Below are 115,343 nucleotides of genomic sequence, written 5' to 3'. Positions count from 1 at the left end.
TTCACGTTTCACCACATTTGCCGGCAACATTTTCTCTTCTTTTTTAGCGACCAACAAAATGTGTTTACCCACTGAAAAATACAATAATTCACTGCCTTTCAAGGGACTCGCCCAACCGAATTTACTTTGATCTTGTGAGCCACAAGGATGAAATTCACAATCTGACAACTGGCGTTGTAATTCATTAAGAGCCCAATCTAAGGGCTTAGTCAGCCTATATGACATTAAATTTTTAAACCAAAAATTAACTTTATAACTCATAACATTTCACCATGTACAATTTTATCATTAAATCAATAATTTACTTATTTCAAAACACCATTTATAATTCATAGTATATCATCATATTTCAATTTTTTAGTAACCATAATGGTAACTTATCACAATTAAGCTAGATTTCTTGGTTACTAAAAAATATATTAATACCTATTTTTATATACATAAACAGATGTCTTATGGCTAAAAAAGTAAAACCACTTGTTGACACTGAAATCAAGAAAGCAAAAGCATCAAACAAACCATATACATTGACTGATGGTTATGGACTATTTCTAATCATTTCACCAACAGGTTCAAAATCTTGGCGGTTTAATTACTATCGACCTATAACAAAGAAACGAGCAAAAATTTCTTTAGGCCTATATCCAGCAATTACACTATCAAAAGCAAGGGAGTTGAGAGAACAATATCGTCAATTACTAGCTAATAAGATTGATCCGCAAGAATACATAAAACAGCATGAATTACTGCAATTACAACGACAAAACAATACATTTTTTGCCATATCAACTCAATGGAAACAAAAAAAAGTTTCTGAAATCAAGTCTGTAACACTTAAAAGCCGATGGAGAACGCTAGAAAAATATGCATTTCCATATTTAGGCGATAACCCTATTGCTGAAATTACACCACAACAGTTACATGATACAGTTATACCATTATTTGAACGAGGAGTTTCTCACACTGGGAAGCTTGTTATTGCATTAGTTAATGAAATCATGAATTTTGCTGTTAACAAAGGTATTATTGAGTTTAATAAATGCATCAATGTATCAAAGACTTTTAATGTAAACAGAACAACACATCATCCAACTATTAGACCTGAAAAACTACCTGAATTCATGTCTGCGTTACGTCATTCACATATTGACCTTATGGTGAAATATCTTATTGAATTCTCCCTTTTGACTATCACCCGTCCAAGTGAAGCTGCAAATGCACAATGGAATGAAATTGATTTTGAGAAATCGCTATGGAATATCCCTGCTGAACGCATGAAAATGAAAAAAGCTTTCACCATTCCATTATCACTACAAGTGCTTAAAATACTTAATAAGCTAAAAAACATTTCAGGACGTAGTCGTTTTATTTTTCAAAGCCAACGTTATCCTGAAAGACCATTACATTCAAGCTCTGCCAATGCAGCAATTAAACGCGTTGGTTATAAAGATCAATTAACATCACATGGGCTACGTTCTATCGCAAGCACCTATCTTAGCGAGACATTTACCGAAATGAATCTGGAAATTCTTGAAGCTTGCCTTTCTCATCAAAGCAAAAATCAAGTTCGTAACGCCTACAATCGCTCAACCTATCTTGAACAACGAAAACCATTAATGAATGCTTGGGGAGATTTTGTTGAAGAATGTATGAAAAAAAGTATCTAAAAATAAAGGGAATCAATACTGATTCCCTTTATTTACCTAACCTTTCTTCAGTAACTCTACCATTTCTCTCAGTAGCTTTATTTCATTATCTTTTTGCTCTACTAGCTTGTTCAAAAAACCTTCTTTTTCTTCCAATAATTGCTGATAATGTGATAACGATAATTTTAGTTTTTCAATCTCAATCAATAGAGATTTCTCATTGTCTCCCTGAAATGACGAACCAAAATGAGAATTCTCATTGAATTGAACGAAGACATTTCGTTCACCAGAATTAATCAATTCAACAATATCTATATCTAAAATCTGTGCAATTTGCTCTAGCTTATCCAGATGTAATTTCGTTTCACCACGTTCAATTTTTGCATAGCCATTCAATGACATACTCATTCTTTCAGCCATCTCTTCTTGTGACCAATGCTTTGTTTCACGTAGTTTTCTGATCTTTTCATGTACGTTCATTCTTATACCCATAAATAGGTTAATTTTTTACAACAAACTGTGTGCTAACTATACATCGATTGTTGGTAGAACGCAAAATCTCTCTTAGATAAAATTTACAAATACAACTATACTGGGGATATTTATGCTTAAATCTATACTTAAACCAATAGGACATATACTAAAACTTCTAATAAAAACTGCTTTATTCTTACTTTCATTATTATTCATACTAATGCTAATTATCGGATTCGTTGATAACAAAAAAATTCCAACCGAATTTATTGTTTTTGGGATTCTAGGTATTTGTTACATTTGCTACACATTTAATTCTTGGGCAAATAAGCCTGAAGTCTGTCCAGTCTGTAAATCAGGCAAAATTGAATTGGATTCAATTAAAGAAATTGACCGCTGGCTGGGAAAAACTAAAGTGCGTGAAAGAATGGCATCTGGAAAAACACGAGAACGATATATTCAATGCACGAAAGTAAAAAAACGATATACATATTGTTGCCAAAATCCTAATTGCAAGCATACGTATACTAAAATACGGGAAGAAGAATTATAGGTGTAACTATGTTTTCAACCGCTATAATTGAAAAAATTAATTATTACATCTATTGTCTTGTTGACCCTAGAAATCAAAATATCTTCTATATTGGTAAAGGTATTGGCAATAGAGTTTTTCAACATGCACAAGGTGCATTAACTTGCAAAACTAATGAAAATGATAAAATATCACTAATCAATGATATACATAAAGATGGACTTGAACCCTTATACTATATTTTAAGACATAATATCAAGGAGGAAAAACAAGCACTTGAATATGAGGCTTTAGCGATCGATTTATTATCAATTGTTAAACCTAATCAACAACCATTAACCAATATTCAAGGTGGCACACATTCTTCTGAAAAAGGTTTAATGTCATTATCAGAACTAAAACGTATATATGACCCACAAGAATTAAAAACAGATTTACCTGTTGTTTTAATCACAATTAATAAAAACTATAAAAAATTAAAACAACAAATAAAATCAGGCGAAATTGATAAATCGCAAATTGAAAAAGAAATTTACGAACGCACTCGCGGCTATTGGAAAACGGGTTCACGCCGTGAAAAAGCCAAATATGCTATTGCAGTTTATCGTGGCTGGACATTAGCAGCCTACGAAATTTCATACTGGATTGAAGCACCTATTGAGCGTCAAGGTCGTTGGGGTTTTATCGGTAAACTTGTGCCGAAAGATTCTCCAATTTATCAAGAACTTGTTAATAAATTAACCTATTCATCAAATAATGATTACAAGGCGCCACAAAATCCAATAACTTATCGTAATTGTTAATATTTACTTTAATGGAATCTTAAAATGAATAAATTTTTAATTACATCTATATTTCTAATAACAAATATTACATATGCAGGAATCCGTACTATTGAACTTCCGCCAGAACAATCCGGTTCAATAGCTATGAAATGTGGAGACTATATTTATTTTGGTGAAAAACGTTCATCTTACGATGTCTGCATGATAACAGGCTTGTTAAAAACATATGAAAAAGGTCAATGTATTACTCATGATGAATACAAACTTTTAAACAAAGCATGTAGCACTAAACCCGACAATGTTCCACAAGCCTACAAAATGAGAGATTCATCTTACTATGTTGAATACTCACCAGAAACTGATGGTTTTGTACCAATGAGTAGTGAAAACTAAAATCATCATAAAGAGCTCAAAAATGAGCTCTTTTTTCATTTTATGTATTACATATAGGTTTTATCATTCTAATCAACTAAATGCATCTAGACATCATTTAGAATTATTATGGCTTACATTAAATACCTATATACATTTATCAAGTACAGTGAACTTAAAATGATGAAAAAATTTCCAAATTTTAAACCGCATTCTGACACGGAAACTGAAGAATTAATTAGCTTACTATTTAGAAAACTCGATATTGATGAACTAATCTTTCTGCTACGTGTTTTACAACGTGATATCCGTGCAAAATATACACTCACAAAAATAATTAAAAAAAATATCAATTTAAAGTTAGATTCATAAATTCCTGTGTTAAGCTCCTAAAAAGTATGTACGAAATAGGAGATAATTATGAAAATACAAGATAACGTCGGCTATTACTTCACAATTCAAGATCTTCAAGATCGTTTACGTGTAAGTCGTTCAACTATTCTGCGATTAATTGAATCGAAAAAATTAACATCTATCAAATTTGGACGACAAGTTCGTATTCCTGAATCTTAGATTCTAAGTTACCTTGAAACTTGTAAAGTATAAAAAAATAAGCCACCAAAAACATGGTGGCTTTTATTTACTATCTTTTATATCGTTTAAAACACATCTTAGCACTGCCTTCTGATATTGATAAACAGGTTGCTATTTCTCGCCATTTTAGACCTTGTGTTCTTAACTATACTATTTTCTCATATTTACTTTTTAAGTCATTTTGTGATTTCACCCATCCGAATTCTTCTGACCAACGATTCAATGAGCTTACACTAATACTAAATTGTTCTGCTATTTGCTTTAACGACATATTAGGTTTATTAGCTCCAAATTGATTAAACAACTCTTTCTTGATAATTTGTTGCTTTTCCCATCGTTTTCGAGAACGATTTGACTGAATTTGTTGAAACGATGATTCAGAAAATCTTTCCCAAATCCAACGAGATGAACTTCTAGCAATTCCTTTTAACTCCCTGTATGGTAATGGTGGATTATGATTCTGATTTAATAACTCTAATGAAGATAATAAATACTGATTAAATTGTTCTAATTGTTTACCTGAACATTTAAACTTCAGAACCTCACGATAACCAATTTTTTTGATCTGATTAAATAAAGAACAATTCCGACCTTCAATATCTTCATTATCATTTAGATAAAATACAGGTTTATTTGATAAATCAACAAAATCAGCTAAATAATCCAGAGTATATTTAGGTACATTAAATACAAATGTTCTCCAAAAATTTGAGTTTGGATTTTTAGTGAATACACCAACATAGTGTTGATCTGCTCCTAACTTATCAATATAAGCTCGTTGTATCTTTTTAAAATAACTTATTGGCTTAAATCGAGCATTCTTTGTGTTACAAATAGGTACCTCCAACGCATAGATATAATGACATCGACCGTTTAATCTATTTTGTACCACTATATTGGGACTTGGAAGTCCTAACAATTCCCAATCCATTGCAGAATTTTCCCGATCTAGATCTAACACCATAAATTTAATAAACAGATCATTAAACTGAATATACTTATGAGTTAATGCAACATCTTTAGGGTATAACTGCACCCCATTATCAAAATTATCTGTCTACTTTATCCGTTCTGCTAAGCTTTGATTAAAATCATCTAATGTATATGCTGATTCCATATTTACCTCTTTATATATGATTGAATTTATGTGGTAGACATATCTATCTAATATGTCTTAACTGAGATTAATACAAAAAAAGTATTTTTTAACTTAATATGATTATTTTTTAGACACTTAAAACATGAAAAAGAATCGAATGCCTAAATCTTAAGCAAAAAATATAGATTTGTAACAAAATATCATCCCATATCAGATATTAATAATTTAGAAGTAATATAAAATGAAATGATATCTAATTAAATCAGATCGCAACAACTTGATGGTAAAAACATTGTTTAAGACATATTACAAATTGAATAGATAAAAATTAGAGATTTTTTGGATACATCGGATACTTTTTGATGTATTGTATATACTAGAGGTAATATTACATATAATTAGTGAACAAGTAATAAACAGCTACAGTGTACACGCCTAAAAATAGTAACCAATTTGGTAACCAATTATCAAAACATGAAAGAAGATTGATTATATTTGCAATGGTTCAAGACAATCTATTTAATTTTTAAACCACATCGTAACACTTCCTTCATAATAGGGTAAAATACGCGACATTGTAGCCCATAAACTCACGGGAAAAAATGATGCAACAGAAATTAATTGCCTTCATCGGCGGTGGCAATATGGCACAAGCCATTGTGTTAGGCCTATTAAAACAAGGTTATCCAGCTGATAAAATTATCGTTAATGATCCTAATGAAGAGAAACGTGCTTTTTTTGCTCAATATGGCGTCGCGGTTTCTACGGATAACGATCAATCCATCACACAATCTCAAGTAGTCTTATTTGCGGTTAAACCGCAAGTCTTCGCTGATGTCTGCAAGCCATTAAGTGCGGTTGATTTTTCTGATAAATTAATCATTTCTATTGCTGCAGGTATTTCGACTGCCCGATTGGCCGAACTCCTTCCAACAGCAAAATCCATTGTTCGCGTGATGCCAAACACACCTGCATTAGTGGGTGAAGGTATGGCTGGCTTATTTGCTGATAAAAACACACCTGAAATTGACCGCACTTTTGCGGAAGATTTACTTTCAGCTGTAGGGAAAACCACTTGGGCGACGAATGAAAATCACATGCATACAGTCACTGCTGCGTCTGGCAGTAGCCCAGCTTACTTCTTCCAATTTTTAGAAGCCATGCAACAAGGCTTAATGGAAATGGGATTAGATGAAAACCAATCTCGTGAGTTGGTACAACAAGCCATGTTAGGCTCGGCGAAGCTGGTGATTGAAAATCCACAGACAGCGCTTTCCACTTTACGAGAAAATGTTACCTCAAAAGGCGGTACCACCGCAGCTGCATTAAATGTATTCAATCAACACCAATTTAACGACATCATTAAACAAGCGATGCAGGCCTGTGTGGCACGCTCACAAGAAATGGAAAAATTATTCTAATGCAAGTTCGTCCTTTTACCTGGCTCACCCTGAGCTTTTTTGGTTACTATTGTGCCTACGGTGTATTTCTTCCCCTTTTCCCTGCGTGGTTGAAAACGCAATCTTATAGTGAAGAAAGCATCGGTTTATTGCTAGCCTGTGGTTATATTTTCCGTTTCAGTGGCAGTATTTTATTTTCAGGCTTAATAAAACGCGTTTCCCTTCTAGTGAATGGCTTACGCTACTTAGCTGTTGCCAGTGCTGTCACCATGGCGTTAATCGGGCTCATGTCTCATAACTTCTGGTTATTATTTATTGGACTTGCCTTATATTCCATGGTGAATGCGGCTGGCATGCCGATTGGTGATAGCCTAGCGAGTACATGGCAACAACAAATTCATTTAGATTACGGCAAAGTACGCTTGATTGGCTCCTTTGCATTTGTTGTCGGCGTAATGGTGTTTGGGTATTTAGCGGGGATGGTTGGTGAACAATACATTACATGGATGATTACAGGAATCCTTATTTTCTATAGCATTGTGCAATTACTTCATCCCAATCCAATGCCACAAGATGAGCCACAAAGTGCGGTCGAAAATTCTGTTGGATTTTTAGGCTTACTCAAAAATAAAACCACCCTTCGTTTATTTATTGCTATTGCACTGATTCAAGGATCGCATGCTGCTTATTACTCATATAGCACTATCTTCTGGACAAGTCATGGTCACTCTGTTTCCGATGCGGGCTTATTTTGGGGAATCAGTGTATTAGTAGAAATAGTCGTCTTTTTCTTCTCCACTCGATTATTCAAAAATTGGAGCATTACTGCCCTTTTCTATCTCACCGGTATTGCGGCTATCGTGCGTTGGCTCGCGTTCGGTTATGCCGATACCTTTGTTGAAATCGTCCTATTGCAATGTTTTCACAGTCTTACTTATGTCGTCGGCCATTACGCGACCGTGCGTTATATCACCACTCAACCACAAACCCATATTGCGAAATTACAAGGCTTATACAATGCCTTGGCGGGATGTGCAGCCATTGCGATTTTCACTGCGCTTTCTGGTGTACTTTATCCGATTTCGCCAGTTTATGCCTTTAGCTTAATGGCCGCCTTTGCCTTCGTTGGCTTATTTATCACCCCACGTGGCGTGAAAGCCTTTTTGGTACATAGAGTATAAACATGAATAACCTTACACTAGTCGATTTATTCTTGAATGAATATTGGATCGAAAAAGGATTGTCTGAAAACACCGTGCAGTCTTATCGTCTCGATTTGACCGCACTTTGTGATTGGCTAGATAAACAAAATTTATCCCTCGAAACTCTCGAACCCTTAGATCTGCAACAATTTTTAGGCAGCCGTTTAGAGCAAGGTTACAAAGCTACTAGTACTGCACGAATGCTAAGTGCGATGCGGAAATTATTCCAATATTTATATCGTGAAAAGTATCGTACGGATGACCCGAGTGCTGTACTGAGCTCACCTAAATTACCAAGCCGTTTACCCAAGTATTTAACCGAGCAACAAGTCACGGATTTATTAAATACGCCTGATGTCGAAATTCCGCTCGAGTTACGCGACAAGGCTATGTTGGAGTTGCTATACGCAACTGGATTACGTGTCACGGAATTGGTCACGCTCACTATTGAAAATATGAATCTGCAACAAGGCGTGGTACGTGTAATTGGTAAAGGCAACAAGGAACGTATTGTACCAATGGGGGAAGAAGCAGCGTTTTGGGTGCGACAATTTGTGCTTTACGGTCGCCCTATTTTGCTCAATGGACAAAGTTCTGATGTGGTCTTTCCCAGTCAACGGGCTCAGCAAATGACTCGCCAAACCTTTTGGCATCGTATAAAGCATTATGCCGTGTTAGCAGGAATCGATACGGATGCGCTATCTCCACACGTTCTCCGTCATGCCTTTGCAACACATTTGGTGAATCATGGTGCGGATCTTCGTGTTGTGCAAATGCTCCTCGGACACAGCGATCTCTCCACCACGCAAATTTATACTCACGTGGCTAAAGAACGCTTGAAACACCTTCATGAAAGATTTCATCCAAGGGGATAAAATAAAAAAGTGCGGTCAAATTTATCGTTATTTTTGATCGCACTTTAGTATGAAAAGCTTATTTCAATGACAACAATCTCGCCACATTTTGAGCTGTTGAGATTAAATTCTGCTCGCCCTGTTTGAGAATTGTCGGTAAATCACCCAGATTACGAATAATTGGAAATACTGCGTCAATGCCATGTTCATACACCACTTCATAATCCTCACGCAAACAACCCACAATCGCAATGACTGGCTTATTAAATTGTTTCGCCGTGCGCGCCACACCGATTGGAGTCTTACCTAAGATACTTTGCGCATCCATACGGCCTTCACCAGTAATCACTAAATCAGCCTCTTTAACTTGCTCAGCGAGTTTCAAATTATCTAACACGATCTGCACACCAGCTTTCAGTTGCACATTAGGTAAAAGCAATAAACCACCACCCATACCACCGGCCGCCCCCGCCCCTGGTTGATCTTGAATTTTTTTACCACAATCCCGCTCGGCAATTTCGGCGAAATGGGCTAATGCCGCATCGAGTTCCTTCACCATCTCAGGCGTGGCACCTTTTTGAGGGCCAAAAATTGCAGAGGCACCTCGTTCACCACAAAGTGGATTATTCACATCACAAGCCACTTCGATTTGTACGTGTTGCAATCGAGGATCTAAATCAGCCAGTTGAATTTCAGCAAGATTAGATAATGCTGTACCACCAAAGCCAATGGATTGCCCATTTTTATCCAATAAACGTAAGCCTAATGCTTGCAGCATACCAGCACCACCGTCATTTGTAGCACTCCCACCAATCCCTAAAATGATATGTTGTACGCCAAGATCTAGGGCTTGCTTAATCAGCTCACCCGTGCCAAAACTGGTGGTTTGACAAGGATTGCGTTTATCCATCGGGACAAGATGTAATCCAGACGCGGCCGCCATTTCGATTATTGCCGTTTTACCATCACCCGATAAACCGAAAAAGCTTTTTACTTGGTTGCCTAACGGTGCAGTGACTTCTGTCTCAATTAAGCGACCTTGAGTGGCATCTACCAAGGATTGCACGGTACCTTCACCACCATCTGCCATTGGTAATTTCACATATTCGGCATTCGGGAAAATACGTTTAAAACCTGTTTCAATCGCATTAGCCACTTCAAGTGCGGTTAAACTTTCTTTAAATGAATCAGGCGCAATGACAATTTTCATATTCTCTCCTTAAACTAACTAAATACACCAAAAATTAAGGTGGATACAATGGTCATAATTAACCCCACTGCACTTTCATAAGGAATCAATTTTAAGCGTTCTTTCATGTCCATATTTACGCTACCGCCAGTTGCATGGAAAAAAGAACCATGTGGCATATGATCAAAAACTGTCGCCCCCGCATGAATCATCGCGGCACCAGCCAGACTACTCACCCCCAACTCTAATAGCGTTGAACTAAACACATTCGAAGCAACCGCTGTCCCTGCAGTTGTTGATGCTGTGGCAAGCGACATGAGTGCACCTGAAATTGGCGCAAGGATATAAGAAGGTAAGCCAGAATGTTTTAAGCCTTCAATAAGCACATCTTTCATACCGGAATTAGCAATAATACCGGCTAAAGCCCCCGTACCAAGTAGCATAATCGCCACCGGAGCCATTTTCCCTAAACCGCTAATCGCATAGTTATTGGCTTGGCGAAGCTTGCCCATACATAATGCGCCAATCAGACCACCAAGTGGTAAAGCGATTAAAGGATCGACTTTAATATCGGCTAACGGACGAAGTGCCAGTAAGAAGATGGCAACCAAAGGCGCCACAAGTGCGGTCAAAAATGAGGGTAGATTCTGTGTTTCTACTGCGACAACCTCTTGGGATGAAACGCGTGAACCTTTGTTTCTTAAACGTTTTGCTAAGAAATAGGTCAATATTAAGCCAAAAATAGCGGGGATAATCCCTGCCATCATCACTGACGTTAAAGGAAGATGGAATGTATCTGCTGCAGCAATCGCATTAGGATTAGGTGACATTAAGTTTCCTGCTTTTCCCCCACCAATCATCGCTAAGAGAATGGCTGGTTTTGATAAGTCAGTACGACGAGCAAGTGCTAAGGCGATTGGAGAGACCGTAATCACGGCAACATCAATAAATACACCAACGGCGGTTAAAATTAATGTAGCCAACGCTAACGCTAATAATGCTCTTGTTTCACCTAACTTGTTTGTAATGGTTTCAGCAATGGTATTCGCCGCACCGGATTCAATAAGTACGCCAGCCAATACCCCTGCTGCGAGAATTCGCATGACTGCGGTAGTGATACCTTGAGCACCTCCGATCATGAGACTCACGGTTTGAGATAAATCAGCGCCGCCAACTAATCCCCCTACTAAAGCCCCGACTAACATACCATAGGCTGGTGAGACTTTTTTCAAAATAAGGAAAATAGCGACGATGAGTGCAATGAGCGCACCTAAGGCTGAGACTGTTGGCATAGCGTCCTCCTGTTGATATGAATATGCAAAAATCTTTCTTATTTATATCAGCAAAAGCAGAGGAATAAAATCTTGTCCGACTTCCACCTACAAAAACGGCTTATGTAAAACACATAAGCCGAAATTGTTACTGAAAATTGACCGCACTTTAGAAAAATAAAATACTTCCCCAAACCACGACAACAATGCAAAGGGCAATGAATACTGCTGCCGAACCTTGGTCTTTGGCTCTCCCAGAAAGCTCATGGCGTTCTGTGCCAATACGATCCACCACCGCTTCAACTGCACTATTTAACAGTTCCACTGCCATCACAAGTAAAACCGATGAAATCATCAAAGCAATTTCAATTTTAGTATCACCCAGCCAAAAGGCGAGCGGAATCATAATGCACGCAAGAAAACATTCGTGGCGGAATGCGGTTTCATTTTTGAATGCACTTTTTAAGCCTTGTAAAGAATATTTCGTCGAGTTAATTAAATGGGTTAATCCCGTGGTTTTATACATAAAAGTTCCTATGTTTTAATCTATAAACGTTTTGCTTCGATAACGTCGTCTAACTTCGCTAATCTAGCCAGTATTTTACTTAAACTTTCGACATTTTTCAGTTCAATTTCCATATCCATCGTTGCCACTTGTTTTTTGGTGTCTGCACGGCTTGAAACCCCTAACACACTGACTTTTTCATTTGCAAGCACGGTTGTAATATCGCGTAATAAACCGTTGCGATCACTGGCCACAATGCGAATATTAATATGGAACCCCGCCGCATAATTATCTCCCCAAAGGGCTTCTACCACGCGTTCAGGATGGGCAACTTGTAATTCAATGAACTGTTCACAATCGCAACGATGAATTGAGATACCTCGTCCCATCGTAATGTAGCCTGCAATCGCATCACCTGGAATAGGCTGACAACAACGCGCCATGTGGTGCATTAAATTACCGACTCCTTCAACAATGACATAGCCTTTATTCTGTTGTTGATCTGCTTTCTGCTGCGCCTTTTGCTGTGCAGTATTCGCGCTTTTACTCGCCACATGGCGGAGAATTTCTTGATCTGCTTCTTCAGCCGTCACTTTTATCAATCGGCTTTGCAAGAAATTCATCAACTGATTTAAACGAATATCTCCGCTACCAATACCGGCGTATAAATCTTCGAGGTTTCTTAAGTTATAACGTGGCAAGGCAAGCTGCTCAACCTGTTTCAAACTGATATTCAAACGCGCAAGTTCATTATCTAACTGCTCTTTACCCGCTGGAACGTTTTTATCACGATCTTGTTTCTTAAACCACGCTTGGATTTTGGCTCGCGCTTTTGAGGTATGAGTAAACCCTAGGTTTGGATTGACCCAATCTCGGCTTGGATTTGGATTTTTCTGCGTGATAATATCCACTTGCTCACCCATTTGCAGGTGATAAGTGAATGGCACAATACGTCCCCCAACTTTCGCTCCGATACAACGGTGGCCAATTTCACTGTGGATCGCATAAGCAAAATCGAGAGGAGTTGATCCCGCGGGTAAATCAACCACTTCACCTTTCGGCGTAAACACATATACGCGGTCATCAAAGACTTGGCTACGTAATTCTGCCATCACTTCGCCAGAATCTGTAATATCATCTTGCCATGCAAGTAATTTACGTAACCAAGTGATTTTTTCTTCGTAAGCGGAAAGGCTACCTGTCGTGCCCTCTTTGTATTTCCAGTGGGCGGCTACACCAAGCTCCGCATCATCATGCATTTGCTGGGTACGAATTTGCACTTCAATTGGCTTACCACCTTTGCCTAACACCACAGTATGAATGGATTGATAGCCATTTGGTTTCGGGTTGGCGACATAATCATCAAATTCTTTTGGCAAGTGTTTGAAATGTGTGTGGACGATACCGAGCGCCGTATAACAATCTTGCAATTTCTGTACGATCACTCTAACCGCTCTGACATCATATAAGCCACTGAATTCCAAATGTTTCTTTTGCATTTTTCGCCAAATGCTATAAATATGTTTAGGACGGCCGTAAACCTCAACCTGGTCGATATTTTCTTTTAAATAACCGGTTAACTCTGTGACAAAATCTGCAATATACTGCTCACGATCTAAGCGGCGCTCATGTAATAATTTGGCAATATTTCGATATTGTTCTGGATGCAAATAACGGAAGCAGTAATCTTCAAGCTCCCATTTCAATTGACCGATCCCTAAACGGTTCGCCAATGGGGCATAAATATTGGAACATTCTTTGGCTGCCAATACTTTTTCTTCTTCGCAAAAGTGATTTTCCGCATTACGAAGAAACGTAATACGTTCAGCAAGTTTGATGATCACGCAACGGAAATCATCCACCATTGCAAGAAGCATACGGCGCACGTTATCTACTTGAGAAGCATTAGCAGAATGGCTGGCGTTGAGCTGACGGATATTATCCATCTCCTCCACACCTTTAAGCAGTTTGGTGATTTTAGGACCAAAATGTTCCTGAATCTGATCCCAATCGACAATTTGGTTCGCCACTAATGGGAATAACATGGCAGTGAGTAAGCTTTCGCTGTCCATATTCATTTCATGCAGAATTTCCACCATTTCCACACCGGATTGCAATGTGAGGATTGCATTCTCCATTTGATCGGCATGTTCAGCTATTTGGGCTTGAGCATAATACCATGCATCAATCAAAGACTTTTCTACAGGGGCAGCAAGTTTAAGGCTCGAACACCACTGTTCGATCACAAAATCATGTGGATTTGATAAGTGAGAACCACGAACTGCAACCATAATACCCCCCTTGTTGATGAATATGGCTCGGCAACATCCTGTCAACCGAGTTGTCTTTTTAAGACAACAAAAAAGTCCGATTATTCTATCAGAATTTACACCTTATTTGATAAATAATGTCACCGACTCCAAATGACTGGTATTTGGGAACATGTCGATCATCGCGGTTTTGATAATGCGATAGCCGAAAAAGCGAAGAATCTCAGCATCTCGTACTAAAGTTGCGGGATTGCAAGATACATAAAGAATGCTTTCTGCATCCAACTCACATAACGCATTCAGTGCAAAAGCCGCACCGCTGCGAGGCGGATCAAGAAGAATTTTATTGAAATGTTGTTTTGCCCAAGTCTGTTCTGAAAAAGCTTGGTCTAAATCGGCTTGATAAAATTCAACATTATCGATGTGATTAAACTGAGCATTGACTTGGGCTTTTTGTACCATGTCAAAAACCCCTTCAATTCCAACCGCACTTTTCACGCGTTTAGCTAAAGGCAACGTGAAATTGCCCATGCCGCAAAATAAATCTAAAACATGATCGTCCGGATTCAAATCAAGCCAATCTAAAGCAGTATCAACCATTTGCTGATTTAAGTGGGTGTTCACTTGAATAAAATCGCGGATATCAAAAGATAAACGAATATCGTCTAATGCATAATAAGGCATTTCACTATGTACAAGCTGGATGTTTTGATCATCTTGCAGGAACAAATTCACCGCATTGGTGAGTGCAAACTGGAGCAACAAAGTGCGGTCAGTTTCGACTAAATTTCCTTTGTAACGTAACAACATGGCTACGCCATTATCCGCTGAAACTAATTCAATATGCCCTAATTGTTTCGGGACCGAATATTGCGCCCAAAGTGCGGTCAATTTTGGAATAAGATCATTAATCGCAGGCTCAGCGACTAAGCATTGCTGAATACTCACTAACTGATTGGAGTTTTTCTGACGAAATCCCATTTCAATGATTTTGTTTTTAGCATTCCACAGTAAACTTAATCGTACGCGACGACGATAAGCCCATTGTTCGCCACAAATCATGGGCATTAATTGAATAGGCTCTGCTTGCAGTTTACTTAATCGAGAAAAAAGGGCTTTTTCTTTCGCTTTACGCTGCATTTCTACAGGGATATGCTGTCCTTGGCATCCACCACAACGTTCATAATAACTGCATTGCGGTTCAACACGCTGACTACTCTTTTGTAGCCACTTTTGTGCAATGGCTAACCCATATTGACGTTTTTCATCGGTGACTACCGCTTCCACTTTTTCCGTTGGCAAGGCATTTTCAATGAACCAGGTTTTACCTTGAATTTTAGAGACACCTAGCCCTTGATAATCTAAATCCTGAATTTCAGCGACAACTTTTTGTTTGGTTTTCTGTTTTTTTTGTGGAGCGTAAAGTAAAGCCATGATGGTGTTTTAATTTATTTGTATCAAAGAAAGGAATTATTTTAAATAAAGTACGTTTTGCGTAAATAATTCTCGACTTTTCAGCGGCTTATCGCCTAAATAAGGTTTAAGTGCGATGCGAGTAAAACGTTTTGCCGTTTGTAATACCGATTCATCGGTGAATTCCAAACGGTCAAAAGCAAGTAAATCTCGTCCATAAAAGGTTAAGTTATCTTTCACTAACGAGGCGATAAAACCCTTTTCCGCACGGTATTGGTAAGTCATCGATTCATCCACTGGTAAACCTGAGCCTGCACAATGCAGAAAATCGATGCCATAACCTAAGATTTTAAGTAAATGAAATTCAAATAAGCGTAATGTAGGTTCAACCTGTGGCTGAGTCGCTAAGCCTGTTAAGCATTGAAGATAATGCTGAAAAAGTTGTGGATTGGCTGTTTCTGGCTCGATCACTCGAGTAATCAGCTCATTTACATAAAACCCGCTATATAAAGCCGTTTGCTGCAAAGGCAACGTAATTGCTGCGGGCTCTGCTTTGGTGAGCGTTTTTAATGCACCTTTTCCTGACCAACGAAGAAGTAATGGCGTAAAAGGCTGTAAGACAGATTTCCATGCAGAACGTTTCGCACGTGCACCTTTTGCAATAACCGTCAAACGCCCTGTTTCTTCTGTGAACAAATCCACCAAAAGGCTGGTTTCACTATAAGGACGACGATGTAACACAAAGCCGCGTTGGAGATCCATAAAAGAATTATTTGCCTGATTTTAATTCACTTGGTTGTTTCACACAGTGTTCTGCGAGCACTTCACCTACGCTAGTTTGTAATCGACTGAAGTCATCGCGCTCCTGCCAATACCAACGAATATTCGCATAATTTCTACCACGTTCAGAAATCACACGAGTTAATTTTTCGGTTACATCATTAAAAGTAACGGTCACCTGACTGAGTGTTTTTTTACTTTTCTGTTTTTGCTTCGTATGAACCACACTCACTTCTTTATTGCCTTTACACAAATAAACCGTCGCCGAACCCTTTTGAGATTTTTTATCCACGGTTTGCACTTTCATTTTCTGTGGTGCGAGTTTGCTTAATTCAACATTTTGTGAACAAGCGGAAAGGCAAAGTGCGGTCAAAATTACGCTTAATTTTTTTAACATGAATTCTATTTCCATCAAAGTTTGTTTATGATTGCTCACTTTTCAAAATGAGCAAGGATAAACAATCTCATCTAGAAAAATGGGCGATTACTCGCCCACTAAAAATTATTTTTTATATTGATATGAACCATCGGCTTGACGAATGAACTTGCCGCCATTTGATAAACGAAGCTCACTCACTCGACCTTGACTATTCACTGAAACCTGTACTTTGTCACCAGGCTTGAAGCTGCTTAATGCATTACCTGCACCATTTGCTTTTGTCATTGCATTCACATCTGAAATATTCAATTTATTATCACGGAATACTTGCATCAGTGAAACACCTTGAGGCACAGTTAATGTTTTTGTTGCACTTGTTGAAGCGGTTTGTACTGTTGGTTCTGTTGCTTTAACCGCATTGTTACTTGCTGATTTCGCATCCACAATTTGAACCTTACTATCTTTGGTTGCAACCGGTTTTGCTTCTTGAATTTTGCTTGACTCTTTTTTCACTGTTTGAGTCGGCTGAACTGTTGCTTTTTCAGCTACAGGTTTAGGTTGTTTTTTCTCTTGAACCACCGATGTTTGTTCACGACGAGGTTCTGCTTTATGCTCAACTGTTACGGTATGTTTTTCCACAGTTGGTTGCACTGTTTTCACGGGTTCTTTAACTGGTGCAGGAGCAACAGCTGGTTGAACCGGTGCTGGTTGAGTTGCTGGTTGTTGAGCAACAGTTTGTTGTGCAGGCTCTGCAGGTTGTGATTTCGCAGCATCTGCTTTATCACCTACGTACTCCATGGCTGGAGGTGCATCTGATTTAGCTTCATTTGCGGCTTGTTCCGTTGTTGCCGGCGCTGCATTATTATTATCTAATACTGTGGTTTCAACCGGTTGAGACTGATCCAATGATTGGAATTGAACCGGAATTTCATTGCTGTTTTGTTGTTCAAAAGACTCTACCGTATCTGAATTTGGTTTTAAGGTGAAGAAAATGATTAGTAATACCACTAAACCCAAAATCGCAATAAATAAACGACGATGTTTTTCTGGTAACATTTGTAAAACCTTCCATTTTTCAGGTGATTTCAAGCTTGCTGAAGCGGCTGGTGCAACGGTTTCTGCTTGAGTTGTCACTTCTTCCACAACCTCTTCTGCTGGAGAATTTTCAAAAATCACTTTTTCTTCCACTACGCTTTCTACTTGAACATTTTCAACAGGCTCTTGAGATCCGAAAGCACTTGATGATGCTGACTGTTCAGTATTTTCACTTTGGAATGCTTGAGATGGTGAAAAAGGTTGGCTTGCTGCCGCACCAAAAGTTGGTTCGCGACGAACATGGAATTGCGTATCTGGCTGTTCTTTTTTACCAAATAAACCTTTGGCTTTATCAAAAATTGAGCCACTTTGTTGAACCGGTTTTCTTGGGGTCACAGAGTCTGAATGATTAAATCCTAAATCTAATTCATTTTGAGATGAATTGTCGTTAGGTTGATTTTTATTATCCACGGGATTACCTCGATTTGCTAAACTAAAGATCGCACAAAAAGTGCGGTGAAAAATTGGATCGTATTTTATCGGATCTTACGCTGTGTATAAAGTCTTATTTGGCTCTCCACCGATTTCTCGAGCTAATTTGGGTACTAAATAGCCAGAAGTGAGCGCCTGTAATTCTTTATAAATTTGTAACGCTTTCTCATCTGAAATATAGAAATGGCTCGCACCTTGCACTTTATCCAACAAATGCAAGTAATAAGGCAGAATACCTGCTTGAAACAGCTTATCGCTCAATGCTTTTAATGTATGTGGGTTATCATTCACATCCTTTAAAAGGACTGATTGATTGAGTAACGTGACTTTAGCGCCTGCCAGTTTTTGCATAGCCAAAGCGAGTTCTTCATCAATTTCATTTGGATGATTGATATGTGTCACAAACACTGTTTGTAATGGGCTTTTTAGCAATAAATCACAAAATTCATCCGTAATTCGCTCCGGAATCACGACAGGCAAACGAGAGTGAATACGTAAACGCTGTAAGTGCGGTATTTTTTCAAGGCGTTCTAATAGCCATGCCCATTCACTATCCTTTGCCATCATCGGATCGCCACCCGAAAAAATCACTTCTTCAATTTCTGGATGGGCTGCAATATAGTCTATAGCTTGTTGCCAGCTCGCTTTATTGCCTGGGTTTTGATCATAAGGAAAATGACGACGGAAACAATAACGACAGTTAACGGCACAGCCTCCTTTTGCCATGAACAGCAAGCGATTTTGGTATTTATGCAGAATATTAGGTACGGCATTTTTTTGCTGCTCATCTAAAGGATCTTGGCTAAACCCTTCGGTCTCAATAAATTCTTGTTGAGCTGTCATCACTTGTAAAAAAAGTGGATCTTTAGGATTTCCTTTTTCCATTTTTTCGACAAAAGGTAAAGGCACTCGCATAGCAAAAAGTTTACGAGCAGCGATATCCTCGGCAAAATCGTCAACAGGTAAATTTAAGGTTTTTAATAAGATTTTCGGATCAGAAATCGCATTTTTTAGGGTTTCTAACCAATTTTGTTCTTCTCTAATCGCAATATTTCGGGTTAAAATACGCACTTTCAAACAATCTCTATTTTTTAGGATATTTTTAATATGGCTACATATACTACCAGTGATTTCAAACCAGGTCTAAAATTTATGCAAGACGGTGAGCCTTGTGTGATCGTTGAAAACGAATTCGTTAAACCAGGTAAAGGCCAAGCTTTTACTCGTACTCGTATTCGTAAATTAATTTCAGGCAAAGTATTAGACGTAAACTTCAAATCTGGTACTTCGGTTGAAGCTGCTGATGTTATGGATCTTAACCTCACTTATTCATACAAAGATGATGCATTCTGGTACTTCATGCACCCAGAAACATTTGAACAATACTCTGCTGATGCAAAAGCAGTGGGTGATGCTGAAAAATGGTTATTAGACCAAGCAGATTGTATCGTGACTTTATGGAACGGTGCGCCAATTACTGTTACCCCACCAAACTTCGTAGAATTAGAAATCATCGATACTGACCCAGGTCTTAAAGGTGATACTGCAGGTACTGGCGGTAAACCAGCAACATTAAGTACTGGTGCAGTGGTGAAAGTACCTCTTTTCGTTCAAATCGGTGAAGTGATTAAAGTGGATACTCGTTCAGGCGAATACGTCTCTCGTGTGAAATAATCTTTCATTGAGAGATAAAAAGAGCGGTCAATATTTAATGAATATTGACCGTTTTTTATTGCCTGTTCATTAATATCTGAGAGATAAAAAATGCGGTTATTTCTAACCGCACTTTAATTGATTATTTTGCTTTTGAGCCTTCTAACTCTAAAGAAGGTTTTCTATCTGAGTTCACACAAATAACTTGCGCAGCCGCATAGAGCGTTGTGTTAGGTTTTAAGCTAATGGTGTATTTCTCTTGTTTTTTCGGTGCGGCGCGTAAACCTTCACCCCAGAAATCATCATAAAAATCAGTACGAACTTGAGTTAAATGGTAGTTCTTACAGTTTAAAATTTTATATTGGCGAACAGAACGCGCATAGCGTCTTTTCTCATTTGGATACACATATAAACCTTTATCCAAATTCACCACGGCATCAAAGTGCACCTGATTTAAATCTTGGTTATCTACCCAAATAGAATCAGTATCAATGTAGTAATTTTTATCTTTTACTAATCGCACATACCCTACTCTATCTTTTGAAGGGGCGGTTAATGTCACCTCTTCTTGTGTAACTGGCGATTGAACAGCTAAACAACCTGCTAAAAGGGCTACACCTAAAAACGTTAATGCTAATTTTTTCATTTTTCCTCCTTAAAGCTTTCTAAAGCCTGCTGTTAATCTTTTTATACCTTAGCTTAATATTTTACCGTATGTCCATATCCTTCAAGAATCGTTTTGATATGTTCAAGCGATTCTTTCGTCGGTGGCAAAACATCTGCGAGCTCATACTCAAAGCCAAGGGTTTTCCATTTATGAGCCCCTAATCGATGATAAGGGAGAAGTTCGACTTTTTCAATATTGGTCATACCTTCAATAAACTGTCCGAGCAGATGAACATCATGATCGTTATCGGTATAACCTGGAACTACTACATAACGAATCCAGGTACGCTGATTACGTTTTTGCAAATATTTCGCAAATTCCAGCGTCCGTTTATTCGGTACGCCGATCAAATTCTGGTGTACTTTGTCGTTCAGTTCTTTTAAATCAAGCAAAACGAGATCGGTTACATCGAGTAGTTCATCAATAATATGGTCATAATGACGTACAAACCCATTAGTATCTAAACAAGTATTAATCCCTTCTGCTTTACAAGCTCGGAACCAGTCACGCACAAACTCTGCTTGAAGAATTGCCTCACCACCTGATGCTGTCACACCACCACCAGTTGCATTCATAAAATGGCGATAGCTCACGACTTCTTTCATGAGTTCTTCCACACTGATTTCGCGCCCACCATCAAGATCCCAAGTATCACGGTTATGGCAATATTTGCAACGCATTAAACAGCCTTGCATAAATAAAATAAAACGAATACCGGGACCATCCACGGTTCCACAGGATTCAAAGGAGTGAATTCTTCCTAGCACAGGCATACATAAATTTCCAAAAAATTAATCTAGCTAAATTTTACCAAAAATATCATCTATAAAAAATGAGCCTGACTTAAAATCAGGCTCATAATTAAAATATATTTATTAAAGTGCGGTCATTATTCACTAACTTTTTGAAAGGTTTGCACCACTGGTGCTTGCTCACAATACTCAACCAATACAGGTACAATTGAGGTAAAGTGTGGTGTTGCAAAATGTTGTTCTAAATCGGCTTTGCTTTTCCATTGCTCAATAAAAACATAATGATTAGCTTGTTCGCTATTTTGTTGTAGTTCGTAAGATACGCATCCTGTTTCTTGGCGAGTATGCTTAATCAACTCTTGGCATTGAGCTAAAAAATCATTGATTTTATCTGCTTTTACTGAAAATTGGGCAATAACTGTTATCATAATTTGCTCTCCTATATATAAAAATAAACCACTTATAAAACTAGTCTATAAGTGGTTTGTATTATAGCATAATTTTATTTAGAACGATTCTGTGAATGTACGAGTTACGACGTCTTGTTGTTGCTCTTTAGTTAAAGAGTTGAAACGTACTGCGTAACCAGATACACGAATGGTTAATTGCGGATATTTGTCCGGGTTTTCCATCGCATCTAATAACATTTCACGGTTTAATACGTTAACATTTAAGTGTTGACCACCTTCTACTTCAGCTTCATGGTGGAAGTAACCATCCATTAAGCCAGCAAGGTTACGACGTTGTGCTTCTGCATCTTTACCTAACGCATTTGGTACGATTGAGAAGGTATAAGAAATACCATCTTTCGCGTAAGCAAATGGAAGTTTAGCCACAGAAGTTAATGACGCTACCGCACCTTTTTGGTCACGACCGTGCATTGGGTTTGCACCTGGTCCGAATGGTGCACCAGCACGACGACCATCTGGGGTGTTACCTGTTTTCTTACCATAAACTACGTTAGAAGTAATAGTTAATACAGATTGTGTAGGCACTGCGTTGCGGTAAGTTTTAAGTTTTTGAATTTTCTTCATGAAACGTTCAACTAAGTCACAAGCGATGTCATCAACACGGTTATCGTTGTTACCATATTGTGGATATTCACCTTCGATTTCAAAGTCGATTGCTACGTTAGTTGCAACAACATTGCCATCTTTATCTTTGATGTCACCACGGACTGGTTTAACTTTCGCATATTTAATTGCTGAAAGTGAGTCTGCTGCAACAGAAAGACCCGCGATACCACAAGCCATGGTACGGAATACATCACGGTCATGTAACGCCATTAATGCTGCTTCATATGAATATTTATCGTGCATGTAGTGGATGATGTTTAAGGCTGTCACATATTGTTTTGCCAACCAATCCATAAAGCTGTCCATACGAGTCATGACGGTGTCGAAATCTAACACTTCATCAGTGATTGGTGCAGTTTTCGGACCTACTTGCATACCTAACTTTTCATCGATACCACCGTTGATTGCGTATAACAATGTTTTCGCTAAGTTTGCACGCGCACCGAAGAATTGCATTTGTTTACCAACAACCATTGGTGATACACAACATGCGATTGCATAGTCATCATTGTTGAAGTCTGGACGCATTAAATCATCGTTTTCGTATTGAACAGATGAGGTATCAATCGATACTTTCGCACAGAAACGTTTGAAGTTTTCAGGTAATTGTTCAGACCAAAGAATGGTTAAGTTTGGTTCTGGAGAAGTACCCATGTTGTAAAGGGTGTGTAAAATACGGAATGTATTTTTGGTTACTAATGTACGGCCATCTAAACCCATACCTGCGATGGTTTCAGTTGCCCACATTGGGTCACCAGAGAATAATTGATCGTATTCAGGTGTACGTAAGAAACGAACCATACGAAGCTTCATGACTAAGTGATCAACTAATTCTTGCGCTTCAGTTTCAGTAAGTTTACCTGCTTTTAAATCACGCTCGATATAGATATCGATGAAGGTTGCAGTACGACCGAATGACATCGCTGCACCATTTTGTGATTTGATTGCAGCAAGATAAGCAAAGTACATCCATTGAATTGCTTCTTGAGCATTAGTTGCTGGGTTAGAAATATCATAACCATAGCTTGCAGCCATTTGTTTTAATTGGCCTAATGCACGGTGTTGTTCTGCGATTTCTTCACGTAAACGAATTGTTGCTTCAAGATTTACGCCATCTTCTAAATCTTTTTGTAAAGAAGAGAATTGTTCGTATTTATCTTTCATTAAGAAGTCAACGCCGTAAAGCGCGACACGACGGTAGTCACCGATGATACGGCCACGACCATAAGCATCTGGAAGACCAGTTAATACACCAGATTTACGACAACGTAAAATATCTGGCGTATAAACATCAAATACACCTTGGTTATGTGTTTTACGGTATTCAGTGAAGATTTTTTTCACTTTTGGATCAAGTTCACGACCATAAACTTTACAAGAACCTTCCACCATTTTAATACCACCAAATGGCATAATAGCACGTTTTAATGGAGCATCAGTTTGAAGACCTACGATTTTCTCTAAGTCTTTATTGATATAACCTGGTGCGTGAGAAGTAATCGTTGAAGGCGTATGTTCGTCAAAGTCTAATGGCGCATGTGTGCGGTTTTCAACTTTAATTCCTTCCATTACGGTTTCCCAAAGTTTTGTTGTCGCTTCGGTTGGCCCAGCTAAGAAAGAATCATCACCTTCATACGGGGTGTAGTTCTTTTGAATAAAATCACGCACGTTGACGTTTTCTTGCCAATCACCGGCAACGAATCCTGCCCACGCAACTTTTTGTGCTTCATTAAGTTCTGACATAGTCATTTCCTTTTTTAATTGATAAAAAATAAGTCTTGCTTCGTTCGTTAGTACATTAGTGAGCTTTGGTTAAATAACGTTGGAATAAGCCGATACAAACCGCACCACCCACAATGTTTCCTAACGTTACTGGAATCAAATTCTTCACAATGAAATGATAGAGATCTAAATCTGCATATTTCATTGGATCCACCCCAATTTGTTGCCAAAATTCTGGCGTACTAGAATGAGCGGTGATAATGCCTAGTGGAATCATAAACATATTTGCCACACAGTGTTCAAAACCAGATGCGACAAATAAACCAATCGGCATAATCATAATAAATGCTTTGTCTGTAACAGTTTTACCGGAATAAGACATCCATACTGCTACACACACCATAATGTTACATAAAATACCAAGGTTAAATGCTTCAAACCAAGTATGGTGAATCTTATGCTGAGCGGTAGCCAAAATGGTTAAACCCCATTGACCATTTGCTGCCATGGTTTGTCCCCCAAACCAAATCACTGCAGCAATAAATAAACCGCCCACAAAGTTGCCCAAATATACCACAATCCAATTTCGGATCATTTGCGTTGTGGTTATCTTACCGCCTACGCGAGCAACTAAGGTTAAAGTAGAAGAGGTGAATAATTCAGATCCTAAAATTACTACCATAATTACGCCTAAAGAGAAAACTAACCCACCGACTAACTTGGTTAATCCCCAAGGCGCTCCTGCGCTTGCTGTTTGTGTCGTCGTATAGAATACAAAGGCTAAAGCAATACAAGCCCCAGCACTAATACCAGACAGAAATGATAAAAATGGGCGTTTTTGCGCTTTATACGCAGCGACGCTTTCAGCATAATCCGTTGCTTCAACTGGTGTGAGAGCAACAGAAAATTGATTTAAATTTTCTGATGCCATATCTAACTCCAAATAGTTGGTTTATTATTTCTTATACTACAACATAGGTATTCCTATACCCATTTGGTATTCTACTCTCTTATAAAACCATTGCAAGAAATCCCCAACTTATTCTAAAAAAATTTGATATTTTGCAAGTTTTGGTAAATTTTCTGTTCAAAAATAAAAAAGCGGAATATCACTATTCCGCTTTTCATATAAAAATAACAACATTAAAACACAATACGATCTCGGTTTTTCTCTAGCGTGGCTTTGCCAATGCCTTGTACTTCAAGTAGTTGTTCTGCCACGGTGAAATTACCATGTTTTTCACGATATTGCACAATGGCTTCTGCTTTTTTCGCCCCAATACCAATCAATGCTTTTTGAATTTCTGATGCACTAGCGGTATTGATATTTAATTTATCACTCACTGTTTGTTGTACAGTTTGTGATGGTGCTTGCACAGCTGTTTGTTGCTGCACTTGCGTTTGCGGTTGAGCCTGCTCTGCTGTCTTTTCTTCTGCAATTGCTTGTGTACTCAACATCACGCCCGCAATAAATAATGAACTAAATAAATGTTTCATCAATTTCATAAAAATGCCCTTTATTAACAAATAAGTACCGTTGATTCATATCAACAGTGACATTTTTAAGAAACATAGAAAACACGCAAGAAATCGACCGCACTTTTGCGATCTTGATCGCAAAAATTACATTTAAGCAAATAAAAAAACGACCTTAGCGCACCACTACAGCTGTGCCACTTGCAATCACCATAAACATACTTTTATTGCTTACTGTTGTGTAATTAATCTCTACGCCAACCACGGCATTTGCGCCTAAAGCAATCGCTTTTTCTTCCAATTCTTTCAAAGCATCTTCGCGAGCTCGACCAATACGACGTTCATAAACACTAGAACGCCCACCAATCATATCGGTAATGGCCGCAAAAAAATCACGTATAAAGTTTGCCCCTGCAATCACTTCTCCAAAGACGACTTGTTTATATTCTACGATTTGCTTCCCTTCAACATTAGGAGTTGTTGTCACAATCATTTTGTATCCTTAAATTCTCGTTAAAAATTAACCGCACTTTAGACGCTTAATTTTGATTTTAAAACGGCTAATGCCTTCGCACGATGAGAGATTTTCTTTTTCTCTACGGTTTCTAATTCTGCAAAAGTACAGCCTTTTTCTGGGCTAAAAAAGAGCGAGTCATAGCCGAAGCCATTTTCGCCTCGTTCTTCATAAATAATTTGCCCGTCACATTCACCTTGAGCAATGATCGGAGAAGGATCACTTGGGTGTTGTAATAACACAATCGTACTCACAAATTTTGCTTGGCGACGTTCAGTCGGTACATCAACTAATTCTGCCAGTAATTTTTCTCGGTTTTTCGCATCGGCTTCCTCACCATCTACTCCGGCATAACGAGCAGAATACAATCCTGGTGCACCATTTAACGCATCCACCACAAGGCCAGAATCATCTGCAATGGCCGGCAAACCCGATTTTTCAGATGCATAACGCGCTTTCAAAATTGCATTTTCGACAAACGTTAAGCCAGTTTCCTCTGGACTTTCAATGCCTAAATCTGTCTGAGCAATGACTTCAAAACCGAAATCTGCTAATACGTCTGCCATTTCTTTTACTTTGCCTTTATTACCCGTGGCAAGCACAATTTTTTGTTTCATGATTCTGTCCCTCATATCAAACATTGTCTTATTTTAGCATCTCACCAAAAATTTTCGGAATAAATATTGACCTTAACCTTAGGTCAAAGTTTATGATTGGTGCTCATTCAGTTATCACATAGGAGAAAAACATGAAAAAACTTATGACTTTTATCACACTTAGCGCTGCTGCAGTTTCAATTTATGCCCAAGCGAATGAACAACCGCATCAAGCACACATGAATATGCCAATGTCGACAGATTCTGCAATGCAACAAGAATTAATGCAAGGTATGAATCAAATGCATCAAGACATGATGGCAGCTGCGCAATATAAAGATCCTGATGTTGCTTTTGCAGCAGGTATGTTGCCACATCATATTGGCGCAGTAAAGATGGCGGAAGTCGAATTAAAATACGGAAAAGATCCTGAGATGCGTAAGCTTGCTGAGAATATTATTAACGCTCAAAAAGCAGAAATTGAACAAATGCAAAAATGGCTTAAAGTGCACAATAAAAAATAAAATAACACAAAAAAAGTGCGGTAAATTAACCGCACTTTTTTAATAGAATTAGTTTACTTCTTTTATTCTTAACTCTTTTGGCACTTCAAAGAACATATTCTCTTCTAAGCCTTGAAGCTCTTCAATAGTATCTGCACCAAATTCTTTTAATCGAGCAATCACGGATTGCACCAACTCTTCCGGTGCTGAAGCACCTGCTGTTACGCCAATTGTTTCAACGCCTTCAAACCAATCTGCTGCCACATCATTTGGATCATCAATCAATTTTGATTTCACGCCCATACGCGATGCCAACTCAGCTAAACGATTAGAATTCGATGAGTTTTTAGAGCCTACAACCACCACTAAATCACATTGTTTCGCTAATTCACGCACTGCTTCTTGGCGATTCGTTGTGGCATAGCAAATATCGTTTTTATGTGGGCCTTGAATCGCAGGATATTTATCTTTTAATGCGCTGATGGTTTCCGCCGTATCATCAAGAGAAAGTGTGGTTTGTGTTATAAAGGTTAAATCATCATTTTCTTGAACCGGCAAGCGAGCAATATCTTCCACGCTTTCAATTAAGAAAATGCCACCTTCGGCATTATTATACTGCCCCATTGTGCCTTCCACTTCTGGATGTCCTTTGTGCCCGATCAAAATCGCTTTTGTCCCTTTACGGCTCGCACGTGCCACTTGCATATGCACTTTGGTTACCAACGGACAAGTTGCATCAAACACTTTTAACTGACGATCTTTCGCTTCTTGACGAACGGCTTGTGACACACCATGAGCGGAGAAAATCACAATGGCGCCATCTGGCACTTCGCTCAGTTCTTCCACAAAAATTGCTCCACGCTCACGCAAACCATTTACCACAAAACGATTATGCACCACTTCATGACGTACATAAATCGGTGCACCATGAATTTCAAGCGCTAATTCAACAATGCTAATGGCTCGATCGACACCCGCGCAAAATCCGCGAGGATTGGCTAAAATTATCTTCATTTTTGACCGCTCTTTTTATCACCTTTAAAGGCATCTAATGCTAATAAACCCGCACCAATACAAATCGCAATATCTGCCACATTGAATACCGGATAATGATAAATATCCCAATAAAAATCTAAGAAATCCACCACAAAACCGTTATACGCTCGGTCCACCATATTGGCTAACGCACCACCAATAATCAGTGCATACGCTGAGTTTTGTAATTTTTGTTCTGCCGAATTCTTTTTCATAAAGTAAGCCAGCATTAAAGAAATCCCAATCGCAAGCACGATAAAGAAATATTTCTGCCAGCCATCATGCTCAGCGAGGAAGCTAAACGCTGCGCCATAGTTACGCACATAGGTTAAATTAAAAACGGGCAATATGTTTACACTTTCATAGAGATCAAAGCGTTGTACTACGATATATTTAGTCAGTAAATCAAGGATAAACGCAACCGCACTTAACCAAAGGAATGAAAGTCCTGTTTTATTTTTTGTCATAGGAAATTATCTGTCTTTATAAATGGACGATGATTTTAACAACTCGAATAGCCTTTATAAAGTAAAAGGCATCAAATCATAAAAGGCGAACACATTGGTTCGCCTTTCAATGTTAATTATTTTTTCTTCACTGGTCTTTGCCAACCTTGAATATGACGTTGCGGCACGCGAGTAATCACAAGCTCATCTTTCTCAATATTTTGAGTAATCGTTGAGCCCGCACCGATCGTTGCGCCATCGGCTACAGTAACTGGTGCAACTAACTGCGTATCTGAGCCCACGAATACATTGTTACCAATGATTGTTTTAAATTTATTCGCACCATCATAGTTACAAGTAATGACACCCGCACCGATGTTACAGTTTTCACCGATTTCAGTATCACCCACATAAGTGAGGTGGTTTACCTTAGAGCCTTTACCCACTGTGGATTTTTTAATTTCCACGAAGTTACCCACATGGGTTTCAGCCGCTAATTCAGCACCTGGACGTAAACGAGAGAATGGACCAATCGCCGCCTTCTCACCAATTGTCGCATCTTCTAAAACAGAATAAGGCTTGATTTCAACATCATCACCAATGGTCACGTTTTTCAATACGCAACCTGCACCGATTTTTACACGGTCACCCAAGCGCACATTGCCTTCCACAATTACATTCACATCAATTTCAACATCTTTACCGTGCTCTAATGTGCCGCGTAAATCAAAACGCTCAGGGTCAATCAACATCATGCCTGCAAGTAAAAGTTTTTCTGCTTGTTTACGTTGATAATAGCGTTCCATTTTGGCTAATTGTAGGCGATTATTTACCCCTTCAACTTCCATAAAATCAGTTGCTTGAACAGCTACAATCGGACAACCATCTTGATGAGCTAAGCCAATTACATCAGTAATATAAAACTCGCCTTGTGCATTATTATTATCTAAACGCGCTAACCATTTTTTGAAACTTGCACCATCTGAAACTAACACACCTGTATTAATCTCTTGAATTTTAAGCTGCTCAGGCGTTGCATCTTTTTGTTCAACAATCCCTACAACTTTGCCATTTTCACGTACGATTCGACCATAACCCGTTGGGTTATCTAATACGACCGTTAACACTGCAATACCATTTTCAGGTTTCGCATCGATTAATTTTTGCAATGTTTCTGGTGTAATCATTGGACCATCGCCATACACCATTAAAACATTTTCATCATCACGGAAAAAAGGCATTGCTTGTTGCATAGCATGTCCTGTACCCAACTGTTCCACTTGGAACACCCAGTTCACACTTTCATTTGCCAAACGCTCACGCATTAATTCGCCACCGTGACCATAAATCAAATGCACGTTTTCCGCACCTAATTGATTTGCCGTATCGATCACATGTTTTACCATCGGTTTTCCTGCCACTTTGTGCAAGACTTTTGGTAAATCAGAATACATTCGAGTGCCTTTACCGGCGGCTAAAATCACCACGCTTAATGCTTTATTTGTCATAAATTCTTCTCTTCTTTATAAAAAATTTGGGCGTATTCTATCGTAGAATGGAGAATATGATAAGCCATTTAATTTTCATACATTCCTGACAAGACAAGATTGTATAAAAATCTCAAATCCTGTAAACTATCCTCCCGTCTTGATAGCTAATCATCTTTTTCTTTTATTTTTGACCGCACTTTTCAGTATTCTGCACAAATTTGCATAAAAGATGATTGGCTATAATCATTTTTATCCCAATATTTTAGGTCTCTCACTATGGCTACAAATTATATTTTCGTCACAGGCGGTGTGGTTTCATCGTTAGGTAAAGGCATTGCTGCAGCATCATTGGCAGCAATTTTAGAAGCACGTGGCTTAAACGTGACTATTATGAAATTAGACCCTTACATCAACGTGGATCCGGGTACAATGAGCCCAACCCAACACGGCGAAGTATTCGTGACACAAGACGGGGCGGAAACCGATTTAGACTTAGGCCACTACGAGCGTTTTATTCGTACCAAAATGACAAAACGCAACAACTTCACCACAGGTAAAATTTATTCTGAAGTATTACGCAAAGAGCGTCGTGGTGATTATTTAGGTGCAACAATTCAAGTTATCCCACACATCACCAATGAAATTAAAGATCGCGTGATTGCCGGTGCGCAAGGCCATGATGTGGTTATCGTGGAAGTAGGCGGAACTGTGGGTGATATTGAATCACTTCCATTCTTAGAAGCACTGCGTCAACTTGCCGTACAAGTGGGCCGTGAGCATACTATTTTTATGCACTTAACGTTAGTGCCATACATCCCAACGGCGGGCGAGGTGAAAACCAAGCCAACGCAACATTCTGTAAAAGAATTACTTTCGATTGGTATTCAACCGGATGTGCTTATCTGCCGTTCAGATCGCATGATTCCACCAAACGAGCGTGCAAAAATTGCTTTATTCTGTAACGTGCCAGAACGTGCGGTGATCTCATTAAAAGATGTGAATTCAATCTACCAAATTCCGGCATTATTGAAATCACAAGGTTTAGATGAATTTATCTGCCAACGTTTCCACTTAGACTGTCCAGAAGCGGACCTTTCTGAATGGGAACAAGTGCTTTATCAAGAAGCAAACCCTGTGGGCGATGTCACCATCGGTATGGTAGGTAAATATACTGAATTACCAGACGCGTATAAATCAGTGAATGAAGCCTTAAAACATGCAGGTTTGAAAAACCGTTTAAGCGTGCATATCAAATACATTGATTCTCAAGATGTTGAAACCAAAGGCACTGACGTATTAAAAGGTGTCGATGGTATTTTAGTACCAGGCGGCTTTGGCTATCGCGGTGTAGAAGGCAAAATTTTGACAGCAAAATATGCACGTGAAAACAATGTGCCTTACCTCGGTATTTGTTTAGGGATGCAAATTGCATTAATCGAATATGCACGTAACGTTGCCGGTCTTGAAAAAGCGAACTCATCTGAATTTGATCGTAACTGTGAGCAACCAGTTGTTGGTTTGATTACAGAATGGCAAGATGCGGAAGGCCACATTGAAACCCGTGACGACAATTCAGATCTCGGTGGTACGATGCGTTTAGGGGCACAACAATGTCATTTAATTGAAGGCTCAAAAGCGCGTGCATTATATGGCAAAGAAACCATTGAAGAACGTCACCGCCACCGTTATGAAGTGAATAATAATCTGCTTCCACAAATTGAAAAAGCAGGTCTTAAAGTAACTGGCTTATCTGCGGATCGTAAATTAGTGGAAATCATTGAAGTACCAAACCACCCTTGGTTTGTGGCATGTCAATTCCACCCAGAATTTACGTCAACGCCTCGTGATGGCCACCCATTATTCGAAGGCTTTGTCAAAGCAGCAAGAGAAAATCAGTTAAAAACTGAAAAGTAATTTGTTGATAATTCAATAAATAAGTGCGGTCAAAAACACAAGAATTTTTGACCGCACTTTGCATTTTTAAGCATTTTAATTTGATTGATTCTATTACTGTTTCACTAAACGATAAGGCAAGATCTGCATTTTACATTTATCAGAAATATCACCTGAATCGAAATCATCAATAAAATGCCAATGTGCGGTATCTTTTGTTAAATCAGTGAGATAAATTCGAGTGTTACCTACTTTATAACGACACTCACCAATAACAAAATTCCTTTCACTACTGGCTTCATCCATGTAATCACCGTGAACAACTTGGATAAGCTTCGCATGATTGGTTAAATCAGTGTAATACCACCAAATATCAAATTTATCTTTATCATTGGCTAGCTGAACTTGCAAACTCGGCTCTATAAAGTTCGCATTATAACTATGAGCTTGCATTATTTGTGAACTTATTAACTCATTATGTTTCCAAAGGTAATCATAATTAAGCTGGCGATTTTCATAAAATGCAACTTTACTCTTTAAACGAATCGTCGGTAGAATAACCTCGCCTTCAGGTATTTCACAACTAGCTAAGGTAAAATCAGAATAAGACATCGAAGGCCCCTTACCTTTTATTCGTACAAAAACAAAACTTCCTCTACTCAAACAAGACTGTCCATTAATAGAAATCGTTTCTGGCATGCCTAAGTCAGTATCATGTTGTTCACCCAATCTAACCAAATTATTGATTCTAACAACATGACTATTTAATGAAAGTTTATTTAAACGAAAATCGCCCCACTTAAAATATGTATTATCGAGCGTAATAACATAATCTGGCGCATCTTCTCCGGTTGTTGCAAAAACAAATGCATTCGGAGATAAATCATCAATACCTGCTAAATACGGTTTATCTTGTAACTGAACACCTCTAAGCGCCCAATCTTGTGGAGCTGAAGAAAACAAAAAATAAAATACAAAATAACTCAAAATAAATAATAATGTGGCAATTCCAAGCAATATACCAATTGTCCACAAACATATTTCTAATGGTGTCTTTAAAAGCTTCATATTTCCTAATATCTCTCTTAATCAATATATTTGTGTATTATGCTTTTCTTATCAAGACAGAAAAATTACCACTTCCCGGAATACTTTCATCATTTTCTTACCCCATAAAAAAGCAAATTTATTTAATTACACTTCAAAAAACATTTGAATTAGTATAACATTTTAGTCAACTATTTATCTAACTTAAATAAGTGGTTACTTTTAAATATATTTATAAAACATTCTTCAATTCAACTGCTTGTTATAAAAGGAATAACCATGCATAAATTTTTACTGACAACCCTTCTCGCTAGCCTTTCTACCTGTGCTTTCGCACTTTTCCCTATTCAAACTGATTGGCAAGCTAATCACTTACAAGGCAAAGTGAAGTCCGTTATTTCACAGTCGGAAGATAATCCAGAAACGGTAGAAGGAGAAGTGGTCACGAACGATGTTCGTCAATTTTATAACGAGCAAGGCTTTTTAATTAAAACTGAAGAGATTACCCAAGAATCTGAATATTCCTATAAAACGACGGCGAATTATCGATATGATCAAAACAATCAATTAGAAGAAATTCGTTACACTATCGATAAAGAGGCTCATGGAAAACTCTACCATTATCAAGAAAACAGCGATGGTTCAGGTATCATTTTAGAAATCACCTATGTAGGCAAAAAGCCGAAAAAACCGAATTTTCAAGAAGATTACATCAAAAGAGTTTACGACAAAGATGGTAAACTCATCTCTGAAGCCGTTTATTATGCAAAGATGATTGACGGCCATGCGAAAAAATTCCATTACAAGGACGATAAACTCATCAAGGTTTGTGATTTTGATGACAGTGGAAAAGAAAGCAATTGCGAAACTTATCGTTATCTCGAAAATGGCGACTTTGTACATAACACGTCTTTTAATGAGGGACGAGCAGATTTTACTTATGACAAAAACCACAACGAATTAAAACGCCAAATTTTTGATCAACATGGGAAATTAGAAGAGACGTTCACAACACGTCATAAATTTGATCAACACGGTAATGTGATTGAAAGCATTATGTATGATGAAAAAGGCAGATGGTTAGATAAAACCACAAAGAAATATGAATATTATCAATAAACCACTTTTAAACGACGTATTCTAACTAGACTGCTTATGATATTTTTTAGATCTAAACCACGCGCTGAAAAATTAGATAAAAAATTAACCACCAAACTGGACAAAATCTTTCAATATTTTAAGGCGAAAGAAGAACCATCTGAGTGGTTGTTTGCCAGAAATCACAAGGTTGCGCCAATGGCAATCGCAACCTATTGGCATTATGGTAAAGCCAATTTAGATGAATCTGAATTGCTAGAAAATACGGGTTTATCTGATTTATACCAACCTCTCAAATTGCTCCTAACAAAAACAATGAAACTGCCTTGCATTACTCGCAGAGAATTTGAAGAGGAAAATTGGGTTCAATTATTTCTTTCTATTGATTTCAAATTAGCCCCAACAGAGAGCAAGCTTTTTAGAGTTTTTGTTTTCCCTGATCAGGATAGCTTTGTTTTCGCCGAAACGGATCAAACGAATAACCTTTTTCAGAGCATGATGCAGGCAAAACCATTTAATCAACATAGTCCACATTATGAGCAATTTTTATCTTCAGTTGATGCGGTATTAAACGCTATTGAAAAGCCTGAAGATTTTGCATTATTAGACCAAAAACTCGCCAAAATTGAGCATTATCTTAAAAATCAACCTAATGGCGATTTACTTGTCAAAAACAATGTTTTTGAAACAGATATTTACGCCTATCAATTTTATTATTCTGATAATTGGGACGATTACTCAAAAGAAAAATTTAATGAACTAGATTTTGGCGGCGATATGTATGATTTACAAAGTCAATTCTGTAACCCAATGGGATTCGTACCTGCTTCTCGAGAAGAATTTTTTAATGGTTCTGGCTATTCTTTTTTAAATATTGGGTTCGGCATAAAACCGCATAAGGAATATGAACATATTATTAAAGACACTAAATTTGCACTTCCGCAAAGAATTGAGCTATTTGCTGGACAACCTATTAGCGATGCCTCATATTCGTTACAACATGCTGAGCAGCTTTTTATTTCTAATTTAATGGCAGCAATTTATTATGCCAAACCGCTTGATGAACAACATTACAAGTTTGCTTTGTTAAAACAAGCCGCTGATTTGATTTGCGATAGCATTGACAGACGTGAAACTGAAATCAATCAAGATACCTTATTTGATGAATTAATTACTTTGCTTGAAACAAAAAAACACATCAAACCAAAGTATATTAAGCAAGTTAAAAACCTCTATAAATGGTTAAATAAAGACCTAGAGAAATGTCGAGAAAAAATGATCGCATTTGGCGATATCTACGAGGACGAGGATTTCGATGAGGAATACGCTAAATTAGAGCTTATCAGAAGTTATCTTCATTGCTATAAAGATGATTGGAAAATTGATTATGACTCACTCAATCATTTTCTTTCAGAAACTCTTGAAAAAACTTTTGAAATCACTTTCAAAGAAGCACAGCATGAGTTTTCACGCATTAAGAATAAAGTAGAAACAGAAAGTGATTATACTTTACTTTATGTTGACACGGGTTCCGACAATTTCTATTGCTTAGTTTGCCCAAAATCAGCAGAAACCCGCATAATAGAAATTGCAGACATATTAAATTTACCTGTCAACCATTAAATTTTATGGACAGAAAACAACATGGCAGAAATAAAAAACGATCATTTTTAGCTAATTGTTGCAAAAATGCTGTAAAAAATCACAGTGTTTTAAATTTACAGTTACTTATCAAAAATAGCTTTCGTATATATTCGATTATAGTAATAACCGCTTTCTGGTCTAAATTTCACTTCAAGTTCGCTCAAATAAATCGCAAAGCTTGGTCTATCAATTTTTAATAAATCTTGGCTAAGCAATTTAATCTCAGCTTTAGACATTTTTTTCATCGGGTCTAGTTGATGATCTTTAAATACTTTATGAATATGTTCATCCATATTAGTGCAATATCTGTCGTGATCTTCAACAAAGCAAACCTCTGGCTTCTCTTCGTGCTTATCCGCTTTTTCATCAGATTTCATATAAGTCTGAACCTCTGTACGATAAAATCCAGGTCTTGGTACACGAATCCATTTTTTATACGGCGTGACATCAATTGACTCCCATAGAAATTCTATTGTTGTTTTTCGGTCGCTAATTACTTGGCTATTGATGCTGATATGATCACCATAAATATTTAATGTAACAAGTTCTTCAGATTTTTCACCATATCTCTGCTTAAATATCTCGTGTCTTTCTTTATAAGGATCTTCTACATAAGAGTCTAGCGCTATATGACGAACCATATAAAATGTTACATTATCTAATTCTTCCCAATCTTTAAGCTCGCTCTTCGGCATATTCTCTAAACGTTCGACAAAATCTATATCATCACGAATTTTGCCTAAGCCATCTGATAAATTAAGTTTTTTCAATAACTGTTCAAAACGTGCAGTTTGGCTTTGGTAAGCAATTTCTTGTGGTTTAACAATCCAAGTCATAGCGAAAATTGCCACCATGACAACCCCAGAAATCAGGCGGTATTGACGTGCTTTTGGCACAATCAGAATCGCATAAGCAATCGTAATCGCCGTAGCCAAAGCCACTAAATAAATACGTTGTTCCGTCCAAGCATAGGTACTAATACGGCGATCAATCGCCAACCATAACAACACGATTGGCACAATAGATAGATACGGATAGAACTTAAAGAAAGTTTCCCAGCGGGCTTTAGCACAAATAGAACGTAATGCATATACGCCTAAACCACCAAGCAGGTAAGGCAAGGTAATATTCGCCAGCATGCCTTTTGGTAATACGCCTTCAAAAATAATTTGCACAACATAAGCATAAAGCAACACAGTGAAAATCATCAATGCTGGTGCTAATACAAAATTAACTAAGATCTCAAAAATGCGATTTAACGTCATTTCTGATTTAGCTTGGCGTTGTTGGAATACTAAGAAAAAGAGTGGCAAAGTAAAAATGCCTAAAGATGTATAAAAATGCTCATAGAAACTATCAGAAAACTCGACACTAAAGAGTGTAGTAATTGTAAATAGAATCGCTGCTACTAATCCAAACACCAACAACCATACCATTGTCGCTAAGCCAAGATGGAATAGATTGGTAAAATTACGGTAGGTAAACCCTTGATTATTTTTTTCAAATGGAAACCCTAATAACACCAGTAACGCAATAAAATTTGCGCCCCAAAATTTTGGACTCGATAGATAAAACTCTGCACTATCATTGGTCATGCCAATGATAGCTAGCGCCACCAATGGCACAATCCATGAAAAACGATACCAAGAATATGGGCGAGAGAGATAAACAAAGATAAATAAGATTGGCGCAAATATCCAATAAGCTAAATGATCATTCCCTTGATGAGATCCTAATTCCACAAACCAAATCCCAATCGCAAACGCAGTAATCATAAAAATTTCAATCGGATGCGTAGATACCGCGTTTTTTATTTGGGTTTTAGTCTTTTCGAAAAATGTTGAAACAGACATAATCATTCCTTTTTTATTCTATAAAGCCTTATTTAACACTTAATAATTCATACTAAAATAGTATGGAAATTCTCTGGCACTTTAACTAACTTTTATAGACAAATCCACTAAAATTAAATAGATATTAGATAAAAACTCACCGCACTTGATTGAAAAATAAGATACAGATCAAAGTGCGGTCATTTTTCCAAGACAAATTTCTAAATTTGCTTTATTATATTCCCGTTTTAGGTTCGCCTAACTAATTTTAATTAACTTTAAACAGAGGAAAACAAAATGGCAAAAATCGTTAAAGTCATTGGTCGTGAAATCATCGACTCTCGTGGTAACCCAACTGTAGAAGCTGAAGTTCATCTTGAAGGTGGTTTCGTTGGTTTAGCAGCTGCGCCATCAGGTGCATCTACTGGTTCTCGTGAAGCATTAGAATTACGTGACGGCGACAAATCTCGTTTCTTAGGCAAAGGTGTATTAAAAGCAGTTGCAGCAGTAAACGGTCCTATCGCAGATGTATTAGTGGGTAAAGAAGCGTCTAACCAAGCTGAAATCGACCAAATCATGATCGATTTAGACGGTACTGAAAACAAATCTAACTTCGGTGCAAACGCAATCTTAGCGGTATCTTTAGCAAACGCAAAAGCAGCAGCTGCATCTAAAGGTTTACCTCTTTACGCTTACATCGCAGAACTTAACGGCACGCCAGGCGTTTACTCTATGCCATTACCAATGATGAACATCATCAACGGTGGTGAGCACGCAGATAACAACGTTGATATCCAAGAATTCATGATTCAACCAGTTGGTGCGAAAACATTACGTGAAGCACTTCGTATCGGTGCTGAAGTATTCCACAACCTTGCGAAAGTATTAAAATCTAAAGGCATGAGCACTGCTGTAGGTGATGAAGGTGGTTTCGCACCTAACTTAGCCTCTAACGCAGACGCTTTAGCATGTATCAAAGAAGCTGTAGAAAAAGCAGGCTATGTATTAGGTAAAGACGTCACTTTAGCAATGGACTGTGCATCTTCTGAGTTCTATAACAAAGAAACTGGCAAATACGAAATGAAAGGCGAAGGCCGTTCATTCACTTCTCAAGAGTTCACGCACTATCTTGAAGAGTTAACTAAACAATACCCAATCGTGTCTATCGAAGATGGTCAAGATGAATCTGACTGGGATGGTTTTGCATACCAAACTAAAGTGTTAGGTGACCGCGTTCAATTAGTGGGCGACGACTTATTCGTAACTAACACCAAAATCTTAAAAGAAGGTATCGAAAAAGGTATTGCAAACTCTATCTTAATCAAATTCAACCAAATCGGTTCTTTAACTGAAACTTTAGCAGCAATTAAAATGGCTAAAGATGCAGGTTACACAGCTGTAATCTCTCACCGTTCAGGTGAAACCGAAGATGCGACTATCGCTGATTTAGCGGTTGGTACAGCAGCAGGTCAAATCAAAACTGGTTCTATGAGCCGTTCTGACCGTATTGCGAAATACAACCAATTAATCCGTATCGAAGAAGCATTAGAACGCGCTGGTACACCAGCTCCGTTCTTAGGTTTAAAAGCGGTTAAAGGTCAAGCATAATTTTTGCTTAATTTAATGTAAAATAGCACCGCACTTTGCAAAAAGTGCGGTGTTTTTTTAAGGTGCTTTTATGAAGACACAATCTGATTCACTGCTTACTGAACCTTGGTTATCTTGGGCTATCGAAATCCAAAGCATTGCACAAAACGGGCTAACTTATTGCAAAAATATCTATGATATTGAACGCTATGAACGCCTGCGGGATTTGTCTGCTGAAATGCTCGCTTATAAAACAGCAATCCCCAAAGAAACTGTCAAATCGTTTTTTTGCAATGGGGCTGGTTATCAAACCCCTAAAATCGATTCACGCGCAGCTATTTTCAAAGATGATAAAATTTTATTAGTACAAGAAAATGATGGACTTTGGTCACTGCCTGGCGGCTGGATAGATGTGCTAGAAACCATTCATAGTAATACGATTAAAGAAGTACGCGAAGAAGCGGGGCTTAATGTTAAACCGACTTTTATTATTGCTATTCACGAACAACATAAACGCAATTTTCCGCCTTTTGCACATCCTGTACTCAAAACCTTCGTCATGTGCGAACCATTAAGTGGTGAATTTCAACCAAATAGTGAAACCGTTCAATCTGCCTATTTTGCGTTGAATGAACTACCACCAATGAATGAAGAAAAAAATACGCCCGCACAGGTTGAACTTTGCTTTCAAGCACACCATAGTAGTCACTGGACTACACAATTTGATTAGGAAATACCATGTTACATTTAACCCTCGAAGACCAACTTTTTCTCGGTCAAGCAAAGCAAGTCGGTACACACTCAACTGTACATGACCATTTGGCGGTGATGTTTGAAGATGACGGTGAAACCGGCTATTTTTATGCGTTAGATATGCGTCAAAATGCGCAGCCTGTTGTCGATTGCTTACATGTTTATAACGTCGATAACACTCGCAATCATCATGAAGCCCGTAAATTAGAAATCTGCTGGGATGAAAGCGGCTATTTAGCCTTATTGCTTATTAACGGCTATCCCCATGCCGTATTTGATTTTGCTCATTTGATCGGCTATAACACCAACAAACATCCTCAACCTGACTTAATGAGCATGTGGACACACGAAGAAATCACCAATGAACGTGCGACCGCATGGCTTGGTGTGAATACGATTAAATAGGATTAACTATGCGATTTTACCGTGGTCTTCAGCCTTTCAAGGTCATGAGTTTTGATCTTGATGACACCCTTTACGATAACAGTGATGTCATTCGTTTGGCCGAAGAACGCTTTCTTCAATGTGTGCAAGAACACGCACAACTGAGCGATCTTACCTCAGAATATTGGCGAGAATGGAAATGGCAACTGGTGGAGAAAGATCCCTTGATTGCTGAAGACGTAATTGCCTGGCGTGTCGAAACATTACGTAACTTACTGATACATCATGGTAAAAGTGCGGTTGAAATTGACCGCACTTTAGCGCTTGCCATGGAAGAATTTATTGAATGGCGACATAAAATTAATGTCCCCACTGAAAGCATCGAAGTGCTGAATCAACTTAAAGATCGCTACCTGTTGAGCGTGATTACCAATGGTAATGTGATTGCAACACGTATTGGGTTTGAACACTTTCAGCTGAGTTTACGTGGAGGAGAGCAAGGCAGAGCGAAACCTCATCAAGATTTGTTCCACCAAACCGCCCATTATTTTGGCGTAAAACCGAATGAAATTTTACACATTGGTGACAACTTAACTACGGACGTTCAAGGCGCCATTCAAGCCGGCTGCCAAGCTGCATGGATCAATTTATCGGGCAAAGATCTCAATTCATTTACTGAAGCAAGTGTTTTGCCTACATTAGAAATCAATCATTTAACTGAATTATTAACACTTTAAACCTATGATGAAAAAGAAAAATCAAGTTCTCGTCAGCCTTTCCATTGTGGCTTTATTGGGTGGCTGCTCAGAAGAGCAAGTTCAACGTGATGTTTATAACAGCCTTGAGGATTGTTTAGCCGATTGGCAAAAAATCGAATTGTGCGAAGCTGACCAATCTACTGACAATAACAGCAGCACAACTGCGCATGCTGGCTCTGGTTCCTCTCTCTCGGGCAATTTAAATACACGTCCAAGCAATAATAGCGAATGGTCAGAGGACAATCAGACCGTTAAACAAACCTTAAATCCTGATGGTGTAACTCACTCTGGTAATTCAAGCAGCGCGGAGGGAACAAGCCACACGAGCTCTGCAACAGGAGAAGGACATGGCAGTATGGGCAGTGCGATTGCAGGCGCCGCAATGGGTTATATGATCGCGCGTACGGTGGGGGCATTTTTAGGGCCTAGCTACAATCCAAGCAACCGTGCTGTTTCTACGCCAACGGGTCAAGTTATCCAACCGCAAACTAATCGTTCTGTCGGTAAGCCTGTATTAGTTAAAGGCAATGCCGGTAGCACTTACAGCAAACCGGTTTCACGCGGTGGCTTTAAAAGCGCTAGCTCAAGCAGCAGCTCAGGCGGTTAAATATGAAGCGAATCACAGGCTTTCCTACTCGTCCCAATATGGTGCAACAATTATTAGATGTGGGCTTTGACTACTATAATCTGCCTTCCTCTGATGGCTCGCATTATTGGTCAGATAATGTAGCGTATGAATTTACCTTAGCTGAAATCGATCGTATTGAAGATGCCACCAACGAATTGCATGCAATGTGTATGGATTTTGTTGCCGATGAAGTGAAACAAGGTGATTATGCCTATTATTGCTTCACCGATTTACAGAAAAATCTGATTGAACAAACATGGGCTAAAAACGTACCGCACTTATATGGCCGTTTTGATTTTGGTTATGACGGTGAAAACCTCAAAATGTTTGAATACAATGCCGACACGCCCACCTCCTTGCTTGAAGCTGCCGTGGTGCAATGGCAATGGTTAGAGCAAATTGAAGGCTTAGCACATCGTGACCAATTCAATTGGATTCACGAAGAATTGCTTAATCGCTTTCAGTTTATTCAACAACAAACTGGGCTAAACGATTTCCATTTTAGTGCCATGCAAGAAGCGGGGCGTGAAGATTGGGGCAATATCGATTACCTAGCAGATGTGGCTTACAACGCAGGTTGGCATATTCATCAGCTTGCCATTGAAGACGTGGGTTACGATAAAGATAGTCAGCAATTCCTCGATCTGAATAATCAACCTATTGATTGTTTATTTAAGCTCTATCCGCTTGAATGGATGACCACCACAGAATATGCACCACACATGCTTAATTCCTCCACCACTTTTATTGAACCGGCGTGGAAATTACTATTAAGCAATAAAGTGCTATTAGCGAAATTATGGCAAAAACATCCAAATCATCCATTATTACTCCCTGCTTACTTTAGTAAGCATGATATTACCGATCGTCAATCAATATGGGTGAAAAAACCGACCTTAGGCCGTGAGGGCGCCAATGTTTCTTACTATGAAAAACGTAATGGTCTAGAATTTGCTGCCAAAGGCAGTGAGTATTCTGCCTTTTATGATCAAGCAGGCTATATCTATCAACAAAAATTTGAACTGCCAAATTTTGATGGTATGTATCCTATGATTGGTTCTTGGGTTGTCGGTGATGTGGCTTGTGGCATCGGATTGAGAGAAGATTTTACCCCAGTTACTGGCAATGATAGCCACTTCATTCCGCATTACTTTGTGGAATAAAAACAACGCAAAAACTGACCGCACTTAATAGATAATAAGGAGATAAATATGTATCCATTTAGTTTTCAAAACCCTACTCGCATTGAATTTGGCCTCGATAAAGAAAAAGAGATGGGTAAATATATGCACGAATACGGTGCAAAAAAGGCCTTAATTATCTATGGCAGTGAGCGAGTCAAACAATCCGGTTTATTTGAAGATGTGGCTAAAAGCTTACGTGAGCAGGGAATTGAATACATTGAATGTGGTGGGGTAAAAAGTAACCCGACAATCAGCAAAGTTCGTGAAGCCGTTGCAATGGCAAAAGCCTTTGGTGCAGATAGTGTGTTGAGTATCGGTGGCGGCTCTTGCCTTGATAGTGCGAAAGCGATCGCAGCTGGTGCGTGTTATGACGGTGATACTTGGGACTTCTTTAAAGGCACACCGGTGCAAAAAGCATTAATGATTTTTGATGTGATCACCCTCGCGGCAACAGGCAGTGAAATGAACTGGGGCTCAGTCATTACTAATGAAGAAACGCAGCAAAAATATTCGATTCACAGCAATCATTTATTCCCAAAAGTATCAGTCATTAATCCGAAATTGCAAGCGACCGTCAGCCGTGATTATTTAGTGTATTCCGCTGCAGATATCATTGCTCATTCTATTGAAGCCTACTTCACGGCGGAATATCGCCCTGAAATTATTGATTTCTTAGTAGAAAGCAATATTAAAACCGTTATTCGCACCACCGAAATCTTGCTTAATAACCCACAAGATCTCAATGCACGTGGCGAATTTGCCTGGGCGGCTACACTTGCTTTAAATGGTTTAACCCATTTAGGTATCTCACCTTACGGTTTCCCAAATCATATGATTGAGCATTCCATGAGTGCGATTTCAGATGTGCCACATGGTGCTGGCCTTTCCGTGATTATGCCTGCGTGGATGCAATGGTATCAATCTCAAAGACCTGCTCAATTCAAACGCTTTGCTAAAGAAATATTTGGCTTAGACAAGGCTGAAGACGGCATCTTCGCCTTAAAAGCCTGGTTTGATAAAATCGATACGCCAACCCGCCTTGAACAACTTGGCATTGATAATAAAACCTTAGCTGAAATTGTTGAAAATGCAGCTCAAACTGCAATCAGAGCGAAAGTGGAAAAAACGTATACTAAAGAAGCTATTGAAGCCATTTTCGCTTTAGCGAAATAATCTCCCATAAAAAAGAGCGGTCAAATTCAAAACACAATGAAATTTGACCGCTCTTTTTATATTCTCAACATTTAACTCGTTGAAAAAAATAACCGCGCTTTAGTTATCCAAAGTGCGGTTAATTTGAATTAAGTTTTAACGCTTAATTATAGTGAAGCTTGATCAACAGCCACACCAGCACCCATAGTTGTAGAGATGCTTACTTTCTTGATAAAGATACCCTTTGCAGTAGTTGGTTTTGCTTTGTTTAAAGCAGCCAATAATGCTTGAAGGTTTTCTTTTAATTGAACTTCAGAGAAGTTTGCTTTACCAATTGTTGTGTGGATGATACCGTTTTTATCGTTACGATAACGGATCTGACCAGATTTAGCATTTTTAACTGCTTCAGCAACGTTTGGTGTTACGGTACCAACTTTAGGGTTTGGCATTAAACCACGTGGGCCTAATACTTGACCTAATTGACCAACAACACGCATTGCATCAGGAGAAGCGATAACAACGTCAAAGTTCATTTCGCCTTTTTTGATTTGCTCTGCTAAATCTTCCATACCGACTAAATCAGCGCCAGCTTCTTTAGCTGCATCTGCGTTAGCACCTTGGGTGAACACAGCTACGCGTACTTCACGACCTGTACCGTGTGGTAATACAGTTGCACCACGAACGTTTTGGTCTGATTTACGAGGATCGATACCTAAGTTTACTGCAACGTCAACACTTTCAACGAATTTAGCTGTTGCGAATTGTTTTAATAACGCGATTGCTTCGTTGATTTCATATGCTTTAGTAGAATCTACGCCAGCTTTGATTGCTTTCATTTTTTTAGTCAATTTAGCCATCGTATTATTCCTCCACCACTAAGCCCATTGAGCGAGCAGTACCAGCAATTGATTTCATTTTAGTTTCGATAGTCGCGCCAGTCATATCTGCTGCTTTAGTTTCAGCGATTTGACGAACTTGATCTAAAGTTACTTTACCCACTTTATCTTTGTTCGGTTTACCTGAACCAGATTTGATACCTGCAGCTTTTTTCAATAATACTGCTGCTGGTGGAGTTTTAGTAATGAAAGTGAATGAACGGTCTGCATATACAGTGATAACAACTGGAATTGGTAAACCTTTTTCTAAGCTCTCAGTACGAGCGTTGAATGCTTTACAGAATTCCATGATGTTCACACCTTGTTGACCTAATGCAGGACCAACTGGTGGTGATGGGTTTGCCATACCAGCTGCAACTTGCAACTTAACGTATGCTTGGACTTTTTTTGCCATTTTTTAGTTTCCTCTAAATGGGTGATAACGCCGAAATCGGCTCCCCTGTTAATGAAAGGCTGTATTTTAATTAATCAGCCTCGAAATTTCAAGCAGAAAAACTACTCGAAAAACAACCGCACTTTATTTTTTAAGTGCGGCCATTAAATTTCTTATTTTGGAAAAGGGAAATTAACGTGTTTTTTCCACTTGACCAAATTCAAGCTCAACTGGTGTTGCACGACCGAAGATAGATACAGACACTTTTAAGCGACCTTTTTCGTAATCCACTTCTTCAACCGTACCATTAAAGTCAGCAAATGGACCTTCTGTCACACGTACTTCTTCACCTGGTTGATATTCTTTACGATGACGTGGTTTTTCAGCACTTTGCTCTAAACGATTTAAAATTAAATCTGCTTCACGTTTAGAAATTGGCGCTGGCTTATCTGGTGTACCACCGATAAAGCCCATTACACGTGGTACGCTTTTCACTAAGTGCCATGTGTCATCATTCATTGCCATTTCAACTAATACATAGCCAGGGAAGAATTTACGTTCGCTTTTACGACGTTTACCTGCTACGTTTTCAACGACTTCTTCAGTCGGCACTAATACTTCACCAAACTGATCTTCCATTTGTTGTTGTTTGATATATTCACGCAATGTGATTGCAACACGACTCTCAAAGCCTGAGAATGCTTGCAATACATACCAACGTTTTTTGGATACGTTTTCAGTTTCGCTCATTTTAGAATCTCAAATCAGTTAAGAAGTTAATCAATGCAATGATAATTGAATCAATTGCCCAGAAGAATAAAGAGGTAAGCACGGTTACCCCAATTACGATTAAAGTTGTTTGACGTGTTTCTGCACGAGTTGGCCATACCACTTTACGACCTTCAACTTTTGCTTCGCTAAAGAATGTACGAGCTTTTGTACCTTGATTAGTAATTGCAGCTAAACCAAAGGCAATTAATAAAGCGACAACTACGCCAACTACACGTACAGGTAAAGAGAAGGCGTCTTTAAAATAAACGTTACCAATCGCTGCAGCAGTAAAAAATGCCACAGAAATAATCCAAAGAAGAGTGTTTAAGCCTTTTGATTTTCCTTCTACGACTTGTTCTTGGTCGTGTTTCTTTTTTTCAACAATTTCAGTTGCCATAAGTGAATCCGTATAAAATAAGGGATAAATAATTTTTAGATTAATTTCAGAACGTGCGATTGTAGCATTTTCTTTCGGGATTGCCTATGAAAAATGTTAGAAAAAACAACCGCACTTTCTATTAGTTTTTATATTCGAGCTTTGGTGGTTTGTTATCAACGATGGTTTCTTCATCCACAATCACTTTTTGCAAGTTTTCGATTGAAGGTAAATCATACATCGTATCTAACAATACAGCCTCAACGATTGAGCGTAAACCACGTGCACCGGTTTTACGTTCAAGGGCTTTTTTCGCCATCGCTTTTAATGCTTCCGGCGTGAATTCAAGTTCCACATCCTCTAAGCCAAATAATGCTTGATATTGTTTGGTCAGTGCATTTTTCGGTTGAGTAAGGATCTGAATCAACGCTTCCTCATCTAATTCGCTTAATGGTGCAATCATCGGAAGACGACCAATAAATTCTGGAATTAAACCGAATTTCATTAAATCATCCGGCTCAACTTGACGGAATAATTCAGAAAGATTTTCTTTGTCTTCTTCTTTCTCTACTTTTGCATCAAAACCAATTCCGGTATCAGTTTGTGTACGCTTACCGATAATTTTATCTAAGCCAGCAAATGCCCCACCACAAATAAAGAGGATTTTTGAGGTATCCACTTTCAACATTTCTTGTTGAGGATGTTTACGTCCACCTTGTGGCGGTACAGATGCGATAGTGCCTTCAATTAATTTTAATAAGGCTTGTTGCACACCTTCACCAGACACATCGCGAGTAATAGACGCGCCTTCTGATTTACGGCTGATTTTATCAATTTCATCAATATAGATAATGCCCTGCTCTGCTTTTTCCGTATCGTAATCGCAGTTTTGCAATAATTTTTGCAGAACATTTTCCACGTCTTCGCCCACATAACCAGCTTCGGTTAACGTCGTCGCATCGGCCATAGCAAAAGGTACATTTAAACGACGTGCCAAGGTTTGTGCTAATAAGGTTTTACCGCTACCTGTTGGACCAATTAACAAGATATTACTTTTACCTAATTCCACATCATTGCTTTGGTGGTTCGTACGTAAGCGTTTATAGTGATTGTAAACCGCCACTGACAAGACTTTTTTCGCATAATCTTGCCCAATCACATAATCATCTAAGTGCGCACGAATTTCGTGTGGTGTCGGTAATTTTTCTTCAACTGCCAGTTCGCTAGGTGTTTCGATTTCTCCACTGTCTTCCAACATACTGTGGCAAAGCTCGATACACTCGTTACAAATATAACCATCTGTACCCGCAATTAATTTACCTACTTCACTTTTTTCTCTTCCGCAGAAAGAACAGTGAAGATCGTTATCATTTGTTGTCATGTTAAATCCTTAACGTTTAATCAACACATCGTCCACTAAGCCGTAAGCTTTTGCTTCTTCCGCCGACATAAAGTTGTCACGATCGGTGTCTTTTTCGATACGCTCGATGCTTTGACCTGTATGGAAAGCAAGACGCTCGTTTAAGGTTTGTTTAATTTTTAAAATTTCTTGTGCGTGGATCTGAATATCAGATGCTTGTCCACGGAAACCACCTAACGGTTGATGAATCATCACTCGTGCATTCGGTAATGCAGCACGTTTTCCTGCTGCCCCCCCTGCAAGTAAAAATGCGCCCATTGAGCAAGCTTGACCAATGCAAAGAGTACGCACATCCGGTTTAATAAATTGCATGGTATCGTAAATTGCCATACCCGCAGTCACTGAACCGCCCGGTGAGTTAATATAAATATTGATGTCTTTTTTCGGATCTTCTGATTCTAAGAAAAGTAGCTGTGCCACGATCAAATTTGCCATATGATCTTCTACTTCACCATTCAAGAAGATCACGCGCTCTTTTAATAGGCGGGAATAAATGTCGTACGAACGTTCACCACGAGAGGTTTGTTCGACAACCATAGGAATTACACTCATTTTTGCCCCTAAATATGTGCTAAAAAATCGGGCAATATTCTACCCGAAAATCAGTAAAAACAAAATGCGGTCGCTTTTCATTGAAAAAAACAACCGCACTTTTCGATGATATATCTGTGAATTTAATTCACGTTCTATCAATTATTATGCTTGTGGATTCATGATCTCATCAAATGAAGACGCTTTTTCAGTCACTTGAGCTTTAGCAAGAACGGCATCAACTGCTTGTTCTTCTAATACTACATTGCGAATGTTGTTCATTAACTCTTCATTTTTGCTGTAATATTCAACTACTTCAGCTGGTTGTTCGTAAGCAGAAGCGATATCCGCGATCATTGCTTTCGCACGTTCTTCATCCGCTTTCAATTCGTTTGATTTGATCACTTCAGAGAATAATAAACCGACTTGAACACGACGTTTTGCATCAGCTTCAAATAATTCACGTGGTAATTGTGCAGCTTGTTGTGCATTGCCACCGAAGCGTTGTGCTGCTTGGTTACGTAACACATTGATTTCTTCTTCTACTGCAGAAGCTGGAACATCAATTGGGTTTTGTTCGATTAAACCGTTTATGACTTGTTGTTTAACGCGAGAAACTAATGCGTTTTTCAATTCACGTTCCATATTTTTACGGATTTCTGCACGTAAATCTGCCACAGTTTTAGTGTTTGGACCAAATTTAGCAACGAACTCATCGGTTAATTCTGGTAATTCCATTTCTTCTACTTTTTTCAAGGTGATCGCAAATTTTGCATCTTTACCTTTTAAGTTTTCAGAATGGTATTCAGCTGGGAAAGTCACATTGATATCGAATTGTTCGCCTGCTTTGTGGCCTACGATGCCCTCTTCAAAACCAGGGATCATACGACCTTGGCCCATGAATAGAACGAAATCAGTTGCTTTACCGCCTTCGAATTCTTCGCCATCTACTGAACCAACGAAGTCGATTGTTACGCGTGAATCTGCTTTCGCTGCAGCTTTGCTTTCAGCCCAAGTCGCTTGTTGTTTACGTAATACATCGATCATTTTATCGATATCAGCTTCAGTGATTTCAACAGTTGGTTTCTCAACTTTGATGTTTTCTAAACCTTTTAATTCAACTTCCGGGTACACTTCGAAAGTTGCAGTGAATGATAAATCTTTACCAGGTTCGAACGTTTCGATAGCGAAAGTTGGACGACCTGCGATGTTGATTTTCTCAGCGATTACTGCGTCAAAGAAATGACGTGGTAATAAATCGTTTAACACATCTTGACGGATTGATGCGCCAAAACGTTGTTCAATGATGTGAGCTGGCACGTGACCTTTACGGAAACCATCAACACGTACATTTTTTGCTGCACGTTTGAATTCTTCACGAGTTGCTTTTTCTACAGCTTCAGCTGGAACGGTGATCGTCACACGACGCTCTAAACCTTGAGTTGTTTCAATATTTAATGACATTTGTAACCTCAATTAATGTTGCACTCGGTAAAAACCACACCGAACACGTTATTGTTTGTAAAAATAAAAAACCGCCAAATTATAGCGAAAGAAAATCAAACAGTCGATAGAAACCGGAAAATTCAATAGAAAACCCGCTAAAATTGCACAATTTATCAACAATTTTTGATAAAGAAAAAAGTGCGGTCAAGAATAACCGCACTTTTTATCGAATTATAAACCTTTCGGTAAACGAATTTTTTGACCTGGGAAAATCTTATCCGCGTCTTTAATCACTTCTTTGTTCGCTTCAACGATAGCGGTATATTTCGCGCCATTTCCGTAAGCTTTCTCAGCGATTTTCCACAAGGTGTCACCTTTTTGGATTACATAGAATGTTTCATCACTGCCTAAGGTTTCACCGTTATTGATGCTTGCATCGCTTGTTACTGAGTGGATACCTTGAATGTTACCCGCCATTAATACTGCTTTTTCTAATGCCGCTGCAGTTGATGCCACACCTTGGATATTTGCTACACCATTTTCAACGGTAACAGATAAGTTTTCCACGCCTGGATTGTCTTCTGCAATGTGTTGAGTCACCGCTTTAGACGCATCTTCTTCTTTAGAGAAAACTTTCTTACCAATGTCACTGACAAAATCAAATAAACCCATTTTAAAGTTCCTTTTGTATGTTTGTTTAAGGGATTATTACGATACTGAAATTCCCTTAAGAAGTCCATAAATCAGAGTGTAAAGCTATGTAAATATTTCAAGAAAACTGATCTAAAATTGACCACACTTTGATAGAATACGCCGATTTTTAATTTACTCACTTAGAAAGGACAAATTATGCGTTGGGAAGGTCGTAGAGAAAGCTCAAATATTGAAGATAGACGTGGCTCTGGCGGCGGTAACTTCGGTGGCGGAAAAGGCACCGGTGTGCTCGGTATTATCATTCTTTTAGTCGGCGCTTATTATGGCGTGGATCTTTCAGGCTTAGTGGGTACGCCTGATTTTTCAGGACAAAGCTCTCAACAGTTAGAAACTCAAGAAGAACAGCAGCTTGCGAGTCTTTCTAAAGTTGTATTAGCGGATACTGAAACCGTTTGGGGACAATATTTCAGACAAATGGGTAAAACCTATAGTGAACCAACCATGGTGCTTTACAATGGTGTAACGCCAACCGCTTGTGGTACGGGTCAATCTGCAATGGGTCCATTCTACTGCCCGAGCGATCGCAAAGTTTACCTTGATTTATCGTTCTATAATGAAATGAAAAATAAACTGGGTGCAGCAGGTGATTCTGCCTTTGCTTATGTGATTGCGCACGAAGTTGGTCACCACGTACAAAATATGCTTGGAATTCTGCCGCAAGTGAATCGCGCACAACAAAGCAGCGATCGCAAAACGGCAAATCAACTTTCCGTTCAATTAGAACTTCAAGCTGACTGCTTCGCTGGTGTTTGGGCGAGCCAAGCGGTGAAAAGTGGTTTATTTGAACGCGGTGATGAAGAAAAAGCGTTTAATGCAGCAGAAGCTGTGGGCGATGACCGTTTACAAAAACGCAGCCAAGGTTATGTGGTACCGGATAGTTTCACTCACGGTACATCGGCACAGCGTCTAGAATGGTTCAGAAAAGGCTTACAAAGCGCTAATCCTTCTGTGTGTAATACCTTTAACCAATAAAATCTTTAAGGCTGATTCATGTCAGCCTTTTTTATTTCTGTTCATTTCAACATAAAAAAAGAGCGGTCAATTTTGACCGCACTTTTTCTTTATGATATTAATCTTATGCGAACTGACGTACTTCGCCGTTACCCGCTACGTTTTCCACACAACGTGGACAAAGTGTCGGATGTTCAGGATTCACACCGATTTTGTCAGAATAATGCCAGCAACGTGGACATTTTTCACCGTTAGAACGTACTACGCTTACCGCAATACCCTCTAACTCACCCGCAGCCACATCCGCAGGTTTGTCAGCTAATGGTTTCACTTCCGCTTTTGAGGTAATTAACACGAAACGTAATTCATTGCCTAATTGTTCTAACAACGTGCGATATTCATCGTTAGCATAAACCGTTACTTCTGCTTCTAAACCACCACCGATCACTTTGTCGTTACGGGCGATTTCTAATACACGGTTCACTTCAGAACGAACTTTAATCAGTTGTTGCCAGTAAGCATCATCTAATTTTTCATTCTCGCCTAAACCAAATAAGCCTTCGTAGAATTCTTCAGTGAAGACAAATTCAGCACGAGTCGTCGCCGTTTGTGGCAAGTAGCCCCAAATTTCATCTGCCGTGAATGACAAGATTGGTGCCATCCAACGAACCAATGCTTCTGCGATGTGCCATAACGCTGTTTGGCAACTACGACGAGCAAGACTATCCGCTTTGGTGGTGTATTGACGGTCTTTGATAATATCAAGGTAGAACGAGCCCATTTCCACAGAACAGAAACGCATTAAACGTTGTACCACCGTGTGGAATTGATAGTTATCGTACGCGTCTTTAATTTCTTTTTGAGCATCTAACGCACAAGCTACCGCCCAACGATCTAGGCTAATCATATCTTCCGGTTTAACTGCATCACGTTGCGGATCGAAACCATTCAAGTTAGCTAGTAAGAAACGTGCGGTGTTACGAATACGACGATAGCTATCCGCGGCACGTTTTAAGATCTCATCAGAAACAGTCATTTCACCGGTATAGTCGGTAGATGCAACCCATAAACGTAAAATATCACCACCGAATTTATCCATGACTTCTTGTGGGGTCACGATGTTACCGATAGATTTTGACATCTTACGGCCTTGACCATCAACGGTGAAACCATGGGTTAACACTTGTTTGTATGGTGCTTTATTATCTGTTGCAGTAGAAAGCATTAAAGAAGACATAAACCAACCACGGTGTTGGTCAGAACCTTCTAAATACATATCGATATCTTGACCGTTAAACTCCGGACGATTCGCCACAACAGAAGAATAGGTTGATCCTGAGTCAAACCATACGTCAAGGGTATCCGGCACTTTGCGATAGATTTCGGCATCAGCCCCTAATAATTCTTTTTCGTCTAAATCCCACCATGCTTGAATACCGGCTTTCTCTACACGTTTCGCCACTTCTTCAAGTAACTCTAAGGTACGCGGATGAAGTTCTTCGGTTTCTTTGTGCACGAATAAGGTCATCGGTACGCCCCAAGTACGTTGACGGGAAATACACCAGTCTGGGCGGTTTTCAACCATTTTCTCGATACGTGCTTGACCCCAATCAGGAATCCAACGTACACCTTTGATTTCGCCTAATGCTTGTTGGCGTAAACCTTGTGTTTCCATACCGATAAACCATTGTGGGGTTGCACGGAAAATAATCGGGGTTTTGTGACGCCAGCAGTGTGGGTAGCTGTGTTTAATTTTCTCAACTTTTAATAAGTTGCCCACTTCTTGTAATTTTTCAACAACCAATGGATTGGCTTCAAATACGCCTTTGCCTGCAAAGAATTCAGTCGTTGAAATAAATTTACCATCATTAGATACAAGACCCGCCATTGGTAAATTATATTTTTGTCCTACAATAAAGTCGTCTAAACCGTGGTCTGGTGCAGTATGTACTAAACCCGTACCACCATCTGTGGTCACGTGATCACCTAAAATTACTGGTACAGTGAAATCGTAGAACGGATGGTTAAAGCGTACTAACTCAAGCGCTTGACCTTTTACTGAACCTAATACTTCAACTTGTTCTACACCCACCGCTTTCGCCACAGATTCTACCAATTCAGCGGCTAAGATCACACGCTCGTCGCCAAGTTGTACTAAGTTGTATTCTAAGTCTGCATTTACCGCAATCGCACGGTTAGATGGCATTGTCCAAGGTGTAGTTGTCCAAATCACCGCAGATAATTTGCCATGACCTTTGCCTACTGCATTAAATTTCTCTTCAATTTCAACCGCACTTACAGCAGGGAAACGCACATAAATAGACGGAGAAACTTTGTCTTCGTATTCCACTTCTGCTTCCGCTAAAGAAGAGCCGCAATCCAAACACCAGTGCACCGGTTTTGAACCTTTGTATAAGTGGCCATTCGCAATCACTTTACCGAGAGTGCGGATGATGTTTGCTTCGGTGTTGAAGTTCATCGTTAAATAAGGATTGTCCCAATCACCCAACACACCTAAACGGATAAAGTCTTTTTTCTGACCTTCTACTTGCTCTGCCGCATATTCACGACATTTTTGGCGAAATTCAGCGGCGGTCACTTTCTCGTTTGGTTTACCCACCAAACCTTCTACTTTTAATTCAATTGGCAAACCGTGACAGTCCCAACCAGGGATATAAGGAGAATCAAAACCTAACGCCGTTTTAGATTTAATAATAATATCTTTCAGAATTTTATTCACGGCGTGACCGATATGAATGTTGCCGTTCGCATATGGAGGGCCATCGTGCAAAATAAAGGATTTTTTACCTTTCGTCGCTTGGCGAATTTTTTGATACAACTGTTTGTCATACCAATTTTTTAACATTACAGGTTCGCGTTTGGCTAAATCGCCACGCATTGGGAAACCTGTTTCTGGTAAATTTAACGTGTTTTTGTAATCAACTGTCATGTTATTTTCCAATTTTATATTTCAATCTAATTCTATTTTGCAAAAAATGCTTTCGCTGTTTTTACGTCTTGTTCAATTTGAGCTTTCAACGCCTCAAAAGACGGAAACTTTATCTCATCTCGAATCTTATGGCAGAATTCCACTTCGACCATTTGTCCATAAATATTCTGAGAAAAATCAAATAAATGGACTTCTAATAATTGTATCGTGCCGTTAATAGTTGGGCGTTTTCCCATGTTTGCAACGCCGTTAAAAATCTTGCCCGATTTTAACCGCACTTTCACCGCATAAACCCCTTTTACTGGGTTCACTTGGCGATGTAAGCGAACATTCGCGGTAGGAAAACCAATGGTTCGCCCTAATTTATTGCCGTGGATCACGCGACCAAAAATACGATAAGGCTTACCGAGTAAATTTTCCGCATGCTGTAAATCATCTTTAGCCAACGCTTCACGAATAGCGGTGCTACTGATACGCAACTCATCTAAACAGAAAGTGCGACTATCTTCCACTTCGAAACCAAACTGCTTTCCGGCTTGTTGCAACATCGCAAAATTGCCTAAACGTTTCGCACCAAATTTGAAATCATCACCAATACTGAGAAACTTCACATTTAATTTGCGTACAAGCCAATCTTCAATGAATTGTTCTGCTGGAAGATCAGCAAAAGTACGGTCAAATTTCGCGACGATCACCACATCCACACCCGCCTGAGCTAAATAATGTAACTTATCTCTTAATCGCATTAAGCGCGCAGGGGCTTTGTCGCCCATAAAATATTCGCGCGGTTGCGGCTCAAAAAGCATCACTGCCATGGGTAAATTCAGCGCATTCGCTTTCTGACGAAGATGACGCAAAATCGCCTGATGCCCCAAATGCACTCCATCAAAATTGCCAATGGTTAATGCACACCCTGACAAATATGGCTGTGAATTATGAAGCCCACGAATTAATTGCATTACATCTTATTCCAAAAAACGAAAAATAATCGGTGCATTATAGCGGTAACTTAATGTTTTGTCAGTAAATGGTGTTTACGAACACCCAAGAGCACCAATACGCCTAAATAAACGACAGCAGCTAGCCCAATTAACCAAACCAACCAATAGATACGCATTAAAAATGTCATGGCTGCCCATTCTTGAATCGATGGGCAGTTATACCAAACCAAACCGCCCATGGCTAAGGCTGCGCCTAAAACTTTCAGAAAAAAGACCGCACTTTTACGTGAAAAATGATATACATCCTCTTTAGCTAAACCACGATAAAGCAAATAAGCATTTAAGGTTGCTGACATGGCAGAAGCAATCGCTAACCCCACATAACTAAATGGAATCGCCAAGACATTAAAGCCCATATTGCTCACCATGGCGATGATCCCGATTTTCACGGGCGTTTTAGTGTCTTGGCGTGCGTAATAGCCATTAGCTAGGATCTTAATCAGCATAAAGCTAAGCAAACCAGCATTGAATGCCCATAAAGAATAAGAGGCTGCGTGCACATCTGTTAAGGTAAAACTGCCACGCATAAACAATACCAGTAACATCGGCTGGGCTAACACGGCAATCCCAATCGCGGCAGGCACACCGAGTAATAAAATCATTCGCACGCCCCAGTCCATGGTATCGCGAAAATCAACCGCACTTTGGGAAGAATTGTCTTCTCGATTCACGTGATGGCGAGCAAGTGTCGGTAAAATCACGGTGGAAATGGCGATACCAAATAGACCAAGTGGAAACTCTAATAGACGATCAGAATAATAAAGCCAACTAATAGATCCCGTCATTAAGAAACTGGCAATGACCGTATCAAGTAGCAAGTTGATTTGACTTACGGAAACCCCGAACAAGGCAGGAATCATCAATCGACGAATTTTGGCTACCCCTTCATCATGCCATGCCCATTTTGGTTTTACGAGCAAGCCGGCTTTTTTCAAGAAAGGGATTTGGAATAAAAATTGTAATAAACCACCTAAGAAGATCCCGATAGCAAGGGCAAGATCAGGATTGTCTAATCTTGGCGCGAGGAAAAGTGCAGTTGCAATCATGGCGATATTGAGTAAAACAGGCGAAAACGACATCACGCCAAATTTGCCTATCGTATTTAAAATCGCGCCTGAAAGTGCCACAAAGGTGACAAACCATAAATAAGGAAAAGTAATTTTTAAGAGTAAAGACGCTTGTTCAAATTTGTGTGCATCGGGCCCGTCATTTAGCCAATCGGTAAACCACCCCATCCCGAAGATCGCCGCCACAACAGGTGAACCTACCATAGCAAGTAAAGTGACAATACTGACTAAACCACCTAGCGTACCCGATACTTTCCCGATAAATTCTCGGGTTTTAGAAAGATCGCCCGATTTTTGATATTCGGCTAATACAGGAACGAAAGCCTGAGAAAATGCGCCTTCCGCAAATAAACGACGTAAAAAGTTTGGGATACGGTTAGCGAATAGAAACACGTCTGCCGCCGCGCCTGCACCGATCAAATGGGCTATCACCACATCACGGACTAAACCTAACACTCGGGACACTAATGTCATCCCACTCACGATAATGCCGGATTTTAAAAGTCGTTTACTCAAAATAGGGGTCTCTTCAAAAAAATTTGCCTTAATTGTATAGAATTTTTGTTTTTACGCTATATTCCAACGAAAAAAACTGATAAAATCCTGCCCACATCGTTTGTGTGAGCCAATAGAAAGCGCTTTTTTTAAATAACGATGCTTACTTTCGGTTGTGTCTCACCGAAATCAACACAAATTATTCATTGACAAAAGTATAAAAAATCGGCATATTCTACGCCCTTATTTTGTCATAATCATCTAACAGAAATTTTAGGAGTTTGACCTTGGCTAATATCAAGTCAGCAAAAAAACGCGCGGTTCAATCTGAAAAACGCCGCCAACACAACGCAAGCCAACGCTCTATGATGCGTACTTACATCAAAAAAGTATATGCTCAAGTAGCAGCAGGTGAAAAAGCAGCAGCTGAAGCAGCATTCGTTGAAATGCAAAAAGTTGTTGACCGTATGGCTTCTAAAGGCTTAATCCACGCTAACAAAGCAGCAAACCACAAAGCTAAATTAGCTGCTCAAATCAAAAAATTAGCGTAATTAAAGCACTAAAACAGCTTAAAAATAAAACCGCACTTTGGTGCGGTTTTTGTTTGTCTTAAACCGTCCTACCACAAACGTCTGATAACAAGCTTGCATTCCCCCCTTTAACCTGTAAACTACCCCACAACTTAAAAATTAATCATAAAATAAACAATAAATGACCAAAAAATCTTTTAAAAAAGCGGATCCAAATTATCAAAAAGAATTAGCCAAATACGGTAATCCGATCCCAAGCAGAGACTACATTCTGCAAATTATCCGTGAAAATAATGCCCCGATGAGTCGGGAAGAAATTCTGACCGCACTTTCAATTAAAAGTGACGAACAACAAGAAGCCATGCGTCGCCGCTTGCGCGCCATGGAAAATGATGGACAGTTAGTTTTCACTAAACGTAAACGCTATGCCTTGCCTGAAAAATTGGATTTATTCAAAGGCATGGTCATTGGCCATCGCGAAGGCTATGGCTTTTTACAAGTCGAAGGCAAAAAAGAGGATCTCTTTATTCCTAATCACCAAATGCAGCGCGTAATGCATGGTGATTTTGTATTGGCGCAACCTGCTGGCTTGGATCGTCGTGGACGCCGTGAAGTCCGTATTGTTCGTGTACTTGAAAGTCGCAAAAAACAAATTGTCGGCCGTTTCTTCTTAGAAAATGGTTTTAGCTATGTTGTACCTGATGATAGTCGTATCGGACGAGATATTTTAGTCCCTAATGAACACCGCAATGGTGCAAGAATGGGGCAAGTTGTCGTGGTTGAATTGCAAGAACGATCTGCCTCCTTCACTCAACCTATTGGTATTATTACCGAAATTCTTGGTGACAATATGGCAAAAGGGATGGAAGTGGAGATCGCCCTTCGTAATCATGACATTCCTCACCAATTCCCAAGTGCGGTCGAAAAATACGTTAAAAAATTCACGGAAGAAGTGCCTGAAGAAGCGAAAAAAGGTCGTGTGGATTTACGCAATCTGCCACTTGTTACCATTGATGGCGAAGATGCACGCGATTTTGATGATGCCGTATATTGCGAAAAAAGCGGTAAAGGCTGGAAACTTTGGGTGGCAATTGCCGATGTCAGCTACTATGTGCGTTTACGTTCGGCATTAGACACGGAAGCTTATAACCGAGGTAACTCCGTTTACTTTCCAAATCGTGTTGTGCCAATGCTGCCTGAGATTTTATCCAACGGATTGTGTTCACTAAATCCACAAGTTGATCGCTTGTGTATGGTGTGTGAAATGCACATTTCTGCAAAAGGTAAACTTACGGACTACCGTTTTTATGAAGCGGTAATGAATTCTCATGCACGCTTAACCTATACGAAAGTCGCCGCAATTTTAGATGGCGATGAGGAACTCCGCACGCGTTATCAAGGACTTGTTCCACATTTAGAAGAATTGCATCATCTCTATCAAGCGTTGCTCAATGCCCGAAAACAACGTGGTGCTATCGATTTTGAAACCATTGAAACCAAATTTATTTTCAATGCCATGGGACGAATTGATCGCATTGAGCCTGTTGTGCGAAATGATGCCCATAAAATCATTGAAGAATGCATGATTCTTGCAAATATTGCAGCGGCAAACTTTATGGAAAAACATAAAGAGCCAGCACTCTATCGTATTCATGCCGCTCCGAGTGAAGAAAAACTGACGTCTTTCCGTGCATTCTTAAGTGAATGTGGTTTAAGCCTTGAAGGTGGCATGAAACCGACCACAAAAGATTATGCGAAATTGTTAGAGCAAGTGAAAGATCGTCCGGATCACGAACTCATTCAAACCATGTTGCTCCGTTCATTAAGCCAAGCGGTTTATCATGCGGATAATATCGGTCACTTTGGTTTGGCGTTAGAGGAATATGCACACTTTACTTCCCCGATTCGTCGTTATCCGGATTTAACCCTTCACCGTGGAATTAAATATTTATTAGTAAAAGAAAAAGGCGCTAAACGTAAAACCACAGATACTGGCGGCTATCATTATTCTTTTGATGAAATGGATTTATTAGGTGATCACTGCTCGATGACCGAACGCCGTGCAGATGATGCCACTCGCGAAGTAGCAGATTGGCTGAAATGTGAATATATGCAAGATCACGTGGGTGCTGAATTTAGCGGAGTGATCTCATCTGTAACAGGCTTTGGCTTATTCGTACGTTTAGATGATTTATTCATTGACGGTTTAGTCCATATTTCCACTTTAGATAACGACTACTATCAATTTGATGCGACCAAACAACGTTTAATCGGCGAAAATAGTGGTATGATTTATCGCCTTGGCGATAAAGTCAAAATTCGCGTGGTCGCCGTTCATCTAGAACAAAAAATGGTCGATTTCAGTTTAGTCGAAAGTGCCAGAAAACCACGTCGTGTGGGAAAAACAGCGAAACAAAAAGCGAAAAAAGTCTTTAAGGAACTGCCACCTAAAGCGTCAAAAAAACGTAAAAGTGCGGTCAAAAATAAAGATGTTTCTAAGAAACCAACTAGAAAACGGAAGAAATAATAAATAAGAGAACGCTATGTCAGAAAATATCTATGGTATCCATGCTGTAAACAGCATTTTAGCAAATAGCCCAGAACGTTTAATTGAAGTTTTTGTACTGAAAGGCCGTGAAGATAAACGTCTACAACCCTTACTTAATGAGCTCTATGCTTTAGGTATTGCGGTGCAATTTGTAAACCGTCAAACATTAGATAAAAAATCCAACGGTGAAGTGCATCAAGGTGTGATTGCTCGCGTGCAAGAAGCGAAAGAGCTAAATGAACATGATTTGGATGAACTTCTTACTCATAAACAAAATCCACTTTTATTGGTACTTGATGGTGTGACGGATCCTCATAACCTGGGTGCCTGTTTACGTACTGCGGATGCTGCCGGTGTGAGCGCTGTTATCGTACCAAAAGATAAATCCGCTCAACTCACTTCTATTGCACGTAAAGTGGCTTGCGGTGCTGCAGAGACTGTGCCATTAATTCGCGTCACTAACTTAGCGCGTACTTTACGAGATCTACAACAAAACCATAATATTTGGGTAGTGGGTACAGCTGGTGAAGCAACAGAAACCATTTACCAAAGTAAACTTACGGGTTCTCTTGCCTTAGTGATGGGAGCGGAAGGTGAAGGCATGCGTCGCCTTACTCGTGAACATTGTGATCAACTAATTAGTATTCCAATGGCGGGATCAGTGTCATCTCTGAATGTTTCTGTTGCGACTGGCGTATGTTTATTTGAAATTGTGAGACAACGTCTTGCCGACTAAAAACGCGTGAAAAAATGACCGCACTTGATATAAAAAAATGCCGACAAATCATTGTCGGCATTTTTGTTATTTTGAAATGGTTTTCCCTAATAGTATGGAGAACACTAAAGTACACAATGCAGGCACCAACCAAGCTAATCCTTGTGAGTAAAGCGGGAAATGAATCATGACTTGATGCAACCCTTCAGGCAAAATATCTAAGTTTTTCAAACTATCAACCAAACTAAAACAAACCGTTACAAAGATGGTGACGTAATAGCTCAATCGAATAGAAGGCAATTTATTACGCACAAGCTGTAAAACCACTAACATGATCGCCATTGGGTAATAAACAACAAGGCTGGAATTGTCACTCGGAGTAATTTTGTTAAGCCATATTGTGAAATAATTGTCGTCATGGCGGTGAAGAAGACAATCCAAAATGGATAAGAAAAACGTGTCGAAAACTTGGAGAAGTAATCACCACAAGCACTGGTTACGCCCACTAATGTGGTTAAGCTTGCTAAAGTAATAATACCCGCCATAATCCAGGTTCCCGCCGTGCCGAATAAACTATTCACATAACGAGAGAAAATTTGTCCACCATTTGTTGCACCTTGTGCCACAGCATCAGAAGTCGCCCCTAAATAGAATAAGGCAAAATATAAACAACCTAATAAAATGACAGAAACAAAGCCCGCTGAAATCGTATATTGAACAATCTTTTGTGGATTGGTCACATTTTTTGCAGACAACGCCCGTGCAACAATGCCACCAAAGGCAATCGCCGCCAGTACATCCATCGTTTGATAACCACTAATTAATCCTGTAGTTAATGCTGAATTCTCGGCATACGCCTGCGATGGGGCAACAATGTCAGAAAGAGGTGAAACAAAAACCGTGATCCCAACAACGAGTAATAATACCAACAATGCTGGCGTCATCACTTCACCCACCGTTGAAATAATGGTACTTGGGCGAATCATAAATCCCATGGCGATAATATTAAAAATCACAGAGAAAATAAGACGAGTCGTCGCACTATCTTCAACGAGCCCCAATGGTAACCATGCCATTTCATAAGCAACATTGGTAATTCGAGGCATTGCAAAGGTTGAACCGATGACTAAATAAAGAATGGTTAAAAAGGATACGCCTGCCCACTTGGGTAAATCCTTAGTCAGTTCTTCGCCACGTCCTAACACTGACACAACAACCAATGTAATAAATGGCATGAGTACACCTGTTATCACAAACCCTAGCGAAGCCGTTGCCCAATGGTTACCTGCTGAATACCCCTCCATCGGTGGAAAAATAATATTTCCCGCGCCTAAAAATAAAGCAAAAATCATCATACCTAGTACGATGATGTCTTTTTTTGAAAACATAAGTATTCTCGAATAAATAAACTTTAAGAATTTTACTATTAAATTGTTTTTTATTCCAAAAATGAAAATAAATTCTGTGAAATAGATCACGAACTCTATCACATCCCAATTAAATCACACATTATCCATAGCCTATTTTCCAAAAATCAGTAAATTTGTGATAGTATCCAGCCTTTATTATTACTTTTTTAGGAGAGAATGAATGAATAAACTGAGTTTGATTCAACAAATTCAGCGTTTTTTCAAATTGGAATCAGCTGGCGGAATTTTATTACTTTTTTCAGCGGTAATCGCAATACTATTAGCCAATTCACCGCTCAATCAAAACTATAACGACTTTTTAAACTTACCAGTCAGCATTCAAGTAGGGACTTTTTCTATCGATAAAACCTTAATTCACTGGATCAATGATGGTTTTATGGCGGTATTCTTTGTTTTAGTGGGAATGGAAGTCAAAAGAGAATTATTTGAGGGTTCCCTTTCAAGCTATCAACAAGCGGTTTTCCCTGCTATTGCTGCCGTTGGCGGAATGGTTATTCCTGCCTTGGTTTATATTTTTATTGCACAACAAGATCCTACTTTAGCCGATGGCTGGGCAATCCCAATGGCGACAGACATTGCCTTTGCACTGGGCATCATGGCGTTATTAAGTAAACAAGTGCCACTCCCACTAAAAATCTTTTTACTTGCTTTAGCCATCATTGATGACTTAGGTGCAATTGTCGTGATTGCACTCTTCTTCTCCCATGGATTAAGCGTGCAAGCACTCGTCTTTGCTGCCATTGCAATTGCTGTACTTATTGCATTAAATCGCTTTAAAGTGACCGCACTTTGTGCCTATATGGTGGTGGGAACAATCTTGTGGGCTTCTGTATTAAAATCGGGCGTACATGCTACTCTTGCAGGCGTTATCATCGGGTTTTGTATTCCATTGAAAGGCAAAAATGGCGAAACGCCGTTACATGACTTTGAACATATTCTTGCGCCTTGGTCATCCTTTGTTATTCTGCCATTATTCGCATTTGCCAATGCGGGGGTAAGTTTTGATGGTATCGACTCAAGCATGCTTTCATCACCATTATTATTTGCGATTTCTTTAGGCTTAATTATTGGAAAACCACTCGGCGTATTTGGTTTCAGCTACCTTTCCGTAAAACTAGGCATAGCAAAACTTCCGCAAGGCATCAACTTCAAACAAATTTTTGCCGTAGCGATTTTATGTGGTATCGGTTTCACCATGTCAATGTTCTTAGCAAGCCTGGCCTTCAATGCTGATGCCGGTGAAAGCATTAATGCCCTTTCTCGATTAGGGATCTTATTAGGCTCCACGGTTTCTGCGATTATGGGGTATATGGCGTTAAAAGCCACAACAAGGTTACCGAAATAATCACGTCTTAATAAAAAATCCTTTGCCACTTTAGCAAAGGATTTTCTTTTTTATTTACACAACTATAACAAAATCCCGCTCTCTGCTTTGGTAAAATTCATTACAAACAAGCTCTTATAAGTGCGAACATGATATTCACCGGTTAGAACGCGACGGGTAAACGAATGGTAACTTTCCATGCTTTCAGCGTGAATAAGCAGCATAAAATCATAATCGCCAGAAATTTCATAACAGCTCACCACATCGGTTTCTTGTCGCATTTTCCGTTCAAATAATTCTTGAAAGCGGGAATGTTGGTTGTCCATTTCCACCATCACAAAAACACTAATACCTCTGCCCACTGCCTTTGGCGATACCACCGCCACTTGTTTGGTAATAACCCCTTTTTCTGTCAGTAATTGAATTCGACGCTGACAGGTTGCCACCGAGCTATGCACTTTTTCAGCGAGCTCTTTTAATGGCAAAGTCGCATCTTGTTGGAGGATATTTAAAATATCCCGATCTAATTTATCTAATTGCATGTTTACACCTTGAAAATAAATGCAAAATAACGCTCAAATTTGAGAAAAATAATCATCAATAATTCTATATTGAGAAAATTTACCACGCCAGACTTTTATAATGACGTTATCAAACCTAAGGAAATATAAAAATGGCTCAAGGTATTTTTCTCGGCATCATCTCGCAATTTTTATTTGGATTGCTCTATCTATTCAGCTTATGGCTACAGCCGCTTAACGGTACGGATGTGTTTGCGTGGCGAATGGTGATGATGGTATTTGGGTTGTTTTTGATTATCTTCCCAACCGTAGGTTGTCGTTCGTTATCAAAATTAGTCAATGAAACCTTAGGCAAAGACAAAAAACGTTGGATGTTGTTTTTGCTCGGCACGCTCAATGCCGGCAGTCAATTTTGGTTATTTATGTGGGCGCCAGTTAATGGCGAGGGTGTAAACATTGCCATGGGGTATTTCTTATTCCCATTAGTGATGGCATTACTGGGACGCATTTGGCTGAAAGAAACCCTTTCCACCATTCAAGTTATCGCTTTATGTATTGCTGCCTGCGGTGTGGCGCATGAATTGTGGCGTAATCAAACCTTTTCATGGAGCAGTCTTTGGGTGTGCTTAGTTTATCCCTATTATTATTTAAGCCGTAAAGCCATGAAGATCCCCGCATTGCAAGGGATCACACTTGATGTGTGCTTCATTGCTGTTCCTTGCCTCATTTATTTGATCATACAAGAACAGCAATTTTCTTTTGTAATCAGTGAAAGCCGATATTGGTATTTATTGCCTGCATTAGGTTTAGTGAGTGCAATCGGTTTGTCTGCCAATTTAAAATCAAATCAACAAATTCCGGTCAGTGTGTTCGCCGTGCTCAGTTATCTCGAGCCGACATTGCTCTTTTTAATTGCGATATTTTGGCTCAACACACAAGTTTCCCTTTCCGATTACTTTACTTATGTACCGATTTGGACCAGTTTGATTTTGCTTGGCATAAATGGCTTAAGGATAAAACATCATTAAAATTGACCGCACTTTGATATCAACAAGTGCAGTCATTCTTGAAATAATTCTAATTTACGTTCACAATGAACGAACATTCATATTTTATAGACTGAAGCCTTTTTTACTTCAGCATTTTCTCATAAGGCTCGCATTATGTCCGATCAACAAACAGATACACAAACTTCCTCAAATAATAAATCTCAACAACGTAAAAAAGGGCTTTCCATTTTTATTCTTTTGCTTCTTCTGATTGCAATCGGTTCTGCGGCTTATTGGTTTTTCTTTATTAAAGGCTTTGAAGAAACTGAAGATGCCTATGTGAGCGGCAATCAGGTGATGGTATCAGCGCAGGTAGCGGGGAATATTTCGAAAATTAATGTCGATAATATGGATCCCGTACAGGCAGGCGATGTGTTATTAGAGTTAGATGACACCAATACCAAATTGAGCTTCGAGCAAGCTAAAAGCAATTTAGCCAATGCCGTTCGCCAAATTTCTCAACTGAATTACACCGTAAAACAATTGAAATCTGCTGTTCGAGCGAATGAAATTACCCTTGCTCAAGCACAAGGAAATTTAAACCGTCGAGTTCAATTGGTGAAAGATGGCGCAATAGATAAAGAATCTTTCCAACACGCCAAAGAAGCGGTTGAACTGGCGAAAGCAAACTTAACGACCTCACAAAACCAACTTGAAGCGAATCAAGCCTTATTGTTAGACGGCCCTTTAAGTGAACAACCACAAATTCAAAGTGCGGTCAGTAATTTGAAACAAGCTTGGCTAAATTTAGAACGCACAAAAATCCGCAGTCCAATTAAAGGTTATGTGGCTCGCCGCAATGCGCAAGTAGGACAGGCGGTGTCTGTTGGTGGCGCATTAATGGCAGTGGTCACTACCGATCAAATGTGGTTAGACGCCAACTTCAAAGAAACACAATTAACCCATATGCGAATTGGTCAGCCAGTTGAAATTCATTTCGACCTTTATGGAAAAGATAAAACCTTTAATGGAAAAGTGGTGGGAATCGAAATGGGTACGGGAAGCGCATTCTCATTATTGCCTACTCAAAATGCGACAGGCAACTGGATCAAAGTGGTGCAACGTGTGCCTGTACGAATTCAATTAGATCCGCAACAGCTTGCTGAAAACCCATTACGCATTGGGCTTTCTGCTACCGTAAAAGTAAACGTAACCGATAGCCAAGGCGAAACCTTGCGTGACCAAGCGCCCGCCACAACGCTATATTCCACCAATGTGCTGCAATATGATGAAAGTGTGGTCAATAATTTGATCGAATCTATTATTCGTGACAATAGCTATTAGGTTATGTTATGCCGCAATCTCATTTCAAACCACTGAAAGGCGGTGCGCTAGCGATGCTCACATTGGTGCTTTCGTTAGCCACTTTTATGCTCGTGTTAGACTCTACCATCGCCAACGTAGCCATTCCAACCATTGCTGGTGATTTAGGTGCCTCGTCCAGCCAAGGTACATGGGTCATCACTTCGTTCGGTGTGGCAAATGCTATTTCAATTCCGATCACAGGCTGGCTGGCAAAACGTTTTGGTGAAGTGCGGTTATTTTTAGTCTCAACATTATTGTTCGTACTGGCTTCTTGGCTTTGTGGCATTTCACACAGTTTAGAAATGTTGATCGTTTTTCGTGTCCTTCAAGGTGCTGTTGCTGGCCCAATCATCCCTCTTTCTCAAAGTTTATTATTAAATAACTACCCTCCTGAAAAACGCGGAATGGCATTGGCTTTTTGGTCAATGACAATCGTGGTCGCCCCGATTTGCGGTCCAATCTTAGGCGGTTGGATCAGTGATAATATTCATTGGGGTTGGATTTTCTTTATTAATGTTCCGATTGGGCTAGCCGTTGTCTTAATCAGTTGGAAACTTTTAGAAGGCCGAGAAAGCAGAATTTCTCATCAACCAGTTAATACTGTTGGGCTGATTTTGTTAGCACTAGGTGTAGGTGCATTGCAATTAATGCTGGATCAAGGCCGCGAGCTAGATTGGTTTAATTCTACTGAAATTGTGGTACTTACTATTATCGCAGCGGTAGGTTTAATCGCCTTAATCATTTGGGAACTGACTGACGACAATCCGGTTGTGGATGTCTCCTTATTTAAATCCCGAAATTTCACCGTAGGTTGTGTTTCAACCAGCCTTGCTTTCTTGGTATATTCAGGGACGGTCGTGCTTATCCCGCTTCTGCTCCAACAGGTTTACAACTATACAGCAACATGGGCGGGACTTGCGGCAGCTCCAGTAGGATTATTACCGATTCTACTTGCACCGATTATAGGGAAATTCGGCAATAAAATTGATATGCGGATTTTAATCACCATCAGTTTTATGGTTTATGCGCTGACCTTTTATTGGCGAGCTGTGACCTTTGAACCTGAAATGACCTTTATGGATGTGGCATTACCGCAATTTGTGCAAGGCTTAGCCGTTGCTTGTTTCTTTATGCCGCTGACAACCATTACGCTTTCTGGTTTACCGCCCGAAAAAATGGCTTCGGCATCGAGCTTATTTAATTTTCTCCGAACTCTTGCCGGCTCAATAGGCACATCACTTACTACTTTTATTTGGTATAACCGCGAAGCCGTGCATCACACGCAACTCACGGAAGTCATTAATCCATACAATCCGATTTCCCAACAATTCTTCCAAACTATGGGGAGTTTTGGTTTAAGTGAAGAACAAACGGCATCATATATTGCCAGACAAATCACTGCTCAAGGCTTTATTATTGGTGCTAACGAGATCTTCTTAGTCTCCGCGATAACGTTTATTTCCTTGGTTGTTCTCATTTGGTTTGCTAAACCACCTTTCAGCAGCAAGCATTAAATTAACTTTTAATTGAATTGGAGGTAAAAAAATGGCTAAATTTTGGATCGGTGTCGTATCAAAAGAACATGTTCTAAGAGGAGTTGAAGGCGGCTTCTGTCAAGTCTGCCACGGGAAAAAAGGACCACTTAACCGAATGAAAAAAGGAGACTACCTTTTATACTACAGTCCCAAGTATCAGTTAAATAGTCAAGAAAAGCTGCAAGCCTTTACAGCAGTAGGAAAGATCATCGATGACACCGCCTACCAAGTAGAAATGTTTGAAGGATTTTTTCCTTTCAGACGAGATGTCAGCTACTATCAACCTATCAGAGACTGTCTTATTGAACAGGTTAGACTACACCCTGAATGGCATCAATATGCCTCTCAACTCCGATACGGACATTTCAAAATTTCGAAAGACTTCTTTCTTTATGTTTTTGAACAAATGAAGCTTGACAATCCTGTAGAAACATAGGGCATCTCGATGCACAGAAAAATGGTTAGAAGCGGTGAAACAAGTTACGCCATACATCATTTGAAAATAACAGAAAACACCATCTGAAAAACTCTTTATTATTCCTCAATATACGAACAATAAAGCCCATTTTTAGGAATATATTTTATAAGTTCCCCATAAAATAAACGCACTTTTAGTAATTTTAAAAGCACGGCTAACTTTATTCATGCTTTACGTAAAACGTCATCTCTTCTAGAGATTTATTTGCTGTTTCAGGAATGAAGTATTTCACCATAAAGAACGAACCAATACAGCAAACTCCATAGAATAAGTAGGTTGGAGCTAGCCCTAAATATTTTAGCATTGGCGGAAAAATCCAAGTGACAATCACGTTACCGATCCAGTTTGCACAAGTTGCAATTCCTAATCCAGTAGTACGAATTCTATTTGGGAAGATCTCACCTAGAATAACCCATAATGCGGGTCCCCATGTACAACAGAAGAAAATATAGAAAATATGAGCACTAATTAATGCACTCCATGAAAGCACTGGTGATAAGACAAGTGTTTCGGAAGACTGATCGGCACTCATAAAAATAAATCCCGTAATCCAAAGGGAAACCCCCATACCAATAGAACCAATTAATAATAATTTGCGACGACCTAGTTTATCAATATAAAGCATCCCTACAATCGTCATTAACACGCCAATAATAGTTGTGCCAATTGGAACTGCAAAAGATAAACCTTGTGAAAAACCCACCGCACTCCAAAGTGAAGAGGCATAATACAGAATAATATTAATGCCAGTGAACTGTGCAACAAAAGCAAGACTGATCGCCAACCAAACGACTGGTACAAATAAGGTTTTGCTTGATAAAACATTTTTTATCGAAACAACGTCATTCGGATTGCCCAAACTAATTTTAATTTGTTCTAATTTTAAATCAGGATTTGCCTCGTTAGTGTATTTCACTAATACATTTCTTGCTTCATCAAGTCTATTTTTACTGACTAAATAACGTGGTGATTCTGGCAGTTTAAGTGCCATAATACCATATAGCACCGCAGGAAATACCTCAACTAATAACATCCAACGCCATGCAAGTAAGCCGCCCCATAAAGGTGCATTAGGGGAATTATCGATATTCGCTAACACATAATTTGAAATAAAAGAAACGAGCAGACCAATTGCGATAGCTAATTGTTGCAGGCTACCCAAACGTCCACGTAAGTGGGCAGGAGAGACCTCTGCAATGTATGCAGGAGCAATAACCGCTGCAATCCCTACACCCAATCCTCCAACTAAACGCCAAAAGGAAAAATCCCATAGGTTAAAAGCGAATGCAGAACCTATCGCTGAAAGAGAAAATAATACAGAAGCAATAAGCATCACTTTCACTCGACCCAACTTAATTGCTGCAATCCCGGCATACCATGCACCAATTGCAGAACCAATCAATACGGATGCAACTGCGAAACCTAATTCACCTGCCGTTAAGCCAAAGCCGAATTCAGGGCTTTTGATTGACTCAACAGTACCACTGATCACCGCTGTGTCAAAACCAAACAAAAAGCCTCCTAATGCGGCAATAACAGAAATATAAATAACTGCACTTTTCATCTTAAACTCCTTGTTGTCCCAACCATTCAAAAATGGAATTTTGTCCTGATGTTAATTGGTTGTCGTAAAGAGGTAAAAAGACACAATGTGGATCGATAACTTTTCCCTCTATGACAACCTTTCCATAAAGCGTAAACATTGCTTGTGTAGATTTTTCATTGTAGATTTGTTCAAGAAAATTAAGGCTATTTTCAATCGGTACGACTTCATCTAAGGCACTATGAATAAGCCATATTTTTTTATTCTTTAAACGATGTAATTTTTCTAGAGAAGGAAGTTTCGCAGGGCAAGCAATTAGAGCTGCAGCAAATAAATCGGGTGCATCAGAAAAAAGCCGTAATCCTTGGTATCCTCCCATTGAACCGCCAACAATATAAACACGTTTGGGATCAATATCTTGATGCCTAATCAAAGCATCTTGGATTAAAGCTAATAAATCAGCGGTGTAATCTCGTTCACCATAATAATATTGACCATTTAATAGAAATTTATCTACCCAAAAACTAGGACATTGAGGAGCAAGAATATAAGGATAATCCAGCATATCTTGGTGTAATTGGTTTACGAAAGTCACCGCCATTTTATCGGCGAGAATATTGCTCTGATTATTTCCCCCCTCACCTGCACCGTGCAAACAAATAATTAATGGATGTAATTGAAAAGAAGCCTTAGGTTGGTAGAAACTACAAGTGAGATCTTGATAAGTAAAATGAGTGAAACCTTGGATATCAAGGCAAAGAATCGGCAAAATATGACATTGCGATACTGAAATATGAAGCGATTGATCAAATTCAATTTTTAGCTGTAATTCCGACCGCACTTGAGTAAATCGTTCAACATCAAAATGTAGTAATTTTGTGGTAAGACAATGTACATCTGGTTGAATAAACAATGTAAAATTATTCGAATCATTTTTATGGCAGGCATTAAAGTCTAGTTTTACCCATCGATGTTGAGTATTTAAACTCTTCACCCAAACTGAGACTTGCGAAATTGAGAGAACTGAAATTGCCCGATGAAAAGACAATTCAATACGCGTAAGCTGTGCGCCTAATACATTTACATTTGCAATAGGCTGACATTGACAACTAAATGGGTGAGAACATTCCATATTATCCCCCTTCGTTTATATGCTTAGGATAATAGCAATCTGTTCATTAACCTTCAATAATCGAATTAAAAACTAACCGCACTTTGATGATATTCAAAAGTGCGGTTAGTTTTTCTAGCCTTTTGCCAAGATATCTTTTAAAAATCTCGCAGTATGTGAACCTTTGACTTTGGCCACGTCTTCCGGTGTGCCTGTCGCGATGATTTGACCACCGCCACTGCCCCCTTCTGGACCAAGATCCACAATCCAGTCTGCGGTTTTGATCACATCTAAATTGTGTTCGATCACCACGATAGTATTGCCTTGATCGCGCAAGCGGTGTAACACTTCGAGAAGTTGTTTAATATCAGCAAAATGCAAGCCGGTTGTCGGTTCATCCAAAATATAAAGGGTTTTACCAGTATCGCGTTTTGAAAGCTCTGTCGCTAACTTAACGCGTTGCGCCTCACCACCTGAAAGTGTGGTAGAAGACTGACCTAAACGAATATAAGACAAGCCCACATCCATTAGGGTTTGCAATTTACGTGCAATCATTGGGATCGCATCAAAAAACTCGCGGGCTTCTTCCACCGTCATATCTAATACTTGGTGAATAGTTTTGCCTTTGTATCGGATTTCCAAGGTTTCACGGTTATAGCGTTTACCTTTACATTGATCACAAGGTACATACACATCCGGCAAGAAGTGCATTTCAACTTTCAGCACACCATCACCTTGGCACGCTTCACAACGACCACCACGCACGTTAAAGCTAAAACGTCCTGGGTTATAACCACGCGCACGTGCTTCTGGCACGCCCGCAAATAATTCACGAATTGGCGTGAATAAGCCTGTGTAAGTCGCTGGGTTAGAACGCGGTGTACGGCCTATTGGGCTTTGGTTAATATCGATCACTTTATCGAAATATTCTAAGCCTTCAATGGATTTATAAGGCGCAAAATCCGTTTTCTCCGCACGATTTAAAGCATTTTGAGCCAGTGGGAATAAGGTATCATTAATTAACGTTGATTTGCCTGAACCAGATACCCCCGTGATACAAGTAAATAATCCCACTGGAATTTCTAAATTCACGCCTTTCAGATTATTCCCTGTCGCGCCTTTTAATTTTAAAAGTTTGCTTTTATCAAGTACGGTTCGTTTTTTCGGAATTTCGATTTTTTCTTCACCCGATAAGAACTTACCTGTAATCGAATTTGGGTTTGCCATAATCTCTTTGGCTGTGCCTTGTGCGATCACTTGGCCACCATGCACACCCGCGCCAGGACCAATATCAATAATATGATCGGCTTCTCGAATGGCATCCTCATCATGTTCAACCACAATTACCGTGTTACCTAAATTACGCAAATGAATCAGCGTATTTAACAAACGTTCATTATCGCGTTGATGCAAACCGATAGAAGGCTCATCCAATACATACATGACGCCAACTAAGCCTGCACCAATCTGACTCGCAAGACGGATACGTTGCGCTTCACCACCCGAAAGGGTTTCGGCAGAACGAGAAAGGGAAAGATAATTCAAACCCACATTCACTAAGAATTCTAACCGTTCTCTGATCTCTTTCAGGATTTTTTCTGCAATTTGTGCTTTTTGCCCCGTTAAGGTGAGTCCTTGGAAAAACTCAAGGCTTTCACCAATGCTTTTCTCTGAAATTTGTGGCAAGTTAATATTACCGATATACACGTTACGAGCTTCTGGACGAAGACGCGAGCCACCACAATCTGCACAAGGGCGGTTGCTGATATTTTTCGCCAATTCTTCGCGCACAGACATAGATTCCGTTTCTTTGTAACGGCGCGCCATATTATTCAAAATCCCTTCAAAAGGATGTTTGCGGATCACTACATCGCCACGGTCGTTCATGTATTGGAATTCGATTTCTTCCTTGCCTGAACCGTGCATCACAATATCTTTAATTTTTTGTGGCAAATCTTCGTATGGCGTTTCAATATCAAATTTATAATGTTTCGCCAACGAGGTAAGCATTTGATAGTAATAGAAATTGCGACGATCCCAACCTTTCACCGCACCGCCCGCGAGAGAAATGCTTTCATTTTGCACCACACGGCTTTCATCAAAGAACTGCTGAACACCTAAACCATCACAAGTTGGACACGCCCCTGCCGGGTTATTAAATGAGAATAAGCGAGGCTCTAATTCTGGTACAGAATAGCCACAATGCGGACAAGCAAAGTTTGCTGAGAAAACCAACTCTTCAGCTTTAGGATCATCCATATCTACCACAACCGCTGTACCACCAGAAAGCTCCAAAGCCGTTTCAAAAGATTCCGCCAAACGTGTGGCTAAATCTGACCGCACTTTAAAGCGATCCACCACCACTTCAATGGTATGTTTTTTCTGTAAAGCAAGTTCAGGCGGATCAGATAAATCACAGATTTCACCATCAACTCTTGCGCGAATATAACCTTGTGCAGCCAAGCTATCTAACAGCTTAACATGCTCACCTTTACGGTTTTTCACCACAGGCGCAAGCAACATCATTTTGCTTTCTTCAGGCAAGCTTAGGACTTTATCCACCATTTGGCTGATGGTTTGTGCCGTTAATGGCACATCATGATCTGGACAACGCGGCTCCCCTACGCGAGCAAACAGCAAACGCAGGTAATCGTAAATTTCGGTGATCGTGCCCACGGTTGAACGCGGGTTATGAGACGTAGATTTTTGTTCAATAGAAATCGCCGGTGACAAGCCCTCAATCGAATCCACATCTGGTTTTTCCATCAAAGAAAGGAATTGACGCGCATAAGCTGAGAGCGATTCTACATAACGGCGCTGCCCTTCCGCATAAAGCGTATCAAATGCTAAAGAAGATTTGCCCGAACCGGACAAGCCTGTAATCACAATTAATTTATCGCGCGGAATGGTTAAATTGATGTTTTTGAGGTTGTGGGTTCTAGCCCCACGAATGTCGATAGTATCCATAAAAAAAGCGATTGTCTTAAGAAAATAAATTCAAAAATTGCGACCATTATCGCATATTTCAATATCTGTGCAAATATCCAGTTAATTTTTATGGATCTTTTGTTTCTTTTAAGGCAAAATAACCAAAATTTTTCACCTTATTTCTAAAATATAGAGGATTCTATGGCAGGTATTAATAAAGTAATCATCGTGGGTAACTTAGGTAACGATCCTGAAATCCGCACAATGCCAAATGGCGAAGCGGTAGCGAATATCAGCGTGGCAACAAGTGAAAGCTGGACAGATAAAAACACGGGTGAACGCCGTGAAGTGACCGAATGGCACCGTATCGTGTTATATCGTCGTTTAGCGGAGATTGCGGGTCAATACTTACGCAAAGGTTCACAAGTTTATGTTGAAGGTCGTTTAAAAACCCGCAAATGGCAAGATAACAATGGCCAAGATCGTTACACCACTGAAATCCAAGGTGATAACTTACAAATGTTAGGTGGTCGCAATCAAGAGATGGGCGGTTATGCACCTGCACAATCAGCACCACAACCAAGCTATCAATCTCGTCCAGCTCAATCTGCGCCAGCACCACAAGCTGAGCCGCCAATGGATGCGTTTGATGACAACATTCCATTCTAAATTGTATTGATACAAGATTATTACATAAGAAAAATCCCCTAAATTCTGAATCTAGGGGATCTTTGCTTTAAATAATATGTTGTTTATTTCAAACCTTTTTTAACCAAATCTTCATAACCGCCATGGTTGATTACATTGGTATAGCCTGCATTTTTCAACTCAGTGAGTGCGGCTTCGGCACGACGACCGCTACGGCAGTAAAGATTGATCGGTGCATCTTTATCTGAACCAAGCGCTTTAACACCTTCAATGATTTTATCATGTGGAATATTCACCGCATCTTGTAAATGGCCAGCATTAAATTCTTCGGCAGAACGTACATCAATCCAAACACCTTTTGCTTTTTCTGGTTGTACCATACTTTGTTTGGCTTGCGGGGTAACATCTGCATGAGCAACAAAAGAGGTGGTAATGGCAACCGCTGAAATTGCTGCTGCTAGTAATTTTTTCATCATTCAATCTCCATTAAATAGAAATAATATATTTACCTAAATAAATTTAGGGGTTATGTAAAACTAATAGTCATCATACGCCTAAATATAAAGATAATAAACTGTAAATGAAGTAAATTTTAAGTAAAATTTTCGTAAAATTTAACCGAACTTTGTAATATTTACCTTATTTAACACATCAATCTCTCTAAACCTCATTATTCATTATTTCTGATTAGTAAAAGATGTTGTTCATAAAGTAGTATTTTTCACACAAAGATTTAACCGTACAATCTACTCCATCAAATATTGAGGAGAAAATAATGAAAAAAATGCCTGTATTGTTTGTTGGACATGGTAGCCCGATGAACGTATTAGATAAAGAAAACCCGTTCAACCAGAATTTCAGCCTAATCACACAAAACGTTCCAAAACCAAAAGCCATTTTGATGATTTCCGCACATTGGTATAGCAGCCGTTTGCAGGTAACCTCTGGTGAACACCCTGAAATGATTTACGATTTCTACGGTTTTCCTGATGAGCTCAGTCAAGTGCAATATCCCGCACCCGGTTCACCTGAACTAGCGGAGCAAGTGCGGTCATTATTACAGCCGGAAAATGTCGAGCTAAACCCAACACGTGGTTTTGATCATGGTGCTTGGGCGGTATTGAAATATCTGTATCCCGATGCTGATATTCCCGTGGTGCAACTGAGCCTTAACCGTTTGCAATCGGCAGAGTGGCATTTCAACTTGGCGAAAAAATTATTTGCTTTGCGAGAACAAGGCGTGCTGATTATTGGCAGTGGCAACATTGTGCATAATCTAAGAGCGATAAGTTGGGAGCATATCGACCAAATCGGCGCGGGTTATGACTGGGCGTTTGCTTTCCGTGAAACGGTCAATCAGGCGATTGCGATACAAGATGATGAAACTTTGGTGCATTATGAACAGTTAGGCGAAAAAGCCGAGCTTTCTGTGCCAACACCAGATCATTATTTGCCGTTGCTGTACATCATGGCATTACGAGAACCGCAAGATGATATTACGTTTTTCAATGATAATTTGATTGCAGGATCTCTCAGCATGACGTCGGTTTTAGTGGGATAACATATTTGCAAAAAACATTTGGAAAACTGACCGCACTTTAAAAGAAAAAGGCCATCTGAAATCTAACATTCAGATGGCCTTTTTAATTGATTTAATTATTTCTTCGCAGGATCAACTTCGCTCACTGCTTTCTGAGATTTTTCATCCATTTCCACTTTAATATTATGGTCCACCACCACATTCATATTAATGGTGATGCCTTCCTTTGGTGTATCCAATTGAATGGTCGGCGTGCAAGCTGTAAGCGTGAACATTGCCACCCAAATAAAAAAGTGCGGTTGAAATTTAAAGTGTTTTATCATTTATCTTTGTCTAATTGTTTATAAAGTTTATATTGCAGATTTTGTTCAAATTGCGAGCCATAGTCAATCATATTCCACAATTCAAACATATTTTCTTGGTGCGTATAATTTAACGTTATCGGATTATTAGTTCGCTTGGTTGGATTAAATCCACTAATGCTCGCACGCAACGTCATTTGTCCTTTCGGATCGAGCGTCACAGTCGCATGGGAGTTCTTCAACTCCATTTCTTTTAATAAATCCACCAAAATATTCTCTGTCCAACCGCCTTTTTTCAGCCCTTTTATCATTTCATCGGTTAATTTGATGGATACATTTCCAACTTGTTCCAATGTGCCATTACAAATCAAACATTCCTTATGTCCGAACCAAAATGGCAGGGTCGCATTAGCACGGCCAGTTAAGGTTACTTGATTATATTGTGCCAAAGCTAACACTTGGGCTAAATCGATATTGGTAAAAGAAAGTGTCGCCATTTTACTTTGTGGGAAAGTGAGCTGAGATATCGTCAATTCACCATCAAATAAGGACACCTTAACATTTTTTAAGATAAGTGGATTTTTCATGGTATTCGGGTAACGACCAAATAAATCTAATTCCCCATTTGCGACAGAAAGCGCTCCATAGCGAATATTTTTAGTCGAAACATGAATTGGGTTGCCCGAAGCCACTTGTAATGCCTCGTTTTCATAATTCATTGGGAAACGAATATTCAAGCCATACACTTCACCATCTGGCATGGTGATTTTGCCGCCTTTCAGATTCAGCTCTCCGCCCATTTTCACGCCATTGGTATTAATCACGAATTTGCTCTGTCCTTTGATGCTCCCTTCATGAATTAACCAGTTCCATTTTTGTGGGAAGAGTGATTGGAATACTTTTGCGGATTGTTCTTTCCAACTAATTTCACCTGAAAGTACACTATTCTGATATACACCCAAAACATCTAAAGGTCCAAGCGAGCCCGCCTTTAAATCACCTGCAAAATTGAAGTTACTGATACTCTTACCATCAATGCCTAAGCCAAAAACAGGCGAAACAAAACGACCGCCATAAGCCAGTTCAATCCAATCAGTTTTCGCTTGTAACAAGCCTCGAATATGTTCTTCTTCATAATCCCAGCGGAGTCGATCTTTAAGTTCCAATGAAAGTGGCGCCATTTTTACCTCTTTCATTTTGACTTCTTTGGAATGAGCAGAAAGTTGATTTAATTCAATATGATCGGCTTCCCAAAATCCTTTACCTTCCATTTTGACTGGCGTATTTAAGGATTTCCAGTTTGCACTGCCATTGATAATCCAATCCCAACGGTTTGTCGCTTGTTTTTCCACCGACTGCAACTTATGTTCTTCATCTCGGAAGTCAAACACGGTTTTAATACCCGCAATAAACTCGTGGGCGTTTCCGTCTAATTTTAAATTGAGATTTTCAAACTGCGGGGTTGTGCCATTTAACGTTGCCTGCAAACGCCCTTCTAAGCCATAACGACCGATAATAATGTCATCTAACGGTAAACGAACATGTAATTTGGTGCCCTCTTGTTCGTTATCCATTTTAAAGACCGACCCCGGATAAAAATACACCACGGGATGCGTAAAAATTCCGCCAAAATGATAGGTTAAATTGGTAAAAGCCACCGTCGAGTTATAACGCAAATCCCCGCGTGTTTTCAGCTCAAAATCTAATTCGTTATTGTCATCGCCACCACCGATTTCACCGTTCTTTCCTGAAATCACGATCTCCCCTTTGCCCATTTCGCCAAAGGTTTGCAAGATCACGTTCATATCAATGCTTAACGGCAATAAGCCTTCTGCCGCACGGTGAATAGATAACCCAAGGAAACCTTTAATAGGTTGATAGCTGTCGAAGGTCCAATAAAATTTCCCCCATGAAATATCCAAACCGTCTTTGGTGAAGACGAAAGGCACATCCAACAACGGCGAATTTGCCGTTAAATCTTGGACATTTAACTGACCATCCGCACCTTGCCACGACACTTTTGCCTCGCCTTTGGTTACAGCAAGTTCTGGGTTATTCCAATTGAATAAAACATTTCCTTGTTGAGGAAGTTGAGAAAGATCAGGCTCAAAATTCGCAGTAAAATGAAGATTATAGGTTTTATCGCCTGATTGCTTGATATCAGTATTACCCGTCCATTGAAAGATTCCATCTCGTGGCGTAATAGTGGATTGGTGATGTAGCTCAAGCCCGTCATTATTCGCTTGGACTTCAAGTGCTAATTGGTTACCGTTATAGTTGGCATCTAACGCCCAATCAGCTGATAAAAAAGGCTGTAAAGCGGCTTGTCTTAGTGCGTCGGTATTTGTTAATTGAACGTGTTTAACTTTAACATCAGAAATAGGCAATGCCGCCCAAAGTGCGGTCAAATTTGGTGGTGTGTTTTCAGCGTTATCGCTTGGTAAATGAGTTAAACAATCATAATTCAAGCTAGCCTTTTCAATATCAAGACTATGCGTATTCCACCAAGTGAGTTGCGCATCATTGAGGTTTACGAGGGTACATTGGTCTGTTTTCACTTTTAGCTCTGGCAGCGTTAAACCTGTTGCTTCCCATTGCCAATCATCGGCTAATTCAATGTGATAATGCGGTGCTAAAAAATGATTTGCAAGTTGTTCCACACGTTTCGGGGTCGCAAAAACGCGTAATAAGCCAACGCTTACTACGATCAAGAGCAACAAAATAATCAAAGCCCACAGGCAACGCTTTCGCATAGATTCCCCAATTACGCGATTACTCAATAAATAGAGGCGTATTCTATCTTATCTCGCCCCAAATAGCTCAACCAACTTATCCCCAAAGAAATAAAATACTAATCCAAAGGCGACAATAATTAATCCGATAAATTTCGTGATATTTACTTCTCGAATCGGCATTCCGATAAGACCAAAATGATCGATAGTAGCTGCAGTAATTAATTGTCCGACGATGATAAAAAATAACATCGCGGTAATACCTAGCTTAGGTGCAAGCAAAACCGTTGTGAAGACGACGATTGCACCAAGTACCCCACCGATTAATTTCCACCAAGGTTGTGAAGGGATAGCAGACAAATTTCCCCATAAATCGGTTTTCACCCAAGCAATAAAAAAGAGAACGATTGTTCCCACGGCAAAAGAAATAAAGGTCGCGATCACCGCTTCGCCACTCATGGCTTTCGCGAGTTGTGTATTAATTGCCGATTGCGTGGCGAGTGCGACACCTGCCGCTAAGGCGATAATGAGATAAACAAAAAACATTGAAACTCCCAACAGAAAATTTGGCTTATTTTAACCTTTTCCTATTTGTCTTGTCGCGAAATGCTTTCCATTCTGAAAAAATAATCAAAAATCTACCGCACTTTGCATTTCATTTATAAATACCTCAAAAGTTGTAAGTCATCTTACCTGTTTATTTGATCTCGATCACCATTTGACTATTCTTGATTTGACGGTAATCTTCAAATCAATACACTTGACTCCATTTGAAGCAATCGTTTGCCTAACGTATTGAAAGCAAAATAGACTGATTTTATCAACTCAATGGGAGGAATATCCATGACCCACATTATCGTTGCAACGCACGGTAAGTTTTCTGAAGAAATCGTCAATTCCGCCGCTATGGTGTATGGCGAAGATGAAAACTGCCATGTCGTGACTTTCTTACCGGGTGAAGGCGGTGAGCATTTAATCGAGAAATATAATGCGATTATTGCCACGCTGCCTGAAAACGAACCGGTGCTCTTTCTGGTTGATTTATTTGGTGGTAGCCCCTATAACGCGGCAAGCCGAGTCGCCAGTGAAAGAAATAATACCGATATCGTCACTGGCATTAATCTACCGATGTTACTAGAAGTGCTCGATGCCAAAGATGGCGCCAGCTTAGATGAATTGGTAGAAACCGCGAAAGAAGTCGGGGTCGCTGCCGTAAAATCCTTCCGTCAACCTAAAGAAAGCAAGCCTGCTCCAACGCCAGCAGCCAAACCAGCTGAAGCACCAAAAACCGCTCCAAATCCAACCGCACTTTCTGGCAATATGAACATTTCCTTGTTGCGTATTGATAGCCGTTTGATCCACGGTCAAGTAGCAACCTCTTGGGCAAAAGCGGTGAAATGTGAAGCGATTTTTGCAGTAAATGATGATGTAGCGAATGATCCACTTCGTCGTGATTTATTACTTCAAATCGCCCCTGAACATTTGAAAGCTTATGTGATTCCTGTGGAAAAAGCGATTAAGGTGTATCACAACCCGAAATATGCAGGCAAAAACATTCTTTGGTTGGTAACCAACCCAACAGACATCCTGCGTTTAATCGAGGGTGGCGTGAAAATTGATAAGGTCAATGTGGGCGGTATGACCTATCGCGAAGGCGATAAACTTATTTCTCAAGCTGTTGCGGTCAACCCAACAGATGTCGCCGCATTTAAACAGCTTTTAGATAAAGGTGTGGAATTAAGCTTACAACAAGTGGCAAGCAGCCCGAAATCAATGCTCACGCACAAAGAGCTTGATGCAATTCAATTTTAATTACGAGGACAATTCATTATGACAACAATGGAAATTATTTTAGTCACGCTCGTTGCCGCCATTTGCGGTATGGGTAGTGTATTGGACGAACGTCAAACTCATCGTCCTTTAGTTGCTTGTACCCTAATCGGTTTAGTATTAGGTAATTTAGAAACCGGTATTATTGTCGGTGGTACCCTTGAATTAGTGGCATTAGGCTGGATGAACGTCGGTGCGGCAATGGCACCGGATGCAGCATTAGCCAGTGTGATTGCAACTATCCTCGTCATCAAAGGCGGCCAAGATAAAGGGAGCGCATTAGCGATTGCGATTCCAGTAGCGGCAGCAGGTCAAGTATTAACGATCTTCGTTCGTACTTTAACCATCTTCCTTCAACACAAAGCCGATGATTTTGCCGCAAAAGCGAACTTCCGTGGCATTGAATTCTGTCACTTCAGCGGTCTTGCATTACAAGCATTACGTGTGGCAATTCCAACCTTCTTCGTTGCGTTAGTGGCCGGTACAGATACGGTGACTGAAGCATTGAATGCCATTCCAGAAGTGGTCACTCGCGGTTTACAAATTGCCGGTGGCTTTATCGTAGTCGTCGGTTATGCAATGGTCATCAATATGATGCGTGCAGGCGCATTAATGCCATTCTTCTTCCTAGGCTTTGTAATCGCCTCTTTCACCAATTACAACCTTGTAGGTCTCGGTATTTTAGGCACATGCTTAGCGATGATTTACATTCAATTAAACCCACGTTTCCATCAATCTACTGCTCCACAAGCAGTTGCAAAACGTGAATTAGCTGACGATGAACTTGAAGGACTATAAGGAAGAAATTATGACTGAACAAACTAAAAAATCATTAACAAAAGGCGATATTCGTAGCACTTACTGGCGTTCAACTTTCTTGCTAGGTTCCTTCAACTTTGAACGTATGCAAGCAATGGGTTTCTGTGTATCGATGATCCCAGCCATTAAACGTCTTTACAGCAAAAAAGAAGATCAAGCGGCGGCATTAAAACGCCACTTAGAATTCTTCAACACCCAGCCTTGGGTAGCCTCATCTATCATCGGTGTAACCGCCGCGATGGAACAAGAACGCGCGAATGGCAACGATATTGATGACTCAGCAATCAGCGGGGTGAAAGTCGGTTTAATGGGACCATTAGCCGGTGTGGGTGACCCAATTTTCTGGGGAACATTACGTCCTGTACTAGCGGCACTTGGTGCGGGCTTAGCCATTACCGGTAACCTTTTAGGGCCATTGCTTTTCTTCATCGGTATTAACCTTTGCCGTGGGTTAACTCGTTGGTATGGTTTTAAATATGGTTATGAAAAAGGCACCACCATCGTTAACGATATGGGCGGTGGCCGCTTACAAAAATTGACGCAGGGGGCGTCTATCCTCGGTCTCTTTGTCATGGGCTCACTGGTATCGAAATGGACGAGTATCAACATTCCATTAGAACTTTCTCGCTATAAAAACCAAATGGGCGAAGAAGTGGTTACCACTGTGCAAAGCGTGTTAAATGACCTTCTCCCTGGCCTTGCAGCGTTAGGTTTAACCTTCTTATGTATGTATTTATTACGTAAAAAAATCAACGCTATGTACATCATCTTCGCCCTATTCGGCGTAGGTATTTTAGGCTATCATTTTGGTGTATTAGCCTAATACATTATGATATTGCCTTCCCTCTTTCACTTGAGGGAAGGCAAATTTTTAGCATGACATATAAATCCTATGAATCTGAAAGATCTCATTAAGCCACCACCAGCTGAAGGCTATATTAAAAATTCATCCAATTTAGTGACCGCACTTTTTATTCTGGCGGGCATTCTTTATTACCCCACTAATGGCTATGGTGCCGTCATCGCCTTAATTGCCGCGCTGATTGTATTAATCGGGCAAAAAATGCTGATTGCTCAAACCAATAAAGATTTCACAGAAATGCAATTAGCCGAAAAGCAATTCCAAGCAACCCAAAACAGCGATTATCTCCGCTTTATTGAAGCTCGAGCCACCCAAATGTTGCGCGACAACAAAGTGCTTTCCGAAAAAGGCAAAAAAGAGTTGGAGAGATTGCTGTCTGTCGTCAAAACACATTTAGCCTAGCGACACCAAAATAATCATAACTTTTGGCTATATGAAATAAGCTTTTCTTCTTTTTCTTACTAAATTTAGACAGGTATTATCAAGCGGAAATTTATGATTTATCCCTTAGGAGTAGTTTATGTCTCAATTTAAAATTCACACTATTGAATCAGCCCCTGAAGCAGCCCAAGAAGCCTTAAAAGCCGTACAAAATGCCAATGGGTTTATTCCAAATTTAATTGGTGTTCTCGCAAATGCCCCTACTGCACTTGAAACTTATCGCACAGTCGGTGGCATTAATGGTCGTAATAGCCTAACGGCAACAGAACGTGAAGTGGTGCAAATTACCGCTGCAGTAGTCAATGGGTGTGGTTTCTGTGTAGCAGGCCACACGAAGATCGCTTTAAAAGTGTTAAAACTTGAAGAAGAGCTTGTGAACCAAATTCGTGCAACTGCTCGTATTGAAAGTGATAAAAAACTCGATACTTTAGCGCGCTTCACTCTTGCCGTTATTTTGCAAAAAGCAAAATTAACGGAAGCACAACTTAAAGCGTTCTTTGATGCGGGTTATACCCACGAAAATGCCATTGATGTCATTTTAGGTGTCAGCCTCGCCACATTATGTAACTATGTGAACAACATCGCTGAAACGCCAATCAACCCTGAATTACAAGCATTTGCATAATCAAGCCAATATAAAAAGTGCGGTCCAAAATGACCGCACTTTTTTATTCCTTCACAAATTGTTTTATTTGATCTGAATTTAAATGGCCTGGCTGAACTTTGATAAGATTTAACTCCTTATCCAATAACAAATTAAACGGATAGCCTAATACATTGGCTCGTTTAATGATTTCACCATTTTCATCCAATAATACGGTGATATTTTTATAGTCCAAGCCTTTATACCAATTGATAAATTTTGAGCTATTTTGTTCGTTCTTTTGTCCTGGTGAGGCAATCGTAATCACATTAAAATCAAGATTCTTTTCTGCACTAAGATCATCAATTTCCGCTAAGCCCGCTAAGCAAATTGGACACCAAGATGCCCACATTTTGATATAAAGCGGTTTGCCTTCATATTGTGATAAGGTGACGGTTTGATTATCCAACGTTTTTAAAGAAACATCAGCTAAAGACACCTTCTCTTGAGCAAAGCTCAATGGACTTAAAAACAATAAAAGTGCGGTCAATATTTTTCTCATTTTGCCCTCTTATTTCACAAAAGGAATCAAATCACCATAACCTTGTTTTTCCATTTCATCTAATGGAATAAACTTAATTGATGCACTGTTGATGCAATAACGTAAACCACCTTTATCACGCGGACCATCATCAAACACATGGCCTAAATGGGCATGGCCACTGCGACTTAACACCTCAATGCGAGTCATATTAAAGCTATTATCTTTTTGATACTCCGCAACTTCAGCGGCAATCGGTTTAGTAAAACTTGGCCAACCACAACCCGATTCAAATTTATCTTTAGAAGAAAATAACGGTTCTCCCGTGGTGATATCCACATAAATACCAGGCGCGAAATTATCCCAATATTCGTTACTAAAAGAGCGTTCGGTATGTTTGCCTTGCGTCACATCATATTGAAGTGCGGTCAATTTTTGCTTTAATTCTGCATCACTTGGTTTTAGGTATTTTTTATCATCAATTAATGGCTCATCGGCTTTTTTGATGTCAATATGGCAATAACCATTCGGATTTTTCTTGAGATAATCCTGATGATACTCTTCCGCCTCCACATAATTTTTCAGCGGTTCTACTTCAATTTGAATCGGTTCTTGATATTTACTTTGTAAGGTTTTCAATGCCGCTTCAATAACGGCTTTATCTTGCTCATTTTGATAATAAATGCCCGTGCGATATTGTCTGCCACGATCATTGCCTTGCTTGTTAATACTGGTTGGATCGATAACACGGAAATAATATTGCAGTAATTTATCTAACGAAATTTTGTTTGGATCGTAAGTCACTTTCACGGTTTCTGCATGATCTGTCGCATGCAATAATTGGTAGTTCGTGGTATCGCCTTTTCCATTAGCATAACCCGAAACGGCATCAGTCACGCCTTTAATACGTTCCATATAAGCTTCTAGTCCCCAAAAACAGCCACCAGCAAGATAAATAATGCGTTGTTCTTGTTTGCTTTCCATTGTCATTTTTTGCTCCTTTGATAAAGTTGGATTATCAGCATACGTTAAACTACTTTGCAAACCGCCAAAAAGTGCGGTCAATATGAGAAATGTTTTTGTATATTTCATTTTCTTTCCTTATTATAGAAAAATCTTCAGCTTACATTTCATTAGACGAAGACAAACCCATTTTCTTACAAAATAAGGCAATTTTTTACCGCACGTTGTGCAAGGAACCCTTATGCCAAACATACATCTCCGCAACAATTATCAAAAAGCCATTGTTTGTATGGTATTAGCTTACATCAGCATTGCCTTAATGGGCGTCTTTGTAAAATACGCCTCTGATGAATTACCGTCCAGTGAAATTTTATTTTCTCGTTTCTTTATTGGCTTTGTTTTTCTCCTACCTTTTTTGATTAAAGATGGGGATTTCAAAGTCGATATGTCGCAATGGAAATTTCTCATTTTACGTAACCTCGCCGGCATTGCCAGTATGTTGTTAACCTTCTACGCGATTAAATATTTGCCGATTTCCATTGCGATTTTATTGATGAATACGTCCGCACTTTTTGTACCTTTACTGCTATTTTTCTTTAAGGTGAGAACGCCATTAAAAGTATTAGCTTGCAGTTTTATAGGGTTTGTTGGTGTATCCATCATTATGCTGACCAACGGCTCAATGAATATCAACCCTATCCACGTAGGCTATGCTTTAGGTGCAGCGGTCTTAGCTGCCATGGCATTTATCAGCTTACAAGAGCTCAATAAACACAATTCTCCTAAAAATATCGTGTTTTATTTCCACTTATTAGGCTCGATTTTATTGCCACTCTTTTTCATTGCGCAGTGGAAAATGCCAACATTACATGGATTTGCATTACTGCTTTTGGTGGGCGGATTCGGGCTTATTTTCCAATTATTACTCACTCGTGCCTTTAAATATGCCCCCGCCAATGTCATTACGCCTTTTGCTTTTACTGGCGTGATTTTCTCCAGCATCTGTGACTGGTTCTTCTGGGATAACGTACCAAGCCTAAATTTCTGGATTGGTTCATTAGTCATTATTGTTGCCGTCAGTTTGCTTGCTAGAATACGGGCGAAATAGAGAAATCCGACCAATATATAAAGTATAATTATTCTCAATAGCATTGTTTGTATGTATAATCAAACCACTTTTATTATTGAGGACACAACATGAAAAAATTATTAAAAACCACTTTAGCTTCCGCATTATTAATGGCATCCGCATTCGCTAGTGCCGTGACGGTTAAAGATGCCAAAGGTGAATTTACCCTTGATAAAACTCCAAACCGTGTTGTAGCGTTGGAATATTCTTTTGTGGATGCCTTAGCCCAAGTCGGTGTAAGCCCAGTAGGTGTGGCCGACGATAACAAAGTCGATCGTATTTTGCCGCAAGTACGCGAAAAAATTACTGCATGGCAATCCGTTGGCACGCGTTCTCAACCGAGTCTTGAAGTGATTGCTTCTCTCAAACCCGATTTAATTATTGCCGATCCTTCCCGTCACACAGCGGTGTTTGAAGAATTGAAAAAAATTGCGCCAACGGTGATGTTTGATTCCCGTCATGAAAGCTACCAAGAAAACCTTGAAACTGCGCAGAAAATTGGTGATTTAGTGGGTAAAAGTAGCGAAATGAAAGCAAAAATCAATGAACATAATGATTACATTGCCAACATTGCAAAAAATTTAGGTGTGCAAGGCAAAAAAGCCTCATTTGGTACTTCCCGAGAAGATAAATTTAATATCCAAAATGACAATGGCTATGTGGGTAGCTTCTTAACGACATTAGGCTTTGCGCCAACTAAACTCAATAGCGATCAAGCTTTCGTGGAAATCAACCTAGAACAATTAGTGATGGAAAAACCGGAATACTTGTTCATTGCCCATTATCGTGATGAAAGCATTGCCCGGAAATGGGAAGCCGAGCCACTTTGGAAAGCGATTCCTGCCGTAAAAGCAAATCATGTTTACAGCGTTGACTCGGATATGTGGGCCCGTGGTCGTGGCTTAGAAGCGAGCAAAATTATGGCAAAACAAATTGAAGGTTTCGTGAAACAAAAATAATGATGAAGTCCACTTTCCGTTGGGGACTTCCCCTTATCATTCTGGCTTTCCTATTATGGGGAAGCCTGTTTTTGTATTATCCCATCGAAATTCGACCGCTTGCAGCGTTACAAGCATTTCTCCCCGATGGCGATGAAATTGCAAAAATTACGGTAACCGATTTACGCCTACCGCGCGCATTAGTTGGCATGATTTTAGGTGCCAATCTTGCAGTGGCGGGAGCGTTGTTACAAACCATTACGCGCAATCCTCTTGCCTCCCCTACGCTACTCAGCGTGAACTCGGGTGCTAGTCTTGCAATGGTAACCGCCAGTGCGTTTAGCCCCTTGATTCTTTCTGGTTATAGCATTGCCTTAGTGGCTAGTATCGGTGGCGGTCTGAGTTGGTTTGTGGTGATGCTGATCAGCAACGGATGGAAAGATAATAGTGGAGATCGTAGCCGAGTGATTTTAGCGGGGATTGCCGTATCACTACTTTGTGCCGCGCTCACGAAATTGGTGCTCATTATCGCGGAAGATCATGCCTTCGGTATTATGAGCTGGCTAGCTGGCGGCATTGCACATGCCCGTTGGAATGAATTATTGACGTTATTTCCGTTCTTTATTTTGACCGCACTTTTCTGCCTGCTTTTTGCCAGCCGTTTAAATTTACTCAATTTAAGCGATGAATCTGCGCGTTCGTTAGGCATCAATCTCTTCCGTTTACGCTGGTACGCTAACATCATGGCGTTATTGATTGTAGGTTCAAGCGTGAGTGTTGCTGGCCCAGTTGCCTTTATTGGCTTACTCGTGCCTCATCTGGCTCGTTACTGGATTGGCTATGACTTGCGAAAATCGCTCCCTATGGCGATGTTACTCGGTGCAATTTTAATGCTCGCTGCAGATACCATTGCCCGTGCGGTCAACTTCCCTAGTGAAGTGCCTGCTGGTGCGGTGCTTGCCTTAATCGGTGCGCCAGTCTTTGTATTATTTGCCAGAGGAAGACACTAATGCGAACCTCTCATGTATCTTTTCGTGCTATCAGCTTTTATGTCCTCACGCTTGGTCTAATGGTACTGCTCTTTGGGTTGAGTATTCGTCTCGGCACTTATACGCTTTCCTTTGAGGAAATTTGGGCGGCCTTTCAGCCTGATGATAAAAACTATTTTACCTTGATGGAATATCGCCTACCCCGTGCGGTATTAGCGATTTTATTAGGCGGCGCCTTAGCGATTTCTGGTGTGCTCGTACAAAGCGTGGTGCGTAATCCACTTGCCTCTCCCGATATTTTAGGGATTAACAATGCAGCGGGGTTAATTGCTGTTTCGGTATTGATGTTCTTGCCAAACTTAGCATTTTACTGGATGCCGATTTTTGCCTTTTTAGGTGGTGTGCTCTCTTTTGTCATTTTATGGATCGTGTGCGGTTTTAACTTCCGCCCTATCAAAATGGCAATCATTGGGGTAGCACTTTCCGCATTGTGGGCAGCCATTAGTCATTATTTGATGCTTACCAATCCGGTCGAGATCAATACGGCAATGTTATGGCTCACCGGTAGCCTGTGGGGGCGTAGCTGGTCTTATTTGAATGTGGTATTGCCATGGTTAGTGATATTACTGCCCTTGCCATTTATTTTCTGTCGCGATCTCGACACCCTTGGTTTAGGTGAAAACAAAGCCTCCACCTTGGGGGTGACCGTAAATAAAGTGCAAATTAGCGTTTTAGTGTTAGCAGTAGCCCTTTCCACTACAGCCGTAGCAATTTGCGGTCCAATAGCCTTTTTAGGCTTAGTTGCTCCACATCTTGCCCGTCGTTTAGTCGGTGGCAGACATCGTACCCTATTACCGGCAGCCTTGATTATTGGCGCCCTCTTATTACAACTTTCGGATATTTTGGCGCGGGTGATTGACCCACCAACTGAACTGCCCGCGGGTATTCTGACCGCGATTATCGGTGCGCCATATTTCTTCTACTTATTGATGAGAACTAAATAATGAGCATTGAAATCAATAATTTATCTTTAGGTTATCAAGATAAACTCGTCGTTAAAAATCTGTCACTAAAGTTCCCGAAAAATAAAGTGATTGCGTTAATTGGTCCAAATGGTTGTTGTAAATCCACCACATTAAAAGCAGTGGCTCGCTTGCTTAAACCAAAACAAGGCTCAATTACTCATAAAGGTCAGGATATTTGGCAAAAAAGCCCTAAAGAATACGCCCAAGAATTGGCTTTTCTCCCGCAGCAGCACTTGGTTCCCGAAGGCATTAAAGTACGCGAATTGATTGCTTACGGGCGCTCGCCTTACTTAAATCTTTGGGGCAAACTTAGCCAAAAAGATGAAGAATTGGTTAATTGGGCGATGGTGCAAACACAAACTACCGAACTCGCCGAACAGTTGGTTTCCGATTTATCCGGTGGTCAACAACAACGCGTCTTCTTAGCCATGACACTTGCGCAAGATGCTGAATTAGTGCTACTCGATGAGCCCACCACTTATCTGGACTTAAACCGCCAAGCTGAACTCATGGGCATGATGCGACAAATGCAACAAAACGGCAAAACCGTAATTACAGTGTTGCATGATCTCAACCAAGCCTGCCGTTATTGCGATCATTTAATCGTGATGAAAAAAGGTGCCGTAATGGCGCAAGGTACACCTGATGAGGTCATGACCGAAGAATTACTGAAGGATGTGTTTGACTTAGATGTCATTATTCACCGAGATCCCATTAGCAACACCCCAATGTTTATTTTAAAGTAATAAAAAATACTATCTTTCTAGACCTTAAATAGGTGTATTTTTATTTTTTATAGATAAGCTATTTGCATTTAAAATAAATCAATACAAATATATTTCAACAACTACTCCGACCAGATAAAGGAACTCTATACCATTATTCCTGTCTGAAATAGTAAGTTATTAGATAGATTAAATATTACTTATTGTTGTTGGAATAAAAAATGAAATCTCTATCCCAAGCATTTCAGGCGGTGCTATTGACAGGCGTGATAACCTCAGTAGCACCGTCAGTTTATGCTCAAAAATCAATTACGGATATTGAACGAGAAGAAATTATTATCTTTTCTAGGCAAGGAGATGCCCAGTTAAACCAAGCTATTCCTAGGCTTGAGACCCTATTTGACAAAACTCATGATGCAAAGGTTCGTGATGACTTAATAGCATTATATCTAAAAGTCAATAAATCAGATAAAGCACTTTCACTGTGTCAAAATTGTAAGCTTACTCAATTTTCCCAAAATGAATTAGAAAACTTGGGAAAAGCAGCTCGAAATGAAAAGCAATATAATCAAGCACTTACCTTTTATTTACAACTACAAAAACTCTACCCTAAAAACCCTAATGGATGGCTTGGTGCCGCGTTAGCTGCGACAGAAAATAAAAACTATGATGTGGCTAAACATGCATTAAATAGCTATAGAAAACACTTTGGGCTAGATAATGCCTACCTTGATGCTGAAAGTTACTTACTTGATTTTACTGAATCTGATATGGCTAAACTTGGTCGTTGGCAACGTCAATTAGAAAAGAATCCTAAAAATCTTACTTTAATGAAAGAGCTATATCGTTTAGCCTCAAAGTATAACGTTCAACCATTACGAGAAAAACTGCAAAACAGTTATCCAGAACAATTTAATTCTAAAGATATTATGTGGTTAGAACATGATAAGGTTATCGTTTCTGCAAAAAATGCCTCAACAATAACACAGCAAGAAAGATCATTTGATGAATTAACCGCACTTTTAGCAAAAATTAATCCTCAACACCTACTCTACCAACAGACATTACAAGATCGTTTTGTGGTGGGCGTTCGGCTAAATAAATTCAACGAAATTGATGATGACTTTCAATTATTGCAATCTCAGCCTAATACACCTGATTATTTAGAAGAAGCCTTTGGTGATTACTGGATGGCAAAAGGCTCGCCACATAAAGCTCTAAGCACTTATCAAAATATTGAACAAAGAACATCAAAAAATAAACGTGCGGTAAGTGATGCTTTGCTTCAAAAATTATCTCTTGCTGCAAGTGATGCTGGAGAATTTAAGTTAGCTCAAAAGTATTTAGAGCAAATAACATCTAATGCTTATATCAATGATTATACTAGAACATCTAGAATTACAAATCCTAGCTATGACCCACGATATTTCGGCTTAGCTCATCTTGCATTGTGGCGAGGGAATAGCCAATTAGCCCAACAACTTATTGACGATCGTGTGTTCAATAAAACCCCAGGTGACCCTTGGGTAATGTTACAAAAATCAGAATTAGAAAGAAATCGAAAAAACTATGACGACGCTAAATTTTGGGCTGAAAAAGCGAGCTATTTTTTAAATGAAAATGACCAACTGGAATCTCGCAAAAGCCTAGCTGAAATTGCATTAAGCCAAAATGATTTTTCAACTGTTTCAAAAACATTGAATGCTATGGATAAAGATCAACGTCGATCTGCAAAAACATTAATCAATAGTTATGATCGGGCTCTTTTAGGAAAGATAGTTGGTAATATCGGTTTACAACATCGTACATCACCAGCAAATTATCATAACGAAAGCCACCAAGATTACGCTATTTATACACCCAAGACTGCAAATGGGCATGATCTCTATGTTCATTACTTAGAAACTCGCTCTCCTTATGATAAAGAAAGCCTCATTTCTCGTCGAATTGGCGTAGGAACAGAATTTAATTTCTATCCGCTTCAATTAAAAATAGAAAGCGGCAAAGGTATTAAGCTCAATGAAAAAGCATACTTCTCGACAGAGGTAAATTACACTCTTAATCAACATTGGGCATTTAATTTAGATGCCAATATCAATAGTAGTGATACCCCAATTAAAGCTATCAATAAAGGTGTGTATACTAAAGATATTGGTTTCTCTACCACGTATTCCTATTCCGATATTTTCCAAGCTGGGCTAGGTGGCAGCGTCATGAAATTTGATGACGGCAACTTAAGAAAAGAAGCCAATTTATGGTTGAATCTCAATACATTCAAACATGATCGTTGGGCGCTTACTAATAATTTCAGAGTAGACTACAGCAAAAATAAAACCATAAATTCAGCTGAATACTACAACCCATCAAAAACAATAAGCGTAGAATTTGGCGCCGATTTAAGTTACTACCAACCCCTAAACTATGGTTTAGTCTTAACTCATCATCTTAAAGCTAGTATAGGTGCCTATAAACAAGCTGAACAATACCGAGAGAAAATGTGGTCAATTAGTTATAGCCACAACTGGCGCATTGGGAAAAGCTATGCAATATCCTATGAAGTTGGCCGTAAAAAAAATATTTATGATGGCTCAGCTGAATTTAATAACTTTGGAAATTTAACTTTTTCAATTTATTACTAATTAATTCTATTAAGCGGTACTATGTTTATGAAATCTCTAAAAAATATTTTCAGAGCAATTATTTGCTCTATTTCTCTTTTATCTGCTTTTTCTTTTGCTCAAGAACGCTATAGTGTTCTGGCTTATCATTCGGTCGTGGATGAAACAGCATCTAAAGATAAAAAAATCTATTTTCCACAAACCATTTCGGCCGAATTGTTAATTAAACATTTCAACTGGCTTAAAGAAAATAAGTACAACATTATTAGCTGGCAGCAAGTCATTGATGCGGAAAATGGGAAAGGTACATTACCCGATAATGCAGTACTATTAAGCTTTGATGATGGTTACGAAACTATGTATAGCGTTATTTTTCCACTATTAAAAGCGTACAACTATCCAGCTATTTTTGCACCTGTAACCAGTTGGTTGGATACACCTCAAAATCAAAAAATTCATTATGCCGATAAAATACTAGATCGTTCCGTCTTTGCTACCTGGGAACAAGTAAAAGAAATGGAGCAAAGCGGTCTAGTTGAAATAGCCTCTCATACTCATGATATGCATAAAGGGGTAAATGCTAACCCTGCTGGTAGCAAAATACCTGCAGCAATCGTACCTGAATATAAAAATGGTAAATATGAAACTAAAGAATCCTATCAAAAAAGGTTATTAGAAGATTTTAAACATTCATCTCAAACTATTTTCAATCATATTGGGAAAAAACCTCGAATTATGGTATGGCCTTATGGACAATTTAATGATATTGCTGTTGAAACAGCCAAACAAACAGACATGCCCTATCATTTTTCTTTAGGAGAAAAGCTTATCAACAAGGTCGGGGATAGACATATAGGCCGTTTATTGTTAAATACTGAAACTGACTTAGCCACAATAAAAAACTATTTAAACAGAGTAGATGAAGAACGTAAAATTCAACGTGTAGTGCATATTGACTTAGATTATGTTTACGATGTAGATAAAAAACAGCAAGCTAAAAATCTTGATAAACTTATTGAAAGAATTCATAACTATGGAATTACAACCGTTTATCTTCAAGCGTTCTCTGATCAGGATGGGAATGGTGTCGCTGACGCTTTATATTTTCCAAACCAATATCTACCTGTTCGAGATGATATTTTTGGCCGTATAGCATGGCAATTACAAACCCGTGCTGGTGTTGAAGTATATGCTTGGATGCCTGTGCTTGCCTTTGATTTACGTAATAAAGTAAAAGATGCAGAATATGTTATCGATAGCCGTACTGGAAAACCATCACAAGAGTCATATTTACGTCTTTCCCCCTATAATCGTAAGAATATTGAAATTATTAAATCTATTTACAACGATTTATCTTTCTATGCCAAATTTAATGGCATTTTATTCCATGATGATGCATTTCTAACTGATTTTGAAGGAAACGAAGGTAATCATGCAACCGGAGTTGTTAGCTCTCAAGCCAAACAAAAAACACGAGATCTTATTAGCTTAACCCACCAACTTAGTGATGCCTTAAAACCTTATTTCTTACGTGGCTCTTACTCACTTAAAACTGCTCGTAATCTTTATGCATCAGTTATTACTGATCCAAATGCAGAAGAATGGTTAGCTCAAAATTTAAAAACGCTCACTGAAAATTATGATACAACCGCAATTATGGCAATGCCATATATGGAAAACGAGCATTCTATTTCAGAAAAAGAAGCTCATCGATGGTTCTCATCTCTCATTGAAAAAGTCAAAGCGCAAGTGCCATTAAATAAAGTCCTATTTGAATTTCAAGTAGTGAATTGGAGAACCCAAAAGCCAATTCCAGAAGTAGAACTCATTGATTGGATGAAATTACTGCAACAAAACCATATTTATAGTTATGGTTACTACCCAGACAATTTCTTAAATAATCAACCTAACCTAGGCAAAATGAAACCGCACTTTTCAATAAATACTAATGTGGGTAAACCATAAGGATTGATTATGAATCAACAATTCTTAGAAATGCTTAGCATCTTCGTATTTATGTATCCTGCTGGAATGGCAATATATTGGGTAACTGCAAGCCTCTGTTATTACCTTTTTATGGAAGGAAAGCTCGGGCAACCAACTTTCCAGCAAATGCCAAAAGAGCGAGTCCCAATGGTCAGCATTATGGTGCCCTGCTACAACGAGGGAGATAATTTAGATGAGGCTATCCCTTATTTACTTCAGCTTAGATACCCAAATTATGAGCTCATCTTTATCAATGATGGTAGCAAAGATAACACGGGCGACATTATTGAACGTTGGGCAAAAGCGGATAAACGTGTTATTGCACTTCATCAAGAAAACCAGGGTAAAGCCAGTGCATTAAATCATGGCCTATTAGTCGCTAAAGGGGAATACGTCGCTTGTATTGATGGCGATGCCGTATTGGATTTCGATGCTATCGATTACATGGTCCAATCCCTTGAATTAAACCGTTCTTATGGTGCCGTTACAGGTAATCCTCGTGTACGTAACCGTAGTACCATCTTAGGTCGATTACAGGTCTCTGAATTTAGTTCCATCATCGGTCTAATCAAACGAGCACAAAGCTTAATGGGAACAATCTTCACTGTATCTGGCGTATGCTGTCTATTTCGAAAAGAAATAATGGAAGAAATTGGCGGCTGGAGCACCAATATGATCACTGAAGACATTGATATCAGTTGGAAAATTCAAACCGCTGGTTACAACATAATGTATGAACCTAGAGCCTTATGCTGGGTACTAATGCCTGAACGCATTTCCGGTTTATATAAACAACGTTTACGTTGGGCACAAGGCGGAGCTGAAACTATTCTGAAATATTTCCCACAAGTCTGGCGATGGAAAAACCGCCGTTTGTGGCCTATGTACGCAGAATATTTAGTTACTGCGAGTTGGGCAATTTTATTAGTTATATTGGTTGCACTTGCACTATACCGCAAGTTTATTTTAGGTATGGGTATTCAAAACATGGAATTGTTTGAAACGAATATATCGATCATGTTTTTTTCCTTCTTCTTACAGTGCCTCTTAAGTCTATATATAGATTCACGTTATGAAAAAGGATTGATCCAATATGGAATTTCTTGCATTTGGTATCCCTATGTTTATTGGTTACTCAATACCGTAACTCTGCTAGTAGGGATTCCAAAAGCAATTTTTAGAAACAAGTCCAAATTAGCTGTATGGACAAGCCCTGACAGAGGAGTTTAAATATGACAACGGCTACTTTACAACAATTAATGGTAATTAATAAAGGCAGAAGCCTTCCATTACTGATAAAAACCAAAAGCGCTTTATTAGATATTGCTACATGGGCTTTATGGGGTTATGTCATCACTTTTGTAGCAAGATATGCGGATCGCATCTTCACCAAACCAATTATTGATAGTTTATTGTTCCTTGATATTGTCAGTATTATGTTTACTGTATCAGCAGTATTGGTAGTATTGGCTTATGTTTGGTCTATTCTCACCGTAGCAAAAGAATAGATCAAAAAAATCTTAATATAAAAATAACCGCACTTGGATTAAAAAATCAAAGTGCGGTTATTTGTGGAGGTATCTTAATTAGATACTAATTTCTAATTAAGCTTTTGGACCTGCTGCGATAAGCGCTTTACCTTCTGCGTTAGTCGCATATTTTTCGAAGTTTTTCACGAAACGTCCAGCAAGGTCTTTCGCTTTCGCTTCCCATTGTGCTTTATCTGCATAAGTATCACGTGGGTCTAAGATCGCAGAATCTACACCTGGTAATGCTTTTGGAATCGCTAAATCAAAGATTGGTAACTCACCCATTTCTGCTTTTTCGATAGAACCATCTAGGATGGCATCGATAATACCACGAGTATCTTTTATTGAGATACGTTTACCAGTACCGTTCCAACCTGTATTAACTAAATATGCTTCTGCACTGACGGCTTGCATACGTTTAACTAACACTTGAGCATATTGTGTTGGGTGGAGAGTTAAGAACGCCGCACCGAAACATGCTGAGAAGGTTGGAGTTGGTTCAGTAATACCACGCTCTGTACCCGCTAATTTAGCGGTGAAACCAGATAAGAAGTAATATTTGGTTTGCTCTGGTGTCAATTTAGACACTGGTGGTAATACACCGAATGCATCTGCGGTTAAGAAAATTACTTTTGTTGCGTGACCTGCGCGAGACACCGGTTTAACAATATTATCAATGTGATAAATTGGGTAAGATACACGAGTATTTTCAGTTTTAGAACCATCATCGAAATCAACTGAACCATCTGCACGAACCACTACGTTTTCTAATAACGCATCACGACGGATTGCGCGATAGATATCCGGTTCATTTTCTTCAGAAAGATGAATAGTTTTCGCGTAGCAACCACCTTCAAAGTTGAAGATACCTACATCATCCCAACCGTGTTCATCGTCACCGATTAATTCACGTTTTGGATCGGTAGAAAGTGTGGTTTTACCTGTACCTGATAAACCGAAGAAGATTGCTACATCACCGTCTTTACCTACGTTAGCAGAACAGTGCATTGCACCTACACCTTTAAGTGGCAGGAAGTAGTTCATCATTGAGAACATACCTTTCTTCATTTCACCGCCGTACCAAGTACCACCAATTAATTGGATGCGCTCAGTTAAGTTGAATGCAACGAAGTTTTCAGAGTTCAAACCTTGTTCTTTCCAGTTCGGGTTGGTGCATTTAGAACCATTCATGACCACGAAATCTGGTTTAAAGGTTTTTAATTGTTCTTCTGTCGGACGAATGAACATATTTTTCACAAAGTGTGCTTGCCATGCTACTTCAGTCACAATACGCACTGCAATACGGTCTTTTTCACTTGCACCACAGAAACCATCCACCACAAATAAACGTTTACCAGAAAGTTGTTTAGTCACAAGACCTTTCAAGCTTGACCAAGTTTCTTGAGTCATTGGTTTATTATCGTTTTTTGCCACATCAGAAGTCCACCACACAGTATCTTTTGTGGTATCATCTAAAACGATGTATTTGTCTTTCGGTGAACGACCGGTAAAGATCCCTGTATCAACAGCCACCGCACCAGTTGTGGTAAGTGTACCTTTTTCAAAGCCTTCTAAACCTGGTTTTGTTTCTTCTTCAAAAAGTTGTTCATAACTTGGGTTATAAACCACTTCTTTAACATCATGAATACCAACGGCTTCAAGTTCTTTAATTACGTTTTTAACATCAGTCATAGTTCACCTCTTGATTAAAGTTTAAAAATCTTTCCTATGTTTATTGTATGGGAATTGTCAAAAAAAAAAATGTTAACTAGATCTCATTTTTGAACATTCATTGGAAAATTCTACCCCTTTTTAGGTGGTTTAAGAGACTAGGATACAACAAGGTTGATTTACCTATCACATTTTCGATATAGTGAGAACTATTATCAACTCAAAACTCGATAACCATGTTCTCATTTCTGCGTTTACCCTTTTTATTTTGTCTGCTGATGTTTACGCAAAGCACGCAAGCAGAACCCGACTTTAAGATTCCTCCTATTCAAGAAAGCATGAAAAAAATGTATCAAATTCAACAGAAAGATTTTACCTTTGAAGACAAGCATTACCGTTTGTTCATTGCGGTACCGCCAAAAACATCGCAAAAACTGACCGCACTTTACACTTTAGATGGCAATGCACAATTTCCAATGGCGGTGAATGCTGTCAATCCCAATAAACCACTCCCGCTTATTGTTGGTATCGGTTATGTGTCTGATAAAGCCTACGTCATTGAAGAACGCACTAGAGACTACACTTTTCCTGCAGAAGGTGCTGAATTTGCCAAAGGAGGGAAAGCTGCCGATTTTTTACGTTTTATTCAACAAGACGTAAAGCCTTATATTGAACAGCATTTCGATATCAATAAAGAAAAACAATATTTCTTTGGTCATTCTTTTGGTGGATTATTTGGATTGTACGTGCTCTTCCATCAACCAGATTTATTTCAACATTACACATTGGCAAGCCCTTCTCTTTGGTGGGGAAACGGCTCATTTTTACCTCAAAACGAGCCATGGATTAGCCAAAAACCATCACATATTCTGATTACATTAGGCTATTATGAAGAGCATCCTGAAGAGGATCCGAATATGACTGAAGAACAATTACAACGTATTAATCAACGGAAACAAATGCGAACAATCAATGCGCATCAATTGGCGAAAATATTGGGAAAACAAGGTAATTCCGTAGAGTTTATTTCCATTCCCAATAAAAATCATGGTGGCTCGATTCCGGATGCTATCAAACATTGCTTAGAACAAGTTCAACAATAAAAGAGCATAAAAAATCCCCGTCATCATGAACGGGGATTTTTCTTATTGGGCTTGTTTAAGTTTATCAATGGCTTCTTTATTGAAGAAGTAATGTGTGCCACAACATTCACACTGCATATCAATGCTGCCTTTATGCTCTTCTAAGATTTCATCAATTTCAGCTTCTGGAATCAGCAATAATGCTGCTCCTGAACGCTCAGGTGAGCAACCACAGAAGAAAGAAACAGCTTGTGGTTCAAAAACTTCTACCACTTCTTCATGGTATAAACGATATAGTAATTCTTCGGCGGGTAATCCAAATAACTCCTCATCTTTTACGGTTGCTGCCAATGTGGTTAAATGCTCGAAATCCTCTGGCGTACCTTGGCCATCAGGCATGATTTGCAACAACATCCCAGCCGAAACTGGTTTGCCTTCATATTCACCGGTACGAATAATAAGCTGCGTTTGTAATTGCTCTGAACGAACGAAATAATCTTCTAAACATTCCGTAATGGTTGGTTTATCTAAACCGATAACGCCTTGATAACGCTCACCTTCTGTTGGTGCGATCGTAATCACTAATACGCCTTTGCCGATCATATCATGTAGGCTCATGCCATCTTGAATATCACCTTGCACACGGGCTAATGCACGAATTTGTTGTTGATCATTACCATTTACTAAAGCTAATTTTAATGGGCCATCACCTTGAATTTGAACAGTAATATTACCGTTAAATTTTAATGTTGCGGTCAATAAATTCGTTGCCACCATCATCTCACCCAATAAGTTTTGTACAGCTTTTGGATAATGATGGGTATTCAAGGTATCAGTGAAAGTTTGGTTTAATCGCACCCATTCACCACGTACTGCACGATTTTGAAAAAGGTAACGGTAAAGTTTGTCATTATCTTGAGTGTAATTCATTATGTGTTCCTATTTATTCTTTGAATGAAAAGTGCGGTTAATTTTACGCATAAATTGTGAGTGGTTTATCTGATTTTTCGTCTCTAGTATTGAAGTCAATATTCAAAAACGGCGTTTTTTGTTACCGCACTTTTAGCCTGTGCAGTATTATGGGGATGAAAATCAAAATTACAAGCAAAAAGAAAAGCGGATAGCTTTCACTATCCGCTTTATCAGATTAAACTGATAAATTACCAGTATGCACGTAAACCGATAACCGTTTTGAAATCACGGCTACGATCAAGCTGTTTACCTGAGTCTTTATCAAAGGTGTTCTCGTATTTAGTACGAGTCGCTTGCCATTCAATAAATGGTTTCACTTTTACTGAACCTTGTTTAAATACATAGTACTCAGTACCCACTAAGAACTGGCGATCAGTTGATTTTGAATATGCAGAACCTACAGGTAAAGTTTTCTCTGTTTTATAAGAATACATTGCATATACATTCCAATCTTCATTTAAACCTTGGCGAATCACTGCAGTTACTTCATTATTTTTTACTTTGTTACCTGCACCACCTTTATTTTTAGTATCTTTGTGAGCAAGGTCTAAACCATAAGTAGTGTGAACAAAGTTATATGCTAAACCTAAAGCATAAGCATTGCTGTAATATGCTGTTTTATTAGCATTTTCAGAAATTTGACGAGTGAAACCCGCTGCTACAGTTACATTTTGGATACTATCAATTTCGTGATTGAAGATAAGACCTGTACCCCAAGTGTTTTTGCGGTTATTTTTTAAATCTACATTTTTGATGCTACGTTTGCTTGAACCACCGTAATACGCACCAAATTTCACTTTATGTGAACCATAATCACCGTTATAAACATATTGTGTTACACGACGAGCTGAAGTCTCTAATAAGCCATCAGTCAAGCTGTAAGTATTTGCTAAGTCACTTTGTTTTACTTCATCAGTGATAGTTACCATGTTACCGTAAGTTAATTCACCGAATTGTTTGTGGCCAAAACCAGCATAAAGTTGGTGAGTATAAACATGGTCAAAATCATGTTGTGAAGGTGCTTCACCGCGCATACGCCATTCAACACGACCTAAAGCATAGAAATCGCCACCCAAGCTTTGTTTTAATTTAAAACCAAAACGTGAACCGTTATTATCAACTGCATGGTTGATGTGTTCTTTAGTTACATCACCATTTACATAGTTGGTTTTGTTAGAGGTGCTTTCCCATTTAACACGTAAAGAACCGTAAAAATCAACATCAGTACCAGTTTGGTCAATGTGGAAGTTATACGCTTGTGCAGAACCTGCTGCTAGTGCAGCTACAGATAAAGCAAGAAGTGTTTTTTTTCATAACGCTTTCCCTATTATTTAATGGAGTTAATAAAAATTGAACTTTTTTAGTCTATACATCACAACCCAAATGTGTCAATCTTAAATTTTTCCAACTATCAGAAAATAGACAATATTTTGACTAAAATTAATCTAGATCAATACATTTCCAATTATGCTACAAATTATTTAATTAATGTACTTAGGCTAGAAAGAACCTGCTCTGAAGTAATATTTTCCATTGAATTCGCCGTTAAATAATGCTGATTTTTACCATAACAGCCAATTAAGGTCGGATCAGTTGCGCCATAAAGCGTAATATTAGGTTTATCCAATGCTGCAGTTAAATGAGCAAGCCCTGTATCTACGGATACCACCGCTTTCGCATTAGTAATTTGATCAGCCAATTCATTTAATGAAAGCTTAGGTAAAATCATCGCATGAGGCAAGCCAGAAACTAATCGTTCCGCTCTAGCCTTTTCTTTTTCATTCCCCCAAGGCAAACGAATTTGAATAGAAAGTGCGGTCAGTTTTTCGATTAAATTTCTCCATTCTTTTTCTGGCCAATGCTTCTCATCCCTTGTCGTAGCATGAAAAAAGATCACATAAGGGTCGATAGCTTCAACGGAAAGAAAATGACGAGCAATACCATAGTCCCCTTTTTCTTTTGGTAATGGATAAGATAATGCTTGAGCAAAAAGTTGACGAATACGCTCTACCGCATGTTGTTGATAGGAAATAGCGTGTTTTTTATCGTAGAAGAATGAGGCAATTGGCTCTCGAATACTTTTCCAATCATAGCCATGTTTAACACCATTGGCTAAGCGTGTCGCAAAAAAGGCACTTTTAAAAAGCCCTTGTGCATCAATCACAGCATCATATTGATTAGCTTGCAATAAAGTGCAGTAAGATTTCCACTCGTTTTTTGTTTGAACCGAAAAAGGTGATTTTCGCCAACGTCTTAAGGCAATTGGAATGATTTGTTTCACGGCAGAATGCCAACGTGGAATTTCGGTAAAATTCTCTTCCACCACCCAATCAATAGAAAGATTAGGAATAGCTATTTGCGCATCAGTTAATGCCGGCAAAGTATGGATTATATCGCCCATGGAAGACGTTTTGATCACGCATACTTTCATTTAATTAACCTTCTTCTTCCCCAGTGCATAATACCGAGCCCTGACACAGCTAAAATACCACCAATAATCAAGGAAAAATCCACTTGCTCATTCAACCAAACAGCTGAGAATAAAATTCCTAAAATCGGTACCAGGATAATGTAAGCCGCGGCATTACCTGCTCCTAAATATTTCACGCCATCAAAATACCATGCATAGGCCAAAACTGTTGCACCAAATGCAAGGCCAAGCAAGCTTATCCACTCACCTTGAGATAAATTCAATACCGTAAGCCAATCGTCAGTACTTTCCACGCATAACGCACTCATAAATAACAATAGAAACCCAAAAATAGAAGATAATGTGGTTGCAGTGAGCGAATCAATACCCGCGAGTACTTTTCTAGCCAATAAGGTATAAACGACCCAACAAATTAGTGCGGCAATTAATAATATTTGCCCAAAGCCAAAGGAATCCATCATCTGTAAAAAATTCCCTTTTGTGAGAGCCAATAATGACCCACTCATGGCAATAATCATCCCAAGTATTACCCATCGATTCCATTTTTCTTTAAATAAAAAAATCGCCAAAAGCGTGGTAAATACAGGGTTTGTTGCCACAATAACAGCCGCTTGTCCTGCTGGAAGATATTTCAGCCCCCAGATAAAAAACGTGGAATAGGCAAAAACACCGAAAAAGGCAGTCACAAACAAACCTATCCACTGATTCGCGCTAAGTTGTTTTGCATATCTGAAGCGATTCGCCGCATATAGCCAAATAATGAGTGGAATAATGGCGAAAAAAAATCGCAAACTTGAAGCCACAAATGTCGGCATGGCCTGAGCAACCATTCGCCCCCAAGGCCAAGAAGCCCCCCATAAAATGGCCATCCCAATTAATTGTAAGTGTATGCGGAGAGGGTTCATATCATTAATATATCCTGGTTAAGCCTTTTCTATTTGCTTAAAGGCTCTACTTGGTAAGCGTTGATTTTTTCTTGCAAAGCAGATTCAAATGCTTCTCGATGAGCATCATTTTGAAAAGCAGAATGAGGAATATCTAAAAACAATCCAGAACCAACTCGAATTACTAAATAGCCATATTTATTTTCAATATGATGAATATAATGATAACTATATAATGTTTGGCAGAGATCTATTTTAATATATAAACCATCTTCTTGAATTCGTATGGTTTGACTTCCTTTCTCCATTTTGTCGCCTATTTGGTTTTTAATCATACACATATTCAAATAAGGTCGTATTATAAGAGCATAGAAAAAAGAAAGCATTGAGATAACAAATAATATATATCCCGCATAATAGGCCAAAATATTCTCATAATAATCATAAAGAACTTCAGCCCAGTTCATTATATAAAATGCAATAAAAAGACTTGGTATCAAGCAAAATAAATATAATAAAAAATCTCCAATTCTCATTATCTTACGAAATTTATTGTGCTTATAAATATCGCGACTTATTTTTTTTACTGCCTTAGTATAATTTTTATCTAATGTGAGTTGATAGGTAATTTCCATTTTATATTTTCTCTTTCTCAAATCTCCAAAAGTGCGATTAGTTTTTCTGCTACTTTTTCAGGTGTAATATCAATCAAACTTTGATGGTACCCTTCCGAGCTATCTGTACTTTTACGCACTTTAATTAAATCGCCTTCAATTAAACGAATAATCACAGCTTTATCAGATAATGGTGGCGTATAAGTTGGGCTCGTTGGGCCATAAAGCGCGACCAATGGACGATCTGTCGCAGCGGCAATATGCATTAAGCCACTGTCATTGCTCACCACTGCGGTACAATTAGCAATTAAATCTACCGCTTGATTCAGGTTTGTTTGTCCCGCTAAATTTAAACAAAACGGTTGCAGTTCTGCTGGCAATGCATTGCGAATTCGCTCTCCTGCGTCCACATCTTTTGGTGAACCAAATAATTCTACCGCATAGCCTTTTTCAATCAGCATTTCCGCTAATTTAGCATAATGATAATGCGGCCAACGTTTAGCTGGACCAAATTCCGCCCCAGGGCAGAATCCAATAATTGGACGTTCACCTAAAAGTGCGGTCTGTTTTTCAAAGTTTTTTAAGGTTTCCGCTTGTTGAGTTGGGTCAACGCTTAAATAAGGTTTTAGAACAGGAATATCAGCCGCTTTAGGTACCGCATTTTGCTCAAAAGCTAACGCTACATAACGTTGCACCATCATTGGGTAATCACGTTTGTTACTGCGTAAATCATTAAGCAAGAAATAACGGCTTTCCCCTTTCCAGCCACGGCGCACCGCAATTTTTGCAAAAGCAGGAATAAAAGCTGACTTCAAGGAGTTTGGCAATACGATTGCCATATCATATTGATTGCGTAATGCCTTACCTAAACGATAACGTTCACACAAGGCAAACTTGCCGTGTCCAAGCGGCATTTCAATGGCATGGCGTACTTCTGGCATACGGGCTAAAAGCGGTTTACACCAATTCGGTGCCATCACATCAATTTGGCAATCGGGGGATTGCAGTTTGAGTTGTTGATACAAACTGTGCGACATCATCATATCGCCGACCCAAGACGGGCCGATAATTAAAATATTCATGCTTGACCTTATAACAAAAGTGCGGCCAAAAATAAGACTAATTTTAACCGCACTTTATTCATTTTCTAGTATTGAACGACATTATTTTTTCAATATTTTATTTATTTAACCACGCCATGTACTCAGCCACACCTTCCGCTACGGTTTTAAATGGTTTGTCGTAGCCTGTTGCGCGAAGTTTCGTTAAATCTGCTTGCGTATATTCTTGATAGCGAGATTTCAAATGCTCTGGGAATGGAATAGTTTCCACTACGCCTTTACTGTGGAATTTAATTACCGCTTTTGCTACTTCGGCAAAAGATTCTGCATTACCAGTACCACAGTTGAAGATACCTGAAATGCCATTTTGCCAGCACCAAATGTTGACTTGTGCCACATCGCCTACATAAACGAAATCACGGCGGAAGTGTTCACTACCTGCAAATAATTTTGGATTTTCGCCTTTCAGGATTTGGTTATTTAAGTGGAATGCCACACTCGCCATCGAACCTTTGTGACCTTCACGTGGACCATACACATTGAAATAACGGAAACCACATACTGGCGATTGCGCTTCAGGTAAAATCGCACGCACATATTGGTCGAATAAGAATTTAGAATAACCGTACACATTCAATGGGCCTTCAAATTCACGCTCTTCACGGAATTCAGTTTTGTCGCCATAAGTCGCCGCACTTGATGCATACAAGAACGGAATTTGACGATCTAAACAGTAATGCAATAACTCTTTTGAATATTCGTAGTTATTGTGCATGATGTATTTACCGTCCCATTCAGTAGTCGCTGAGCAAGCGCCTTCGTGGAATACAGCATCGATATCGCCTAAATCATCACCTGCAATAATAGACGCGATAAAGTCTTCTTTATCACAGTAATCTGCGATATCAAGATCCACTAAGTTAATGAATTTAGTCCCATCTTTTAAGTTATCCACCACTAAAATATCTTTGCGTCCCATATCGTTTAATGCTTTAACGATATTACTGCCGATAAAACCGGCGCCACCTGTTACGATAATCATAATTCTGTCCTCTTTAAAATAAGTCTGTGTATTGTAATAGATTTTTTGTTGCTTAGCCAAAAAACTCTGTGAAAAACAACCGCATTTTTAAGCCCCAATAACTTGTCCAGCCCGTTGTGGCCAAATCCATTTTTCCTTTATTTAAAATAATAATAGTTGGCGTCACATTCACCTGCCATTGCTCCGCAATCTTGCCATGAGGATCGTTCACCGTTGTAAACTGATAGTGATGCGTTTGTAAATAATCCTCCACTTCCTTATTTGTCCCCGAACGCAGTGCGACAGAGACTACCGGATAGCCTTCTTCTGAAAGTGAATTAATCGTTGGAGAAGTATAACGACAATAACCACACCAACTTCCCCAGAAATAAATGATCGTCGGCTTAGCTTGATCTAATTGGGGTAAAAAGAAGGCATTTCCCTGTAAATCATAAAGTGCTGTCGCATTGATTTCAGGTGGAATATTGGGTTTACGAATAAAATCGAGAATACTGCTTACGACAATCAAGGTCAGCAGGAGCGAAATCGCATTTTTTAATAATGTTTTAAGTTTCACAATAAAATTTCATGATCTAGGATAAATGAATTGTAATCGATTGGAAAAGTGCGGTCAAAATTGCGGATATTTTGTTATGATAACCCCATCATTTAATAAGGAGAAAAAATATGGATAGTAAACAATTAGCACAATATATTGATCACACTGCCCTTACTGCTGAAAAAACAGAACAGGATATTCTTAAGCTCTGCGATGAGGCCATTCAATACGGCTTTTATTCAGTCTGTATTAATTCAGGTTATATTCCTTTAGCCAAAGAAAAACTCGCTGGCTCAAACGTCAAAATTTGTACGGTTGTTGGTTTTCCACTTGGTGCTAACTTATCTTCTGTCAAAGCGTTTGAAACCCAAGAAGCCATCAAAGCGGGTGTGGGTGAAATCGATATGGTAATTAATGTCGGTTTGATTAAATCAAATAAATGGGATGCCGTAAAAGACGATATTCAAGCTGTATTAACCGCTTGTCATGACGTACCACTTAAAGTGATTTTAGAAACGTGTTTACTCACCAAAGAAGAAATCGTAAAAGCCTGTGAAATCTGTAAAGCGTTGGGTGTGGCATTCGTTAAAACCTCAACCGGTTTCAATAAAGGCGGCGCAACCGTAGAAGATGTGGCATTAATGAAGAAAACGGTAGGCAACATTGGTGTGAAAGCCTCTGGCGGTATTCGTGATACTCAAACCGCACTAGCAATGATTGAAGCAGGTGCTACACGAATTGGCGCAAGCGCAGGCATTGCAATTGTAACGGGTGTTTCTGATAATACCTCAAGTAATTACTAATCGATAATAAAAAAGGAGATTGAAGTGTATGCTTCAATCTCCTTTTTTCATCATCAAAGACTTAATTAAGCTTTAATTTGCCCTTTTAAGAAATCTAACAATTGCTCTTTTGCAATCATTTGTTTTTCACCAGTGCGGCGATTTTTGTATTCAATTTCGCCGTTTGCGAGATTTTTCTCACCAATCACCACCATGTGTGGCACACCAATAAGTTCCATATCTGCAAACATCACACCTGGGCGTTCTTTACGGTCATCAAAGATTACTTCTACACCTTGAGCTTGTAAAGTGCAGTACAATTCTTCGGCATATTCTTGAACGCTTTCAGATTTATGCATATTCATTGGCAGAACAGCTACGGTGAATGGCGCAATTTCATCTGTTGGCCACACAATACCGCGCTCATCAAAATGCTGTTCAATCGCTGCCGCGACCACGCGCGTTACACCAATACCGTAACATCCCATGGTTACCACCATTGGACGACCATCTTCACCTTGAACGGTTGCATTCATCGCTTCTGAGTATTTTTTACCTAATTGGAAAATGTGCCCCACTTCGATACCACGTTTAATCAATAAGGTACCTTTACCATCTGGGCTCGGATCACCTTCAACCACGTTACGAATATCCGCCACTTTTGGTAATGCTACATCACGTTCCCAGTTGATATTGAAGTAATGTTTACCATCAATATTTGCACCCGCGCTGAAATCAGACACTAATGCCACTGAGCGGTCAATAATCACTGGAATATTGAGATTAACAGGGCCTAATGAACCGACACCCGCACCAATTTTAGCTTTGATAACTACTTCATCCGCAAACTCAAATGGTGAAGCCACTTCAGGTAATTTTTCTGCTTTAATTTCATTTAATTCATGGTCACCACGAATGACTAATGCTACCAACGGCTGCTCTTCGCTTGCCCCTTTTACAATTAAGGTTTTAACCGTTTTCTCAATTGGTAAATTAAATTGTTCCACCAACTCGGCAATCGTTTTTGCATTTGGCGTATCAACTAATTCCATCGCTTTCGTTGGCGCGGCGCGTTCACCAATTGCCACCGCTTCCGCTAATTCAATGTTTGCTGCGTAATCAGATTCCGTAGAGAAAATCACATCATCTTCACCGCTGTTTGCTAACACTTGGAATTCATGTGAGGCGCTACCACCAATAGAGCCCGTATCTGCTTGTACTGCACGGAAATCTAAACCTAAGCGATTGAAAATATTGCTATAAGTTTGGTACATCACATCATAAGTTTGTTGCAAGCTAGCATGATCCGCATGGAAAGAATAGGCATCTTTCATGATAAATTCACGTGAACGCATGACGCCAAAACGAGGACGCACTTCATCACGGAATTTGGTTTGAATTTGGTATAAATTGATTGGAAGCTGTCTATATGATGACACTTCGCGGCGAACTAAATCCGTAATCACTTCTTCGTGTGTTGGACCTAATACAAAGTGACGATTACCACGATCCTCAAAACGAAGTAATTCTGGGCCATATTGTTCCCAACGACCTGATTCTTCCCATAATTCTGCTGGTTGCACGACTGGCATTTTGATTTCAAGTGCGCCGCTTTTATCCATTTCTTCACGAATGATTTTTTCTACTTTACGGAGCACTCGCCAGCCTGTTGGCATCCAGTTATAGAGACCTGAAGCAAGAGGGCGAATCATCCCCGCACGAAGCATTAATTGATGGCTCACAATGGCCGCTTCAGCTGGGGTTTCTTTTAATGTTGAGAATAAATATTGACTTGTACGCATTGAATTAACCTTAGATTCTAAGCATTGAGAAAAAAATTGGTGAGAGTATAACAAAAAGTGCGGTCATTTTTAACCGCACTTTTTTCTGAGAAAAGATTATTTTCTCGGTAAGTATCTGACTGGATCAACAGATTTACCTTTATAACGGATCTCGAAGTGAAGTTTCACAGCATTGGTTCCTGTGCTACCCATTTTCGCAATCTCTTGGCCTGCTTTCACCTCTTGTTGATCGCTCACGAGAATCTTGTCATTGTGTGCATAAGCGCTTAAGAAATCATCATTATGTTTGATGATGATTAAATTACCGTAACCACGTAATGCATTACCCGCATAAACAATACGACCGCTTGCCGCCGCTTTAACCGGTTGTCCTCGAGAACCGCTGATATCAATCCCTTTGTTACCACCATCAGAATTAGAGAAGCCTTGGATCACGTTGCCTTGTGTTGGCCATTGCCATGCCACATTCGATGCCACTGGTGCCACAACGTTCGCATTAACTGGTGTATTGTTTGTGGTTTCCACTTGAGTTGTCGTTGTCACTGGTGTGCTAGGTGTATTGTTGGTAAACGCTGGTGTTGATGCGCCACCTGTTGCGACACCTGATTTAATTGGACCAATTACCGTACCATCAGAACCAATTTGAGTACCGTTCGCACCTGGTGTATAAGTCACTTCTGGCTCAGCAGGTGCCGCTGGTGCGGTAGTTTTCACTGGAACCGTTGTAGTGATTGTTTTTGTTGAACAATTTGAAATTTTTAATGTTTGACCCACGCTTAAGCTGTAAGGCTCTTTCATATTGTTCATGCTTGCCAAATCTTTTACGTCCATACCTGTTAAGTAAGCGATTAAGAACATGGTGTCGCCTTTGTTTACTTTATAGGTGTTTCCTTTGTATGAACCTTTTTGAATTTGGCTGTAATCTGGTGCGTTCGTATTTGGATTACGCGGCACGTTGATTGCACCAGAGCTGGTACAATCAGAAACTGTTTTAGTTACCGTCTTAGTTTGCGGTTGAACTGGTGCTGGAGCAGGCTGTGGTTGAGTTGCTGCTGGCTGTTGTACCGGTTGATAAGTTGGTTGGAAACTTGGTTGTGGTGTTTGAGTTCCCGTTGGTACACTGCTGCCCATTGTGCTTGGCATAGTATTTTGTTGGATTTCTGGCTGCCATGTACCGCTCGAATTATTATCGACAGGTTGCATTACACCTGGAGAGAGTGTGCCATCCACATTTTCAATTGGCGCAGGGCTATTTGAACTACATGCCGTTAAAATAGCGATGCTCACAGGGAGCAATAAAAACGATTTTTTCATTTATTCTTCCTTTAACATTAAATTTATTTCATTTGATTTGGCATCGAATTCTTTTCAATTTCCGGCATAAAGCTACCACCAGCAATTGCTCCCGTTCCTTCTACTGGCTGCATAATACCATCAGGTAATGCATCAGGATCTTGTTTTTTGGGTTCTCCCGTACAAGCTGAGATCAGCAATACACTTGAGATGATAAAGAGTAATCTATTCATAAAAAAGTCATCCTGTTATTTCAAAATAAGATACGCAATCACAGCTAGAGTGACCACACTCCAACCAATGATCTCAATGGATTTACGTAATTTCGCCGCGAATTTTTCTCCGCCCCATGCAGCCAATTTTGCTACTAAAATAAAACGAGCAAAACGCGATACAAATGCGGTAATCACAAATGGGATAAATGCCATTTGCATCACACCCGCACAAATCGTGAAAACTTTATAAGGAATAGGACTGAAACCGGCAACAAAAACCACTAAAATGCCCCATTTTTTAAACCATGCCATAGCCTGTTCCCAAGCGGCTTGGTAGCCCCATTGTTGAATATAGCCTTGAACCCAATCAAAAGCATAATAGCCGATAGCATAACCAATCATTCCGCCGACAACCGAAGCGACAGCTGTATAAAGCGCAAAACGAAACGCACTTTTCGGTTTTGACATTGACATCGGAATCAACATGACATCTGGTGGAACGGGGAAGAAAATGGCCTCAATAAAACTCACAAAGGATAACCAAAACACGGCAAAGCGATGTTTTGACCATTGCATTGTTTTATCATACATCGCACCAAAAATATTCATTCACTTATCCTTTATTGCTTCAATAGGGAAAATTCGTTTCAAAACGGCACATTATTCACTTTCCAGCCAATCTTGTAAAGCAGCAATTGACTGATGAGCCGTAAGATCCGCTTGAATTGGCGTAATTGAAACATAACCATTTTTTACCGCATAAAAATCCGTGCCTTCACCATCATATTCTGGCAAGCCTGACGGGCCAATCCAATAGATATGTTCACCTCGAGGATCCTTTTGTTTAATCACTTCCGCTGCAGAGGTGCGATAGCCTAAATGGCAGACTTTAATGCCTTTGAGTTCTTCGTAAGGCAAATCTGGCACATTAATGTTAATCACTTCGCGTTTATTCAATAATTGAGGATGTAATTTAGGAATCAAATCACACACCACGCGAGCCGCGGTTTCATAATGCAGACGACCATCTAAAGATACTGCAATAGCAGGCAACCCTAAATGGCGGCCTTCCAATGCTGCAGCTAAGGTGCCTGAATACAAGGTATCATCACCCATATTACAGCCTGCATTAATACCTGATACCACAAGATCCACTTGTCCTGATAAAAAACCGTTTAATGCCAAATGCACACAATCAGCCGGTGTGCCATTTACGCAATAATCACCACTGTCTAAATGACGTGGGCGAAGCGGCTCAACAAGCGTTAATGAGCTTGATGCCGCGCTACGATTACGATCGGGCGCAACAATCACCACATCGGCAATTTTGCGTAATTCTTTTGCTAAAACTTGAATCCCTTCGGCGTGAAAACCGTCATCATTGCTGACTAAAATTCGCATTATTCTTCTTCCTTAATATTCACTAACTCTCGCACTAATGCAGTCGCATAACTTCCTGCCGGCAAATAAAATGAGAGCTTTAATCCTTCTTCAACAAACGTCCAATGGAAGTCTTTTGCCTGCATCAATAAAGGACGGCGAGCGGCTTTCATTCTTTCTTGTTTCATTAATTCTTGGAAAATCTGATGTTCTAAAACCACTTTATTTTCGACCGTACTTGCAGATAAATTTTCTTCGCCAATTAAAGGCGCAGTGAGCAAAATATCTTGTTCGTTCAAACGTTGCTGTAAGACCACTAAATCTTCATTTTCATCAGCCTTAAACCAACTGTGCGATCCGTTTAATTGCACAATATCGTCTCTTAGAACCTGATCTGCCACATTTTGTTCAATTCGTTCTGCTACAACTAAATTAAAAATTTCGCTACGAGCTGCAGAAAGGTAAAAACTGCGTTTTTTACGATCTTTAACCTTAATCTCCCCTTTCGCCCAACGAATCGCTTGAGTCAGATTATGACCATCACGCCCAAAACGTTGTTCAGTGAAGTAGTTAGGAAAACCGTATTTCGCCACAAAATTTAAGCGTTCATTTAACTCATCACTTTCTTTTGCTCCGCGCAATAAAATCTCGAAGGCATTTCCTTGGAGACTTCCTGTACGAATTTTACGATTGTGGCGAGTGACATCTAAAATCTCAACGCCTTCCAAGTGAAATTGACTAAAATCTGGCGTTTCCTTTCCCGGCATTTGCAAACAAAACCATTGTTCGGTGATGCCATGACGATCTTTCAAACCTGCATACCCCATATTTCGATCAGAAATACCCGCAAACTTGGCAAGTTTTTCACCCACAAACAGTGTATTGCAATCCGTTTTACGGATTTTTACCGCCACAAATTCGCCTTCGCCTGACATTTCATAGCCTAAATCTTCTTTAACAATAAAATCAGCGAACTCTTGCTTTAAAAGTGCGGTTGTTTTTGGCGGTGTTTTTAAGGTGAAATAAGGGAGATGTTTGACCATTTTTTCGTTCTAAAATAAGAAAGCCCAACTTTTTCGCTGCAATAAATAGCGTGATCAGCTGGGCATATTAAGCACAATTTATTCGCGCAGAATTTTAACCTTTCCGCCCCCTCAAGGCAAACTGAAATGAGAATAAATTTTTAGCGACATTTTCATCTTTATCTCCTACAATGACCGCACTTTTTCTGACAAAAGGAATGCCTTATGACGAACTTTAACGAACTTCAAGAAGAAACCCGTGAAATCATTACGGATTTATTAAATGACGGCAGCGATCCAGATGCCCTTTATATTATCGAACATCACATTGCCCATTATGATTTTGATACTTTAGAAAAAATTGCCGTAGATGCTTTCAAAGCAGGCTATGAAGTGTCAGAAGCGGAAGAATTTGAAGATGAAAGTGGCAAGGTGATTTTCTGCTTTGACATCATCAGTGAAGTAGAATTAAAGCCCGAAATTATCGATGCACAACAAAAAGAAATTTTACCATTAGTGGAAAAATACAAAGGCATTTATGATGGCTGGGGCACGTATTTTGAAGATCCGAATGCGGAAGATGATGAATACGGCGATGATGGCGAATTTTTCGATGACGAAGATGTCGAAGACGACAACGAACGTTTACATTAATAATGAGGGGTGGTATTAATCGCCCTTAATTTTTATCTTACTCAAATAGGAATGAAAAAATGAAACTTAAAGCACTTTCTTTGGCATTACTGGCCTTACCTATCGCTTCTTTTGCCGAAGGACCAGTCGATAATTATCTACCTCAGGTGAGCTTTACCGTTGAATCGGAAAAAAATGTAGAACGCGATTTATTGCGAGTGTCCCTTTTTTACCAAGCGGAAGGCAATGATTTATCCGCTCTCAATAAAACCATGGCAGAAAAAATGAATAAAGCCATTGAGCTAACAAAAGCACAAAGTGCGGTTGAAATTAAAGACAACTCTCGTAATACCTGGATTCGCTATAATGATAAAGGCAAACAACAAGGTTGGACTGCCCGTGCGGAATTAACCTTGGAAAGTAAAGATTCTCAAGCGTTATCAACAGTAGTGCATGAATTAGATGGTGTCTTAGCGATTGATAGCGTAAGTGCCTCTGTTTCACGTGAAAAATTAAGTAGCTTAGAAAATGAATTAACCAAAGAAGCCTTAGCAAAATTTAAAGATAAAGCCCTATTACTTCAAGAATCTTTGCAGATGAAAGGTTATACCATACAAAACCTTGAGATTTCCTCACCCAAGGATTCAACGGACGATTATCCTATTTATGCTGCAGCCGAACTAAGCTCTAAAAGTTTATACTCTAGCGGGAAAGATGAAACTTACGCTCAAAGTGGCAAAGAGAAAATTAAAGTCAGTGTGAATGCGCGAATTGCATTGCTTAAAGAATAATTTTCTATACAATGAATGACGATTTTTTTAATAAGGAAAACAATATGAAAGTAGCAAAAAATACGGTTGTGAGTATCGCTTACCAAGTACGTACTCAAGACGGTGTATTAGTTGATGAAGCGCCAGCAAATCAACCATTAGAATATTTACAAGGCCACAATAACTTAATCATTGGTCTTGAAAATGCCTTAGAAGGTAAAGAAGTTGGCGACAAATTTGAAGTGCGTGTTCAACCTGAAGAAGGCTACGGCGAATACAATGAAAATATGGTTCAACGTGTACCAAAAGAGGTATTCCAGGGCGTTGATGAAGTCGTTGTTGGTATGCGTTTCTTAGCTGACACAGATATCGGTCCTGTTCCTGTTGTGATCACTGAAGTGGATGGCGATGAAGTGGTAGTTGATGGTAACCACATGTTAGCGGGTCAAGAATTACACTTCACTGTGGAAGTTGTTGGCACTCGTGAAGCAACATTAGAAGAAATTGCTCACGGTCACGTACATGGTGCGCATGATCACCACCATCACGATGATGAAGATGGTCACGGTTGTGGTTGCGGCGGTCACGGTCATCACCACCATGATCACGATCATGGGCACGACGGTTGCTGTGGCGGTGGTCATAAACACGATCATGATCACGGACACGGTCATGGCGGCTGTGGTTGCGGCGGTCACTAATCTTAATCTAGAAATAAAACTAGAGATAAAAAAAGTGCGGTTAAAAATAACCGCACTTTT

109 protein-coding genes and 3 pseudogenes (1 of these 112 only partly in view) are annotated in these 115,343 nt (G+C 39.4%); 50 read left to right on the top strand and 62 right to left on the bottom strand.

Annotation, left to right across the window (positions count from 1 at the left end; genetic code table 11):
- A protein-coding gene (gene rdgC, locus HMPREF3263_RS02645; RefSeq protein ID WP_070852929.1) for a recombination-associated protein RdgC crosses the window boundary here: on the bottom strand, positions 1–261 show its beginning. Its footprint begins 669 nt before the window's first position; the window shows 261 of its 930 coding nt (coding positions 1–261); its start codon is at positions 259–261; its stop codon lies beyond the left edge, outside the window.
- Positions 262–455: 194 nt separating this feature from the next.
- Here rdgC and HMPREF3263_RS02640 point away from each other — a divergent pair, with 194 nt between their 5' ends.
- Positions 456–1,667 (top strand): tyrosine-type recombinase/integrase, encoded by a 1,212-nt coding sequence (locus HMPREF3263_RS02640; protein WP_065242737.1) that lies wholly within the window; start codon positions 456–458, stop codon positions 1,665–1,667.
- 36 nt (positions 1,668–1,703) lie between these two features.
- On the opposite strand, the gene HMPREF3263_RS02635 is transcribed toward HMPREF3263_RS02640, so the two are convergent.
- On the bottom strand, positions 1,704–2,126 hold the full coding sequence (locus HMPREF3263_RS02635) for a helix-turn-helix domain-containing protein (RefSeq protein ID WP_065242736.1): 423 nt from the start codon (positions 2,124–2,126) through the stop codon (positions 1,704–1,706).
- A gap of 124 nt (positions 2,127–2,250) precedes the next feature.
- On the opposite strand from HMPREF3263_RS02635, the gene HMPREF3263_RS02630 reads away from it, so the two are divergent.
- The 4 genes from HMPREF3263_RS02630 (at position 2,251) to HMPREF3263_RS10560 (ending at position 4,382) form a co-directional block, all read left to right on the top strand.
- A complete protein-coding gene (locus tag HMPREF3263_RS02630) occupies positions 2,251–2,673 on the top strand; it encodes a hypothetical protein (RefSeq protein WP_005649003.1) in 423 nt (140 codons plus the stop codon).
- Between the two features lie 8 nt (positions 2,674–2,681).
- Positions 2,682–3,455: an LEM-3-like GIY-YIG domain-containing protein gene (locus HMPREF3263_RS02625; RefSeq protein WP_065242735.1), complete on the top strand. Its 774-nt coding sequence runs from the start codon at positions 2,682–2,684 to the stop codon at positions 3,453–3,455.
- Positions 3,456–3,479: 24 nt separating this feature from the next.
- Positions 3,480–3,830, top strand: coding sequence for a hypothetical protein (locus tag HMPREF3263_RS02620; RefSeq protein WP_005649006.1), 351 nt, complete (start codon positions 3,480–3,482; stop codon positions 3,828–3,830).
- A 399-nt stretch (positions 3,831–4,229) separates the two neighbouring features.
- Positions 4,230–4,382: a helix-turn-helix domain-containing protein gene (locus HMPREF3263_RS10560; RefSeq protein WP_005649008.1), complete on the top strand. Its 153-nt coding sequence runs from the start codon at positions 4,230–4,232 to the stop codon at positions 4,380–4,382.
- A 166-nt stretch (positions 4,383–4,548) separates the two neighbouring features.
- On the opposite strand, the gene HMPREF3263_RS02610 is transcribed toward HMPREF3263_RS10560, so the two are convergent.
- Complete coding sequence (locus HMPREF3263_RS02610) at positions 4,549–5,439, bottom strand: replication initiation protein (RefSeq protein WP_005649010.1); 891 nt, start codon at positions 5,437–5,439, stop codon at positions 4,549–4,551.
- 668 nt (positions 5,440–6,107) lie between these two features.
- On the opposite strand from HMPREF3263_RS02610, the gene proC reads away from it, so the two are divergent.
- The 3 genes from proC to xerD are packed head-to-tail and all read left to right on the top strand — an operon-like array spanning position 6,108 to position 8,979.
- A complete protein-coding gene (proC, locus tag HMPREF3263_RS02605) occupies positions 6,108–6,923 on the top strand; it encodes a pyrroline-5-carboxylate reductase (protein WP_070852928.1) in 816 nt (271 codons plus the stop codon).
- Positions 6,923–8,083 carry a 3-phenylpropionate MFS transporter gene (locus tag HMPREF3263_RS02600; RefSeq protein ID WP_070852927.1) on the top strand — a complete coding sequence of 387 codons (1,161 nt, stop codon included), beginning with the start codon at positions 6,923–6,925 and terminating at the stop codon, positions 8,081–8,083. The genes proC and HMPREF3263_RS02600 overlap by 1 nt, the downstream gene beginning before the upstream one ends.
- 2 nt (positions 8,084–8,085) lie before the next feature.
- Positions 8,086–8,979, top strand: coding sequence for a site-specific tyrosine recombinase XerD (xerD, locus tag HMPREF3263_RS02595; RefSeq protein WP_005698164.1), 894 nt, complete (start codon positions 8,086–8,088; stop codon positions 8,977–8,979).
- A gap of 58 nt (positions 8,980–9,037) precedes the next feature.
- Here xerD and HMPREF3263_RS02590 read toward each other — a convergent pair whose 3' ends face one another.
- From HMPREF3263_RS02590 to epmB, 9 genes are all read right to left on the bottom strand, one after another.
- Positions 9,038–10,168, bottom strand: a complete 1,131-nt coding sequence (locus HMPREF3263_RS02590; RefSeq protein ID WP_070852926.1) for a glycerate kinase — start codon at positions 10,166–10,168, stop codon at positions 9,038–9,040.
- A 14-nt stretch (positions 10,169–10,182) separates the two neighbouring features.
- Positions 10,183–11,439, bottom strand: coding sequence for a GntP family permease (locus HMPREF3263_RS02585; protein WP_005698132.1), 1,257 nt, complete (start codon positions 11,437–11,439; stop codon positions 10,183–10,185).
- 148 nt (positions 11,440–11,587) lie between these two features.
- Positions 11,588–11,944 carry a diacylglycerol kinase gene (locus HMPREF3263_RS02580; protein WP_005698040.1) on the bottom strand — a complete coding sequence of 119 codons (357 nt, stop codon included), beginning with the start codon at positions 11,942–11,944 and terminating at the stop codon, positions 11,588–11,590.
- Positions 11,945–11,964: 20 nt separating this feature from the next.
- On the bottom strand, positions 11,965–14,214 hold the full coding sequence (gene relA / locus HMPREF3263_RS02575) for a GTP diphosphokinase (protein WP_070852925.1): 2,250 nt from the start codon (positions 14,212–14,214) through the stop codon (positions 11,965–11,967).
- Between the two features lie 102 nt (positions 14,215–14,316).
- Positions 14,317–15,627, bottom strand: coding sequence for a 23S rRNA (uracil(1939)-C(5))-methyltransferase RlmD (gene rlmD, locus HMPREF3263_RS02570; protein WP_070852924.1), 1,311 nt, complete (start codon positions 15,625–15,627; stop codon positions 14,317–14,319).
- Between the two features lie 36 nt (positions 15,628–15,663).
- Positions 15,664–16,368, bottom strand: a complete 705-nt coding sequence (gene recO, locus HMPREF3263_RS02565) for a DNA repair protein RecO (protein ID WP_049364005.1) — start codon at positions 16,366–16,368, stop codon at positions 15,664–15,666.
- 7 nt (positions 16,369–16,375) lie between these two features.
- A complete protein-coding gene (locus HMPREF3263_RS02560) occupies positions 16,376–16,783 on the bottom strand; it encodes an MliC family protein (RefSeq protein ID WP_049374696.1) in 408 nt (135 codons plus the stop codon).
- Between the two features lie 105 nt (positions 16,784–16,888).
- Positions 16,889–18,271: an opacity-associated protein OapA gene (gene oapA, locus HMPREF3263_RS02555; protein WP_049374697.1), complete on the bottom strand. Its 1,383-nt coding sequence runs from the start codon at positions 18,269–18,271 to the stop codon at positions 16,889–16,891.
- Between the two features lie 75 nt (positions 18,272–18,346).
- Entirely contained in the window at positions 18,347–19,363 is a 1,017-nt protein-coding gene (epmB, locus tag HMPREF3263_RS02550) for an EF-P beta-lysylation protein EpmB (RefSeq protein ID WP_049374723.1), read from the bottom strand.
- Positions 19,364–19,399: 36 nt separating this feature from the next.
- On the opposite strand from epmB, the gene efp reads away from it, so the two are divergent.
- Complete coding sequence (efp, locus tag HMPREF3263_RS02545) at positions 19,400–19,966, top strand: elongation factor P (protein WP_005695259.1); 567 nt, start codon at positions 19,400–19,402, stop codon at positions 19,964–19,966.
- Positions 19,967–20,087: 121 nt separating this feature from the next.
- Here efp and HMPREF3263_RS02540 read toward each other — a convergent pair whose 3' ends face one another.
- The 8 genes from HMPREF3263_RS02540 to rdgB all read right to left on the bottom strand — a co-directional run bounded on the left by HMPREF3263_RS02540 (position 20,088) and on the right by rdgB (position 26,769).
- The gene (locus HMPREF3263_RS02540; RefSeq protein ID WP_049364008.1) at positions 20,088–20,591 is read right to left on the bottom strand and encodes a surface-adhesin E family protein; all 504 of its coding nucleotides are present in this window, start codon (positions 20,589–20,591) and stop codon (positions 20,088–20,090) included.
- Between the two features lie 53 nt (positions 20,592–20,644).
- Positions 20,645–21,385, bottom strand: a complete 741-nt coding sequence (gene pflA / locus HMPREF3263_RS02535; RefSeq protein WP_049371758.1) for a pyruvate formate lyase 1-activating protein — start codon at positions 21,383–21,385, stop codon at positions 20,645–20,647.
- 116 nt (positions 21,386–21,501) lie between these two features.
- Positions 21,502–21,792: a putative quinol monooxygenase gene (locus HMPREF3263_RS02530; RefSeq protein ID WP_070852923.1), complete on the bottom strand. Its 291-nt coding sequence runs from the start codon at positions 21,790–21,792 to the stop codon at positions 21,502–21,504.
- Positions 21,793–21,870: 78 nt separating this feature from the next.
- On the bottom strand, positions 21,871–24,183 hold the full coding sequence (pflB, locus tag HMPREF3263_RS02525; protein ID WP_070852922.1) for a formate C-acetyltransferase: 2,313 nt from the start codon (positions 24,181–24,183) through the stop codon (positions 21,871–21,873).
- A gap of 55 nt (positions 24,184–24,238) precedes the next feature.
- On the bottom strand, positions 24,239–25,093 hold the full coding sequence (gene focA / locus HMPREF3263_RS02520) for a formate transporter FocA (protein ID WP_070852921.1): 855 nt from the start codon (positions 25,091–25,093) through the stop codon (positions 24,239–24,241).
- Positions 25,094–25,305: 212 nt separating this feature from the next.
- On the bottom strand, positions 25,306–25,668 hold the full coding sequence (locus tag HMPREF3263_RS02515) for a helix-hairpin-helix domain-containing protein (RefSeq protein WP_070852920.1): 363 nt from the start codon (positions 25,666–25,668) through the stop codon (positions 25,306–25,308).
- A 145-nt stretch (positions 25,669–25,813) separates the two neighbouring features.
- Positions 25,814–26,131: a heavy metal-binding domain-containing protein gene (locus tag HMPREF3263_RS02510; RefSeq protein WP_070852919.1), complete on the bottom strand. Its 318-nt coding sequence runs from the start codon at positions 26,129–26,131 to the stop codon at positions 25,814–25,816.
- Positions 26,132–26,169: 38 nt separating this feature from the next.
- Positions 26,170–26,769: an RdgB/HAM1 family non-canonical purine NTP pyrophosphatase gene (rdgB, locus tag HMPREF3263_RS02505; RefSeq protein ID WP_070852918.1), complete on the bottom strand. Its 600-nt coding sequence runs from the start codon at positions 26,767–26,769 to the stop codon at positions 26,170–26,172.
- A 131-nt stretch (positions 26,770–26,900) separates the two neighbouring features.
- Here rdgB and HMPREF3263_RS02500 point away from each other — a divergent pair, with 131 nt between their 5' ends.
- Entirely contained in the window at positions 26,901–27,272 is a 372-nt protein-coding gene (locus HMPREF3263_RS02500; RefSeq protein ID WP_049367277.1) for a CopM family metallochaperone, read from the top strand.
- Between the two features lie 48 nt (positions 27,273–27,320).
- Here the strand turns inward: HMPREF3263_RS02500 and ispH are convergent, their stop codons facing one another.
- The 3 genes from ispH to glmU all read right to left on the bottom strand — a co-directional run bounded on the left by ispH (position 27,321) and on the right by glmU (position 30,240).
- On the bottom strand, positions 27,321–28,265 hold the full coding sequence (gene ispH / locus HMPREF3263_RS02495) for a 4-hydroxy-3-methylbut-2-enyl diphosphate reductase (RefSeq protein ID WP_070852917.1): 945 nt from the start codon (positions 28,263–28,265) through the stop codon (positions 27,321–27,323).
- On the bottom strand, positions 28,262–28,753 hold the full coding sequence (gene lspA / locus HMPREF3263_RS02490; protein ID WP_070852916.1) for a signal peptidase II: 492 nt from the start codon (positions 28,751–28,753) through the stop codon (positions 28,262–28,264). Before lspA ends, ispH begins: the two co-directional genes overlap by 4 nt.
- A 116-nt stretch (positions 28,754–28,869) precedes the next feature.
- On the bottom strand, positions 28,870–30,240 hold the full coding sequence (gene glmU, locus HMPREF3263_RS02485) for a bifunctional UDP-N-acetylglucosamine diphosphorylase/glucosamine-1-phosphate N-acetyltransferase GlmU (RefSeq protein ID WP_070852915.1): 1,371 nt from the start codon (positions 30,238–30,240) through the stop codon (positions 28,870–28,872).
- A 258-nt stretch (positions 30,241–30,498) separates the two neighbouring features.
- Between glmU and pyrG the strand changes: the two genes are divergently transcribed.
- Positions 30,499–32,136 (top strand): glutamine hydrolyzing CTP synthase, encoded by a 1,638-nt coding sequence (gene pyrG / locus HMPREF3263_RS02480; RefSeq protein ID WP_005698151.1) that lies wholly within the window; start codon positions 30,499–30,501, stop codon positions 32,134–32,136.
- 93 nt (positions 32,137–32,229) lie between these two features.
- Here the strand turns inward: pyrG and HMPREF3263_RS02475 are convergent, their stop codons facing one another.
- Positions 32,230–33,183: a hypothetical protein gene (locus tag HMPREF3263_RS02475; protein ID WP_005695242.1), complete on the bottom strand. Its 954-nt coding sequence runs from the start codon at positions 33,181–33,183 to the stop codon at positions 32,230–32,232.
- 258 nt (positions 33,184–33,441) lie between these two features.
- On the opposite strand from HMPREF3263_RS02475, the gene HMPREF3263_RS02470 reads away from it, so the two are divergent.
- On the top strand, positions 33,442–34,281 hold the full coding sequence (locus HMPREF3263_RS02470; RefSeq protein WP_005698139.1) for a hypothetical protein: 840 nt from the start codon (positions 33,442–33,444) through the stop codon (positions 34,279–34,281).
- 36 nt (positions 34,282–34,317) lie between these two features.
- A complete protein-coding gene (locus HMPREF3263_RS02465; RefSeq protein ID WP_005698042.1) occupies positions 34,318–35,883 on the top strand; it encodes a DUF6630 family protein in 1,566 nt (521 codons plus the stop codon).
- A 101-nt stretch (positions 35,884–35,984) separates the two neighbouring features.
- On the opposite strand, the gene HMPREF3263_RS02460 is transcribed toward HMPREF3263_RS02465, so the two are convergent.
- On the bottom strand, positions 35,985–37,757 hold the full coding sequence (locus tag HMPREF3263_RS02460) for a DUF4153 domain-containing protein (protein WP_070852914.1): 1,773 nt from the start codon (positions 37,755–37,757) through the stop codon (positions 35,985–35,987).
- 276 nt (positions 37,758–38,033) lie between these two features.
- On the opposite strand from HMPREF3263_RS02460, the gene eno reads away from it, so the two are divergent.
- The 7 genes from eno (at position 38,034) to HMPREF3263_RS02425 (ending at position 44,203) form a co-directional block, all read left to right on the top strand.
- Complete coding sequence (gene eno, locus HMPREF3263_RS02455; protein WP_005698144.1) at positions 38,034–39,344, top strand: phosphopyruvate hydratase; 1,311 nt, start codon at positions 38,034–38,036, stop codon at positions 39,342–39,344.
- Between the two features lie 70 nt (positions 39,345–39,414).
- Complete coding sequence (locus HMPREF3263_RS02450) at positions 39,415–40,053, top strand: NUDIX hydrolase N-terminal domain-containing protein (protein ID WP_005698089.1); 639 nt, start codon at positions 39,415–39,417, stop codon at positions 40,051–40,053.
- 8 nt (positions 40,054–40,061) lie between these two features.
- Positions 40,062–40,481, top strand: coding sequence for a DUF2251 domain-containing protein (locus HMPREF3263_RS02445; protein ID WP_005698036.1), 420 nt, complete (start codon positions 40,062–40,064; stop codon positions 40,479–40,481).
- A gap of 8 nt (positions 40,482–40,489) precedes the next feature.
- On the top strand, positions 40,490–41,197 hold the full coding sequence (locus tag HMPREF3263_RS02440) for an HAD-IA family hydrolase (protein WP_005698106.1): 708 nt from the start codon (positions 40,490–40,492) through the stop codon (positions 41,195–41,197).
- A 7-nt stretch (positions 41,198–41,204) separates the two neighbouring features.
- On the top strand, positions 41,205–41,825 hold the full coding sequence (locus HMPREF3263_RS02435; protein ID WP_032804050.1) for a hypothetical protein: 621 nt from the start codon (positions 41,205–41,207) through the stop codon (positions 41,823–41,825).
- A gap of 2 nt (positions 41,826–41,827) precedes the next feature.
- Positions 41,828–43,009 (top strand): glutathionylspermidine synthase family protein, encoded by a 1,182-nt coding sequence (locus HMPREF3263_RS02430; RefSeq protein ID WP_005698024.1) that lies wholly within the window; start codon positions 41,828–41,830, stop codon positions 43,007–43,009.
- 48 nt (positions 43,010–43,057) lie between these two features.
- Positions 43,058–44,203, top strand: a complete 1,146-nt coding sequence (locus tag HMPREF3263_RS02425; RefSeq protein WP_005698149.1) for an iron-containing alcohol dehydrogenase — start codon at positions 43,058–43,060, stop codon at positions 44,201–44,203.
- 146 nt (positions 44,204–44,349) lie between these two features.
- Here the strand turns inward: HMPREF3263_RS02425 and rplA are convergent, their stop codons facing one another.
- The 8 genes from rplA to lysM form a co-directional block, all read right to left on the bottom strand.
- The gene (rplA, locus tag HMPREF3263_RS02420) at positions 44,350–45,039 is read right to left on the bottom strand and encodes a 50S ribosomal protein L1 (protein ID WP_005695230.1); all 690 of its coding nucleotides are present in this window, start codon (positions 45,037–45,039) and stop codon (positions 44,350–44,352) included.
- 4 nt (positions 45,040–45,043) lie between these two features.
- Entirely contained in the window at positions 45,044–45,472 is a 429-nt protein-coding gene (rplK, locus tag HMPREF3263_RS02415) for a 50S ribosomal protein L11 (RefSeq protein WP_014064251.1), read from the bottom strand.
- 171 nt (positions 45,473–45,643) lie between these two features.
- Positions 45,644–46,201, bottom strand: a complete 558-nt coding sequence (gene nusG / locus HMPREF3263_RS02410) for a transcription termination/antitermination protein NusG (protein WP_005695227.1) — start codon at positions 46,199–46,201, stop codon at positions 45,644–45,646.
- Between the two features lies 1 nt (position 46,202).
- Positions 46,203–46,619, bottom strand: a complete 417-nt coding sequence (secE, locus tag HMPREF3263_RS02405; protein ID WP_070852913.1) for a preprotein translocase subunit SecE — start codon at positions 46,617–46,619, stop codon at positions 46,203–46,205.
- 121 nt (positions 46,620–46,740) lie between these two features.
- On the bottom strand, positions 46,741–47,979 hold the full coding sequence (gene clpX / locus HMPREF3263_RS02400; RefSeq protein ID WP_014064253.1) for an ATP-dependent protease ATP-binding subunit ClpX: 1,239 nt from the start codon (positions 47,977–47,979) through the stop codon (positions 46,741–46,743).
- A 9-nt stretch (positions 47,980–47,988) separates the two neighbouring features.
- Positions 47,989–48,570: an ATP-dependent Clp endopeptidase proteolytic subunit ClpP gene (gene clpP / locus HMPREF3263_RS02395; protein ID WP_005699645.1), complete on the bottom strand. Its 582-nt coding sequence runs from the start codon at positions 48,568–48,570 to the stop codon at positions 47,989–47,991.
- Between the two features lie 144 nt (positions 48,571–48,714).
- Complete coding sequence (gene tig / locus HMPREF3263_RS02390) at positions 48,715–50,013, bottom strand: trigger factor (protein WP_049384847.1); 1,299 nt, start codon at positions 50,011–50,013, stop codon at positions 48,715–48,717.
- A gap of 213 nt (positions 50,014–50,226) precedes the next feature.
- Entirely contained in the window at positions 50,227–50,667 is a 441-nt protein-coding gene (gene lysM / locus HMPREF3263_RS02385) for a peptidoglycan-binding protein LysM (protein WP_014064256.1), read from the bottom strand.
- A gap of 177 nt (positions 50,668–50,844) precedes the next feature.
- On the opposite strand from lysM, the gene HMPREF3263_RS02380 reads away from it, so the two are divergent.
- Positions 50,845–51,681, top strand: a complete 837-nt coding sequence (locus tag HMPREF3263_RS02380; RefSeq protein ID WP_005699634.1) for a KPN_02809 family neutral zinc metallopeptidase — start codon at positions 50,845–50,847, stop codon at positions 51,679–51,681.
- 103 nt (positions 51,682–51,784) lie between these two features.
- On the opposite strand, the gene ileS is transcribed toward HMPREF3263_RS02380, so the two are convergent.
- The 3 genes from ileS to murJ are packed head-to-tail and all read right to left on the bottom strand — an operon-like array spanning position 51,785 to position 57,194.
- Complete coding sequence (gene ileS / locus HMPREF3263_RS02375; protein ID WP_005698112.1) at positions 51,785–54,610, bottom strand: isoleucine--tRNA ligase; 2,826 nt, start codon at positions 54,608–54,610, stop codon at positions 51,785–51,787.
- Between the two features lie 32 nt (positions 54,611–54,642).
- Entirely contained in the window at positions 54,643–55,569 is a 927-nt protein-coding gene (ribF, locus tag HMPREF3263_RS02370) for a bifunctional riboflavin kinase/FAD synthetase (protein ID WP_070852912.1), read from the bottom strand.
- Positions 55,570–55,619: 50 nt separating this feature from the next.
- Positions 55,620–57,194, bottom strand: coding sequence for a murein biosynthesis integral membrane protein MurJ (murJ, locus tag HMPREF3263_RS02365; protein WP_070852911.1), 1,575 nt, complete (start codon positions 57,192–57,194; stop codon positions 55,620–55,622).
- 266 nt (positions 57,195–57,460) lie between these two features.
- On the opposite strand from murJ, the gene rpsT reads away from it, so the two are divergent.
- The 3 genes from rpsT (at position 57,461) to rlmB (ending at position 60,987) form a co-directional block, all read left to right on the top strand.
- The gene (gene rpsT, locus HMPREF3263_RS02360; RefSeq protein ID WP_005695217.1) at positions 57,461–57,724 is read left to right on the top strand and encodes a 30S ribosomal protein S20; all 264 of its coding nucleotides are present in this window, start codon (positions 57,461–57,463) and stop codon (positions 57,722–57,724) included.
- A 160-nt stretch (positions 57,725–57,884) separates the two neighbouring features.
- Positions 57,885–60,230, top strand: a complete 2,346-nt coding sequence (gene rnr / locus HMPREF3263_RS02355; protein ID WP_070852910.1) for a ribonuclease R — start codon at positions 57,885–57,887, stop codon at positions 60,228–60,230.
- A 16-nt stretch (positions 60,231–60,246) separates the two neighbouring features.
- Positions 60,247–60,987 carry a 23S rRNA (guanosine(2251)-2'-O)-methyltransferase RlmB gene (gene rlmB / locus HMPREF3263_RS02350; protein WP_005699509.1) on the top strand — a complete coding sequence of 247 codons (741 nt, stop codon included), beginning with the start codon at positions 60,247–60,249 and terminating at the stop codon, positions 60,985–60,987.
- Positions 60,988–61,053: 66 nt separating this feature from the next.
- On the opposite strand, the pseudogene brnQ reads toward rlmB, so the two are convergent.
- A pseudogene (brnQ, locus tag HMPREF3263_RS02345) lies at positions 61,054–62,354 on the bottom strand (branched-chain amino acid transport system II carrier protein).
- 202 nt (positions 62,355–62,556) lie between these two features.
- Between brnQ and nhaA the strand changes: the two are divergent.
- Positions 62,557–63,741 (top strand): Na+/H+ antiporter NhaA, encoded by a 1,185-nt coding sequence (gene nhaA / locus HMPREF3263_RS02340; RefSeq protein WP_005695213.1) that lies wholly within the window; start codon positions 62,557–62,559, stop codon positions 63,739–63,741.
- Between the two features lie 62 nt (positions 63,742–63,803).
- Here nhaA and HMPREF3263_RS02335 read toward each other — a convergent pair whose 3' ends face one another.
- Positions 63,804–64,262: an Lrp/AsnC family transcriptional regulator gene (locus HMPREF3263_RS02335; RefSeq protein WP_005699521.1), complete on the bottom strand. Its 459-nt coding sequence runs from the start codon at positions 64,260–64,262 to the stop codon at positions 63,804–63,806.
- 131 nt (positions 64,263–64,393) lie between these two features.
- On the opposite strand from HMPREF3263_RS02335, the gene rarD reads away from it, so the two are divergent.
- The 4 genes from rarD to HMPREF3263_RS02315 all read left to right on the top strand — a co-directional run bounded on the left by rarD (position 64,394) and on the right by HMPREF3263_RS02315 (position 68,566).
- On the top strand, positions 64,394–65,269 hold the full coding sequence (gene rarD, locus HMPREF3263_RS02330) for an EamA family transporter RarD (RefSeq protein ID WP_005699519.1): 876 nt from the start codon (positions 64,394–64,396) through the stop codon (positions 65,267–65,269).
- 135 nt (positions 65,270–65,404) lie between these two features.
- Positions 65,405–66,574 carry an EmrA/EmrK family multidrug efflux transporter periplasmic adaptor subunit gene (locus tag HMPREF3263_RS02325; protein ID WP_070852909.1) on the top strand — a complete coding sequence of 390 codons (1,170 nt, stop codon included), beginning with the start codon at positions 65,405–65,407 and terminating at the stop codon, positions 66,572–66,574.
- An 8-nt stretch (positions 66,575–66,582) separates the two neighbouring features.
- Positions 66,583–68,109 (top strand): DHA2 family efflux MFS transporter permease subunit, encoded by a 1,527-nt coding sequence (locus tag HMPREF3263_RS02320; RefSeq protein WP_005698868.1) that lies wholly within the window; start codon positions 66,583–66,585, stop codon positions 68,107–68,109.
- 31 nt (positions 68,110–68,140) lie between these two features.
- Positions 68,141–68,566 (top strand): EVE domain-containing protein, encoded by a 426-nt coding sequence (locus HMPREF3263_RS02315; RefSeq protein ID WP_070852908.1) that lies wholly within the window; start codon positions 68,141–68,143, stop codon positions 68,564–68,566.
- Between the two features lie 202 nt (positions 68,567–68,768).
- Here HMPREF3263_RS02315 and HMPREF3263_RS02310 read toward each other — a convergent pair whose 3' ends face one another.
- From HMPREF3263_RS02310 to uvrA, 3 genes are all read right to left on the bottom strand, one after another.
- Positions 68,769–70,172, bottom strand: coding sequence for a sugar porter family MFS transporter (locus HMPREF3263_RS02310; protein WP_070852907.1), 1,404 nt, complete (start codon positions 70,170–70,172; stop codon positions 68,769–68,771).
- 1 nt (position 70,173) lies between these two features.
- Entirely contained in the window at positions 70,174–71,283 is a 1,110-nt protein-coding gene (locus tag HMPREF3263_RS02305; RefSeq protein ID WP_070852906.1) for a carboxylesterase family protein, read from the bottom strand.
- 114 nt (positions 71,284–71,397) lie between these two features.
- Entirely contained in the window at positions 71,398–74,229 is a 2,832-nt protein-coding gene (uvrA, locus tag HMPREF3263_RS02300) for an excinuclease ABC subunit UvrA (protein WP_070852905.1), read from the bottom strand.
- Between the two features lie 162 nt (positions 74,230–74,391).
- On the opposite strand from uvrA, the gene HMPREF3263_RS02295 reads away from it, so the two are divergent.
- Positions 74,392–74,859, top strand: coding sequence for a single-stranded DNA-binding protein (locus HMPREF3263_RS02295; RefSeq protein WP_005698907.1), 468 nt, complete (start codon positions 74,392–74,394; stop codon positions 74,857–74,859).
- An 83-nt stretch (positions 74,860–74,942) separates the two neighbouring features.
- On the opposite strand, the gene HMPREF3263_RS02290 is transcribed toward HMPREF3263_RS02295, so the two are convergent.
- On the bottom strand, positions 74,943–75,311 hold the full coding sequence (locus HMPREF3263_RS02290) for a rhodanese-like domain-containing protein (protein WP_032827390.1): 369 nt from the start codon (positions 75,309–75,311) through the stop codon (positions 74,943–74,945).
- A gap of 302 nt (positions 75,312–75,613) precedes the next feature.
- Between HMPREF3263_RS02290 and ygiD the strand changes: the two genes are divergently transcribed.
- Positions 75,614–76,399, top strand: coding sequence for a 4,5-DOPA-extradiol-dioxygenase (ygiD, locus tag HMPREF3263_RS02285; RefSeq protein ID WP_049376041.1), 786 nt, complete (start codon positions 75,614–75,616; stop codon positions 76,397–76,399).
- Positions 76,400–76,494: 95 nt separating this feature from the next.
- Here the strand turns inward: ygiD and HMPREF3263_RS02280 are convergent, their stop codons facing one another.
- Genes HMPREF3263_RS02280 through HMPREF3263_RS02270 form a run of 3 tightly spaced genes read right to left on the bottom strand, consistent with a single transcriptional unit; the run spans position 76,495 to position 79,958 of the window.
- A complete protein-coding gene (locus HMPREF3263_RS02280; protein ID WP_049376040.1) occupies positions 76,495–76,701 on the bottom strand; it encodes a YnbE family lipoprotein in 207 nt (68 codons plus the stop codon).
- The gene (locus HMPREF3263_RS02275) at positions 76,698–79,433 is read right to left on the bottom strand and encodes a YdbH family protein (protein WP_049376039.1); all 2,736 of its coding nucleotides are present in this window, start codon (positions 79,431–79,433) and stop codon (positions 76,698–76,700) included. Before HMPREF3263_RS02275 ends, HMPREF3263_RS02280 begins: the two co-directional genes overlap by 4 nt.
- Positions 79,434–79,481: 48 nt before the next feature.
- Positions 79,482–79,958 (bottom strand): DMT family transporter, encoded by a 477-nt coding sequence (locus HMPREF3263_RS02270; protein ID WP_049376038.1) that lies wholly within the window; start codon positions 79,956–79,958, stop codon positions 79,482–79,484.
- A gap of 297 nt (positions 79,959–80,255) precedes the next feature.
- Here HMPREF3263_RS02270 and HMPREF3263_RS02265 point away from each other — a divergent pair, with 297 nt between their 5' ends.
- The 5 genes and pseudogenes from HMPREF3263_RS02265 to HMPREF3263_RS02245 all read left to right on the top strand — a co-directional run bounded on the left by HMPREF3263_RS02265 (position 80,256) and on the right by HMPREF3263_RS02245 (position 83,989).
- Positions 80,256–81,224, top strand: a complete 969-nt coding sequence (locus tag HMPREF3263_RS02265; RefSeq protein WP_065422563.1) for a mannose/fructose/sorbose PTS transporter subunit IIB — start codon at positions 80,256–80,258, stop codon at positions 81,222–81,224.
- 18 nt (positions 81,225–81,242) lie between these two features.
- The gene (locus HMPREF3263_RS02260; protein WP_049368118.1) at positions 81,243–82,040 is read left to right on the top strand and encodes a PTS mannose/fructose/sorbose transporter subunit IIC; all 798 of its coding nucleotides are present in this window, start codon (positions 81,243–81,245) and stop codon (positions 82,038–82,040) included.
- A gap of 10 nt (positions 82,041–82,050) precedes the next feature.
- Positions 82,051–82,884 (top strand): PTS mannose transporter subunit IID, encoded by an 834-nt coding sequence (manZ, locus tag HMPREF3263_RS02255; protein WP_032822538.1) that lies wholly within the window; start codon positions 82,051–82,053, stop codon positions 82,882–82,884.
- Between the two features lie 69 nt (positions 82,885–82,953).
- Positions 82,954–83,322, top strand: a pseudogene (locus HMPREF3263_RS02250) (hypothetical protein); the annotation flags it as partial.
- Positions 83,323–83,443: 121 nt separating this feature from the next.
- Entirely contained in the window at positions 83,444–83,989 is a 546-nt protein-coding gene (locus HMPREF3263_RS02245) for a carboxymuconolactone decarboxylase family protein (RefSeq protein WP_070852904.1), read from the top strand.
- A gap of 43 nt (positions 83,990–84,032) precedes the next feature.
- Here HMPREF3263_RS02245 and HMPREF3263_RS02240 read toward each other — a convergent pair whose 3' ends face one another.
- Positions 84,033–84,509 carry a redoxin family protein gene (locus HMPREF3263_RS02240; protein WP_070852903.1) on the bottom strand — a complete coding sequence of 159 codons (477 nt, stop codon included), beginning with the start codon at positions 84,507–84,509 and terminating at the stop codon, positions 84,033–84,035.
- A gap of 9 nt (positions 84,510–84,518) precedes the next feature.
- A complete protein-coding gene (gene msrAB / locus HMPREF3263_RS02235; protein ID WP_005698917.1) occupies positions 84,519–85,580 on the bottom strand; it encodes a bifunctional peptide-methionine (S)-S-oxide reductase MsrA/peptide-methionine (R)-S-oxide reductase MsrB in 1,062 nt (353 codons plus the stop codon).
- Between the two features lie 112 nt (positions 85,581–85,692).
- On the opposite strand from msrAB, the gene HMPREF3263_RS02230 reads away from it, so the two are divergent.
- The 9 genes from HMPREF3263_RS02230 to HMPREF3263_RS02190 all read left to right on the top strand — a co-directional run bounded on the left by HMPREF3263_RS02230 (position 85,693) and on the right by HMPREF3263_RS02190 (position 96,369).
- Positions 85,693–86,559 carry a DMT family transporter gene (locus HMPREF3263_RS02230; protein ID WP_070852902.1) on the top strand — a complete coding sequence of 289 codons (867 nt, stop codon included), beginning with the start codon at positions 85,693–85,695 and terminating at the stop codon, positions 86,557–86,559.
- An 89-nt stretch (positions 86,560–86,648) separates the two neighbouring features.
- The gene (locus HMPREF3263_RS02225; RefSeq protein ID WP_049380757.1) at positions 86,649–87,539 is read left to right on the top strand and encodes a Fe(3+) dicitrate ABC transporter substrate-binding protein; all 891 of its coding nucleotides are present in this window, start codon (positions 86,649–86,651) and stop codon (positions 87,537–87,539) included.
- Positions 87,539–88,528 (top strand): iron-dicitrate ABC transporter permease FecC, encoded by a 990-nt coding sequence (fecC, locus tag HMPREF3263_RS02220; RefSeq protein ID WP_049364733.1) that lies wholly within the window; start codon positions 87,539–87,541, stop codon positions 88,526–88,528. Before HMPREF3263_RS02225 ends, fecC begins: the two co-directional genes overlap by 1 nt.
- Positions 88,528–89,511: a Fe(3+) dicitrate ABC transporter permease subunit FecD gene (gene fecD, locus HMPREF3263_RS02215; RefSeq protein ID WP_065285710.1), complete on the top strand. Its 984-nt coding sequence runs from the start codon at positions 88,528–88,530 to the stop codon at positions 89,509–89,511. Before fecC ends, fecD begins: the two co-directional genes overlap by 1 nt.
- Complete coding sequence (gene fecE, locus HMPREF3263_RS02210; RefSeq protein ID WP_065285711.1) at positions 89,511–90,278, top strand: Fe(3+) dicitrate ABC transporter ATP-binding protein FecE; 768 nt, start codon at positions 89,511–89,513, stop codon at positions 90,276–90,278. The genes fecD and fecE overlap by 1 nt, the downstream gene beginning before the upstream one ends.
- A 200-nt stretch (positions 90,279–90,478) precedes the next feature.
- Complete coding sequence (gene pgaA, locus HMPREF3263_RS02205) at positions 90,479–92,896, top strand: poly-beta-1,6 N-acetyl-D-glucosamine export porin PgaA (RefSeq protein WP_005698938.1); 2,418 nt, start codon at positions 90,479–90,481, stop codon at positions 92,894–92,896.
- Between the two features lie 27 nt (positions 92,897–92,923).
- A complete protein-coding gene (gene pgaB, locus HMPREF3263_RS02200; RefSeq protein ID WP_005698849.1) occupies positions 92,924–94,840 on the top strand; it encodes a poly-beta-1,6-N-acetyl-D-glucosamine N-deacetylase PgaB in 1,917 nt (638 codons plus the stop codon).
- Between the two features lie 9 nt (positions 94,841–94,849).
- Positions 94,850–96,091 (top strand): poly-beta-1,6-N-acetyl-D-glucosamine synthase, encoded by a 1,242-nt coding sequence (pgaC, locus tag HMPREF3263_RS02195; RefSeq protein WP_005698886.1) that lies wholly within the window; start codon positions 94,850–94,852, stop codon positions 96,089–96,091.
- A gap of 2 nt (positions 96,092–96,093) precedes the next feature.
- The gene (locus tag HMPREF3263_RS02190; protein ID WP_005698923.1) at positions 96,094–96,369 is read left to right on the top strand and encodes a hypothetical protein; all 276 of its coding nucleotides are present in this window, start codon (positions 96,094–96,096) and stop codon (positions 96,367–96,369) included.
- 96 nt (positions 96,370–96,465) lie between these two features.
- Here the strand turns inward: HMPREF3263_RS02190 and pckA are convergent, their stop codons facing one another.
- Complete coding sequence (gene pckA, locus HMPREF3263_RS02185) at positions 96,466–98,082, bottom strand: phosphoenolpyruvate carboxykinase (ATP) (RefSeq protein WP_005698915.1); 1,617 nt, start codon at positions 98,080–98,082, stop codon at positions 96,466–96,468.
- 257 nt (positions 98,083–98,339) lie between these two features.
- Here pckA and HMPREF3263_RS02180 point away from each other — a divergent pair, with 257 nt between their 5' ends.
- On the top strand, positions 98,340–99,164 hold the full coding sequence (locus HMPREF3263_RS02180; RefSeq protein ID WP_005698872.1) for an alpha/beta hydrolase: 825 nt from the start codon (positions 98,340–98,342) through the stop codon (positions 99,162–99,164).
- A 42-nt stretch (positions 99,165–99,206) separates the two neighbouring features.
- On the opposite strand, the gene hslO is transcribed toward HMPREF3263_RS02180, so the two are convergent.
- The 8 genes and pseudogenes from hslO to HMPREF3263_RS02140 form a co-directional block, all read right to left on the bottom strand.
- A complete protein-coding gene (gene hslO, locus HMPREF3263_RS02175) occupies positions 99,207–100,073 on the bottom strand; it encodes an Hsp33 family molecular chaperone HslO (RefSeq protein WP_005698910.1) in 867 nt (288 codons plus the stop codon).
- Between the two features lie 230 nt (positions 100,074–100,303).
- Positions 100,304–101,425: pseudogene (locus HMPREF3263_RS02170) on the bottom strand (porin); the annotation flags it as partial.
- A 167-nt stretch (positions 101,426–101,592) separates the two neighbouring features.
- Positions 101,593–102,546 (bottom strand): lipopolysaccharide heptosyltransferase RfaC, encoded by a 954-nt coding sequence (gene rfaC / locus HMPREF3263_RS02165; RefSeq protein ID WP_005698880.1) that lies wholly within the window; start codon positions 102,544–102,546, stop codon positions 101,593–101,595.
- Positions 102,543–103,451, bottom strand: a complete 909-nt coding sequence (locus HMPREF3263_RS02160) for a DMT family transporter (RefSeq protein WP_005698878.1) — start codon at positions 103,449–103,451, stop codon at positions 102,543–102,545. Before HMPREF3263_RS02160 ends, rfaC begins: the two co-directional genes overlap by 4 nt.
- Positions 103,452–103,480: 29 nt before the next feature.
- Positions 103,481–104,065 (bottom strand): YcxB family protein, encoded by a 585-nt coding sequence (locus tag HMPREF3263_RS02155; RefSeq protein ID WP_005698925.1) that lies wholly within the window; start codon positions 104,063–104,065, stop codon positions 103,481–103,483.
- 17 nt (positions 104,066–104,082) lie between these two features.
- Positions 104,083–105,126, bottom strand: a complete 1,044-nt coding sequence (gene waaF / locus HMPREF3263_RS02150; RefSeq protein WP_070852900.1) for a lipopolysaccharide heptosyltransferase II — start codon at positions 105,124–105,126, stop codon at positions 104,083–104,085.
- 97 nt (positions 105,127–105,223) lie between these two features.
- Complete coding sequence (gene rfaD, locus HMPREF3263_RS02145) at positions 105,224–106,147, bottom strand: ADP-glyceromanno-heptose 6-epimerase (RefSeq protein WP_049374851.1); 924 nt, start codon at positions 106,145–106,147, stop codon at positions 105,224–105,226.
- Between the two features lie 52 nt (positions 106,148–106,199).
- A complete protein-coding gene (locus tag HMPREF3263_RS02140) occupies positions 106,200–106,703 on the bottom strand; it encodes a protein disulfide oxidoreductase (protein ID WP_049374850.1) in 504 nt (167 codons plus the stop codon).
- 110 nt (positions 106,704–106,813) lie between these two features.
- On the opposite strand from HMPREF3263_RS02140, the gene deoC reads away from it, so the two are divergent.
- Entirely contained in the window at positions 106,814–107,488 is a 675-nt protein-coding gene (gene deoC / locus HMPREF3263_RS02135; protein ID WP_005698933.1) for a deoxyribose-phosphate aldolase, read from the top strand.
- 65 nt (positions 107,489–107,553) lie between these two features.
- On the opposite strand, the gene proS is transcribed toward deoC, so the two are convergent.
- The 6 genes from proS to truD form a co-directional block, all read right to left on the bottom strand.
- The gene (gene proS, locus HMPREF3263_RS02130) at positions 107,554–109,269 is read right to left on the bottom strand and encodes a proline--tRNA ligase (RefSeq protein WP_065243403.1); all 1,716 of its coding nucleotides are present in this window, start codon (positions 109,267–109,269) and stop codon (positions 107,554–107,556) included.
- 96 nt (positions 109,270–109,365) lie between these two features.
- A complete protein-coding gene (nlpD, locus tag HMPREF3263_RS02125) occupies positions 109,366–110,583 on the bottom strand; it encodes a murein hydrolase activator NlpD (protein WP_065243404.1) in 1,218 nt (405 codons plus the stop codon).
- A 23-nt stretch (positions 110,584–110,606) separates the two neighbouring features.
- Complete coding sequence (locus HMPREF3263_RS02120; protein ID WP_049371838.1) at positions 110,607–110,795, bottom strand: hypothetical protein; 189 nt, start codon at positions 110,793–110,795, stop codon at positions 110,607–110,609.
- 15 nt (positions 110,796–110,810) lie between these two features.
- Positions 110,811–111,386, bottom strand: a complete 576-nt coding sequence (locus HMPREF3263_RS02115; protein WP_049371839.1) for a YqaA family protein — start codon at positions 111,384–111,386, stop codon at positions 110,811–110,813.
- A 51-nt stretch (positions 111,387–111,437) separates the two neighbouring features.
- Entirely contained in the window at positions 111,438–112,178 is a 741-nt protein-coding gene (gene surE, locus HMPREF3263_RS02110; RefSeq protein ID WP_005698859.1) for a 5'/3'-nucleotidase SurE, read from the bottom strand.
- Entirely contained in the window at positions 112,178–113,200 is a 1,023-nt protein-coding gene (truD, locus tag HMPREF3263_RS02105; protein WP_049371840.1) for a tRNA pseudouridine(13) synthase TruD, read from the bottom strand. The genes surE and truD overlap by 1 nt, the downstream gene beginning before the upstream one ends.
- A 204-nt stretch (positions 113,201–113,404) precedes the next feature.
- Between truD and rraB the strand changes: the two genes are divergently transcribed.
- From rraB to slyD, 3 genes are read left to right on the top strand one after another with little or no spacing between them, the layout of a single operon-like run.
- Positions 113,405–113,833, top strand: a complete 429-nt coding sequence (gene rraB / locus HMPREF3263_RS02100) for a ribonuclease E inhibitor RraB (RefSeq protein ID WP_005695141.1) — start codon at positions 113,405–113,407, stop codon at positions 113,831–113,833.
- Positions 113,834–113,892: 59 nt separating this feature from the next.
- A complete protein-coding gene (locus HMPREF3263_RS02095; RefSeq protein WP_065243405.1) occupies positions 113,893–114,603 on the top strand; it encodes an SIMPL domain-containing protein in 711 nt (236 codons plus the stop codon).
- Positions 114,604–114,647: 44 nt separating this feature from the next.
- Positions 114,648–115,283: a peptidylprolyl isomerase gene (slyD, locus tag HMPREF3263_RS02090; protein ID WP_005698877.1), complete on the top strand. Its 636-nt coding sequence runs from the start codon at positions 114,648–114,650 to the stop codon at positions 115,281–115,283.
- Positions 115,284–115,343 lie beyond the last annotated feature (60 nt).

Source organism: Haemophilus sp. HMSC61B11, assembly GCF_001838615.1.
In the GTDB taxonomy this organism is placed as follows: domain Bacteria; phylum Pseudomonadota; class Gammaproteobacteria; order Enterobacterales; family Pasteurellaceae; genus Haemophilus_D; species Haemophilus_D parainfluenzae_AD.
This window is presented reverse-complemented; position numbering and strand designations above follow the sequence as displayed.

What these genes read in the sequence shown, in the direction of transcription:
- HMPREF3263_RS02640 (WP_065242737.1), top strand. Translation starts at nt 456, where the DNA reads ATGGCTAAAAAAGTAAAACCACTTGTTGACACTGAAATCAAGAAAGCA.
- HMPREF3263_RS02635 (WP_065242736.1), bottom strand. Translation starts at nt 2,126, where the DNA reads ATGAACGTACATGAAAAGATCAGAAAACTACGTGAAACAAAGCATTGG.
- HMPREF3263_RS02630 (WP_005649003.1), top strand. Translation starts at nt 2,251, where the DNA reads ATGCTTAAATCTATACTTAAACCAATAGGACATATACTAAAACTTCTA.
- HMPREF3263_RS02625 (WP_065242735.1), top strand. Translation starts at nt 2,682, where the DNA reads ATGTTTTCAACCGCTATAATTGAAAAAATTAATTATTACATCTATTGT.
- HMPREF3263_RS02620 (WP_005649006.1), top strand. Translation starts at nt 3,480, where the DNA reads ATGAATAAATTTTTAATTACATCTATATTTCTAATAACAAATATTACA.
- HMPREF3263_RS10560 (WP_005649008.1), top strand. Translation starts at nt 4,230, where the DNA reads ATGAAAATACAAGATAACGTCGGCTATTACTTCACAATTCAAGATCTT.
- proC (WP_070852928.1), top strand. Translation starts at nt 6,108, where the DNA reads ATGCAACAGAAATTAATTGCCTTCATCGGCGGTGGCAATATGGCACAA.
- HMPREF3263_RS02600 (WP_070852927.1), top strand. Translation starts at nt 6,923, where the DNA reads ATGCAAGTTCGTCCTTTTACCTGGCTCACCCTGAGCTTTTTTGGTTAC.
- xerD (WP_005698164.1), top strand. Translation starts at nt 8,086, where the DNA reads ATGAATAACCTTACACTAGTCGATTTATTCTTGAATGAATATTGGATC.
- HMPREF3263_RS02590 (WP_070852926.1), bottom strand. Translation starts at nt 10,168, where the DNA reads ATGAAAATTGTCATTGCGCCTGATTCATTTAAAGAAAGTTTAACCGCA.
- HMPREF3263_RS02585 (WP_005698132.1), bottom strand. Translation starts at nt 11,439, where the DNA reads ATGCCAACAGTCTCAGCCTTAGGTGCGCTCATTGCACTCATCGTCGCT.
- HMPREF3263_RS02580 (WP_005698040.1), bottom strand. Translation starts at nt 11,944, where the DNA reads ATGTATAAAACCACGGGATTAACCCATTTAATTAACTCGACGAAATAT.
- relA (WP_070852925.1), bottom strand. Translation starts at nt 14,214, where the DNA reads ATGGTTGCAGTTCGTGGTTCTCACTTATCAAATCCACATGATTTTGTG.
- rlmD (WP_070852924.1), bottom strand. Translation starts at nt 15,627, where the DNA reads ATGGCTTTACTTTACGCTCCACAAAAAAAACAGAAAACCAAACAAAAA.
- recO (WP_049364005.1), bottom strand. Translation starts at nt 16,368, where the DNA reads ATGGATCTCCAACGCGGCTTTGTGTTACATCGTCGTCCTTATAGTGAA.
- HMPREF3263_RS02560 (WP_049374696.1), bottom strand. Translation starts at nt 16,783, where the DNA reads ATGTTAAAAAAATTAAGCGTAATTTTGACCGCACTTTGCCTTTCCGCT.
- efp (WP_005695259.1), top strand. Translation starts at nt 19,400, where the DNA reads ATGGCTACATATACTACCAGTGATTTCAAACCAGGTCTAAAATTTATG.
- HMPREF3263_RS02540 (WP_049364008.1), bottom strand. Translation starts at nt 20,591, where the DNA reads ATGAAAAAATTAGCATTAACGTTTTTAGGTGTAGCCCTTTTAGCAGGT.
- pflA (WP_049371758.1), bottom strand. Translation starts at nt 21,385, where the DNA reads ATGCCTGTGCTAGGAAGAATTCACTCCTTTGAATCCTGTGGAACCGTG.
- HMPREF3263_RS02530 (WP_070852923.1), bottom strand. Translation starts at nt 21,792, where the DNA reads ATGATAACAGTTATTGCCCAATTTTCAGTAAAAGCAGATAAAATCAAT.
- pflB (WP_070852922.1), bottom strand. Translation starts at nt 24,183, where the DNA reads ATGTCAGAACTTAATGAAGCACAAAAAGTTGCGTGGGCAGGATTCGTT.
- focA (WP_070852921.1), bottom strand. Translation starts at nt 25,093, where the DNA reads ATGGCATCAGAAAATTTAAATCAATTTTCTGTTGCTCTCACACCAGTT.
- HMPREF3263_RS02515 (WP_070852920.1), bottom strand. Translation starts at nt 25,668, where the DNA reads ATGAAATTGATGAAACATTTATTTAGTTCATTATTTATTGCGGGCGTG.
- HMPREF3263_RS02510 (WP_070852919.1), bottom strand. Translation starts at nt 26,131, where the DNA reads ATGATTGTGACAACAACTCCTAATGTTGAAGGGAAGCAAATCGTAGAA.
- rdgB (WP_070852918.1), bottom strand. Translation starts at nt 26,769, where the DNA reads ATGAAACAAAAAATTGTGCTTGCCACGGGTAATAAAGGCAAAGTAAAA.
- HMPREF3263_RS02500 (WP_049367277.1), top strand. Translation starts at nt 26,901, where the DNA reads ATGAAAAAACTTATGACTTTTATCACACTTAGCGCTGCTGCAGTTTCA.
- ispH (WP_070852917.1), bottom strand. Translation starts at nt 28,265, where the DNA reads ATGAAGATAATTTTAGCCAATCCTCGCGGATTTTGCGCGGGTGTCGAT.
- lspA (WP_070852916.1), bottom strand. Translation starts at nt 28,753, where the DNA reads ATGACAAAAAATAAAACAGGACTTTCATTCCTTTGGTTAAGTGCGGTT.
- glmU (WP_070852915.1), bottom strand. Translation starts at nt 30,240, where the DNA reads ATGACAAATAAAGCATTAAGCGTGGTGATTTTAGCCGCCGGTAAAGGC.
- pyrG (WP_005698151.1), top strand. Translation starts at nt 30,499, where the DNA reads ATGGCTACAAATTATATTTTCGTCACAGGCGGTGTGGTTTCATCGTTA.
- HMPREF3263_RS02475 (WP_005695242.1), bottom strand. Translation starts at nt 33,183, where the DNA reads ATGAAGCTTTTAAAGACACCATTAGAAATATGTTTGTGGACAATTGGT.
- HMPREF3263_RS02470 (WP_005698139.1), top strand. Translation starts at nt 33,442, where the DNA reads ATGCATAAATTTTTACTGACAACCCTTCTCGCTAGCCTTTCTACCTGT.
- HMPREF3263_RS02465 (WP_005698042.1), top strand. Translation starts at nt 34,318, where the DNA reads ATGATATTTTTTAGATCTAAACCACGCGCTGAAAAATTAGATAAAAAA.
- HMPREF3263_RS02460 (WP_070852914.1), bottom strand. Translation starts at nt 37,757, where the DNA reads ATGTCTGTTTCAACATTTTTCGAAAAGACTAAAACCCAAATAAAAAAC.
- eno (WP_005698144.1), top strand. Translation starts at nt 38,034, where the DNA reads ATGGCAAAAATCGTTAAAGTCATTGGTCGTGAAATCATCGACTCTCGT.
- HMPREF3263_RS02450 (WP_005698089.1), top strand. Translation starts at nt 39,415, where the DNA reads ATGAAGACACAATCTGATTCACTGCTTACTGAACCTTGGTTATCTTGG.
- HMPREF3263_RS02445 (WP_005698036.1), top strand. Translation starts at nt 40,062, where the DNA reads ATGTTACATTTAACCCTCGAAGACCAACTTTTTCTCGGTCAAGCAAAG.
- HMPREF3263_RS02440 (WP_005698106.1), top strand. Translation starts at nt 40,490, where the DNA reads ATGCGATTTTACCGTGGTCTTCAGCCTTTCAAGGTCATGAGTTTTGAT.
- HMPREF3263_RS02435 (WP_032804050.1), top strand. Translation starts at nt 41,205, where the DNA reads ATGAAAAAGAAAAATCAAGTTCTCGTCAGCCTTTCCATTGTGGCTTTA.
- HMPREF3263_RS02430 (WP_005698024.1), top strand. Translation starts at nt 41,828, where the DNA reads ATGAAGCGAATCACAGGCTTTCCTACTCGTCCCAATATGGTGCAACAA.
- HMPREF3263_RS02425 (WP_005698149.1), top strand. Translation starts at nt 43,058, where the DNA reads ATGTATCCATTTAGTTTTCAAAACCCTACTCGCATTGAATTTGGCCTC.
- rplA (WP_005695230.1), bottom strand. Translation starts at nt 45,039, where the DNA reads ATGGCTAAATTGACTAAAAAAATGAAAGCAATCAAAGCTGGCGTAGAT.
- rplK (WP_014064251.1), bottom strand. Translation starts at nt 45,472, where the DNA reads ATGGCAAAAAAAGTCCAAGCATACGTTAAGTTGCAAGTTGCAGCTGGT.
- nusG (WP_005695227.1), bottom strand. Translation starts at nt 46,201, where the DNA reads ATGAGCGAAACTGAAAACGTATCCAAAAAACGTTGGTATGTATTGCAA.
- secE (WP_070852913.1), bottom strand. Translation starts at nt 46,619, where the DNA reads ATGGCAACTGAAATTGTTGAAAAAAAGAAACACGACCAAGAACAAGTC.
- clpX (WP_014064253.1), bottom strand. Translation starts at nt 47,979, where the DNA reads ATGACAACAAATGATAACGATCTTCACTGTTCTTTCTGCGGAAGAGAA.
- clpP (WP_005699645.1), bottom strand. Translation starts at nt 48,570, where the DNA reads ATGAGTGTAATTCCTATGGTTGTCGAACAAACCTCTCGTGGTGAACGT.
- tig (WP_049384847.1), bottom strand. Translation starts at nt 50,013, where the DNA reads ATGTCATTAAATATTGAAACAACTCAAGGTTTAGAGCGTCGTGTGACG.
- lysM (WP_014064256.1), bottom strand. Translation starts at nt 50,667, where the DNA reads ATGGGTTTATTTGATTTTGTCAGTGACATTGGTAAGAAAGTTTTCTCT.
- HMPREF3263_RS02380 (WP_005699634.1), top strand. Translation starts at nt 50,845, where the DNA reads ATGCGTTGGGAAGGTCGTAGAGAAAGCTCAAATATTGAAGATAGACGT.
- ileS (WP_005698112.1), bottom strand. Translation starts at nt 54,610, where the DNA reads ATGACAGTTGATTACAAAAACACGTTAAATTTACCAGAAACAGGTTTC.
- ribF (WP_070852912.1), bottom strand. Translation starts at nt 55,569, where the DNA reads ATGCAATTAATTCGTGGGCTTCATAATTCACAGCCATATTTGTCAGGG.
- rnr (WP_070852910.1), top strand. Translation starts at nt 57,885, where the DNA reads ATGACCAAAAAATCTTTTAAAAAAGCGGATCCAAATTATCAAAAAGAA.
- rlmB (WP_005699509.1), top strand. Translation starts at nt 60,247, where the DNA reads ATGTCAGAAAATATCTATGGTATCCATGCTGTAAACAGCATTTTAGCA.
- nhaA (WP_005695213.1), top strand. Translation starts at nt 62,557, where the DNA reads ATGAATAAACTGAGTTTGATTCAACAAATTCAGCGTTTTTTCAAATTG.
- HMPREF3263_RS02335 (WP_005699521.1), bottom strand. Translation starts at nt 64,262, where the DNA reads ATGCAATTAGATAAATTAGATCGGGATATTTTAAATATCCTCCAACAA.
- rarD (WP_005699519.1), top strand. Translation starts at nt 64,394, where the DNA reads ATGGCTCAAGGTATTTTTCTCGGCATCATCTCGCAATTTTTATTTGGA.
- HMPREF3263_RS02325 (WP_070852909.1), top strand. Translation starts at nt 65,405, where the DNA reads ATGTCCGATCAACAAACAGATACACAAACTTCCTCAAATAATAAATCT.
- HMPREF3263_RS02320 (WP_005698868.1), top strand. Translation starts at nt 66,583, where the DNA reads ATGCCGCAATCTCATTTCAAACCACTGAAAGGCGGTGCGCTAGCGATG.
- HMPREF3263_RS02315 (WP_070852908.1), top strand. Translation starts at nt 68,141, where the DNA reads ATGGCTAAATTTTGGATCGGTGTCGTATCAAAAGAACATGTTCTAAGA.
- HMPREF3263_RS02310 (WP_070852907.1), bottom strand. Translation starts at nt 70,172, where the DNA reads ATGAAAAGTGCAGTTATTTATATTTCTGTTATTGCCGCATTAGGAGGC.
- HMPREF3263_RS02305 (WP_070852906.1), bottom strand. Translation starts at nt 71,283, where the DNA reads ATGGAATGTTCTCACCCATTTAGTTGTCAATGTCAGCCTATTGCAAAT.
- uvrA (WP_070852905.1), bottom strand. Translation starts at nt 74,229, where the DNA reads ATGGATACTATCGACATTCGTGGGGCTAGAACCCACAACCTCAAAAAC.
- HMPREF3263_RS02295 (WP_005698907.1), top strand. Translation starts at nt 74,392, where the DNA reads ATGGCAGGTATTAATAAAGTAATCATCGTGGGTAACTTAGGTAACGAT.
- HMPREF3263_RS02290 (WP_032827390.1), bottom strand. Translation starts at nt 75,311, where the DNA reads ATGAAAAAATTACTAGCAGCAGCAATTTCAGCGGTTGCCATTACCACC.
- ygiD (WP_049376041.1), top strand. Translation starts at nt 75,614, where the DNA reads ATGAAAAAAATGCCTGTATTGTTTGTTGGACATGGTAGCCCGATGAAC.
- HMPREF3263_RS02280 (WP_049376040.1), bottom strand. Translation starts at nt 76,701, where the DNA reads ATGATAAAACACTTTAAATTTCAACCGCACTTTTTTATTTGGGTGGCA.
- HMPREF3263_RS02275 (WP_049376039.1), bottom strand. Translation starts at nt 79,433, where the DNA reads ATGCGAAAGCGTTGCCTGTGGGCTTTGATTATTTTGTTGCTCTTGATC.
- HMPREF3263_RS02270 (WP_049376038.1), bottom strand. Translation starts at nt 79,958, where the DNA reads ATGTTTTTTGTTTATCTCATTATCGCCTTAGCGGCAGGTGTCGCACTC.
- HMPREF3263_RS02265 (WP_065422563.1), top strand. Translation starts at nt 80,256, where the DNA reads ATGACCCACATTATCGTTGCAACGCACGGTAAGTTTTCTGAAGAAATC.
- HMPREF3263_RS02260 (WP_049368118.1), top strand. Translation starts at nt 81,243, where the DNA reads ATGACAACAATGGAAATTATTTTAGTCACGCTCGTTGCCGCCATTTGC.
- manZ (WP_032822538.1), top strand. Translation starts at nt 82,051, where the DNA reads ATGACTGAACAAACTAAAAAATCATTAACAAAAGGCGATATTCGTAGC.
- HMPREF3263_RS02245 (WP_070852904.1), top strand. Translation starts at nt 83,444, where the DNA reads ATGTCTCAATTTAAAATTCACACTATTGAATCAGCCCCTGAAGCAGCC.
- HMPREF3263_RS02240 (WP_070852903.1), bottom strand. Translation starts at nt 84,509, where the DNA reads ATGAGAAAAATATTGACCGCACTTTTATTGTTTTTAAGTCCATTGAGC.
- msrAB (WP_005698917.1), bottom strand. Translation starts at nt 85,580, where the DNA reads ATGAAATATACAAAAACATTTCTCATATTGACCGCACTTTTTGGCGGT.
- HMPREF3263_RS02230 (WP_070852902.1), top strand. Translation starts at nt 85,693, where the DNA reads ATGCCAAACATACATCTCCGCAACAATTATCAAAAAGCCATTGTTTGT.
- HMPREF3263_RS02225 (WP_049380757.1), top strand. Translation starts at nt 86,649, where the DNA reads ATGAAAAAATTATTAAAAACCACTTTAGCTTCCGCATTATTAATGGCA.
- fecC (WP_049364733.1), top strand. Translation starts at nt 87,539, where the DNA reads ATGATGAAGTCCACTTTCCGTTGGGGACTTCCCCTTATCATTCTGGCT.
- fecD (WP_065285710.1), top strand. Translation starts at nt 88,528, where the DNA reads ATGCGAACCTCTCATGTATCTTTTCGTGCTATCAGCTTTTATGTCCTC.
- fecE (WP_065285711.1), top strand. Translation starts at nt 89,511, where the DNA reads ATGAGCATTGAAATCAATAATTTATCTTTAGGTTATCAAGATAAACTC.
- pgaA (WP_005698938.1), top strand. Translation starts at nt 90,479, where the DNA reads ATGAAATCTCTATCCCAAGCATTTCAGGCGGTGCTATTGACAGGCGTG.
- pgaB (WP_005698849.1), top strand. Translation starts at nt 92,924, where the DNA reads ATGAAATCTCTAAAAAATATTTTCAGAGCAATTATTTGCTCTATTTCT.
- pgaC (WP_005698886.1), top strand. Translation starts at nt 94,850, where the DNA reads ATGAATCAACAATTCTTAGAAATGCTTAGCATCTTCGTATTTATGTAT.
- HMPREF3263_RS02190 (WP_005698923.1), top strand. Translation starts at nt 96,094, where the DNA reads ATGACAACGGCTACTTTACAACAATTAATGGTAATTAATAAAGGCAGA.
- pckA (WP_005698915.1), bottom strand. Translation starts at nt 98,082, where the DNA reads ATGACTGATGTTAAAAACGTAATTAAAGAACTTGAAGCCGTTGGTATT.
- HMPREF3263_RS02180 (WP_005698872.1), top strand. Translation starts at nt 98,340, where the DNA reads ATGTTTACGCAAAGCACGCAAGCAGAACCCGACTTTAAGATTCCTCCT.
- hslO (WP_005698910.1), bottom strand. Translation starts at nt 100,073, where the DNA reads ATGAATTACACTCAAGATAATGACAAACTTTACCGTTACCTTTTTCAA.
- rfaC (WP_005698880.1), bottom strand. Translation starts at nt 102,546, where the DNA reads ATGAAAGTATGCGTGATCAAAACGTCTTCCATGGGCGATATAATCCAT.
- HMPREF3263_RS02160 (WP_005698878.1), bottom strand. Translation starts at nt 103,451, where the DNA reads ATGAACCCTCTCCGCATACACTTACAATTAATTGGGATGGCCATTTTA.
- HMPREF3263_RS02155 (WP_005698925.1), bottom strand. Translation starts at nt 104,065, where the DNA reads ATGGAAATTACCTATCAACTCACATTAGATAAAAATTATACTAAGGCA.
- waaF (WP_070852900.1), bottom strand. Translation starts at nt 105,126, where the DNA reads ATGAATATTTTAATTATCGGCCCGTCTTGGGTCGGCGATATGATGATG.
- rfaD (WP_049374851.1), bottom strand. Translation starts at nt 106,147, where the DNA reads ATGATTATCGTAACAGGTGGCGCCGGTTTTATCGGCAGTAATATCGTT.
- deoC (WP_005698933.1), top strand. Translation starts at nt 106,814, where the DNA reads ATGGATAGTAAACAATTAGCACAATATATTGATCACACTGCCCTTACT.
- proS (WP_065243403.1), bottom strand. Translation starts at nt 109,269, where the DNA reads ATGCGTACAAGTCAATATTTATTCTCAACATTAAAAGAAACCCCAGCT.
- nlpD (WP_065243404.1), bottom strand. Translation starts at nt 110,583, where the DNA reads ATGAAAAAATCGTTTTTATTGCTCCCTGTGAGCATCGCTATTTTAACG.
- HMPREF3263_RS02120 (WP_049371838.1), bottom strand. Translation starts at nt 110,795, where the DNA reads ATGAATAGATTACTCTTTATCATCTCAAGTGTATTGCTGATCTCAGCT.
- HMPREF3263_RS02115 (WP_049371839.1), bottom strand. Translation starts at nt 111,386, where the DNA reads ATGAATATTTTTGGTGCGATGTATGATAAAACAATGCAATGGTCAAAA.
- surE (WP_005698859.1), bottom strand. Translation starts at nt 112,178, where the DNA reads ATGCGAATTTTAGTCAGCAATGATGACGGTTTTCACGCCGAAGGGATT.
- truD (WP_049371840.1), bottom strand. Translation starts at nt 113,200, where the DNA reads ATGGTCAAACATCTCCCTTATTTCACCTTAAAAACACCGCCAAAAACA.
- rraB (WP_005695141.1), top strand. Translation starts at nt 113,405, where the DNA reads ATGACGAACTTTAACGAACTTCAAGAAGAAACCCGTGAAATCATTACG.
- HMPREF3263_RS02095 (WP_065243405.1), top strand. Translation starts at nt 113,893, where the DNA reads ATGAAACTTAAAGCACTTTCTTTGGCATTACTGGCCTTACCTATCGCT.
- slyD (WP_005698877.1), top strand. Translation starts at nt 114,648, where the DNA reads ATGAAAGTAGCAAAAAATACGGTTGTGAGTATCGCTTACCAAGTACGT.